Below are 115,343 nucleotides of genomic sequence, written 5' to 3' on the forward strand. Positions count from 1 at the left end.
ATTAGGGCAAACTTCATCGAACGTCTGATTATGGGGCGCTAAGCCGACGCTCCAGTCTCGACCGACCATCGCAACGGCTGAGCGCTGATCAGCGCAATTCTGAGCGAAGAAATTGCTGATGACGCTGCCATCCGAATCCGTCGCGGTCCGCTGCAATCCATGCCAATTTATTGGACATTTATTGGACAAGCGGCCACGGGCGCTTAAGCTAAGTCATTGAAAATATGGCGCACCCGACAGGATTCGAACCTGTGGCCTCTGCCTTCGGAGGGCCGCGTTCCATGCAATATCTGGCTCGGCCCGTGCTAGGGAGAGCCGCGCGATGTTGGTCTTTTTGTTGGTCTCGCTCGTACGGAGTTGGAATAATATAATTACAAATCAAATAGATATATAAAAGGTCCCGCCGCCACAGCGCCCAACATCACGAGGTCGGTCGTAATTGAGCCGCTGGTGATGCTCTTCACGAAGAACTGGGCGTCTCCGCCAAGGTCCGGATGGTCAGCCGACATAAACTTGTCGAATTGGTTCTCGACTGTGGCGAACGAGCCGATGAACTCGCTCAGCTCAATTGGCTGATCAGGTAAAGCCGCACATGACCACCGTTGCCCCCCATATTGCCGTTATAAGCAGCTAAGATCGCGAAGTAATCCAGTGACCTGCTGAAAAGGCGCCGAATTTATGGTCGGCCATCAACGCAGCCGGTCCTTGAGAGGCTTCCTCGCCGATGCGGGCTCCCAGCGATCGAATGCGGCAAGTGCCTTTGCTGGCCCGTTGTTGAACCAGCTATAACCGTTGCGGCGCTCGAGACTCAGTTCGTTGACGTCATCATGGATCGACTTGTCGCGGTCGCCGAAGATCGGCTTGCCGGTGGCGATGTCGTAATAGCGCGACCAGAGCGCTCCGGCGCCGTCTTTTGCGACCAGCTTTCGGCCGTCGCCACCCGCCGCATCTCGGGTGAAATCGACGCCGTATAGGGCATGCGCCTTGAGCCAGCCGATGCCGTCGCGCACCGCGGCAATGACTGCGGGTGAAGGATTGGGGCGCTTCATCAGGAACAGCAGCAGGTCGGCGCTCTCGTCGGAGGACAGGGCGATCGGCTCGAAGTTGCGCGCGCCCGCGGGCGCCAGCGTCAACGCGTCGTGCTGCTGACCCCAGATCGTCCGCCTGCCGTCGACCACGACCTGCGTCGTCAGGATGACCCTGATGGCCTTCGCCTCGGCGGTCGCGGCCTGGACAGCGAGCGACGCGGGGACGAAGGCATAATCGCCCCGCCGCACGGCGACGTCGGCGAGCAGCTCGGCGACTTGCGACAGGGCGTCGTCGTTGAAGGTAAGCGCGTCGTGATAGCCGCCCTGCAGCGGATAGACTTGCGGCCAGCCGCCATTGGGAAATTGCGCGTCGAGCAGATAGCGCACACCCTTCAGGAAGGCACGGCGATAGGGCTCTCCCGTCACACCGGGCGCCTGCGCCTGTACGCGCGCGAGAAAGCGCAACTCGGACGTCGTCGCATTGTTGTCGATCGTGCCGACATAGGCCCAATTGGAATCGGCGGTCTTGATGTCCTCGCGGGCATTGGCCGGCAAATTCTCGATCGGCACATAATTCTGGCCGCGTGCACGAACCGGACCGCTGCGATCCATGTTCTTGCCCCAGCCGCCCGCCGGAGTCTGGAAGCTGATGATAGTGTCGCCGATATGCCGCGCCACGTCAGAGGAATACCAGGCCGTGGGACGATCCATCGGCATCCCGCTGCCGCCGGACCGGCCGGGATGTGGCGCCTCGGGATAAGCAGTATTGCCGCGCTCGGCCGCGAGCGCCGCTTTGTCCGCCGCCATCAGTGCGCGCGATTTGGCGAGATAGGCTGTCCATGCCGCTCGTTCTCCGACAGGTAGCGTCGCGATTCTGGCCTCGGTGATCGGTGCCGCAGGGGTCATCGAACCGATCACTCTCGCTTCGACCATCGTCGCCGATCCAAGCGTACCGCCCAGCAACAGCGCCATTGTCCAGCTACGCATATCTGTTTCTCCCTCGATTTCGGTGTCAGGTGCGCTCGCCGGCGGCGAGCCAGCGGACGGCATTTTCCAGGAACCGGCGCTGTAACGGCGCCACCATGTCGGGCATGCGATGGACCGCGACGCGCATGCCGGCATGACGCGCGATCAACGTCGCTGCGCCATTGCGGCGGTCATGGTCACGGCTGTAGCCCGCGATTACCTCGACACCCTCGCCGTCGACGATCAGGCCGTTCGATGCCTGGCCCTCGACCTGATGGAGCACGCCGGTCGCCATGTCCGCGGGAATGCCGTCGAACAACGGATGCGCGCGGAGATAATTCCAGTTCCCCATCCACGGCGCGCGAAGATCGCCGACCTGACCGAAATAGCCGAACAACCCGAGCCCCGAGAGCTGTCGTGCCACGCCATCGGCGAGGCCATCCTCGGGGACCAGCGCGAGCAGGGGCGTCCCCGATTTCACCGCATCGAGCACGGCACCATCGATCTCGCCCAGCACGAGCTTGGGCTTTTCGCCTTTCTTCGGCTGCGCCTCGAGGCCGGTCTGCTCGCCGATTTGGCGCCGCGCGATCTCGTCGGCCTTGAGGCCTTGCGCGGCGATGCCGTCGTAGCGGCCGCCCGGCTTCCAATCCTCGACCGACACACCGGTGAGCGCCGTCAGTTGCGCGCGGAGGGACTGCGCCACTCCGGCCACCCCGATCCTGATCGGACGGGCCGGCTTTGCCGCGGGCGCTACGATCCACACAATACGCTCGAATGTCGCGTCGGGATGCGCCGAATGCGCGAGACGGACGCGGTGCGGGCCGGGCACGCCAAAAGTGGGAAGCGCGACCCGCTCGGCGATGAGGTGCCGCATCACATCGGGCTCGAATGTTGGAGCAGGGTAGGTCGCGACGTCGCGTTCGCTGCCATCGGGGCCGACCACCGACAGGCGGAGCGTTCCCGGCACCTGTTCGCCGCTGTCGTTGAACAGATAGAGGTCGAGGCTGGCGCTTTCGCCCAGCGCATAAGCCAGCTGGCGCTGCTTCGCGACCGGACGGACCGGCAACAGGCTGGAGCGGACAAGCGCCGGGTCGGCCTTGAAATAGCGCAGATTGTCGACGATCCCCGAATGGTTCTCGATCGCGGTCGTTTCCCAGCCGCTGATGCACGCGACATCGACTTCGTCGCCGATACGGATATTCTCGAGATAATTCTGCCAACTATCATAGGCTTTGCGCCCGATCGACAGGAACAGGCTTTCGGCAGTCGGGAAGGCCGTGCGGAACCCCCATTTGTCGAGGAACGCCTCGGTCGCGGTCAAGATCGTGCGATGGTCGGCAAGATCGTAGGAGCCGCCTCGTTTATCGATATCCGCGACCATCTTCGCGTGATTATCGGCGACCGCGCAGCCTTCCATCTCGCCGAATTCGACGATGAACGGCTTGCCGGTCTGGCGCTGGATATAATCGTCCTTGCCGCGATAGAATTTGTCGTACCATTGGTCGCCTGCACCCTGGTGATTGTTCCACCAGCCGCCCCATTGCTCCCTGTCCGACCGATAGAAATGGTCGTCATAGGGCAGGTACATCGCCTGCGCCGCGCCGCGCTGAACGAAGCCGTCGTTGAGCACCACCGCTCTGCTGGGGTCGGCATCGTGGATCGCCTTCAGCGCCACCTGGACATCCGGATTGGCGAGGTTGGCGCCAAGCTCATTCTGCAACGTGTACTGGACAAGCGAGGGGTGGGAACGGAACGCCTTGGCCATCGCGACACATTTCTCGACGAGGAAGTCGCGGCTGAAGCGATCCGCGGGCGATAATTGCTCGTCGGGCTTGAGGTCGCGGCCGATCGCGAAACGGCCGCCGCCCGGCTCCATCACCCGAAGCAGCCCCATTTCGTCCTGCGCGGCGAATACCTCGGTCTTGCCGACATTGCGGTGAAAATGGAGGCAGTTGAGTCCGAGCGCCTTGGCCGAGGTGACTTCGCGGCGCGCAAGCTCGGGCGTCGGCCACAGCCCGTTATAGCCCCAATAGCCCCAGGAGATCGCCGAATACAGCCGCACGCGCCGGCCGTTGAGGCGCAAGACCGCGTTGCCGCCGATCCCGTCAGGGGCGAACCAGCGAAAGCCGAAACGGACCTTGCGAATGTCGTCGCCCCAGCCGAACCGCGCGTAGTAGAGCGTCGGAGCGTCGAGGCTCCACAATTTGGCTTCGGCCGCCTGCAAGGTAAAGGTCGCGGTGGCGACCTTACCGTCGAGCGTCAGCGCATCGAGGCTTGCCGCGGCGGGCAGCGTCCCACCCTTGGCGTCGAGCAACGCAAGCGTCGCCTGCGAACGCAGCGCGGCGATGTCGCGCGGTGGGTGCTCGAATAGGATCTCCATTCGTGCGCTGACGACGCGCGGATCGGGCGTGTTGAGTACCCAGGCGTCGCGGATATGCGCATCGATCGGATGCGCGCTCAGCGTCATGCCGCGGTCCAGCCCGCCGAAGCCGTGCGACAAGAAGAGCTTGGCGGCGCCCCATTGCATCGTCGTCGAATCGCGCCAGTCGTAGCGCCCGCCGGGATTGGTGATGCGGATCGCGAGCCGGTTGGCCTGGCCCGGCGACATCGCCGCGGTCAGGTCGCAGTCGATCGGCAATTCGGACATGATCGAATGGCCGACCAGCTTTCCGTTGAGATAGATTTCCGCTCGCATCCGCGCGCCGCGAATATGGAGCATGATGCGCTTGCCGCCCGCCGCCGCCGGAATGTCGATCGACCGGTACCACCACGACACGCCGCGATAGGCGCCGTTCTGCGGGACCGGATCGTCTTCCGCATAGCGATACTCGTCGGCGGCGTAGGGGCGCGCGCCGAACTTCCCCCACCAATGCTCTTCGACGGTGGTGGGGAGGGTGACGGTGAGCGCTTTGACGGTGTCGAGCGCGTCCCAGCCGCCGGTCGGCGGATTGACCGGCAACGCCGCCAGGTCGACCTGGGACGGCAGGTAGATGCGGTCGTCAAGATAGCGTGCTTCGCGATCAATCCACAGGCGCCAGCCGGTATCGGGAACATCGAGCAGAACCGGCGCCGCATGCGTCGGACCGACAAAGCCTGCCGCCACGCCGGCGCTCGCCACGCCCATGAAACCGCGCCGGTTCAGTTCCATCGATCTTCCCCCAAGTCGGTCTGCGGTTGCGCGAATGGCGTCATGCGGAGAAGCGGGCAGGCCGAAGCGGTACCGGCTTGCCCGGCACTATCTCGACCTCGATCGATCGCCCGGCATAGCGCACCTTGCGACTGCCTCGTTCGCTGCCGGTGATCGCCGCACGCGCGAGCTTGCCGTCGCGCCAGGCGACATCGACAATGCACCCGCCGCGTGCGCGCAATCCGCTGACCGATCCCGTCGGCCAGGCGCGCGGCAAGGCCGGCAACAAGTCGATGACGTCGCCCTGGCATTGCATCAGCATTTCGGTGATCCCCGACGTGCCGCCGAAATTGCCGTCGATCTGAAACGGCGGATGCGCGTCGAACATATTGGGATAGGTGCGTTCCGGGCCGAGCAGGAATGACAGGATCGCGTGCGCGTGATCGCCCTCGCGCAGCCGCGCCCAGAGGTTGAGCCGCCATGCCGTCGCCCAGCCGGTTGCCTTGTCGCCCCGGATCTCGAGCGATTTCCGCGCGGCGCGGGCCAGGGCAGGGGTGCGCTCGACATCGATCTGATGGCTCGGGAACAGGGCGTAGAGGTGCGAGACGTGGCGATGATGCACGTCGTCGGCTTGCATGTCCCAGTCCATCGGCCATTCCTGGAGTTGGCCTTGCGCACCGATCTGCAGCGGCAACAGACGTGCGCGGGCGTCGGCGAACTGTCTGGAGAGTTCGGCGTCCTGGCCAAGAATGCCCGCGGCCGCGACCGTCTGGTCGAACAGGTCGCGCAAAATCTCCATGTCCATCGTCGGCGCGTAGATCAGTGAGGATCCGTGGCCGTGACCGTTTTCGGGCGACATTGACGGGTTGGTGACGAGGTGGCCGGTGTTGGGATCGGTCTGCAGCGTGTCGAGGAAGAACAGGCAGGCGCCGCGCAGGATCGGATAAACCGAGGCGAGATAGGCCGTGTCGCGGTTATAATCGTAATGTGCCCAAAGGTGCGTGCAGAGCCACGCCCCGCCCATCGGCCACAGTCCGAACTTGGCGCCATCGATCGGCGCCGTCGCGCGCCACAAATCGGTATTGTGGTGACAAACCCAACCACGCGCGCCGTACATGTCGCGTGCGGTGCGTTCGCCGGTCTGCGCGATGTCGCGGACGAGTTGGATCAGCGGCTCGACGCATTCGGGCAGGTTGGTCGGCTCGGCCGGCCAGTAATTCATCTCGGTATTGATGTTGATCGTGTACTTGCTGCCCCAGGGCGGCCGGGGGCTCTCATTCCACAGTCCCTGCAGGTTCGCCGCCTGCCCGCCGGGGCGCGAGCAGGAGATCAGCAAGTACCGGCCATATTGGAAATAAAGGGCGGCGAGCGCGGGATCGGCAACAGTCTCGGACTGTTTGATGCGGACGTCGGTCGGCTGGTCGGCCGCATCGGTCCGGCCGAGATCGATCGTTACGCGGCGAAACAGCCGGCGATGCTCGGCGGTAGCGTCAACGGCGATCGCGGCGAACGACCGTGCCGCGGCTTTGTCGATCTGCGCGCGCGTGATCGCGGCCGGATCGCCCGATACGTCGTCGTAGCGCCGGTAGCTCGTCGCCATCGCGATCAGCAAGATGACCTCGTCGGCGCCATCGATCAGCAGCGCGTCGCCATCGGCTCGAACCGTGCCACCGCGCGGTCGCGCCTGCAGGCGGGCTTCGAACGTCAGGGCCCCAGCAATTGCGCCTTCCGGGTCGTTGCGACCGCTCAGGACCAGGGTGTCGCTCCGCTCGATGCTCGATCGCGACGCCTTTTCGGGCGAGCTGAACGACAAGCGGCAGGAGATTTTCCCTGGCCGGTTCGCGGACAGCCGAACCGCGATCACTTGGTCGACCGGGGACGCCAACACGCTGCGGATGTAAGTGACACCATTCGCCGTGAAGCGGGTTTCGGCGACCGTGGAATCGATGTCGAGCGCGCGATGGTAACCGGTAGCATCGGCATCGCCGATCCCGAGCATCTCGATCGCCAGATCGCCAACCGACTTGTAGGACGCCTGGCGCAATGGCGTCGCCATGACGTGCGCGTTGGCGAAGGCTTCCGCTTCAGCGTATCGGCCGGCGAAAATCAGATGGCGCAATTCGGGCAAACTGGCCTTGGCCTGGGGATTGACGGGATCGTAGGGACCTCCGCCCCACAGCGTATCTTCATTTAATTGCAGGCGTTCTTGGGCGATTCCGCCAAAGATCATCGCGCCGATGCGGCCGTTGCCGACGGGCAGCGCCTCGGTCCATGCCGCGGCCGGACGTTCGTACCAGAGTGTCAGCGGAGACTTGCGGACGCGCGTCGCGGACCAGGCGCGAGGGAGGAAAGGCAACGCGGCGGCGGCGGATAGCGACCCCATAATTGCGCGGCGCGTTAGCCCGACGGGGCCCGTTTTCAGGCGCATTCCACCTCTCCCGATCCAGCATTGACACCGGTATCACTAGACTGGTATCGCTACCACTGTAGCCGGAAGATGACAACCTCGCGCCGGCTGAAAAAAGCGGAAAAACCGCAAGGGGAGAGGACATGACTGGAGGCGACCGCGACCCCTTAGGGGTTGAGCGGAACCATTGATGGCTCTGCACGCCCTCGATCGGCGGCGGTTCTTCGCCGGCGGTGTCGCGCTGGGCATCGGGTCCCGAGGGTTCGCGCTGCCCGCAAGCAATCGGGGTGCCACTGTCGACCCTACCGGCGGCCCAGGAACCGTCCCGACACTCGCCGCCGCGCTCGAGCTGGCGGATCGCGCCGGGGGGAGCTCTTTCACCATCCGGCTCGGGCCGGGAATCATTACCGAGAAGTGCGTCGTCCGCGCACCCAATGTGACGATCGCGGGGAGCGGGCCGCAAACGGTCGTCAGCTTCGGTGCCGCGGCCGGCCTCGTCCGTCCGGATGGCGGGAAATGGGGCACCGGCGGCTCGGCTACGCTGACCGTAGAGGCGTCGGGCGTCACCTTGCGCAACCTCACCATCCGTAACAGCTTCGACTTTCTCCAGGATCGCATCACCCAGGCGAGCGGCGGTGCGCAGGCAGTGGCCCTGTCGCTCGGCCGTGGCGCCGACCGCGCCCGCGTCGAAAGTTGTTCGATCGAGGGATATCAGGACACGCTCTACGTCCAGGGCCGCGCGCACTTCAGCGGCTGCCGGATTTCGGGGTGCGTCGACTTCATTTTCGGCGGCCCGGCGGCGTTGTTCAATCGCTGCGAGATCGTCAGCCGATTTGTCCCCGGCGCGGAAATCCAGGGTTATCTGAGCGCGCCGAGTACGCCGGCCGATCAACCCTTTGGATTGGTCTTCGCCGATTGCCGGATCACGCGCGAGGCGGGGGTGCCCGACGCGTCGACCTATCTCGGACGGCCGTGGCGCGCCGGCGGCAATATGCGGCTGGTGGGCGCCTCTGCGTTCCTGCGCTGCTGGATGGATGCGCATATCCGCGGCGATGGCTGGACGGCGATGGGGTTCACCGATCCCACGGGCCAGAAGCGCCTGTTCCAGCCGGCCGAAGCGAGGCTGTTCGAATTTGGCAGCCGCGGCCCCGGAGCCGGCTCTGCCGCGATCGGCCGCCGGTTCCTGACGGCCAGCCAGGCGGCGGCTTTCACACCGCGTGCCGTGCTCGGCGACTGGCAGGGCTGACCGACAATCGACCAGATCAAAAAGAGGGAGGATCAGGAATGTTCAGGACCAGGATCAGGAAGGGCGCGATCGATACGGTGTCCCTGTCGGCATTGGCGCTTGCCGGGCTTTTCATAGTCCCCAGCGCGCACGCCCAGGCGGCCGACCCTCAGGACGCAACGCGTCCGCAAGGGACCGGCGCGAACACGACGGAGACTGCGAATAGCGAGGGCAGCAAGGAAATCGTCGTCACCGGTTTCCGCAATTCGATCGCGTCGGCGCTCAACGACAAGCGCAATTCGGACGTCCAGATCGACGAGATCAACGCACAGGATATCGCCGACTTTCCCGATTCCAACCTGGCTGAATCGCTTCAGCGCCTACCAGGCGTGTCGATCGACCGCGACAATGGCGAAGGGCGCGGTATTACCGTTCGCGGTCTGGGCGGCGATTTCAACCGCACCCGCCTGAATGGCCTGGAGGCGTTGTCGACCGCCGGATCCAATGACGCCGGCACCTCGCCCAACCGCAGCCGAGCGTTCGACTACAACACCTTCGCCTCAGAGCTGTTCAGCTCACTGCGTATCCAGAAGACTCCATCGGCGGAAACCGATGAAGGGTCACTGGGCGCGACGATCGACCTCGTTACCGGCAAACCGTTCGATTACAAGGGATCAAAATTCGCCCTTTCGGGCCAGGCAAGCTACAATCAAAACAGCAAGAAGGTGAATCCGCGCATCGCCGGCCTAGCCTCGGTCCGGTTCGGTAAGGACAAGCGCATGGGCTTGTTGTTCTCCGGCGCTTACAACCGCGAAATCAACATCATCGATCAGTATCAGCGTTCGCCCGGCGCGTCAGACTATCTCTATCGCAGCAGCCAGTTTCTCGGTGAGGGCAATCCGCAGCGCTCCGGTTTCTCGGCGCCGGTCGGCACCGCCCTGCCTTACAAGAATCCCGACGCGCTGGCTTTCCAGACTGGGTCGGATCCGGCGGCCTATGCCAAGCTCTATCCCGGTGCTCCCTACAATACACCCGGGCGCTTCGACGATTCGCAGGTCCGTATCCCCGCGCTGCCGTCGCTGACGCACCAGGTGGTCAAGAATCAGCGCCTCGGGCTGACCGGCGCGTACCAATGGGATATCTCGTCCAAGACGCGGCTGACCATCGACGGTCTCTATTCCCGGTTCAAGAACGTCAGCGAGAACGATCAGCTCTCGCCGGTTGGCCTCAACCGCAACAACACCAATGCCGCGTACAACAACGCCACCGGGCGACTTACCCCGACCGCGGCGCGGGCCACCTATCCTGGGCTGTGCACGCCCAATGCCGGCAGTTCCATCGTGCCCGCACAGGATTGCGGATCGTCGATGTATGGGACCACCCCCGCTTTCTCGACGGCGCTCGACGCCAAGGGCAATCTGGTCCCCGCGGTGCTCGGCAATGCCGCGGTGACTCCTGGCGGGACCAGCCCGGCCAACGCCAACATCTTCAGCACCAATCCCAACAATCTCGATCCCTATGATTATTACAACAACCCGAACTCGGTCGGGTACATCCCCTCGTCGAACGGCTTGGCCTATCGCGGCCAGTTGATCGGGCGTCCGGGGGTCGATGTGCTCGATGCCAATGTGACCAACGGTATGGCCGACTATCTCGTCCTGCGGAACGTCGATTTCCGCTCGGCGGTCGACTACGGCGCCTATACGACGACGTTCTGGCAGGGCTCGGCACGGCTCGACCACGAATTCACCGACAAGTTCAAGATGACCGCGCTCTATGGCCAGTCCAAGTCGGTGAACTATTCCACCGGCCTGCTGGTCGAGTTCAACCGGATGGATTCGCCTCAGAATTTCGTGTTCGACGAACGCGGCGGCGGCACCATGCCCAAGATGGATTTCGGCTTCAACGTGGCCGATCCGAACAATTGGCAGACGGTCAAGGGTTTCTCGGCGATCCGCCATTATGAGCGCTATGTCCGCAACACCTACAAGGGCGGCAAGGCCGATTTCGACTGGCAGGTGAACGACCAGTTCAACATCGGCTTCGGCGCCAATATCCGTGAATTCGGATTCTATACGCAACAGGCCGAGCGCAACAACGATACGCTCAACCCCACCTTGCTCGAGGCCGGATCGACCACCGCGGGAAACAGCAAGATCGTGTCGTTCGGCACGGGCATCCAGATGCCCGACGGCACGCCGACCAGCTTCGTTGTCCCCGACCTCGACAAGTTCAACAATCTGATCGGGTTCGAGTGCAACTGCATCAACAAATGGGGCGACTGGCGCCTGACCACATTGCGCAACGGCGGGCAGAACAATTTCGGCGTCGATGAGAAGGACAAGGGCTTCTATCTCGAGTTCGACTTCAAGACCGAATTGTTCGGGCGTCCGTTCCGCGGCAATGCCGGCACGCGGGTGGCGATCACCGACCTGACCTCGACCGGAACCTCGCAAGCTGGGCGGCCGATCGTCGGCAAGAACAATTACACCGACTGGCTGCCGTCGATGAACCTGATCTACGAGCCCGTTCGCAACCTGCTGGTGCGGTTCAGCGCGTCGAAGGTGATGGCGCGGCCGCTGCTCGGCAACCTGTCGCCGACGATCACCAGCATCTCCGTCCCCAACGACGGCAGCACGACCGGCGCGTCCCTGACGATCGGCAATCCCAAACTCAGTCCGTTCCGATCGACCAACCTCGACGCCAGCATCGAATGGTATTTCGCCAAGGGCGGACTGTTGTCGGTGGCGGCATTCTCAAAGCAGATTTCGAGCTTCCCGCAGACCGTGTTGTTCTCGGCGCCGTTGTCAGAGCTGGTCGGCGACCCCACGGTGGTCGCCGCGATCCGGGCTCAATATACCAACCTCAACCAGCTCGCATATCTGGACAACAACAACGTCTTCACCGCGCGCCAGTATCGCGATGCGCCAGGGGGATATCTGCGCGGCATCGAGGTCAGCTATCAGCAGAATTTCACGTTCCTGCCGGGCTTCCTCAAGAATTTCGGCGCGTTGGTGAACTACACCTACATCAAGTCGCAACTGACCTATATCCTCGACCCCGGCTCGGCGACCAAGCCGCAGACATTGGGCAAGGGGCCGTTTCTCGGGGTCTCGCCCCAGGCGCTCAACGCAACCTTGTTCTACGAGGTGAAGGGCTTCCGAGCGCGTGTATCGGTCGCACATCGCAAGGGCTACAGCACGGCCTATCCAATTGCTGCGGGCTCGTGCAGTCCTGGACTCACCAAGGTCGGCAGCGGAGCGGTGGAATCGGTCGGCTGCGACGGTCCGCTGATCAACGACTTCGTCTACAGCCAGGCAACGACCAACCTCGACGCATCGGTGAGTTTCAACGTGTTCGAAAACTTCGCGATCACCGCGGAAGGGCTCAACCTCACCAACCAGACGAGCAACCGCTACGCCTATGAGGGACAGGAGGCCGTGACCCAATATGCCAGTTCGGGCCGCGTCTTCCGCCTCGGCGCGCGCGTGACATTCTGACTTGCCCTGCCGTCCTCCCTGGGACGGACCTTCCCGCCGGTATGCAGCTACGCCTACCGGCGGGCATTTTTAGCCCCGGATACCGTGTCGACATGAGGACCTCGAATGACCGTCAGTAGAAGAGACGCTTTCGCCATGGCGCTAGCCGGCGGTGCCTCGGCACTAGCGCCGCAGGTCGCGGAGGCCGCAGTGGCGCCGGGCAAGCCGGGTGTATGGAAGCGGGGCATCGACAATCAGCGCATCGCCGATCTTGGCGATGGCAGGTTCCTCAATCCGGTGTTGGCCGGCGATCATCCCGATCCCGCGGTGCTGAAGGACGGCGCCGATTATTTCATGACGTTTTCGAGCTTCGAATCCTATCCGGGGCTGACGATCTGGCATTCGCGCGACCTGGTGAACTGGCAGCCGCGCAAGCCCGCGCTGACGCGCAATATCGGCTCGGTCTGGGCAGTCTCGCTCGACAAGCATGACGGGCGTTATTTCCTCTACATCCCGACCAAGGGCAGCCCGAATTCGATCTGGGTGATCTGGTCGGACTCGATCGACGGGCCGTGGAGCGACCCGATCGATCTCAAGATGCCGAATCATATCGATCCGTGCCACGCGGTCGGCGAAGACGGCTCGCGCTGGCTGTTTCTGTCGGGCGGTGACCGCATCCGGCTGGCCGATGACGGCTTGTCGACCATCGGCAAGGTCGAGCATGTCTACGATCCCTGGCATTATCCGCCCGAATGGGATGTCGAGAGCTTCTCTCCCGAAGGGCCCAAGATCCATCGCCACGGCGACTGGTTCTATATGGTCACCGCGGTCGGTGGCACGGCCGGGCCGCCCACTGGCCATATGGTGATCGTCGCGCGGTCGAAATCGATCCACGGTCCCTGGGAGAATTGCCCGGCCAATCCGGTCGTACGCACCGTCAGCAATGACGAGAAATGGTGGTCGCGAGGCCACGCCTCGCTGGTCGAAGGGCCCGATGGCAGCTGGTGGTCGCTGTATCACGGCTTCGAGAACGGGTTCTGGACGCTCGGGCGCCAGACGCTGCTCGATCCGGTTCGTTGGACGCCGGACGGCTGGTTCCGGATGACCGGCGGCGACCTGTCGCGACCGATCGCCAAACCCAAAGGCGGGCAGGCATTGCCCCACGGCCAGCGTCTGTCCGACGATTTCGCGAAGCTTGACCTCGGGTCGCGGTGGAATTTCTTCAAGCCGGGACCGGACGAACGCGATCGCCTCCGGATCGAGCGCAATAGCCTCTTGATGAAAGCCAGCGGTACGGCGCCGGTGGATTCCTCGCCGCTGCTGATCATCGCCGGCGATCCCGCCTATCAGTTCGAATGCGATATCGAGATCGGCCCGGGCGGTACCGCCGGGCTGGTGCTGTTCTATGACGAAAAGCTCTATTGCGGGCTCGGCTTCGACGAGCGAAATTTCGTCACGCACCAATATGGCATGGAGCGCGGCCGGCCGGCCAATCCGCATGGCCGCAAAATGCGAATCCGCATCGCCAACAAACGGCATATCGTCGCGATCCACACCAGCGGCGACGGCGGCAACACCTGGCGCCGCTTCGACCGTGGCATGGAAGTGTCGGGCTATCATCACAATGTGCGCGGCGGCTTCCTGATGCTCCGCCCCGGCCTCTATTCCGCCGGACGCGGCGAGGCGCGGTTCAGCAACTTCAAGTTCGAGGCGCTCTGATCATGACGACCAAGTTCGGCACCGTCGCGGTAGCGTTCTGCCTTTTCGCGGTTCCCGCCATGGCGCAAACCGCACCGCCCGCCCCGGCCGTGCCTGTGCCCGTCAGGCACATCAAGCCATCCAAGATCATCCTGGTCGGCGATTCGACGACCGCGGTGTTCGGCGGCTGGGGCCCCAGTTTCTGCGGCTATCACGTAACGTCGTTCCTGGCGTGCCTGAACCTCGCCCGCGGTGGGCGCAGCACCAGCAATTATCGCGCCGAGGGATCATGGGACATCGCGCTGTCGGAAATGCGGACTCCGGGTTATCGCGACATTTGGGTCCTGATTCAATTCGGGCATAACGACCAGCCCGGCAAGCCGGGGCGCTCGACCGATCTCGCGAGCGAGTTCCCAGCCAATTTGAAGCGCTATATCGAGGAAGCGCGCGCGGCGGGCGCGCATCCGGTGCTTGTCACCCCGCTGACGCGCCGCAGCTTCGTCGACGGCAAGCTGGTCAACGACCTCGCGCCCTGGGCAGCGGCGACACGCAAGGTCGCTGCGGAATTGAAAGTGCCACTGCTCGACCTCAATGCCGACAGCTCGGCCGCGGTCGGTGCGATGGGTTCGGCGGAGGCCGACCGCTTTGCCGAGGTTCCGCCCGGAGCGGTACAAGCAGTCTCGCCGAGGGCGCCGGCACGATCCACCGAAGTGATGGTCAATCCCATGGCGCAGCCGAAATTGTCATTCGACCACACCCATCTGGGCATCGAAGGCGCGAATTACTTCGCAACCATGGTGACCCGCGAACTCTCGGTCGCGATACCGGAAATGCGCCCGTTCCTTGTTCCCTGACCCCGGCCCAGATTGCGGCGGGCGACACGAGTGCGCAGCACTAGGCATGCACCGGAAAAAGGTCGGCCCCAAGTAGATCGCATCAGGTCAAGAAGTGTCGCTTGGCGGGGGTTCGGGTCCGAGTAAGGGAGCGATTTTTGGGGTGGGACCACGAAGGGACCACGAAAATTGGATAATGCCAAAACCCAAGGATTTCTGCGGGTTTCCGGAGGCGACATGAGTCCTGTAGGCTCATTGGTGGTCTGATTGTCTCAACCGGCTTCGAGCCGGTTGCAAGGTCGTCAAGGGCAAGGTTCGTAAACGCGCCTGAAGCAACTATCCGTCGAGTTTGATTATGTCCCCGGACAACTGTCTATCGCCGCTCCTTGCGAGCGGCATAACGCGCATCCCGCGCTGCTTTCATTTCCGCGGCGCTGGGGGGCGTTAAACGCGCCGCCTTGAGTTCTGCCGCGGCCTTTGCCTCCGCGATCGCGACGGCAGCAGCTGCTGCTTTTTCGGCTTTCGCTATAGCATTTGCCTCGGTCTTCGCGGCACGCTCTTCAGCCACCGCTTGCTCCCGCGCTTCCCTCGCCAGCCGGCGCTCCAACAACGCAGCCTCATCGACCGGCGGCTTGGCTTTCAGTTGGTCCAGGGCTTTCTTCCGCGCCTTTCCGGCTGCGGAAACGCGCTCTTGGAAGGACGGTTCTTTGAAAGAGGGCAAAAATTATCCTTTAGGTCAGCCGAGGTTGGGGCGTTGTCGCCTATAAGTAGATTGCCGCGCTTTCAAGCGCGCAATGATATCCAGCAAGCCCGGAATATACGGTCTGCGCTACGGCTGCCGGGCAGGCTTTAGGCATCCGAAATCACCGGCGAGTTGATTCCCCGCGAACGTCGGAGACTGGTCCAGCCTATCGCGACGCACTCTCATTCGGCCCAAGTCGTCCGACAACGCTTTCCGTACATTTTCCGTACGGAGTTTCGCCTAGCCCGCTAAGTCATTGAAATTGTGGCGCACCCGACAGTATTCGAACCTGTGGCTTCTGCCTTCTGAGGGCAGGTTCCAAGCAATATCCGTCTCAAGACCTTGCGCGGCGTCACTCACCAGGAGTTCAACTGTAAAACGTGGGTAACCCAGCTCGAACGCTTTACGTCAAACCCGCACCATCAATCACCAGGACCAAACACCTCGTCTCAAAAATTCGAAGCTACCGAGAATGCGCCGTTTTTCCGCCGCAAACTCGCGCGTTGACGATTGCGTCTCTTCAAACTCGCTCTGCGAGCAGCCGGCGAAGACGTCTGTTGCTGATCGTCAATCCGCTTATCGCGCCCGAGGCCGTTCGGGTGAATGTCACGGTGCCTCGGGAGCCGACGAAGTGATCCCCACCGACGGCTTCGAGCGTGATGTCGTACCCACGCGGCCAGGAAAGCTTCAGGCGTCCATCCAAAACCCGCACAGAGTAGGTCATGTCAGTATCAACGCTATGATATCTCCCCGCGAACTTGTTCAAGGCTGCGCCACTCGGCGGGGGCGTTGTTATCCGCTGGAAAACACGGCGCGTAGGCCAAGAATCCCGGATATGTAGGTCCGCCTGCGCACCCGGCGGCGCGCCGGCAGCCGGCGGGACGAAGCGCCATTCGTGAGGCTGATCGCTAGGCCGAAAGATGCCGGCGCCGATCTGAACGAAAGGTGTCGGGATACCAGCCTGTCGCAATGCCCCTTCGGTCCAGACGAGTTGCACCACTTCACCAGTTCCCGGACTCCAATAGGCTCCCGTCAATGCCGACGCCTGAAAATCCGTTGCCGCGACTGCTGGGGCGAGCGCCGGAGTCGTCATTTGATCACCCAGATAGACTTCGGCCACTTGGCGCGTCAGGCTGGTCGGTTCGATGGTGGCGCCATTGCACAATGCAACAATCGCAAGGCGCTGGTCGGGAAAAAGCACGGCCTCCGCGCGATAACCACCATCGGCTCCGTCGTGGCTGATCGTTCGCAAGCCGCGATAGTTGCCGAGCCTCAGACCGCCGCCATACCCAGTCTCCTGGCCGTCGTTCAACCTGCCGGATCGCTGCATCGATGCAACGAGGCCGGGTCCGCCGATCCGAGCGTCGAGCAGATTCTGTTCCCACTTCAGCAAGTCTTCGACGGTGGTGTACAATCCGGTCGAGCCATAGTGATCTATATTAGGCACGCTCTCGCTCCATCCGCCGCCCTCGCGGAGACTGTATGCTGGCGTCCGGCGCTTCACGATCCTGGTGTGATCATCGCGAAATTCAGTATGCGTCATACCGAGCGGCATGAAGATTCGGCTCTCGGCGAACTCTCGCAGCGATTGCCCTGATACGCGCCGCACGATGACGCCGAGCAACGTATAGGCTGCGTTGCCGTAGACAATCTCTGCGCCGGGTTCGAAGTTCAGCTGCCGCTGGCGGCGAAGCGCCCAGAGAATGTCCTCTTCCGTATACATGTCCTCGCCGCGCCAGCCGGCGAGATTCAGCAACTGACCTTGCTCGCGCAGGCCGTTGGTGTGATGGATTAAGTGCGCGATCGTGATCGTTCGACCGTAATCAGGCATTTCCGGAAGATATTTGCGGATGTCATCGTCGAGTGACAGCTTGCCTCTCTGCGCCAACAGTCCGATCGAGAAGGCAGTGAATTGCTTGGAGATCGATGCGGCGAGGAAGACCGAATCAGGAGTAATGGGAATGGAGTGTTCGAGGTTGGACAGGCCGTACCCGCGCGCATAATCGAGCGATCCATTTCGAGAGATCGCCACGGCGCAACCTGGCGTGCCGCCGCTGTCCCAGGGCTTGAAGATCGCATCGACCCGACCATGCGTATCGTCATCGGCAGTTCGCGATGAGCTAGGTTGCGCGACACAGGTGGCCGCAACCATAAGGATGACGGAGCACTTGGCACGCATCGAGAAACCCCTACCCGGAGAGACACGCTGGACGAACGTACCTTGCGTCGAGTTCGCCGCGCCGATTCTTTCTGGCAATGCATTTATGAGCGGACAAGCAGGAAATGGGAAACCAGTCGCCGACACGGCAGGGAGTCAGGTCTGCACAAGTCCTAGGCATGGAAACGGGGGCCGGCGCCCTGCCCCTCAAACGGGGAGGGCACCGGCGATACGTCAGAAGCGGAAGCGGACGCCGCCGGTCAGGCGGCGGCCGGTCTGGCGGTATTCCTTGGTGCGGTTCGGGGTCACCGAATAGATGAACTCCTTGGCGTTGTTCAGGTTGGTGCCTTCTGCGAAGAACGTGAATCTCGGCGTCACATCGTAGGACAGGCTGGCATCCAGCTGGCCATAGGCGTTGAAATATTCGGGCTCGCCGTTGCGGCCCGAAGCGACCTGCAGGAAGCTGTCGCGCCACGTATAGGCAACGCGAGCCTGGACGCCGTATTTCTCGTAATAGCCGACCAGGCTGTACGACCATTTTGACAGCCCCTCGAGACCGAAGCTGACATTGGCGACGGTGTTCCGGTAGTTGGCGTTTGAGTCCGTGTAGTTGAGGCTGGTCTGCACGCCGAAGCCGCTCAGTGCGCCCGGCAGGAAGGTGAGGGCCTGGCGGTAGCCGAGCTCGAAGCCCTTCACGGTCGCGCCCTTGCCGTTGTCGGGGACGGTCACCTGGAAGGTCACCTGATCGACCAGTTGTGGGGTCGTCACCAGCGTCACGAACGAATCGATCTTCTTGTAAAACACCGCGGCGTTGAGCAGCGCCGAGGGCGAGAAATACCATTCGAGGCCGGCCTCGACCTGGCTGGCGCGGAACGGCTGGAGGTTCGGGTTGCCCCGCTTGATCGTCTCGTTGCCGGGGTTGGTCTGGATCGACTGGACGGGCGACAGGTCGGACAAAGTCGGGCGGGTCATCACCCGCGATCCGGCAAGGCGCAGGATCAGGTCGTCGGTCAGCGAGAGGCGGACGTTCAGCGACGGCAACCAGTCGCGGTAGTGACCGCGAAAGCCCACCGGGACAACCGGCGAGACCGTGATGATGTTTTGGCCCTGGCCGTTCGGCACCGCGCTCAGCACTGTTTGCGACGCGCCGGTCGAGGTGTAGACCGTATCCTCCATGCGCAGGCCGCCGTTCACCGTCAGCGCCATGCCGCCGAGACGGGTGTTCCAGGTGCCCATCAGATAGCCGATCTTCACATGCTCATCGACCACCGACGAGGACGCCGCGGAAACCGGCGCCGGATCGAAGGCCTTGCCGTCCTGCGCGGCATATTGGTCGATCAGCTTGACCAGGGTCAGCGGGTCGTAGCTGATCCAGTCGCGGATGATGTTGTCGCTGCCGCCACCGGAGAAGAAATAGCGGTTGGTCGGGCTGAACAGCGACATCGGCAGCGCGCGGTCCGAGCCACAATAGGCGCATTGTTGACCGAACGGCATGTTGTTGCCGGTCAATGCTTTCCTGCGGTTCGAATACATGCCGCCTGCGGCGACGGTGAAATTGTCGGCGAGCTTCCACTGCGCATCGGCGCGATATTCGCCGATCTCGTCATCGACATCGGTGCCGCCGCCCCAGATGTAATAATGCGCGGTGAGGCCCTGCGGATTGACGGGCGCGTTGGCATAGTTCGGGCTGCTGAAGCCGTAATCGTAGATCGGGCTGCCCGAACGCCGGTCAAACCACAGGTCGACATTCTTGCGGCGAATGGTGGTGAACAGGCTGTCGTCCTTGCCGCGGCGGCGCGCGGCCGACTGCGAGGCGTCGACGCTGATCTTGAAGCGATCGCTCGGCTCCCATGCGATGTTGAGGCCGTACTGGTCCGTCGTCACGTCGCGCACGTCGTACTGGATGATCTCGTCGGCGAAGCCGCCCTGGTAGCGCTGATACACCGCCTCGCCGTTCTGGACGACCTGATCGACCAGGATTCCGCCCGAGAAATCGTAGGCGAGACCCGTCTGCTGTTCAGTGAACTTGGCCTTGGAATAGAGGCCGTCGAGCGTGATCGTCAGCGTGTCGGTCGGCTTGGCCTGGATAGAGCCGGTGAAGCCGTAGCGCTTCAGCGTGCGTTCGAAGAAGAAGGGCGACAGGTTGGATGGCATCGAGACGTTGGTGAAAGGCGCGACATTTGGTCCGATGCGGCCGCCCGGAACCCCGTTCAGTTTGTAATAGGAGTCGGTGCTCGAGCGATGGACATGGCCGGCCCCGATCGTGAACTCGTCGTCGCGGACATGCTGATCGGTATAGACCGCGGAAAGCGACACGCCGAAGGTCTTGTCCGCGTTACGCCAGCCCAGCACCGCCGAAACTTCGGGGTTGTAGCGGTCGGCGACCTGGGCCCATTGGACGCTTCCCGAGCCGGCCAGCACGAACCGTTGCTTCTGATCGAGCGGGCGCATCGTGCGCACGTCGACCGTCGCGCCGATCGAGGCACCGTTGATGTTCGCCTGGGGCGACTTGTAGACGTCGGCGCCGCTGATCACTTCCGAAGGCAGCACGTCGAACGAAAATTCGCGGCCGTTATTGTCAGTGGCCAGCGTACGCCCGTTGACCGTCACGGCGTTGAACTTGGGCCCGAAGCCGCGGACCGTGACGTAGCGGCCCTCGCCGCGGTTGCGCTCGATGGTGACGCCGGCGATGCGCTGGAGCGACTCGGCCACGTTCTGGTCGGGCAACTTGCCCAGATCCTGGGCGACGATCGAATCGACCACGCCGATCGCGTTGCGCTTGATGTCGATCGACGCCTGTTCGCTAGCGCGGATACCGGTGACGACGATTTCTTGTCCCGAATCCGCGGGTTGAGCGCCCTCGCTCGACGCTTGCGGCTCCGCCGTTGGGGTTGCCAGCGCTACATTTTGGGCGAGCGCCCCGCCGCTCCAAAGCAGCGCTCCAACCGCGGTCGCCGAGAGCAACGCGGCGCGCACGGGTCCATTCGCGTGGTTCATGTGATCCTCTCCCTGCTTTCTGTAATATTGCACACTGGCTAACTGATATGTCAATCGATCGCCATACATACGTTATGCGGTGCGACCATCGGCCGGTTCGCGCCGATCGAATGCGATCGCGTCGTGCGATTTGGCGCTGGCAATAAGAGGCTCGACGAGCCGCGCGATGACTTCGTCCTTCCCCGAGAATCTGCGCGCCGCGCCGAGGTCCTTATCGAGGGGCCGGCGGGCACGGCGCTGCCGCGCTAGGCGATGCTCAGCGAAAAAATCACGTCAGCCGCCCCGTGAGCAGCGAGGCGACGATGGCGCTGACCGAGAAGGTGCTGATCGTTTCGCAGCAAGAGCGCGACACGATGACCCGCGATTCCAGCGCATGCGACGCCTGATCCGATTGTTCCTGCGGCGCTGTTCCTGCGCGAGGACGGGGCTCGTCTATCTCGACACCCTATCCTGAATCCGCTCGGTGCTCGAAGGAGCGAAGGCTCCTTGGCCCGGCGCCGATCGGTTCGTCACACTGGCCTTTAGGATTCTCAGGCCCTCGCGGTCTTCCTGGCGTCGAAGATGCGGTGCGACGTGCAATTGTCGTCCACGACATCCCAGTCGATGTCGATTCCAAGGCCTGGCCCTTCAGGCACATGGATGTTGCCGTCGGTATCCATTAAGTCGCGCAGGCTCTGCTTCATCGGAAGCTGGAATGTGTCCTCGGGCACGAACAGCTCGAAATATTCCGAATTGCGTACCGCGCTGGCGACGTGGAGATTGGCGACGTCCATCGGCCCCATCGTGGTGGTGTGCAGTTCGCAATTGATCCCGTGCGCCTCCGCGAGGTGGCAGACCTTGAGCGTGCCGGTAATGCCGCCCTTCCACGAGACGTCGGCGCGGACCATGTCGAGCGCATCGGCCTTGATCGCCTGGGCGACGCCCCAGGGACCGCCGCGCGTGGTCTCGGTGCCGACGATTGGGATGTCGACCGCGGCGGCGAGCTTGGCATATTTGTCGAGCTCATAGTCGCGGAACGGCTCCTCGAACCAATAATAGCCGAGTTGTTCGAGATGGCGGGCGACGCGGATCGCCTCGGGTAAAGTATATTCGGCGACCGGATCGGTCATCAGGATCATCTCGGGCCCGACGGCCTCGCGGACGGCGGCATGGATCGCCATGTCCATGCTGCTGGGGCCGCAGGGATGGACCTTGTACGCCTTGAAGCCGCGTTCCTTGTAGTGAAGCGCCTCGCGGACATAATCCTCGATCGCCGGTAGCCAGAGGCTGCTGGCATAGACCGGCATGCTGGTGCGGTAGCTGCCGAGATAGCGATGGAGCGGCAGCCCGGCGGTGCGGGCCGCCGCATCCCACAGCGCCACGTCGATCGGGCCCGGCACGAAGACCGGGAAGAAAGCGCCGTGCCGGTCGATGTTCCAGAAATCGTGCCAGATCTTCTCGCGGTCATGGATGCTGCGGCCCAGAATCACCGGCGCGATCACGTCGGCGAGATAGGCGTCCGTGACCGCGCCGGAGCGTGCCGCCCAGAAGGTCGCGATTCCCTCGATCCCGTCGGAGGTGGTGATGCGACCGACGCCATAGCTCCACGGCATCGGCGCCGCGCCCTCGCGCTCCTCGTCGAACAGCCCTTTGGGTCGCTTGCAGATCCAGGTCTCGAACTTCTCGACGCGCATTCGGCATCCTCACCTTTAAACTTGTCTTACAGGATACGGAGACTACATCTTCCCGACAACATGAATCGACACGGAGGAGAGGGCGGATGTCCAGTGCGTCGCCATTGTTGCTGGCCAATGCTGAGTTTGGCCGCCGTGCGTTCGCGTTGGGAATGGGCGCGGCCTTCGCGCTCGCGGCGATGCCGGTGCGCGCCACGGGGGGACTGCGGACCTTTCACGACGTGCGCGATTATGGCGCCCGGGGCGACGGCAAGTCGATCGACAGCATTGCGATCAACAAGGCGATCGAGGCGGCGTCGCGCGCGGGCGGTGGCACGGTGATCGTACCGCCTGGCAAGTATCTCTGCTTTTCGATCCGGCTGAAGGACGATATCACGCTGGTGCTCTCCTCCGGCTCGACGCTGATCGCCGCCGATCCCGACACGCATGGGCTCCACTATGACCTGCCCGAAGCCGCGTTCGAGGAGCAGTTCACCGATTTCGGCGTCTACCACAACCATACCAGCCTGATTTATGGCGATGGGGTCAGCAACGTCGCGATCATCGGCAAGGGGCTGATCCACGGCCTGGGGCTGGAGCGCGAGGGACCGGGACCGCGCTGGCACGGCATGCCGGACTATCGCTCGCCCGCCTCGATGGGGCTGACGCCCGAACAGGCGCGGCTGATCGACCCGAAAGAGCGCGCACAGCAGGGCCGCGGCAACAAGGCGGTGGCGTTCAAGGGGAGTCGCAACGTCCTGCTCCGCGACTTCACGATCCTGCAGGGCGGTCATTTCGCGGTCTATCTGCTCGGCTGCAGCAACGTGACGGTCGATAATCTGACGGTCGACACCGACCGCGACGGCATCGATCTGGATTGCTGCCGCGGAGTGCGGCTAACCGGCTGCGTGGTGAACGCCCACAAGGACGATGCGATCTGCCTCAAAAGCTCCTACGCGCTCAACCGGCGGATCGTCTGCGAGGACATCGTGGTCAGCGGATGCAAGACCAGCGGCTATGCGTTGGGCAGCCTGATTGACGGGACGTATGCGAAGTCCGACTATCTATCGACCGACAAGGTCGGCGTTCTCGGACGGATCAAGCTCGGCACCGATTCGGTCGGCGGGTTCCGCAATGTGCTGGTGAACGACTGCATCTGCGAGAACAGCCGCGGGCTGCAACTCGGTGCGATCGACGGCGGCACCCTGGAAGACGTGACCTTTTCCAACATCACGATGCGCAATCCGGTCAACCACCCGCTGTTCGTGCGTCTGTCCGCCCGGCAGCGCGCGCCCGAGGGATCGCCGGTCGGAACGGTGCGGCGGGTGCGCTTTGCCGACATCAACGTATCGGGCGCGGACGGCCGCTATCCGTGCGGGATCGTCGGCATAGCGGACAAGGCGATCGACGATGTGTCGCTCCAAGGCGTCCATGTCGCGTGCAGCGGCGGCGGGACAGTCGAGGACGCGGCGCGAATACCGCCCGAACGCCGCAATTCGAGCCTGGAGCCGAGCTTCATGGGTACGCTGCCCGCGTTCGGCTTGTATGTCCGCCACGCCCGCAATGTAGCGGCGAAGGATGTGACTTTCGCCGTCGAGCGGCCCGATGCGCGGCCCGCGATCGTGCTGGACGATGTCGCGGGCGCGCAGATCGACGGGCTGCGGTCGAACGCGGACAGGGCGGGCGCGGTGCGTGCGGTGGCGAGCAGAGATATCGCGGTGGGGGCAGTAGTGACGCTCGCCGAGAGCTGACCCGGGCCGCGCTTGAAGGGACGTTACCCTTTCTTGCCCACCCCGATCGGCGCGAGGATCGCGGCAAGCGCATCGTCGAAATGCTGCGCCATCGCGGCGGCCGCTGCGGCCGGGTCTCCGGCGACGACTTCGCGGACGATATCCTCGTGCAGGTCCTGCACCCGCTTGAGCTCGGGCGTCGCCGACCAACGTTCGATGCCGGCGAGCATCGAGGCTTCGATGAGTTGGCGGAATGCCTCGATCAGCAGCGGATAGAGCGGATTGGCGGTCGCCCGGGCGAGCGTCATGTGCAGTTCGAGGTCCAGGCTCGAATAGCGCTCCGCATTGCCCAGATGATCGGCCATCTCGGATATGATCGCACGAAGCTCGATGACGTCCTGATCATTGCGGCGCTGGGCGGCGAGGGCGACCATCGCAATCTCGATGCCGCGGCGCATTTCCAGAATGTCGCGCGCCTCGGCCTGGCCGATCAGGACCGCATTCCGGATCACGCGCGAGATCATTTCGCCGTCGACGGAAACGATCGTCGCCCGCTTGCCGACCGCCATCTCCACCAACCCGGTGGCGGCTAGCGCGCGCATTGCCTCACGCACCACCGGCCGGCTGACGCCCAGTGTCGTGCTGATCGTCGTCTCGCTCGGTAGCTTGGCGCCGGGGCGCAGTTGTTCGCTTGCGACATAATCGCGCAGATAGTCGATGACACGTTCGACCAGCCCGGTCGTCTTCGCGCCGCCGACATCGGCCTCGTTGCTGGTCGCTTGCACAACATGTCCTCCTGAAGCGTGATCTATCGGCAGTTTTCGCCGCAGGGCAAGCGTGCCTCCCCGGCATTTCTCAAAAAGCCGCTTGCGTCGCCGTGGTGCAAGCTGGTAGCACCTGTCTTACAGGATTGCGGACAAGATCCTAAGAACGAATTCCGTGAGGAAGCTGAAGGCATGACCACGAGTTTCGGCGCGGTCGCAGACGCGGCCGGCGCCTCGGCGCCTGCCGGACGGTATCGCTGGGTGATCTGCGGGCTGCTCTTCGCCTCGACGACGCTCTGCTACATGGATCGCCAGATCTTCGGCCTGCTCAAGCCAACGCTCGATATCGAGCTCGGCTGGTCCGAGACCGTCTATGGCGATGTCGTTGCCACCTTCTCGCTAATGTATGCGTGCGGCTATCTGTTCGGCGGACGGTTGATGGACCGGATCGGGGTTCGGCGCGGCCTTTCGCTCGCGGTTGCCGGTTGGAGCATCAGCGCGGCGCTTCACGGGCTGATGAGCAGCCCTTTGGGTTTCAAATTCGCGCGGGGCGCACTGGGCCTCACCGAGGGTGGCAATTTCCCCGCCTCGATCAAGGCCGTGCGCGAATGGTTTCCCGTGCGGGAGCGCGCTTTGGCTACGGGAGTGTTCAACGCCGGCAGCAATATCGGCGCGATCGTGACACCCATCAGTCTGCCCTTCGTAGTGGCGCTGGTCGGCTGGCGCTCGGCTTTCCTGATCGCGGGTGCGCTCGGCCTGATCTGGGTGGCGCTGTGGTTGCGCTTCTACGATTCGCCCGAGCGGCAGCGGCGCCTTTCGGCCGAGGAATTGGCCTATATCAAGGCGGGCGACGCCGGCGCGCCCGAGGCAGCGCGCGTGCCCTGGCTCGCTTGCTTCGCTTATCGCGGCACCTGGGCCTATGCGCTCGGCATGCTGCTCACCAGTCCCGTCTGGTGGTTCTATCTCAATTGGGTTCCCGGATACCTCCACCAGCGCTTCGGCGTCGACATGATGGCGTCTATCGCGCCCTTGGTGGCGATTTATCTGGTCGCCGACATCGGCAGCGTAGCGGGGGGCTGGCTCTCGTCGCGGCTGATCGGCGGCGGCATGCCGGCACTGCGCGCGCGGATGATCGCGATGCTGTGCATGGCGATGTGCCCGATCCCCGTCGCGCTCGTCTCGGGCATGTCGGACATGTGGCCGGCAGTGCTGCTGATCGCGCTGGCGGCGGCGGGGCACCAGGGGCTTTCGGCCAATCTCTACACGATCGTCTCCGACACGCTGCCGCCGGGCGCGGTCAGCTCGGTGATCGGCATCGGCGGCTTCGCGGCCGGTGTCGCCGGCATGTTCGTAGCAATGGCGGTGGGACGAATCCTCGACGCCACTGGCGGAAACTACATGGTCCTGTTCGTCGGTGCCGCGGCGGCATATCCGCTCGCGGTGCTCGTCATGGCGCTGATCCTGCGGCGGCCTTCGCCGCCGGCGGAGCGTTCGCAGACGGACCGCGACCGGTCTTGATGGAGCAACAATGCACGACGCAGCGCTTTTCGACCTTTTCCGGGCCGAACTCTACACGCCGGTAGTAGGCGACATTCTCGACACGCTGGGGCTGTACCACCAGTTCCTGCCCGCGCCGATCCAGCCGATGACGGCCGACATGAAGCTGATCGGCCGAGCCATGCCAGTGCTGATGATCGACGTCTACGGACCGCAGGATCAACCGTTCGGTAAGCTCACCGAGGCGCTCGACCAGCTCGAGCCGGGCGACATTTATCTCGCGAGCGGCGGCGAGATGCGCTGTGCTTATTGGGGCGAGATCCTGACCGCGACCGCCCGGATGCGCGGTGGCGCCGGTGCGGTGATCAACGGCTATCATCGCGATACGCCGAAGGTGCTCGAACAGGATTGGCCGGTGTTCAGCCGTGGCCGCTTCGCGCAGGATTCGGGAGTCCGCACCAAAGTAGTCGACTATCGTTGTTCGATCGAAGTGGGGCCAGTGACGGTACAGCCCGGTGACCTGGTGTTCGGTGATCTCGACGGCGTGGTCGTCATTCCCGGGGCGCACGAGACCGAGGTGGTCGAGCGCGCGCTGGAGAAGGTGCGCGGCGAGAAGCTGGTGCGCAAGGAGATCGAGGCCGGCATGTCGAGCACCGACGCCTTCGCCAAATACGGCATATTGTGAGCGGGAACGAGATGACGACGGCATTCAGAATCCACGCGGCGGACAATGTCGCGACGTTGCTCGGCGATGCCGAGGATCGCGTCGAGGTGCGCGGCGAAGGCGGCGGCGCACTCGCGCTGCTGGAGCCGATCGCACTGGGCCACAAGGTGGCGCTGGCCGATATCGAAGCGGGCGCGCCGGTCGTGAAGTTCAGCATTACCATCGGCACGGCGAGCCGGTCGATCCGCGCCGGCGAATGGGTCCATCTCCACAATATTGCGAGCAGCTTCGACGAGCGCTCGGGCGGGTTCGACGTGGTGACGGGCGTGGCAAAGGACGTGCGCTATGACTGAAACTTTCGATCGCCAGTGGACCGGCTATCTGCGTTCCGACGGACGCAAGGGCGTCCGCAACCTCGTGCTCGTGATCTATACCGTCCAGTGCGCCGCGTTCGTCGCGCATGCGATAGCTGCGGGCGAGGACGACGTTCAGGTCATCGGCTTCCCCGGCTGCTACGATAATCAATACGCCATCCGGCTGGTGCTCAGCCTCGCGCGGCACCCCAATGTCGGTGCAGTGCTCTCGGTCGGACTCGGCTGCGAATATACCCAGCCGGCACGGATCGCCGAAGCGGTGGAGAAGAGCGGCCGTCCGGCCGCCTCTTTCTTCATTCAGGATGCCGGCGGAACGCGTTCCTCGACCGAGAAGGGCAAGGCGATCGTCGCCGACCTGCGGGACCGCATCCGAATAGAGACGCCCCGCGTCGCAATGGGCTTTCGCGACCTCACGCTCGGTGCCGAATGCGGCGGGTCCGATGGAACCAGCGGGCTGGTCGGCAATCCCGTAGTTGGGCGGCTGTTCGACCGGGTAGTCGATGCCGGCGGCTCGGCGATCTGCGAGGAGATCGTCGAGATGATCGGCTTGCGCGACGTGATCCTGGCGCGCGCCGCCGATGATCGCGCGCGCGGCGAGTTGGAGACGGCCTATGCCAAGGCGGAGCACTATTGCCGCGACGTGCGGCAATATTCGATCTCGCCCGGTAATTTCGCCGGTGGGCTCACGACGATCGAAGAAAAGAGCATGGGCGCGTTCGCGAAGAGCGGATCGCGCCCGATCCAGGGCGTTATCAAGGTCGGCGAGCAGCCGCCCTGGCCTGGCATGTGGGTGATGGATTCGGTGCCCGACGAGCATTTCATGCAGTTCGGCTACACCAACCCGAACGACACCGAAGGCATTATGGACCTGATCTCGGGGGGCAGCCAGATCGTGCTGTTCATCACCGGACGGGGGAGCGTGATCGGATCGCCGGTCGCGCCTCTGGTCAAGGTCACCGGCAACAGCCGCACCTATAGCCGCATGATCGAGGACATGGATTTCGACGCGGGCCGCGTGTTGGCGGGAGAGATGACGCTCGACGAAGGCGCCGACGAACTCGGCGCGATGGTCGCCGATATCGCCGAGGGCATGCCGAGCAAGCCTGAAGCGCTCGGACACAGGGAGTATTTCGTGATGTACAAGCACCAGGACACGCCGGACCTTGATCGGGGGTGCCGCAATGTCGCTTGATGCCGCACAGGCATTCCGGCTCGACGGCGAAGTCGCGCTGATCACCGGCGGCGGTTCCGGCCTTGGCCTAGGCATGGCACGCGCGCTGCATGCGGCCGGCGCCAAGGTCGTGCTAGTCGGCCGCCGCGCCGAGCTCGTGCAGGCCGCGGCGGAGGAACTGGGCGAGGGTGCCTATTGGGAAGCCGCCGACGTCACCGCGTTCGACACTCTGCCGGCGCTGGTCGAGCGGGTGATCGCGAAGACGGGCAAGGTTTCGATCCTGGTCAACAATGCGGGAATCAACTTCAAGAAGCTCGCAGTCGATACCGAGGTCGCGGAATTCTCGACCATGCTCGACACGCACGTCCTTGCCGCGCACGCGCTGACCCGCGCGGTATTGCCCGGGATGCTCGCGGCGAGACACGGCAGCATATTGTTCACCGCGTCGATGACCTCGATGCTCGGCATGCCCGGCGTGATTGCTTATTCGGCCGCCAAATCGGCCTATGTCGGCATGGTCCGCGCGCTTTCGGTCGAAGTGGCGGGGCAAGGCGTGCGGGTCAATGCGATTGCCCCGGGCTGGATCGAATCGCCGATGCTGCGCAAGGCGCTCGACAACGACCCGGCGCGTTCGGACCGCATCCTTCAGCGCACGCCGATGGGCCGCTTCGGCGAGGCCGAGGATATCGGCTGGGCAGCGGTCTATCTCTGCTCGCCAGCCGCCAAGTTCGTCACCGGTGTCCTGCTGCCCATCGACGGCGGCGCCTCCCAGGGATTCTGACAATCATGACCACCGAAATGCCGCTGGCGCCGCATCCCGATCGACTGCTCCCCGCCGACCCCGAGACGCGCGCCATCGCGCGCGAGCTCTACCAGTCGGTCAAGGACCTGCCGATCATCAGTCCGCACGGACACACCGATCCGTCCTGGTTCGCCGAGAACCAGCCTTTCCCGGACCCGGCCACCCTCTTCATCGTCCCGGACCATTACATCTTCCGGATGCTCTACAGTCGGGGGGTGCCGCTCGAGGAACTGGGCGTGCCGCGGATCGACGGCGGGTGGACAGAGACCGACACCCGCAAGATATGGCGGCGCTTCGCCGAGAATTTCCACCTGCTGCGTGGCACGCCGAGCCGGATGTGGCTCGACTATGCGTTCCACGAGATTCTCGGGATCACGGAGCGGCTGTCGCCGAGCAATGCCGACCGCATTTATGACCAGATCGACGCGCAGCTGAAGCGGCCCGAATTCCTGCCCCGCGCGCTATTCGAGCGCTTCCGTATCGAGGCGATCGCGACGACCGAGAACCCGCTCGACGACCTGCGCCATCACAAGGCGGTCAGGGCGAGCGGCTGGTCGGGTCGGGTGATGACCGCGTTCCGGCCTGACAATGTCATCGACCCCGAGCATCCGCGCTTCCGCGAGGACCTGCCTGAGCTGGGGCGAATTACCGGCCATGATGTCGGTACCTGGGAGGGCTATCTCGCGGCGCTCCGCGACCGGCGGCGCTATTTCATCGAGCATGGAGGCGCGACCTCGACCGATCACGGCCATCCTACCGCGCATACTGAAAACCTGCCCCAGGCCGAAGCTGCGGCGTTGTTCGCGCACATCGCTTCCGGCCAGGGCGACGCGCTCGACGCCGAGCGCTTCCGTGGCCAGATGCTTACCGAAATGGCGCGGATGAGCCTGGAGGACGGGCTGGTGATGCAGATCCACCCCGGCGCGCTGCGCAGCCAGAATCCGTACATCAAGCGGACCTTTGGCGAGGCCAAGGGCGACGACTGGCCGTCGCGCACCGATTATGTCCACGCATTGAAGCCGTTGCTCGACGCCTTCGGCAACGAGCGCGACCTGACGATCATCCTCTTCACGCTGGACGAGAGTACCTATGCGCGAGAGATCGCGCCGCTCGCCGGCCATTACCCCGCTCTCCGGATCGGCCCGGCCTGGTGGTTCCACGACAGCCCGGAAGGCATGCGCCGTTTTCGCGAGCAAGTTACCGAGACCGCGGGCTTCTACAACACCGTCGGTTTCAACGACGACACCCGGGCGTTCTTCTCGATTCCGGCGCGGCACGATCTCAGCCGGCGCGTGGATTGCGGCTTCCTTGCACGGCTGGTTGCCGAGCATCGCCTCGAGCGCGACGAGGCCTTCGAGGTGGCCAAGGATCTGGCATACAATCTCGTGAAGGCGGCGTATCGGCTTTGAGCCGGGCCTCTGGATCGGCCCTCCCTTGACCGGGAGGGCCTAGACGTCGACCACTGCGGGCGCGCCGTTTACCCGTACGTTCTCCAGCTTCAGGCCGGCCACGCCGCGCGCCACCAGACGGGTGCGGTTGGGATCGGTGAGCGTCACGTCCACATCGCGCAACGTGACGTTCGAGATCGCTGTCGTCGCGTTGCCCGAGATATTGCCGAAGCCACGAGTGGTGCCACGCACGTCCTCGATCAGGATGTCACGGATGATGCCGCCCGGCGGGGCCGCGGGCACCTTGGTGCCATGGGTCAGCCGGGCATTGACGATCAGGCCGATCGCGGGATCATCCGCGCCGAAAGTCTCGGGATGACCGAGGCCGTAGAACACCTCGCCATTGTGCCAGTGCGAAGGCGGGTTGGAGGCCGGCTGCAGGTGGATGCCCCGGACGTGGAGGCGCTCATAGACCTGGCCTGGCGTGTCCGGACGAATCTTGAAGCGGATCGTCGGCATGTCGCCGACATTGGTGATCCGCTCGACCTTGATGTCGCGCATGATCGTGCCGTTGCTGCCGAAGGTGACGCAGCCCAGCCCTTCGGTGAAGACGCAGTCATGGATGTGTATTCGCTCGGTGGGCGGGGCTGCCGTATAAGCGGCAGCCCCGGCGCCCTGCGTCCCCTTGAGCGCAATACAATCGTCGTCGACCGAGAAATGGCACCGGCGAACGATCACGTCCTGGCAGCTGTCGATATCGATGGCATCGCTGCTCGGCGCGCGGATGTGATGCGGCACCTCGTAGCGGCAATCCTCCACTACCGCCCGCCGGCAGCGATATAGATGCAGGTTCCAGAAAGCGGAATCCTTGAACGTCACGCCGCTGACCAGCAGGTCGTCGCAATCCTGCAGAAAGGCGAGCTGCGGAAAGTGATACTGGACGGCGTGTCCGTCGACAGTTTCCTTGGGTGCGTTGAAGAACATGCGCCAGAAAGGCTCGCCATTGCCGTCCAGCGTGCCGGGACCAATGACGCGCAGGCCGTGATTGCCGGTGGCGTTGATCAGGGCCATGCGCAGCGGCTCCGGAAAGGCCTCGACGAACCGGCGCATGACCAGAGGGTAGTCGGAGAGGTTGGGTGAGCCCTTGAGCACCGCGCCCTCGCGCAGTTCCAGCCCAACACCCTTTTTGAGCACGACCGAACCACTCAGAAAGGTGCCACGTGGGACTACAACCATGCCCCCGCCGGCGCGGGCGCAGGTATCGATCGCCTTCTGGATCGCAATGGTGTTGATCGTGCTGCCATCGGCGACCGCGCCGTAACGGGTGATGTCGAAACGGCGTCCCGGGGCCGCCAGGCTGGGAAAGGCCGGGAGGGCACAGAGCAGCCCCGCCGCCGGCGCTCGGCGCAGAATTTCGCGTCGCGATCGGTCCATGTCAGCCTCTCCATCCGTTTGCCGCGGCCGCTTGCGAAATCGTGCAGCTGCCATCTTGTCTTACAGGTTAATCTGTCTTACAGGTTTGTCCACCTTGAAAGCAAAAAGCTGCAATGGGGAGGTTCCGAATGGCATTTCATACACGGCATTTGCCGCAGGCTTTGAGCATGGTTTCCGTGCTGGCGATCGCGACCAGCGCGTTGATCGCAGCGCCCGCGGAGGCGCAGACCGATTCGCGTCAGCCTCAGTCGGCACCTGAAGCGGCGCCAGCCGACCAGGCCGAGGCAACGAACGAGATTGTCGTCACCGGCTTTCGCGAATCGCTCAGTAATTCGTTGGCCCTCAAGCGCAAGGAGACCGGGGTCGTCGATACGATCCTGGCGGAGGATATCGGCAAGTTTCCCGATTCGAACCTGGCTGAATCGATGCAGCGCCTTCCGGGCGTCGCGATTACTCGCGGTGACGGCGGCGAGGGAAAGACGATCTCGGTCCGTGGTTTGGGCGCGCAGTTCACCCGCGTCCGGCTGAACGGCATGGAGGGCGCCAGCTCGACCGGCTCGTCGGACATCCGCTCAGGCTATGTCTCGTCGCGCTCGTTCGATTTCAGCGCTTTCGCCTCGGAGCTGTTCAGCTCGCTTTCGGTCCGCAAGACCATGTCGGCCGACATCGAGGAGGGGTCGCTGGGTGCGACCGTGGATTTGCAGACCCCGCGCCCGCTGGATTTCAAGAACGACTTCACCCTGGCGGCCAGCGCGCAGGGCACGTACGATGATCTGCGCGGGCGCGTCAGCCCGCGAGTCACGGCACTGGTGTCCAAGAAGTTTCTCGACGGAACCTTCGGCATCGCCGCCTCCGTCGCTTATACCAAGCGCTACACGCGCGAAGAGGGGTGGTCGGCGATCGACATCCTTCAGGGTAGCTTGAATCACTTCTGCTCTCCAGTGGGCTATACGCCGCAGAGCCCGGGGAACAGCGCGACCAACGGAAGCAACGCGGCGAATTGCTCCACCGGCAATCCGCGCCTCCCCAATACCCCGACCAACGCGGCCAATTATGCGCTGGTCGACAATGCCAACACCTTCGTGCCGCGTAGCCCGCGCCTGATCCGCTCGGACCAGGACTATTCGCGCCTCGGTGCCACGCTCAGCCTCCAGGCCGAACCCGCGGTCGGCACGAAGTTCGCGCTCGACGGCCTCTTCTCGCGCTACGACGTTACCCGTAGCGACCAGACGCTCACGGCGATCTCGTTCTCTCGCAACGCGGGTCAGCATGGCAGCGCCGAAAGCTCGGTGGTGGATGCCGTGCGCGCGGACGACGGAACGCTGGTCTATGGCAAGTTCAACGGCGTCGATCTCACGTCCGATCTGACGCTGACCAAATATACGACCACGTTCAGCCAGATCAATTTCACCGGTTCGCAGGATTTCGGCGCGTTGAAGCTCGACGGGTATATCGGTATGTCGCGCACGATCGTCGACCGGCCGATGCGCACGCAGATCGGCATCTTCGCCAACAACGTCAACGGCTTCTCGTTCGACTATCGCGACGGCGGCCGGATCCCGAACCTCGACTGGGGCGTCGACGTCAACAACCCAGCCAACTTCGTGTTCGGGCCCCCGTCCGCCGACGGGACGACCAATGGCACGCTCGCGCTGACCCGCGGGCGCGACATGACGAACAACACGACCGCCGAACTGAACGCAGCCTGGGAAATCCTGCACGGAGTCAAGCTTCGCGCGGGCGCCCAGTATCGCGACTCGAAATATCAGACGTTCAGCACCGGCCGAGTGACGCAGAATCTGGCGCCGCTGCTCCCTGCCGGCACGACGATGGCCCAGCTGACCACCCCGGTCACCGACTTCGGGAAGTCGTTGCCGGTCGATACCATCTCGGGCTGGGCCGAACCGGACTATGGCAAGTTCAACTCGGTTCTGGGTTTCAGCAACGAGACCGGTCTCTATGCGATGACCACGACGACCTCGGCCAATCTGAAGGAAACCGTCAAGTCGGCCTATGGGATGATCGAATTCGACACCGATGCGCTACCGGTCCGGCTGCGCGGGAATGTCGGGGTCCGCTATGTCCACACCAATCAGGCCGGTCGGTCGCTGGTCGGCACGCAGCTGAGCCTTTCGCGGAATTACGACGACTGGCTCCCCTCTGCCACGCTGACGGCCGATCTGAGCAAGAACCTGATCCTGCGGTTCGCCGCGGCCAAGGTCATGGCTCGGCCGGAACTATCCGACCTGCTGCCGGGCGCGGTTTCGATCGCCCTCAATACCCGGACCGTTTCGAGCGGCAACTTCCTGCTCAATCCGATCCGCGCCAAGACGGCGGACGTTTCGCTCGAATATTATTTCGGCAAGAGCGGGATCATTTCGGTGGGCGGTTTCTACAAGGACATCGACACCTTCATCCAGACACTCCAGCGCAACATTCCCTTTAACGAGACCGGCCTGCCGCTCTCGCTGCTCAACGGGGCGCAGGGCGTGGACGGCTCCACGATCTTCACGGTGTCGAACAAGACCAACACGCCCGGGGGTCCGCTGAAGGGCGTCGAGGTGAACTTCCAGATGGGCCTGAATTTCCTGCCCGGCTTCCTCTCGAACCTGGGCGTGCTCGCAAACTACACCTATGTCGACTCGAAGATCGTATACTGCACCAACGCGACCTGCAGCACGTCGGTTCTGAACGACCTGGTGAACCTGTCGAAGAACACCTTCAACGGCACGCTTTATTACGAGGACAGCAAGTTCAGCATCCGCGCGAGCGGCGCGTATCGCGACAAGTTTCTCCTCCGCGTGCCGTCGGGCCGCGCGGGCAGCGACGTGCAGGGCAACATATCGTCCTTCTTCCTGGACGCCACCGCCTCGTATCAGATCACGCCCGAGGTCAAGTTCACCATCGAAGCGCAGAACCTGACGAACCAGGAACTGGGACTGTTCATGGACTCGAGCCGTCAGGACTCGCTGTACAGCGCCTATAGCGGGCGCAAGTTCAGCGCCGGCGTCGCGGTGAAGTTCTAAAGCCAAGCGCCGATGGCGCCAAAAGGGGGAAAGCCCGGCCCAACCTCTCCCGGGCCGGGCTTTCTTTGTTGTGGAATGTAGCAACGCCCAAGATCGGCTCAGCTAAAAGCGACTGTTGCACTGGTCTCGATCGCTAGCGCCCCGTTAGCGTCCCGTCGGTACGGCGCCGCTAGAGGGTGTAGAGGACGGCGGAATGCGGTGGCACGGTCACCCTGCGGCCGGGCCTGATCGCGATCTTGCGCAGCGTGGTACCGTTCCTGGCGTCGAGCGCCGGGCCGGTGAGCAGCATCGCGCTGCGCCCGGCCGGGGCGGGCAGGGTGACGGTGGCCGGCACCAGGTCCTTGTTGACGATCGCGACACGTTTTGCGCGGCCGGCCTGCAGGGCATAAGCGGTGACGAAGCGGTTCGCACCCGCGAGCGCCGCAGGGATGAACCTCGCGCCGGTCACCAACTGGGCGAACTGGATTCCGTAATATTCCGGGCGGCGCGTAAAGCCGGTCGAGGGCGCGCCGACGATCGGCGAATAATGGCCGTTGCCCCCGCCATGCCAGTTGACGCCGATCCATCCGAGCTCGGCGAAGCGCAGCATGACGTCTACGCACCAGAGCGCCGAGGCCAAGGTATCAGAAACCCCGGGCTGGCCGCCGTTCCAGCAGCTGTTTCCTTCGGTGAGGCGGAAGGGCAGGCCAGCGGTTCCGCACGCCGCTTGCACCAGTGCGAAGCGGTCGGCGTGCATCGTCGTGGTGCTCGGATCGGGCTCCAATAACTGCCCGATGGTCGCTTCGGGATTACCCGCCGGGCCCATCGCATAATAATGTCCGGTCAGCATGACGACGTCGGGATGCTTGGGCGCCTCTGCCGCGAAAGCGGTGAGATAATCGAGCTTGTTGGAGATGTCCGGTCCGGCAAACTTCACCCCCGGGGCTGCGGCCGCGATGGCGTCGTGGAAGGCCTTCCATTCGCCGATAAAATCCTTGGGCGTCCATTCGGCCGGGCGATACCGCTTGCGAAAGGAATCGGGCTCGTTCCCGATCTGGAGCAGGATCAGCCGCGGCCCCAGGATGCGCTGTACCGCCACGGCTTCGGCGGCGGCATTCTCCTTGCTGCCCTGGCCGAAGTTGAGACCCCATATGCAGCTCCAACCGGTCGCCTCGAGAAAGCCGCGCAGGTTCCTGAGCGCCAGCGCGGTGGTGACGGTGCCGTGCTTCACCGTCTTGGACGTGTCCGGGCCGAAGATTTCGAAGGGAGGTGCACCTCCGGGATCCTGGTCAGAATAGCTGGTATATTCGCTCGACCCGCCGCCGATGCGCAGCACGCCGGTGGGGGACAGCTCGCGGAAGAGGGCAATCAGCGCGCGGTTCGACGGCGCGAAGAAGTCCGGATTGGCCAACTGCGCGGTTTCGTAGGAGAGGCCGACATAGTCCGCGGGGATGGCGCGGCCGGTCGCCGCGCCGTGGAGCGACAATGTGATGCCAGGCGCCCGGGCAAGGGCGAGGCGCGGCAGGCTTGCCGCGGCGGTGGTGGCGGCGAGGCGGTTGAGCAGCTGGCGGCGGTTCATGCGGTCTCCGAACAAATGGGAAGGTGGCTTGCTGCCGGCGCGCGAAGGCTCCGTGGACAAAATCCCACTCGCACCACCGATCCCGGTAGCATTGACGCTAACTGAGACGGCAGGTTAATATTTCAAAGACGGCATATAACATTTCAGGCTCGGTTGGAACGGTAGCGACCGCTTCGTAAATTGGCATCCGGCCGGAAGCCTTGATCGCAGAGTGGCAAAGAAAGCTGTGCCTGGCTTTGAACCCCGGCCTTCGGGAATGACGAAGGCCCTCGTTGAAGGAAGCGATATGGAAGCGCGGTTCGGACGGAGGAGCTTCTTGAGCGGCGCGGCGGGCGCCGCGGGCGCGCTGGCGGTCGGTACTCCCGCGATGGGGCGGGCCCAGGAGGATGGGGCGCCACAGACCTCGGCCGGGTCCGCGCCTCTCGCCTATCAGGAGCGAACCCGCGCGCAGCGCATGCGCTGGTGGCGGGATGGCCGGTTCGGCATGTTCATCCATTTCGGCTTGTACAGCGTGATCGGGCACCAGGAATGGGTGCTCGAATCCGAGGGCATTCCGATCCCCGATTATGAGAAGCTCGCGAAGCATTTCGCGCCGAAACCAGGCGCGGCACGCCAATGGGCGCGGCTCGCGAAGCGGGCGGGGCAGAAATACATCGTGCTCACCACCAAGCATCACGAGGGATTCTGTCTGTGGGACACCAAGCTCACCGACTATAACGCGGTGCGGCAGGGCCCGGGACGCGACCTGGTGCGCGAGTTCGTCGAGGCGGTGCGGGCCGAGGGCCTGCGGGTCGGGTTCTATTACTCGCTGATGGACTGGCATCATCCCGACGGCGCCAGCTGCGCAACCGATCCCGCCGCGCGCGCGCGGTTCGTCGCCTATACCCACGGACTGATCCGCGAGTTGCTGACCAATTACGGCACGATCGACATCCTCTGGTACGACGTCACCTGGCCGCTGACGCCCGAGCAATGGCGCGCCGAGGAGATGAACAAGATGGTGTTCGACCTCCAGCCCGACATCATCGTGAACAACCGCAACGGGCTGGCGGGCGATTTCTCGACGCCCGAGCACAAGGTTGCGGCCGACGAGCGCGCCTGGGAGACGTGCGAGACGATGAATCTGGGCTGGGGCTATCAGCGCAACGACGACGAGTGGAAGAGCGCCAAGCGCATCGTCAACGACCTGACCTTATGCGTGCAGCAGGGCGGCAACTATCTGCTCAACATCGGCCCCGATGCCGCGGGCGACGTGCCGACGGAGTCGGTCGAGCGGCTCGAGCAGGTAGGTGAGTGGCTCCGTACCAACGGCGCGTCGATCTACGGCGCCGAAGGGCGCGCGGCGGATGCGTTCGGGAACTATACCAACTTCACCAAGGCGGGAAACAAGCTCTACGTCCACGTCTATTTCTGGCCGTCCAGGACGCCGGCGGCAGAATGGCTCGACTTCTACCGGCCCGGGACGGTGATCGCCATCGGTGGTGTGCGGTCAAAGGTGGTCGCGGCGCGGCTGCTCAAGACCGGCCAGCCGGTGAAGTTCACTCAGAACGGTGTCTCGCTCCGGCTGACCGGGCTGCCCGACGAGGCGCCCGATTCGCCGACGACGGTGATCGAGATCGAATGCGACGGTCCGGCATTCGTGGACCATCATCTGATCCGGCCGGAGTGGCAGCGGTACAAGGTGGGAGTCGCGGTTTAAGAGAGCCATCCCGGCCGCTCGGCCCTTGGTAACGGGTACGCACCTAGTAGAAATCGGAAGCGGCCAGGGCCGTCGCGCGTCCCGGTCGGAGCACGACTTCCTGGTGACGGCCGCCGGCGCGGACGACGCGTTTTCCGGCGATCTCCGGATGCAGCGTGACCAAATCGAGCGTGCCGTCCTTCCAGGCGAGATCGATCGTGCAGCCGCCGCGCACGCGCACGCCGCGCAATTTCCCTGTCGGCCAGGCCTTGGGCAAAGCGGGCAGCAGGTCGATCAGGTCTCCCCGGCTCTGCACCAGCATTTCGACCAGTGCCGCCGTGCCACCGAAGATGCAGTCGACCTGGAAAGGGGCGTGAGCGCCGGGCATGCCGGGGGCGTTGGCGTCGGCCTGGATCAGGCGCAGCAGCATGTGATGCGCCGCCTCTGCCTCGCGGAAATGCGCCCATAAGGCGGCGCGCCAGGCAAGCGCCCACCCCGTCGCGTCGGTTCCGCGTAGCTCGAGCGAGCGGCGCGCCGCGCGCAGCAGGTCGGGCGTGTCGTCGGCATTGATCTGCTGGCTGGGATAGACCGCGTAGAGATGCGAGGTGTGGCGATGCGTCTGCTCGACCGCGTCGGCGTCCCAGTCGGCAAGCCATTCCTGGAGCTGACCGTTCTTCCCCACCTGATGCGGCGCTAGTCTGGCGCGTATTGCGGTGAGCTGAGATCGCAGATCGGCATCGCGACCCAGCAGCTTGGCGGAGGCTATGGTCCGATCGAACAGGTCGCGCAGGATCTGCATGTCCAAAGCGGGTCCGGCGCACAGGGTGCTGCCATGGCCGTGATCGTTTTCCGGCGAACAGGACGGGCAGGTGACCATCCACCCGCTCGCGGGATCCTTCACCAGTGTGTCGAGGAAGAACAAAGATGCGCCGCGCAGCAGTGGATAGATCCGCCGCAGATAGGCTGTGTCGCGGTGGAAGTCGTAGTGATCCCAAAGCTGCACGCTGAGCCACGCTGCCCCGGTGGGCCACAACCCGGTGCGGGCATGGTCGACTGGCCCCGAGGCGCGCCACAGGTCGGTGTTGTGGTGGGCGACCCAGCCGCGCGCGCCGTACAGGCCCTTCGCGGTATAGGCGCCCGAGACCGCCAGTTCCTCGACCATCGCGACCAGCGGCTCGATGCATTCGGGCAGGTTGGCGGTGTCGACCGGCCAGTAGTTCATCTCGGTGTTGATGTTGATCGTGTATTTGGAGCCCCAGGGCGGCCGGTTGCTCTCGTTCCAGATGCCCTGCAGGTTCGATGGTTCCGAGCCCGCGCGCGACGAACAGATCGCCAGATAGCGGCCGAACTGGAAGAACAATGCGGCCAGTTCGGGATCGGCGCGGTCCAGCGCATGCCCCGCACGCGAATCGGTTGCCGATCCTGCTGCCCGGCTGGTGCCGAGATCGATCGAGACCCGGCGAAACAGGCGGCGATGCTCGGCGCTGTGGTCGTCGCGAAGCTGTTTCCAGGACTTGCGCGCGGCAGCGGCTAGCTGCGCTTTGACGATTGAACGTGGATCGGCTGAGACGTCCAAGGGCGATTTGAAACTGGTGGCCGCGGCCAGCAGGATCCGGATCGAGCGCGCGCCGCGCACCTGCAGCACCGGACCGTCACCGCTTATGGTGCCGCCATCGGCGGCGACTTGCGCGCGAGTCTCGAAATGCAGGCGGCCGGGGATACCGCGGTCCGAATTGTTGACACCGCTCAGCACCAGCGTCGAAGTGCCCTCGACGACTGCTTCGGCCCGCTGGCCGGTGCCGAACGAACAGTCGAGCGAGACCGGGGCGCCGTCGGCATGAACCGAGATGGCGATTACCTGATCGACGGGCGAGCTCAGAATTTCGCGGGAATAGGTGGTCTTGCCCGAGACGAAGCGGGTGCGGCTGATCGCGCCATCAAGGTCGAGCTCGCGGCGATATTCCTCGACCGGCGTTTCCTCGACATCGACCAGGTCCAGCCAAAGGTCGCCCAGCGATTGATAGGACATCTCGCGCATCGGGACCGACTGGACATATTTCTCGGCATAAGCCTCCGCCTCGGCATATTTGCCGGCGAAGATCATTTCGCGCACCTTGGGAATCGCGTCGCGCGCGGCGGGATTGAGATGCTGGTAGGGACCGCCCGACCAGAAGCGGTCCTCGTTGAGTTGAAGCCGTTCGAGTTTGATGTTGCCGAAGACCATCGCGCCCAAGCGGCCATTGCCGATGGGGTGTGCCTCGGGCCAGGTGCCCGCCGGCTTGTTGTGCCACACCAGCCACCGTTCGGGCTTTTCGTCACCCGGGAGCCCAGCGGCGGCCGGCGCGCTCCTCGCGGCCGGTGTCGCGGTCGCGGTCAAGCTCGCCGCAAGGCCCGCTGCCAGCATTTCGCGCCTTGAGATGTCCATCCCGCTCCCTCGACTAGCTTACTGATATCTCTGTTTCGCTCTGTGATCTTATATGCAAGGGTCTTTGGCGCGTTTGGAGGTGGTCGCATTACGTCGCAGGGAGGTGCAATGCCGGTTGAAGCCTTGGCTCTTGGCTGGATGCGGAAGGCGGCTGCCTTGCTCTTGGCGCTTGCCGCGCTTCACGCTCTGCCCGCCCGCGCGCAGCTTGACGGCAATTTCGACGAGACGAAGGTCGCGCCCTATCGCCTTCCCGATCCGCTGGTGATGGCCAATGGCGTCGCAGTGAGGACGGCGCAGCAATGGCGGAGCCGCCGTCGGCCAGAACTCGTCGCTCTGTTCGAACACAACATCTACGGCGTCAGTCCGCCGCGCCCGCCGCATATGCGGTTCGCCGTCACGGAAATGAGCGCGGAGGCGCTCGGTGGTCTCGCCGTGCGCAAACAGGTCACCATCTATCTCGACGGCACGTCGGATGGGCCGCAGATGTCGGTGCTGATCTACCTGCCCAAGAACGCGCGCGGCCCCGTGCCGATGTTCGTCGGGCCGAACTTCCACGGCAACCAATCGGTTTCCGTCGACCCGGCGATCGCGATCACGCCCAATTGGGTCACGCCGGCCGAAGGCATCAACAAGAATCGCGCGACGCTGCATGCGCGGGGGATCGATGCCGCGGAATGGCCGATCGAGCGGATGCTGAATGCGGGTTACGGCGTCGCGACCTATTTCACCGGCGACCTCTATCCCGACGGCGACACACAATATGCCCAGAGCATCCTGCCCTGGTATCGAACCAGCCCTTCGGCACCCGACCATTGGGGGGCGGTGGCGGTCTGGGCCTGGGGACTGAGCCGCGTCTACGATTATCTGGCGACCGATCGCGCCGTCGATGCAAAGCGCGTCATCGTCATCGGGCATTCGCGCTACGGCAAGGCAGCTTTATGGGCGGGCGCTCGCGACACGCGCTTTGCCGCGGTGATCTCGAACGATTCCGGGGAGGGCGGGGCATCGCTGTTCCGCCGCAACTTCGGCGAGACGATCCGGGTCATGAACAATTACTGGTTCGCACCGAATTACAAGACCTTCTCCGAGCGCGAAGCGGCGTTGCCGGTGGATGCCCATGAGCTGATCGCGCTGATCGCGCCGCGTCCGGTCTATATCGGGGCGGCGAGTGAGGATCTGTGGGCCGACCCGCTCGGGATGTTCCTCGCGGCCAAGGGTGCCGAGCCGGTCTATCGCTTGCTCGGCGTCGAAGGAATGGCGGGCGAGTCCATGCCGCCGCCCGGCGGCGCCATCCTGTCGCGGATATCCTATCATCTGCGCGTCGGCGCCCATGGCATCACCCTATGGGATTGGGACAATTACCTGCACTTCGCCGATCGCTTCGTGCGGCCGCAGCCGCGTTGACACAAACCTGTAAGACAGCCAAGTTGTTGTGCCCGGCTGAATCGGCCGGGCGGACGTGTCGCGGGTGCGGGCCGACCTCGCAATGCGGCGCCTGCCCGATCACGTCCGACGTGTATAAAAAATGGGGAGAACAATGGGGATCGCGCGGTCTTGGCTGGTTCCGGCGCTGCTGGCTTGCGCGCTATTGGTGTTCACCGCGCAGCGCGCATCCGCCGCTCCGGGCCGGAGCGAGATCGCGCTCGCCGATGGTTGGCGCTTCCATCTCGGCGCTGTGTCGGGCGACGCTACCGCGGCATCGTTCGACGATAGCGGCTGGGAACGAATCCGGGTGCCGCACACCTGGAACCGGGTCGGAAATTACGGCGAAACGCGCCGGGCCGATGCAAACGTCACGCGCGGCGTGGGCTGGTATCGGCTCAAGTTCCAGGCACCGTCAGCCGCGCTCGGCCAGCGCTTCTATCTTCAGTTCGACGCTGCCAGCATCGTCGCCGAGGTCTGGCTCAACGGCCGCAAGCTGGGCGGGCACGCCGGCGCGTTCAGCCGCTTCCGGCTCGACGCCACCGCAGCGATCCGTCGCGACGGTGACAATGTGCTGACGGTCAAGGTCGACAATTCCAAACCCGCGCCGGGCAGCGCCACCGAGTTCGTCGTGCCGATCTCGGGCGACTTCTTCATGTATGGCGGGCTCTATCGCCCGGTAGCGTTGATCGTCACCGGCACCGCCCATGTCGACCTGCTCGATTTCGGCGGCCCCGGCATCTACGGCCATGTCACCAGTCTGAGCGACGCTCGCGCCGCCGTCGCTGTGCTCGCACGCCTGCGCAACGAAGCAGCGTCTCCGGCGGATGTCACCGTGCGGACGACGGTGACCGATGCCTCGGGCAAGACGGTCGCTCGGCGGGAGCAGCGCATGCGCCTGGCGGCCGGCGCTGCGGGCGAGAGCCGCACCGATCTTGCCATTGCGTCGCCGCACCGCTGGAACGGCACCGCCGATCCCTATCTCTACCGCATGACAGTCGAGGTGATCGGCGCAAAAGGCGCGGTGCTCGACCGGGTGGTGCAGCCACTCGGGCTGCGCACCGTGGCGGTCGATCCGAACCGCGGCTTCGTGCTCAACGGCAAGCCGCTACGCCTCAACGGCGTTACCCGCCACCAGGACCGACAGGACAAGGGCTGGGCGCTCACCGACGCCGATCATGCCGAGGATATGGCACTGATCCGCGAGATGGGCGCGAACAGTGTGCGCCTCTCCCACTACAACCAGGCCGAACCATTTTACGACCTGGCCGACAAGGATGGAGTGATCCTCTGGGCCGAGCTGGGGCTGGTCAACCTCGCCTCCATTCCCGGCAGGGCCGATACCCCGCCGGAGATGAAGGCAAGCGCGGAGCAGCAGCTCATCGAGCTGATCCGCCAGAATTACAACCATCCCTCGGTGGGCGTCTGGTCGATCGGCAACGAAATCACCAACTGGGCGTCGAAGGGCATCACGCCCTCCAACGCGCAGCCGCTGATGAACGCGCTCGATGCGCTGGCGCACGCCGAAGACCGCTCGCGTCCGACCTCGATCGCGGTGTGCTGCGAGACGCTGCCCGGGCAGAAGGACGATGGCCGCGACACCACTTCGGGTACGGCGGATACGGTCGGCTACAACCATTATTTCGGCTGGTACGGCGCGGGCGGGGTCGACGATGCCGCGCGGCTTGCCGAGGTGATGTTGGGACTGCATCAGATGCGTCCCAACCAGCCGGTGGGCGTCGGCGAATATGGCGCCGGCGGCGCCGTTACCCAGCACACCGACAATATCCGCGGCGGCAAGGTCGAGAGCATCGCCCGGCCGCAGCCAGAGGAATATGAGGCCGGGGTCCATGAACTCGCCTGGAAAGGCCTGGCGTCGCAGGATTTCCTCTGGGGCACCTATGTCTGGCAGATGTTCGACGCGACCAGCGACTTGCGCTTCGAAGGCGACAGCACCGACATCAACACCAAGGGGCTGGTGACCTTCGACCGCAAGATCAGGAAGGACGCCTTTTATTTCTACAAGGCCGCTTGGACGACAGCGCCGATGATCTACCTGACCAGCCGCCGGTACGTCGACCGTGCCTATCCGGTGGTCGATGTGCGGGCCTATAGCAACGCGGCGAAAGCCAGCCTGACGCTCAACGGTCGCGCCATCGGCAGCGCGGCCTGCGCCGACCATGTCTGCATCTGGCCCGGCGTGCGGCTCGATCGCGGCGATAATGTCCTGGCGGCGACCGTGGAGGGTGCGAGCGACCGGATCGTCTGGCGCTACAACGGCCCCGACCGCGCGCTGCACATTCGCGCGGGTACGCTGACGGGCGCGACCCTCGCCGACGGCACCCGTTACGGCTCCGACAACTTCTTCGACGGCGGCATTGGCACTACCCTCAATCCCTACACATACGCGCTCTATGTGATGCCGAAGCCCGAAAAGGGCAGCCGGCGGGTGCTCGGCACGGAGCAGCCCGATCTCTACGCCAGCTGGCGTTCCGGCGCGCGCTTCAGCTACGCCCTGCCGCTGCCCAATGGTCGCTATAAGGTGACGCTGCATTTGTTCGATCCGACGGAGACCGAGAAGGGCAAACGGGTCTTCACTGTGGCGGCTGGCGACGGCAAGCCGGTGACGGTCGACATCGTGGCGAAGGCCGGCGCAGGGATGACCGCGACCACGCTCGATCTGCCGGCGACCGTCACCGACGGTCTGTTGCGGTTAGCATTCGAGGGTAAGGTGGGTGACGCTCTCGTCTCCGCGATCGATGTGGTGGGCAGCTGACCAGAGGTGCCGCCGATTTCAGCGCGGGGTAGTGAGCGGGGTGCGCCGGTGGGGAGCGATCAGCCGGGTCGTCCTCGGCAGACGCCACGTACCGCGTCGCGTAAATCGAGCGTCGAGGAGAGGATCATTCGGGCGCCCGGTCGAGGCCCTCCTGCTCGGTGAGGCGGAAGATCAGGTCCATCGGAAACCAGGTGCCGTCCGGTCCGGCAGCGGGGATCGGCTGCTGGAACCGCTTCATCCGCGCGGTCCACGCGATCACGGCCGGATTGGCGGCATCCATCTTCGCTTTCTCGTCTTCCGAAAAGGAGTCGCTCGCATCGATGATCATGAAGAGGCGATTTCCCGCGCGATAGATCTCCATATTCTCGATGCCGGCGTCACGGATCGACTGGGTCACTTCCGGAAAGGTGTTCCCCACTTTGTGCCAGCGCTCATATTCCGCGATAAGTTCGGCGTCGTCGACGAGGTCGAGCGCAAGGCAGATGCGTCGGGTCATGCGTTGTTCCAGCCGCCGTCGATGATATTCACGGTCCCGGTTGTGAAGGACGACAGATCGCTGCCCAGATAGAGCGCGAGTTCGACTTCGAGACGTCCCATTTTGGATGCTTTTCCTATGGAGTTACGTGAGCAGGCCGCGGCACCGGCGCGTCGGCGCGGATCAGGCCACGATCCTTGAGGTCGCTCCACAGCGCGGGGGCAATATCGATGCGCATCAGCCGCACCGCCTCCGTCACCTGGCGCGGATTGCTCATGCCGGGGATCACCGACACGACCTGCGGGTGCGCAAGCGGGAACTGGAGCGCGGCGGCCGCTATCGGCACACCATGCTCCGCGCAGATATTCTCGATCGCGCCGACGCGGTCGATGATCGTTTGCGGCGCAGGCTCGTAATTATAATACAGGTCGCCACCCCGGCGCACGCCTTTGGCGAGGATGCCCGAATTATAAGGACCGCCGAGCACGATCTTCACGTCGCGCCGCCCGCACAGCGGCAGGAAGGTCGCGAGCGAGTCCTGTTCCAGCAGGGTGTAGCGGCCGGCGAGCAGAACGACGTCGAGCTCGCCCTCCGCCAGCACTTCCTCGCACACCGCATATTCGTTGACGCCGAGCCCGATCGCGCCGACCGCTCCGCCGTCGCGCAGCTCGCGCATCGCCCGGTAGCCGCCGTCCATGAATTCGCGGAACAGGCGGGGATGATCCTCGCCATGCGTGAAGCGGCCGATATCGTGCGCATAGAGGATGTCGATCCGCTCCCGCCGCAGCCGCTGCCGGCTCGCGTCGTACGAGCGCATGACCGAATCGTAGCTATAGTCGAATGCGCTTTCCACCGGCTCGGGCGTGACAAAGCCCTGGCGGAGCGTGCCGAGATCAGTGTCGGGGAGGACCGGATCGAGCCGCCGACCTACCTTGGTCGAGAGGATCGAAATCTCGCCGGGATCGATCTGCGGCAATGTGAGGCCGAGACGCTTCTCGCTCAGGCCGAAACCGTAATGCGGCGCTGTGTCAAAATAGCGAATGCCCGCCGTCCAGGCGGCGCGTATGGTCTCTGCGGCATTCTCCTCGGTCGTTGCGCGGTAGAGATTGCCGATCGCAGCAGCGCCAAAGCCCAAGGCGCCGAGTGCGCCGAAATCCACCATGAGCCGGTCCCGCCAAAGTCAACTGATATATCAGATAGAACAACTAATACCTTAGTGGTCAAGCGCGATTCCGTAGAATGCTGTTGCCACGCGTTCGAAAAGATCGGATCGGGCGTCCTCGCTGGACGGTGCGGCGAGATCGAGCGCCGTCTGTACCCAGTCCGCATAACTGTCCCCGGCATGGATGAGCACAGGCCAGTCGCTACCCCACATAAGCCGCTTCGGGAAATGCCGGACCAGATGGGCGACATAGGGCGCGAGTTCGCTTGCCGGTTGGCCGGCCGATTGTTCGGTCCTGAGACCCGAGAGCTTGCAAAACAGATTGGGTAAGGCCGCGAGTGCGGCGATGTCGTCGCGCCACGGGTCCAGCTCGCCGCGTGCCGCAAAGGGCTTGGCACCATGATCGATCACGATCGGCAGGTCGGGCCAGCGGCTGGCGAACCGGTGGAGCGGCGCCAGGTGACGGGGCTGGATCAACGCGTCGAAGCGGAGGCCGTGCGCAAGCATGGCCTCGATCGAGGGCGCGATCTCTGGGCGCAGAATCCACTCACTGTCGTCGATCGACTGGAGCATCGGCCGGAGGCCGCGAAGCTTGGGCCGTGCGGCCAGTTGGGCGATGCGCGCGGGCGCGTCGGCGTGGTCGAAATCGACCCACCCGATGATTGCCTTGACGGTCGGATCGGCCTCGGCCGTTTCGAACATCCAGTCGGTATCGGAATCGGCGGGCTGCGACTGGACGAGGACGCTGCCGACGAGGTCGCAATCCACGGCCGCCGCACGCAGATCATCGGGAAGGAAATCGCGGTAGATCGCCGGCCAATCGGCGTCAGGCCAGCTCTGACCCGGGCCGCCGATCTTCCAGAAATGCTGATGCGCGTCGAGAACGCGCATCAGAACATGCCGAGAATTCGCTGAAGCGCCGCCTGGAAATGATGCGACACCGCGGTTTCGGCGGCCGACGCGTCGCGGACCCTGGCCGCCTCCAGGATCTCGAGATGCTCGCGCAATGTACGGAGCGCGAGCGGCTGGGTGACGAGCCGCTCGAGGCGGATCAGTGTCACATAATTCTTGAGGCGGCGCGCGGTCGTCTCGATCAGGGGATTGCGCAGGCTCGCGATCATGCCGCCATGGAGCCGTTCTTCCAATTCGCCCAGCCGCTCGATCATGCTGGCATCGAATTCGCCCCGCTCTATGTCGTCGATAAGCGCCTTGTGGTCGGCGATCAGCGCCGCCACCGTCTCGACGCCAGCGGTCTCGGCATAGGTGCGTGCGGCCGCACGCTCGATGATCGTACGGAACTGATAGGTGCTGCGCGCCAGCTCCAGGTCCGGTTTCAGGAACTGGATGCCTGACCGTGGATGGATGGTCAGCACGCCTTCCGCCTCGAGCACCCGCAGCGCGTCGCGCAACGGCTGAACCGGAATATCGAGCAGATTGACCAGGTCGTTCTGCGAGACGAACGCGCCGGCGGGCACCTTCCCGTCGAACAAGCCCTCCAATACCCGGTCATAGGCGATATCGCTGAGACGGCGGGTATCGGGGGTCTCTCCCGGGCCAGATTTACCAGCCAAAGATGCCGCTTGCGTCATTCTATCCCCTGTCATATCTAATCATATAACTGATATTTCAGTACCTGCCCAATGACTAGATTGTAGTGGTGAAAATGCGGATAGTCGACTTCCGGATCACGCGTTTCCAGTTCCGGCGCGATCGAGTCATCGGCGACAGCCAGGTGCGGGCGGACGACGTTCATCTCGCAACGCTCGAGCTGATTGGCGAGCAAGGTGCGGTCGGGCTCGGTTTCGTGCAGAGTCTGTTCCATCCGCTGGCTTCCGAGGCGGAGCTTGCCCGTGTGTTTCGCGAGGAGGTCTGGCCGGGTCTGGAGAACGAGCCGGCGGGAGCGATCGCGCATCGCGTCCACCGCCCGCGCGGTGGAAATATCCGTCGCCTTTCGGTCCCGTTCGAGGAAGCGCTGCAACAGGCGGTCTGGGATCTCTTCGCCAAGTCGGTCGGAATGCCGCTATGGCAATTGTTGGGGGGCAGGCGCGACCACGTCCGGGGCTATGCCAGCGGACTGGATTTCCACTTGCCCGACGATGCGTTTTTGGCGCTGTTCGAAACGGCCCGGTCGCAGGGGTTCACTGCCTTCAAGATCAAGGTCGGACATGCCGATCTCGATCGCGATATCCATCGCCTCGATCTGCTTCGCAAAGCGGTAGGGCTGGGAGCGATCGTGATGATCGACGCCAACGAGGCCTGGTCTCCCAAGCAGACGATCGCCAATCTCGAAGCCATGCGCCGCGCCGGGCACGACATCTTCTGGGTCGAGGATCCGATATTGCGCCACGATTTCGAGGGACTGAAGCTGCTGCGCCAGTGCGCCGGCACGACGATGATCAACTCTGGCGAGTATCTCGATGCTTCGGGCAAGCGTCAGTTGCTCGAGGCGGGCGGTGCCGACCTGCTCAATGTGCACGGCCATGTCACCGACGTGATGCGGATCGGTTGGCTCGCGGCCGAGTTCGGCGTGCCGGTCACGATGGGCAACAGCTTCCTCGAGATCGGCCTCAACATGGCGGCGGCGCTGCCCGAGGTGAACTGGATTGAATACAGCTACCAGAATTTCGATCATCTCGTGGAGACGCCGTTCGCGATCCGCGATGGTCATATCTGGGCGTCGCACGCGCCGGGTCACGGGTTGGTGCTGAGCGAGGATGCCCGCCGCGACTGGCACCATCCTGAGATCGTCGACAAGGGTGGGCTCGGCGACGCGCCGCGCCAGATCTATTTGGGCTGACCCCGCGATCGTATCGTTTGCCAAGGACCCATTAAGAGGTGCCGGCGGTATCGGAGAGAATCTATGGAAGAGGCCGCTATCCCGCGATCAGGCGAGAGTTTGGTCAACCTGATGCGCGATCCCGCACATGCGGTGGGCGCGCGCAAATGGCTGCTGATGGGCTCGCTGACGGCGGTCTTCTTCGTGCTGCTCGCGCTCTATGCGGGCGTGCTCGGCGTGCTGCTGCCCAATCAGATCCAGCGTCTCGATCCGGCGAACAAGGCAGGCAATCTCGCCATCATGTTCGCGATCACTTCGGTGTTCAGCACGCTGACCACGCCGATCGCCGGCGCCCTGTCGGATCGCACGCGGGGCCGGCTGGGACGGCGGACGCCGTGGATCGTGATCGGTGCGCTGATTGGCGCCGCGTGCCTGTTTGCGGTGTCGCAGATGCACGGCTTCTGGGCGATCGCCGGTTTCTGGGTGGCGGCCGCCATCGCGCTCAATTCGATGCAGGCCGCGATCACCACGATCGTCGCCGACCGCTTTCCGGACCATGAGCGGGGCACCGTCTCGGGTTTTGTCGGCGCCGGCATGACGGCGGGGTTGACCGCCGGTACGGTGGCGGCCGGCCTGATGGCGTCGAATCTCGTGGCGGCCTATGGCCTGTTTGCCGTGGCGATCGCGGCGGTGAGCGTGCTTTTCGTGGTGTTGAATCCCGAACCGCGGATCGCGGTCGCGGCACCCGAATCTTTCCGCCTCGACGCGTTCCTCAAGAGCTTTTGGGTTTCTCCCCGCAAATATCCCGATTTCGGCTGGGCCTTCCTGGGGCGCTTCACGATCTACATGGGCTATCAGGGCGTCGTCACCTATCTGCTCTACATCCTCCAGGATCACATCCATCTGTCGATCGACGAAGCGAACCGGACGATCGCGGCGCTCTCGTCGGTGACGTTCGTCGCTTTGGTGATCTCGGGCTTCGCTTCGGGGTTCCTTTCGGACCGGATCGGGCGGCGCAAGCCGCTCGTGTTCGCGTCGAGCATCATCATGGGAATGGCGCTGCTGGTGCCGCTGCTGATGCCCACGGTGGAAGGCATGTATGGTTATGCGGTGCTGATTGGGCTCGGCTACGGCGCCTTCATGTCGGTCGACATGGCGCTGATGACGCAGGTGCTGCCCAAGCGCGGAGATGGGGACCAATCGACCGGCAAGGACCTCGGCCTTCTCACCACCGCGATCAACATCCCGCAGATCATCGCGCCGGTGCTGGCGGTGATGCTGCTCAGAGCAACTGGCAACGACTATAGCGCGCTGTTCATCGCGGCGATCGCCTTCGTGTTTGCCGGCTCGTTCTTCGTCTGGCCAATCAAGTCGGTTCGGTGACGCTCAGCGCCGTCGGAATACTGGCGCGCGTTTCTCCTTGAACGCGGCGCGACCTTCCTGCGCGTCCTCGGTCGCGAAGCAGATCGTCTGCAGGTCGCGCTCATATTGCATCGCCTTGTCGAGCGGCATCGAGAAGGCCGCGCGCAAATTGAGCTTGGCGGTTTCGGCCGCGATCGGCGCACGCGAGGCGATCGTCCCGGCCAGCGTGCGGGCGCGCTCCATCAGCGCCTCGGGCGCGACGACGTCGCTGACCAGCCCCCAGGCGAGCGCCCGAGCGGCATCGATCGTATCGCCGGTCATGATCATCATCGCGGCGTTGGACATGCCGATCGAATGGGCAAGGAACGCGGCCATGCCGCCGCCGCCTATCCAGCCCAGCTTGATCTCGGGAGCGGCGAACTTCGCGTTCGAAGAGGCGATGCGGATGTCGCAGGACAAAGCCGTCTCCAACCCGCCGCCCAGCGCGTAGCCGTTCACGGCGGCGATGCTCGGTTTCAGCAAATGGTGGATAGCATCGCAATAATCGGTGCGGTTGCGGAAATCCCAGGGCGTCGCATAGCTGTCGAGTTCGGCGATGTCCGAGCCTGCGCAGAATGCCTTGGCACCGGCACCGGTGAGGATGACGCAGCGTATCTGGTCATTGCGGTTACACTCCTCCGTCGCCTCCACGATCGCCTTGGACATGGCGGGCGTGGCGGCGTTGAGCTTTTCCGGCCTGTTGAACGTGATGGTCGCGACATGATCCTCGACGGTGAAGAGCAGATTGTCGGTCATGGCGTTTCCTTAGCGTTCGGCGCCGGGCATGCGGCTCTCGGAATAGGCGTTCTGGAGCGCGTCGAGCATGATGCGGTGCGGGCGACGTTCGGCCAGGCCGTCGCGGATCAGCGCGGACGCCGCGGTCTGGAAGGCGATCGCGCCGTCGTGGCGCGGGCGGACAAAGGCGCGCTCGAGCGTCTCTGCGGTGTTACGGTAGAAATTGCCCCAGCGGGCGTTGACCCCGTCGTTGTGCCAGGCCGAGCGGCAGCTCGGCTGCCCGTGATGGGCCGGGATGAAATTCTCCTGTGCCTCCGCACTCATCAGCCAGCGCAGATGAGCGAGCAGCGCGGGCGTAACCTGCGCGCGCGTCGAGATGCCGATGCCCGTCCCGCCCAGCGTCGAGCCGGGCCGGCCGCCGGCCTCGGCGCGCGGCGCATCGGCGAAGGCGATGGCCCGGCCCGATGCGGGCGCGGCATAGTTCACATAGCCGTAGACGAGCGGGCATAACGCGACATCGTCATGCTCGGCCATATGACCGAGCAGGCCGATTGGGTTGAGGTCGCGCACCGGGTCCGGCGTGCGCGCGGCAAGGTCAGCCATCAGGTCGAGCACGCGGAGACCGACCGCCTCGCCCACGAAGCGTTCGGTGTCGACGTCGGCCGGGGAACCGGCGAACGCTGTCGCGACCGACTGGAAGGTCAGTGCCGCGTGCGGGCCCGCCAGCGAGAGTGCGACCGGCCGGCGCAGCTCGCGAACCTCGTTCCAGGTGACAGGCATCGGACGGTCGAGCAGATCGGCACGGCTGGCCATGACCTGGGTTGCGGCGTCGAGCGGCAACGCCCAATGCTCGCCCCTGTAGCGATAGCTGGCCATGCTCGGTCCAATCGTCTCGCGCGCCAGCGTGGCGAGGTCCTCCGCGTCGAACAGGCTTTCCAACGGCTGAAGGCAGCCCGCGGTGACGGCCTCACCGACGTGCGGATGATCGAGCACGACCAGGTCATAGCGGGCACAGAGGTCCTCGATCGGATGCGTCTCGAACCCCTCGAGCGGTTGCTTGTCCCATTCGATCGCGATGCCGTCGCGCGCCTCGTCGAGCAACGTCGCGGCTGCCGCGAGCGCATCGTAGCCGCGCGGATGGTCCCAGGTCAGTGCACAATAGCGCATCAGTCCTGCCGAACGGTCCCGCTCGCGAGCAACCGCTCGATTGAAGCCTCGTCGAAGCCGGCTTGCGCCAGGATTTCGCGGCTATGCTCGCCGATCTGAGGGGCGCCGCGCTGGACGGTGGAAGGGGTCTTGGCAAAGCGGATCGGGAACCCCGGTGTCTTCACCCGGCCTTCGCTGGGATGGTCATATTCGACGAAGGTGCCGTTGTGCGCGATCTGCGGGTCCTGGACGAGATCGTCATAGCCATAGACCGGCCCCGCCCAGATATCGTTGGCGCGGAACAGGTCGAGCCATTCCGCGGTGGTCTTCGCGGTCAGCCGCTCGCGAACGGCCGCGAAGATCGCGTCGCGATGCGTCCAGCTATCCGTCTCGTCATCCATGCCGGCGAAGCTCGGCTCGCCGATCAGCTCGCCGAGCGTCCGGAGATTGGCGAAGGCCATGGCGATGAAGCCGTCGCCGGTGGCGAACACGCCGTAAGGCGCGCGGATATAGCAATGCGCGTGGCGTTCGGCCGAGCGCGTCTGCGGCTTGTGGCCGACGGTGAAAACCGACAGTTCCTGCATCTGGAGGGTGACGACCGCGTCGAGCATGTTGACCTCGACCAGCTGGCCCTCGCCGGTGCGCTCGCGGTGGAGCAGGGCCGCCAACACGCCTTCGAACGCCGAATAGGCGGTGATGGCGTCGGCGAGATACTGGCCGGCGGGAGCGGGAGGATCGCTCTCGCGGCCGGAGGACAGCATCGCGCCCGACATCGCCTGCAGAAGCAGGTCCTGGCCCGGCAGGCTCACATAGGGGCCGCTCTCGCCATAGCCCGAGATCGAGACGTAGATCAGCTTGGGATTGATCGCCGATAGCGTCGCATAATCCACGCCCAGCCGCTTGGCGACGCCGGGTCGGTAGTTCTGAACGAACACGTCGGCGGTCTTCACCAGTTCCAGCAGCACGGCCTTGCCGTCCGCGGACTTCAGGTCGATCGCCAGGCTGCGCTTGTTGCGGTTGAGCGAGAGGAAGGACACGTTGACGCGGTTGCCCGTTGCGCCGCCCGCCGCGCGAAAGCGCTGCCATTCGCCTCCGGTCGGCTCCACCTTCACCACATCGGCGCCAAGATCGCCCAGCCGCTGCGCCGCGAACGGCCCCGCCATCGCGATGGAGCAATCGAGTACGCGATAGCCGTTCAAGATACCCATGATGTCCTTCAGCCCTCAGTGCATGACCCACCCGCCGTCGACGTTGAGCGTCTGGCCGGTGATGAAGCCCGCGTCGTCGGACGCGAGGAAGGCGAGCGCCTTGGCGATGTCGGCAGGCGTGCCGCGCCGTTTGACCGCCTGGCGATCGAGCACGAACCGCGTATACGCCTCCGGATCCGGGTGGATCTTCTCCGCATCGGTCGGAAAAGCGCCGGGCGCGATCGCATTGACGGTGATGCCGTCGCCGCCGAACTCGCGCGCCCAGGCCCGGGTAAGCCCGACCAAGGCGCCCTTGGACGCGACATAGGGCGAGAGCAAAGCCCAACCGCCATAGAAGGTTACGCTGGCGATATTGATGATCCGGCCCCATTGCCGCGCCTTCATGCCGGGCAGCGCGACCTGGACTGCGACGATGCCGGCATCGACATTCACCCTTTGCACCGCCTGATGCTCTTCGATCGTATATTCCTCGAAGGGCTTGGACGGGTAGATCGCCGCATTGTTGATGACGACGTCATAGCCGCCGGTCTTCTCCGCCACGCGGGTGAGGTCGGCGCGGAAGCGGGCGAGGTCCGAAAGGTCGCTCGCAAGCACCACCAGCCGCTCGCGGGATTCGGCCGGCGCCGCGGCCTCGAGCGCCGAGACCTTTGCGGGATCGTTATCCACAGCGACGACGTGGGCACCGGCTTCGAGGAAGGCGAGCGTCGTCGGCAGGCCGAGCCCACCCGCCGCGCCGGTATAGAGGATCGTACGGCCGGCGATGCTCATGCCTTCGTCTCGCGTCCTGGGATATCTGGGTAGTTGCCGCTGGGCTCCGGGAAATCGGTGTCGGGCTGGCTGCCGATCGCGCGGATGCGGGTCTCGGCGCGGGCAATGGCGTCCGTGCCGTCGAGCACGGCGAATACGGTGTCGTAGCGCCGCTCTTCGCCATGTTCGAGCCAGATGAGCTCATCGCGCTGGCGGGCAAACTGCTTGCCCAGCACGTGGTTGGTCGAGGGCTCGATACCCAGCGCATACTGGCCGGCCTGAAAGTTCTGCCATTCGTAGTGGCAGGGGAACTGGTCCTTGCGCGTCTCGACCAGCACTCCGAAGCCGAGTGCATCGTTGACCAAGGCGACCGGCACGCGGCCATCGGCATCGGCGGCCATCTCATACTGCCAGACCTGCTCGTGAAAGTCGTGCTGCGGGCGCGGCATCGTGCGGTAGCCGATGCCGCTCTTGGCGTAATCTTCGCCCGCATGCGCCGCCCAGACGACGTCGCTCAATGGGGCGAGATAGCGTGAGCCTTCGGCCAGCACGGGGTGGCCGATGTTGATGTGGTACAGGAACATGTGCGGCGTGCGGTAGAAGCCGTGATTCACGACGCGGTCGTGCAGATGGATCTCGTTGCTGCCGACCTCGGCTTCGATCCGGCGGATCAGGTGCAGGTCCTCGCCGAAGACGGTCGCTTGCTGCACCGTCCCCTCGGCCCAGAGGAAGCAGCGGTCGCCCTCCCATCGTTCACCATAGCCGGTCAGGCGGGCGGGAATCGTGCCGATGCGGCCGTGCAGCGACGACGAGACTGTCTGCCGCGGTCCGTAAGTATATTGGGCGGCATCGTCCTCATCCATGAACAGGATATGGTCGAGACCGCAGGTGACCATGAGGCCGGAGAAGGAGCGCAGCCAGGAAAGGCCGCCTTCGCCTTCATAATCATGCAGCCCTGGATGGCGGAAGCCGGCCGGCGAATGCCAGCCGATCGCGCGGCCATTATGCTCGCAATCGGCGATGTCCATCGCGCGGTCGACAAGGACGGTGAAGCGTAGCCCGGTGCCGGTGCGGAACTCGAGCATGCGAATCCCGCGTTCGATCCCGTCGCCGAGCGTCATCAATCGCACGCCCGCGAACTGCGACAGCGAGCCGGCATGTTCCGCGACGTCGCGCGCCGATATCGATCGGCCGAACAGCTCGACCATGTCCAACGTCCTCCGTTTGAGCGCGACCTATTGCCTAATCAAATAGATCAGTTGGCGCAACAGAGATATCAGTTCGTTAGGACGCGTTTGACGCCGATTACGGTTCGGTGCTCGTCGAGGACGATCGAGAGATCGGCGCGCGCCGGCATCTCCTCGAGGATGTGACGCGTCAGACGCTCGTAATGTTGGATGAAGATCTCGATCTCGGCGTCGTTCATCCCGGCGCCAATCCCGTTCCCCGCGGCGCGACGAAGGCCTTCCTCCTGCTCGGTGCGCCAGGCGCGGACGACGTCGAAGCTTGGGGCCTCCAGCAGGATGAGCCGATCGAGACGGGCGAACAAAGATTGATAGCGGCCGGCGAGCTGATCGTTGACATAGCTGCGCCAGCTGCCGGAGCGATCCTGTTCCGCCTCGAGCGCGTTCACCGGCGCGGCTAATGCCGCTTGGCTCTGCGGCCGGGCCCCGACGCACCAGCCTTCGAACAGGACGATCTGGACGCCCGGCGGGGCGACCTGCCAACGATCGGGCGGAGCACGATCGTCACACGCCTTGTCGAATTTCGGAAGCCGCACCGGCTTTCCCGACTGCAGCTGGTCGAGGATGATCATGCCGAGCGCCACGTCATGCGTCCCGGGCACGCCGCGCGTGCGCAGGAGCGGATGCACTTCCTCGCTGAGCGCGTTCCGTTCCGCGGCGGTCAGGTAGAGGTCATCGAGCGACAGCACCGCCGAGCGGATGCCGCTCGCAATCAGCGCCGCATGGACCTGGGCGGCCGCCGTGCTCTTGCCGCTGCCCTGCGCGCCGCACAGGCCGATGACGATCGGCTGCTCGCCGCCGCGCGCCAGAGCGTCCCTTACGTCGCGTTCGATGATAGTCGCGACCGGCGGAAATTCAGGCGACACGGTCTCTCGGTTCCTTGCCGCCGAAATATGCCTCGAGATTGGCCGCGGCCCGCATCCCCATCGCCACGCGGGTTTCGATCGTGGCGCTGCCGAGATGGGGCAGCAGCACGACATCCTCGCGTTCGAGAAGGGCAGGGTGCACGTGCGGTTCCCGCTCGTAGACGTCTAGGCCGGCAGCGGCGATGCGGCCTGCCTCGAGGGCCTCGGCGAGCGCGACCTCGTCGACCACCGTTCCTCGCGCGGTATTCACCAGAATGGCGCTGGGCTTCATGCGCGCGAGCATTGCGGCATCGATCAAGTGCCGCGTCTCCGCGCCGCCCGGCGTATGGAGCGACAGGACATCGGCCTCGCCCGCCAGTGTTTCGAGACTGGGCACGTAGCGCGCGGCGAACTTCGCTTCGATTTCGGCGGGGACGCGGCGACGGCTGTAATACGCGATCTTCATGCCGAATCCGGCCCGGGCGCACTCGGCCGTCTTCTGCGCGATCCTGCCGAAGCCGACCAGGCCCAACGTCTTGCCGACAATGCTCTGCCCGATCAGGTTCGTCGGTGCCCAGCCTTGCCAGGCGCCGGCGCGCAACACCCGCTCGCCTTCGCCGGCCCGGCGAGCCGTCATCAGCATCAGCGTGATTGCCAGTTCCGCCGTCGCATCGCTGAGGACATCGGGAGTATTGGTGACGACGATGCCGGCGGTCCGTGCGGCGGCCAGATCGACATGGTCCATGCCGGCACCGAAATTGGCGATGATGCGGACCCGGGCACCGGCAAGGCCGAGGATTTCCGCATTCAGCCGATCGGTGATGGTCGGACACAGCGCGTCATAGTCGCGCATCGCCTCGGCGAGCTGGCTTGGATCGAGCGGCGTATCGTCGGGATTGAAGGTAGCATTGAACCGCGCGCCGAGATGCTGCTCGACGGCATCGGGCAGGCGGCGCGTGACGAGCACGCGGGGGACAGCCATATCTCGTCCTATCCGAAATTACGGATGTCACCGGTCGTGACGTCGCTGCTGCCACGCGCGTCGATCGCGGTCGTGCGCGGACGCTGCGAGACGATACCGTCGATGATCGCGCCGCGGACATCGTCGAGCACGATCGTCGGGCGCGCGTCGGGCGCTTCCGTCCGGAAGGTCATGTCGCGCAGGATCAGCCTGCGTGCATGCCTGGCGAAGAAGCCGTGCGCGGGAAGCGTACCCATGAAGCTCACCTCCAGGCTGGTTACCCGCCGGTCCTCGGGCACACGCGCGGCGTCCTCGGCGGTGCCGCCGCCGCGGCTGGTGACGTCGATGTTCGCGAAGCTCACGTCCTCGACGGGTCCGTCGGCGATCCCGGCGACACCGCATGGATAACGGGGGTCGGCGCCGGATACGTTGATGTCGCTGAACTTGACGCGCCGGCACTTGCCCACCGTCGTGCCTGCCGGCGCCCGCAGGCGGGCGGCCTGGTGCACGAACAGCGGATGGTTGACCGGGTTACGCATGGTGATTCCGGATATGAGTACGTCCTCCAGCGTGCCGCCGTCCACCACGCCGATCAGGATGCCGCGGCTGTTCTCGCAGGTGCAATTGGTGATCTGGATGTTGCGGAAACCGCCATTGCTCTCGGTTCCCAGCTTGATGCGGCCCAGCGGCCCGACGCTGTCGACGCTGCTATAGGAGGACTGACGGTAGGTGCCGTCGAGCAGGGATCCCATCGCATAGCCCATCGTCTTGCAGCCGATCACGGTGACGTCCTCGCAGATCACCTTGCGATCGAGCGCGTAGCTGCTCTTGAGGACGATCGCGTCGTCCTTGGGCGCGTTGACGATGCAGTTGGAGACCCGCACGTCGCGGCAACAGTCGATATCGATACCGTCGCGGTCGGTGTCGATGGTGAGATTGTCGATCGTCATGTTGGTCACGCCGTGCGCGATCACGCAGAAATGCCCCCCCTGCAGCACCACGAAGTCACGCAGTACCACATTGTGGCAGTTGCGCAGCCCGATCGACTTGTTGGCGCGGCCCAGCACGGCGCGCTCCTTGGGATCGCGCAGCCGCGCCTCGCGCGGGGTGATGCCGAGCTCCGTTGGCGACTTCCAGCCGGGCTTGTTGTGCCAGCGGTCGCCCGGGCCTTCACGGTCGAGTCCCAGCCCATGAATCATGCCGCGCCCGACGATCGCGACGTTGCTGACGCCGTCGCCATAGATCAGGCTGTTATGAACATGGGTGATGCCGAAATCCTGGAATTGCTCCTCCATGTCGTTCTCGGGCTCGTCATAGGCGCCTTTGTGCGCGACGGGATCGGCAGCTTCGATCACCGCGCCCGCCGTCAGCACGATCGTCACATTGTCCCTCAGCCGGATCGAGAAGCAAAGATAGCGTCCCGGCGGCACGACGACGGTGCCGCCGCCTGCCTTGGTCGCCGCTTCGATCGCGCGGTTGATCGCGTGGTTGTCGATCGTCTTGCCCTCGCCCCGCGCGCCATAGGCACGCACGTCGTAGAATGCGCCCAGCGATCGCGCGGCCTGGGCCAGCGCCGGCTGCGAGAGCAGCGCGGCGCCCAGCCCGATGGCGACGGCGCGGCGGCTCAGTTCGGCTTCGGCCCGCAATCGCCTGGGTGCGCCATTCACTTCACCACCCCAGTCGCGGGGTCATAGATGGGTACGCCCGCTTTTGGCTCGATGCCGGATGCGTCCATCACTTTGCGCGCCTCAGCCGGCCAGGCCGTGCCCTTCACCAAATGGTCGTCAAGGATCAGATTGTTCTGATAGGCATCCCACATCCCACCGATTTCGGTGGTGTTGTGCCAGTTGCCGGTGGCGGTGTTGTCCGGGCTGATCCGTTCGGGGAAAGAGCCGCGCACCGTGTTGACGTTGAGCCACTTGCCCGCACCGTCGACCACGTTGCCGCGGACCGTCACGTAGCGCGACCCTTCGTCGAGATAGAGCGCGATCTTCTTCGGGATATCGTAGATGTAATTCTCCGCGATCACCGTGCCGGGGCTGGCGGAGAGATTGTAGATCGCGCCGCCATCCTCGAAATGCTGCTTGGCGCCATGGATACGGTTATAGGCGACGATCACGTCTCGGTGCGTCGTCGGCTCGCGATAGACGAGATTGGGCGCATAGTCGTAATAGCCGCGTTCGCGCGTGCGGTAGGACGGGTTGCCTCCGGAATCGTTCAGGCCCCACCCCCAGCCGATGTCGATTCCGTCATAGGGCACGTCCGAAATGTCGTTGTGCAGGATCAGCGCCCGATCGACATAGGTGCTGAGCACCGCGCTATTGTCCCGATAATCCTGGCTCACTTTCGAGATGCGGTTGTTGCGGATCATCACCTGGCGGTTGGTCTGACCCTCATTGACCGGATGATGCGCTTCACGCCGCACGCCGCCCACCAGGATCGCCCCGGCGGCGATGTCGGTGAAGACGTTTGAGGAGATCTCGATCGCCTGGGCGCCATAGCCGATGCCGCTGGCGTTCGCGTCGGGGTTGTTGCCGATGCCCAGCGCGACCTGGCCGAGATGGGCGAAGACGTTATGATCGAACTTGATCCGCTGCGCGGCCGAGACTTGGATCGCGGCGGGAATCTGCGACCATTCGTTGCGCCGTATCTCGAAGCCGGGACAGCCCCAGGAGCAGTTCGTCAGCGCATCCGCCGGTCGACTCTTCGATACGCCCGCCAGGAACGTGCCGCTCTGCTGGTTGGCATAGCCCTCGTTCGTCGAGGGACCCATCCAGCTCGTATGGGAAAAACGGAAGCCGCTGAAGCTGATGTCGCGGACCGGACGGTCGTAGCTGCCGCTGATCGAGATCAGATAGCGCAGGCGGGGCAGTTCGACACGGACCTTGGTCATGTCGGTGCCGGGCCGGGGGCGATAATATAGCTTGCCTGCCGCGGGATCGAGATACCATTGGTCGGGCTGGGTCAGGAAGGCGAGCGAGTTGACCAGATAGAGATGCGCGAACTCGGGCCCATAGGGCTTGTTCAGCGTGTCATAGCCCCAATTGTTATTGTCCCATGCAGGCTGCTGCATGACCAGCCTTCGGCCTTCGATTCGCTCGACCGGCGCAAAGCGATTGGTGAAGTAGCCCAGGCCCTCCACTTCGACGCGGCGTTGATCGGGTAGTTTGGCAAGATAGTCGTAGGCCGGATCGTTGATCACCAGCGCGGCATCAGTGAAGGTCACCGCCGAGCGCGGGATCTCGACCGCCGCGCGCTTGGCGAGGCGGCCATCCACCCAGAGCTGGCGAGCATCCACGCCCTTGGGGACCGAGGCGACGTAGAGATTGCGGGCCCGGTCGGCGAGCTTCCAGCCTTCCACGGCGACGCCGCCGGAGATCACTGGATGGGCATTGCCGGCCGCCTTCCACGTGACGCTATGGCCGTTCAGGCCGCCGTCCGCGGCTGCCAGGTCGAGAGGCGCTTCTAGCCGATAGGTACCATCCATCACGGTCAGCACCACATCGTTGCTCTGATTGGCGGTCCGAATTGCTGCCTGGGCGCGCTTCAGCGTGCGGAAGGGCCTGTCCTGCGTGCCCGGGCCTTTGTCATCGCCGACGGGCGAGACGAAAAAGCCGACCGTTGCCTGCTGCTGCGCCAGTCCCCCAGACGACACGGTGACACATAGAAGGATCGCAATGCGGCGCCACATATCTGTCCCACTCCCCTTCGGGTCGATCGTCGACCTCTGCCATCTGATATAGCAATATGCAGGATAGATATGTCAATTATGCTGGATCGCGGGAGGCGCGGGAGACCAATGTCGTGGAAAGCTCAAGGAGCTAGGCCCCCCTACTGAAACGCTGATGGACAATCCGCTTGCGGCCTGCTCGGGTTCGATGTGGACGCTGTGACGGGAGACATAACACAGCGGGCCTGACACCGCTTCCCACCCGTAGCGGTCGCATGGCCGCAATTTAGGCGAACGACCGCTTTTAGATTCGCTGCCGGCGATGGTTAACGGCGACAATAGGGCGCCTTGCGGACGCTAGACCCGCCCGACAATTGCAATCGACCATAGCCGATTGCTGTCATTTTGATCGGGATGGCGTACTGCCACGCGGCCTTCCGTATCCGGCTAGAGTCAAGGCATTCCGCGCCTGGTAAATACTTTGGACTCGAAACTGTTACTGCTGCTCTCGGAGGCAGCGCTCCCGTGCAATATCTGGCTCAACTTTGCCAACCAGAGTTGCATCGCTGTTGGTCTTTTTGTTGGTCTCACCAGTCAGTGCGAAACGTAATATAGTTGTAAATCAAATAGATAGATCTCACTAATGAATCCTGCCGCCCCAGCCAGCCACACATTTCAGCTGGTACCAGATCGTTTCGTCTGCCGATCAAGCGAGCGGGCCGAAACTGTGGCGGCTGGCCCATCGATTCGACGATGAGCGGAAGACGCTGGTCGGCCAGAAATACCCGAATGCTGGAATCTTCGCGGCGTCCAAGCGCCGCTGCAAAGACAAGCTCGACTGCGATCACGCCATCTGCAGCAGCGCAAGGTTAGCGAGCGCATGGTTCTGCCGCTTCAAGGACGAGCGCCGCGTCGCCATGCGCGCCGGAGGACCCGTCTCGCTGACGGATCCAGATCGTCTGCGCGACAGTGAATTCAAAAAAATCCCTATTGAACGAGCTCCACGCCGTACGACGCTAGCGCAATGGTGCCCGCGTAGCGCTTGTGCGACAGCACGCCGGTCTTCACGCCGTTGAACGAGACGGTGATCGGAGACGGTGTGGTGTTGACGTAAAGCGTACGCCCATCGACCTCGCGAGCGATCACGCCGGGCGGCGTCGCGGGCCCGCGCTTTATGCCAAGCGCTGGATAGAGCGAGCGCACCAGCGGCCCAAGGAGTTCGGTTTGCGGCGCGGTGGCGACATAGATTGCCTGGCCCTTGCCGAAATGATTGACGGTGATCGCGGCGCTCTTTTGCGGCGTGTTGGAGAATGTCGCCAGCGGCTTGGCGGTGCCGAGTTCGAGTACTTCATAATAGGGATCGCTGCCGGTCAGCGTCTGACCGTCGAAGGTGACCTTCAATGGCTGTTCGGCGCGATAGAACGCATTGGTCCGCAGGCCGAAAACGTCGCTCAACCGGCCGGGCAGGGAAGTTTCGAACCATTTGCCCGTTTCATCGACCTTCGCCGAATAGCCGGTCATGATCACCGTCCCGCCATTGGCGACGTACTTTCGCACGGCCGCCGCAGTCGGCTCGTCCATCACATAGGTGCTGGGAAGGATCGCGAGCTTGTACCGATCGAGCGCGTCGTGGCCGACGTCGATGACCGCGGCGTCGATATTGTCCTCGAAGAACGGCCGGAAGGCCGTCTGGGCCTGCCCGGTGTAATTGCCCTTGAAATATTCCGGCATCGTGTTCGGCCCCGGGGGCGGGCTGGTCAGCCAGAGGTTTTGGAACGAGAAGTTCACGGCGACCTCGGGCTGGCGGTAGCGCGGAAACCCCAGCGTCTTCATCGTCTGGAACTCGCGCGCGATCTGGGCGAATTCGTCGACTTTCCACGACGGGCGGCCGTCATGATCGACCAGGCCGAAAAGCGCCTGCTCCTCGCCGCCGATATGCGAATTGAACGTCCAGGCGAGGAAGGTCTGCGTGTAGTAGATCAGGCCGAAATAGGCCCACATCCGCGAGCGGCCGGGTGTGCCGTAATAGCCGCCGCCACCGGCGGTGAACTCGTTGAACCAGAGCGGGGTGTCATGACCTGCACGGTTTGACATCGCCTCGAACGCGGCGCCCCCCGGGTCGCCCGGATAAAAGCCTTGCGCGCCATACGTCGAGATCTTCTCCCACGAGCGCAGATAGTCAAAGCCCTTGGTGCCCGCCGTCGGCCAGAAGTTGGAAGCGACGGGAAGGTTCGGCGCATATTGCTTGCGCACCGCTTCCAGATCCTCGAGCGCGCCGATCGTGTCGTCGGACCAGTAACGGCGCAGGTCGAGATAGCGTTCGTTCGGGCCGGGGCCGCGTTCGTAGGGCAGGTCCACCTGATCCCAGCTGTTGATGCGGCGTGACCAGCGCTGGGTCGCCCAAGCTTTGTTGAGCGCCTCGATCGAGCCGTAGCGGCGTTTGAGCCAGGCGACGAAGCGGTCACGATCGGCAGCGGAATAGGACATGTGCCCATTCCCGATCTCATTGTCGTAACCCACGGCGATGACCGCAGGATTTCGCGCATATCGTTCCATCATCTTCTGCGCGAGGCGCTTGGCCAGGCGGCGATAGTCCGGATCGCTGATATTGTCCCAATAGCGGCTCGCCGCGTTGATCCTGACGCCGTCCTGGTTGATGATGTCGACCCCAGGATAGCTTTTGTGCATCCAGATCGGCGCCGGTTCACCGGGGATATCGACGATGACCCGGATGCCGGCCTGGTGCATCTGATCGATAACCTTGTCGAACCACTCGAACGTGAAGCGACCTTCTTCCGGCTCGAACGAGTCCCAGGACAGATCGCCCATGCGCACCAGGTTGAAGCCCGCGGCCTTCATGATCGCGATATCCTGCCGAATCTGTTCCGGGCTGCGATCGACCGGCTGATAGCAGGTGCCGACGAACAACTGGCCCTTGCCTGGCCATTCGGGGTGCCCGACCGCGCTTTGCGCACTCGCCGGTGACGTGAGACTGTTCGGCGCAACGCCACTAAAAACAACGAATGCTAGGGCAATGGCGGCGAGGCTAGCCGAGCGGCGGTGCATGGTAGGTCCTTCTTCGATGGATCGATGGTCGAAACGGCCGGGGAGATCGGTCGCGCTGGCCCCGGCGCTCCTTGGGTGTCAGGCCCAATGTATCTTGAAAACGCTGGCGTGGCGGGTCGGCAGACGGCCGGGAACGGCGATCGAAAGGGCTTTCGAGGTGCGGCGAAACTGAACCGGGCCAGCACCGAGCAGTTCGACGCCAACGACGCGGCCCTGCGCATGCGGCGCGCCGGTCCGCAACGAAGCGATCTCCGTCAGGTTCGACGGTTCGCCCAGCGTAATCGCATAGAGCGCCTTGCCTTTGACCGTGAAGCGGATGTCGCGCGCGGAATAATCGACATCCTCCTTGAACATACCCTCCGCTGCCTCGGTCGGTCCCTCGCCGTAGACGTTCCACGGGCGAGTGCCGTGGATGGCTTCGGCGTTGACCCTCATCCACGCCGAGAGCTCGGTCAGGAGCTCGTCTGATTCCGGCGGCAGCGATCCGTCCGCATAAAGGACTACGTTCAACAGCATGTTGCCGTTCTTGCTGACGATGTCCGCAAGCATGGTGATGATGTCGCTGGGCGTCTTGTATTTGTAATTGTCGCTGTAGAACCAGTCGCCGTTGGAGGTGTCGGTCTGCCAGGGCAGGGGATTGATCCCCTTGAGCACCCCGCGTTCGACGTCCTGCACCATTCCTTCCTTGAAGAACTCGCCCGTGCCGCTGTCCTTGCAATTGTAGACGGCCTCGAGCCGGCCGGTCCGGGCAATGCTGCTGTTATAGAGATGGGCGACCAGCGTGCGGCCGACTTCGCCGAACGGTAGGCCGCCGTCCGAATAGAGAAGGTCCGGCTGGTAGCTGTCGACGAGATCGCGGATTCGTTTCAGCCAGAGCTGATGGTAAGCCGGGTTGGTGGTGTACCAGCTCTCCCTGGTGTTGCGGAACGGTTCGTCGCGATTGTCGTGATAGAGATCGGCATAGGCCGGATCGGCACCGTCATAGGGGATGCCAAGCTTCGGCCAGAACTGATCGTAGAGATGGTTCGGATACCACCAGCAATAGCTGGCACCGAGATGCTCGGAAACGCCGAAGCGGAGTCCTTGTCGCTTCGCTGCCGCCTGCCAGGTGCCCACGACGTCGCGCTTCGGACCCATGACGGCGGCATTCCACCGGTGATGTTTCGAGTTCCACAGGTCGAAATTGTCGTGGTGAACGCCCATGGACACGAAATATTTGGCGCCAGCAGCGGCATAGCGGGCCATCAGCGCGTCCGGATTCCAGCGCTCGGCCTTCCAGAGCGGAATGAGGTCCTTGTAACCCTTTTCCGATGGATGGCCGTAGGTCTTGAGGTGGTGGTCGTAATGCGGATGGCCGGGTACATACATGAAGCGGGCGTACCAATCGCCCTGGCGCGGCACCGCCTGCGGCCCCCAATGCGCCCAGATGCCGAACTTCGCGTCTCTGAACCAATCCGGCGTGCGATAGGTTTTGAGCGATTCCTGCGTCGCGCTGAACGGACCGCGCGCGACGTCGCGTTCGGCCGCCGAGAGTGCCGCCGCTGCAGCAGGTCGGATCCGGCCCAGCGCGCCGGCGCCAAGGGCAAGAAGCGGGCCGCTCAAAATCTCGCGTTTGCTGAACTTCGTCATCTCTCCCTCCCGCCGTTAGTGTGCGCCAATTCCGTCCAGCTTTCACAGACGGTGCGCCGGTTGTTTTCATTGGTGCAATATTATTCTCTTTGATGCAACCTAGCCAATATGGAATTGCGGTTGGGCGGACGGCCAAGCGCTAACGGTTCAAAGGCTTGAGCCTTCGGACGTCGCAATCGTCGGCGGGCGGCGAGCGGAGGTGGACGCAGCCTCCAGCTCGCCCACAGATGCGCGGTGTCGGCCTTCCGACTTGCGCTGCAGCGCAGGCCGGGCGATCACGCCTTCCACAGAGATCATGGAGAGACTGAGGCCGCGATGGGACGAACAGGGGTGAAAGGGACCTACGCCGCTCCGGCGATCGAAAAGGCCTTCGAGGTGATCGAACTGCTCGTGAGATGGCCGCAGGGCGCGCTGGTCAGCGAAATGGCGGCCGATCTGGGGAGGACCGTCGGAGAGTTGTTTCGCATCGTGGTTGTGATGGAGCAGCTGGGATATCTTCAGAAATCGCAGACGACCGACCGCTACACCGTCACCTACAAGCTCCTCGATCTCGCCTACCGGGCGACACCGTCGCAGGATCTCGTCCGGGCGGCGCTGCCGGAAATGCAGGTACTGGCAATGGAGGCCGGCCAGTCCTGCCATCTGGTCGTGCCGAACGGCGGTCGGGGCATCGTGATAGCGCGGGAGGAACAGCCTGGTACGCGCGGCTTCGCGCTCAAGGTCGGCGCTCATATCGACATTGTGAGAAGTTGTTCGGGTCAGGTCATCCTGGCATTTTCAAATGATCAGCGCTGCGAACAAATTGTCCGTGCAGCGGAGAGCGAGCGCGGCATCGAAGTGGATCGCGCGTGGCTGACGGAGCGAAAGGAAGCCATTCGCGCTGCCGGCTTCGATCTGCGCCAAAGTCCGATCACCTACGGTGTGACCGACATCAGCTTTCCGGTTTTCGGCTTTGATCGCGAGGTCATCGCGGCGTTGACGATTCCTTTCCTCGAACTGATCGACGGTTCGCAGAAGGTCCATATCGATGCAGCGCGCGATCTCCTTCACTCGGCGACGATGCGGGTATCGGATCGGCTAGGCTACCAACCGGACTGACCCCTCCACGACCTCTGACGACATTGTCGGTTCGACGTTCCGCGCGATTCGGCGAAGGCGGGCAACGACCAGAAAACGGCAAAGACTCAGGAGCATCGCCATCGGCACTGCCCATTGACCACCCAAGCACAACCCCTCGCGGCTGCTTACCCGTCCTCGACCGGACGCCGGTGAGCGACTTGGGGGCTGCGATCTACGACGACCCGATCGCAACGGCATCGTGTCGGCGAACCTGGTCCGAGACTATCGATCTAGGGAACACGAGTTACCGTCTTGGGAACTTGGCGCCTGAAGGTTGACCAAAATCTCTTAGCGCTGGCGAGAACGGACTTGCACATACGGAAATAATCATGCGATGGCGCTGTCCAGGAGGGGCCGACTGTTATGCGCGCCATTGTCTGCCATGAGCCGTTTCAATTGGATGTTATCGCGCGGGATAAACCGCAGCCCGGACCCGGCGAGGCGCTGATCCATATTCGGCAAATCGGCTTGTGCGGCACCGACTTCCATATCTTCGCCGGCAAACACCCCTTTCTTCATTATCCGCGGATCATGGGCCACGAATTGGGCGGGGAAATCGTCGCCCTGGGCGAGGGGACGTCACTGCGCGTCGGGCAGCAGGTCGCGATCAACCCCTATCTCGCGTGCGGCCATTGTGTGGCGTGCCGCCGCGGCAAGCCCAATGCGTGCGTGAATATTCGCGTGCTAGGTGTCCATGTCGATGGCGGCATGTGCGAATTTCTGGCGGTGCCGCAAACGGCGGTGATCGATGCGGAGGGCCTCTCGCCGGCGCAGGCGGCGATGGTCGAGTTCTTGGCAGTGGGAGCGCATGCGGCCGCCCGCGCGCCGAAAGGCGGCGACCATCTGCTCGTCGTGGGCGCCGGGCCGATCGGTGTGGCGACCGCACTGTTTGCGAAGCTGGATGGGAGAAGGCCGTTACTCGTCGATCGGCTGGCAGCGCGGGTCGCCTTCGTTCGCGATCGCCTCGGATTAGACGGGGTGGTCGCGGATGACCGGCTCGATCAGTCGCTTGCCGACCACACCAACGGCGACATGTTCGACGTCGTGGTCGACGCCACCGGATCGCTGGAGGCGATGCGTCGCAGCTTGTCGTTCGTCGCGCATGGCGGCGCACTGGTGCTGGTCGGCGTCGCGCAAGGCGAACTCAGCTTCGAAGACCCGGAGTTCCATAAGCGTGAGGCGACGCTGATCGCGAGCCGAAACGCGCTGGCCGAGGATTTCTCGCGGGTGATCGAAGCGATCAAGTCTGGTGCCATCCCGACCGACGTCCTGCACACCCACAGCATCGCGGCCGATGAACTGCCGCTGCGCTTGCCCGAATTGATCCGCAATGCCGACACCATTCTCAAGGTCGTCGCGTCTTTCTGATCGCCGCCAAGACCTGTTTCCGGTCGGTCCCGACGGTTCTCCTGTATCGCCAGGCAGGGCTTTTCGATTTGCGCGGTTGGAACGCGGGGCGTCCGATCGGGTGTCAGTTTCGTCGACGCGTCAATGCAATTGATCAACCCTGTCCGCTGTTGCTGGCCAGCGTCGGACGCTTGCAACTTGCGTCCTCCTTTTTTGAGGAAAGTCATCGAATGAAACTTTCGCGTCGCAACCTTCTGACTGGGGCGTCCAGCCTGGTCGCCACGAACGCAGTCGCCGCACTTGCTCTGGCCAAATCCGAAGCAAGAGAGGCAAAGCCCGTTTTCGAGGGCAGTTGGGAGTCGCTGGAAGCCGGCTACCAGACGCCGGATTGGTTCCGCGACGCGAAGTTCGGCATCTGGGCGCACTGGGGACCGCAATGTGTGCCGGAATTCGGCGACTGGTACGGCCGCCGGATGTATATCCAGGGCAGCGATTATTATAACCACCACGTCGCCAATTATGGTCACCCCAGCGTCTATGGTTTCATGGACATCATCAACACCTGGAAGGTGGACAAGTGGGATCCGGAGCGCCTGATGGGGCTCTATAAGAAAGCGGGCGCGAAGTATTTCGTCTCGATGGCGAGTCATCACGACAATTTCGACAACTTCAACTCGAAATATCATGCCTGGAACTCGACGAAGGTCGGCCCGAAACGCGATATTGTCGGCGAGTGGGCCAAGGTGACCCGCGATCACGGATTGCGTTTTGGCGTCTCGAACCACTCGGGCCACGCCTGGCTCTGGTGGCAGACGGCTTATGGGTACGACACTGAGGGCATCATGCATGGGGTGCGGTATGACGCCGCTACGCGCCGAAAGGACGACGGCAAGGGTAAGTGGTGGGACGGCCTCGATCCACAGGCGCTTTATACCGGCCCGGCGGCAGGTTTCACGCCGCCCGACGGAATCAAGACGATCAAGGACATGAACGCGTTCAACCAGGTCACCGAACAGTGGTTGGAAACGCCGCCGCCAAATAATCCGTGGTACGCAAAGCATTGGCTGGCGCGACAAATGAATCTCGTCGAGCAATACCGCCCCGACTTCGTGTTTTTCGACTGCAACGTCATGCCGCTTGGCCAGACGGGACTGGAAGCCGTAGCCCATTTCTATAATAAGAACATCAAATGGAATAACGGTTTGCAGGCCGTGGTTACGAGCAATGGTCTGGATGAGGACCAGTCGAGAGCTCTGGTCAAGAATGTCGAACGCGGCTTCTCGAACCACTTGCGCGACAAGCCCTGGCAGACCTGCACCTGCATCGGCCAGTGGCATTATGACCGCCGCCTCTATGACAATAACGGCTACAAGACCGCCAAGCAGGTCATCCAGCGTCTGATCGACACGGTGTCGAAGAACGGCGCATTGCTGCTCAGCATTCCGCTGCGCGGCAATGGCGAGATCGACGATAAGGAAGAAAAGATCCTGACCGATCTGGCCGGCTGGATGGAGATCAATGCCGAGGCGATCTTCGATACCCGTCCCTGGGACATCTATGGCGAAGGCCCGACCCGTTTCGCCGAAGGTTTTCAAAGTGAAGATGTCGCGGAAGGGCTGTCGCACGAGGATATCCGCTTCACCACAAAGGCGGGCGTGCTTTATGCCTTGGCGGCGGAATGGCCCAACGCGCCATATCTGACGGTCTATTCGATGGCCGCGGGCTCGCCGCAGCGCAAGGGCAGGATCGAAAAGGTCGAGCTTCTGGGCTATGGACCGGTGCCGTTTGAGCTGGGCATGGATGGCCTGACGGTCAAGCTTCCGGATGCAAAACCCGCCTTCACCCCCGTGCTGAAGATCACCGGGCAAGGCGTGGTTTGATTGGGAAGAAAACGCTCTTCTTCCCTTGTCCACGCGAGGGTGGGCCGAATCTAGCTATCAGTCATGACGACGTCACGTCTTCCGCGACGAGGTCGGTATGGTCATGATGGCATGTCCGCGACAAGCAGCGGCTTGGATTCCTATTTGCTTGCGCCGACAACCTCCACCAGGGGGGCGAGCGCCTGTCCCGTCGGAAGGGCGCCGGATGCGGTGAGCCTGTGGCTGGCCTCATCCCAGCGCAGCTCGGCAGTCTTGCCGCCGCGCGCCCGATAGTCGTTGGTGGTCCCGTCGTCGTCATAGAGCGCGAAGCGGGCGTCGCGGCCCGGATAGACCCGGATCTTCTCCAGCGGCTGGCGCGTGGCGGTGCTCGGCACCTGCACGCCGATCGGTACGATCGAGCCGGCGCGGACGAACACGGGAATGCGATCGATCGGCGCGGGCGAGTCGATCCACTGGCCTCCGGCCACCTTCGCGTTGGTCCACCAGTCGTACCAGTCGGTGCCGGCGGGCAGATAGACCTTGCGGCTGGTCGCGCCCTGTTCGGTCACCGGCGCGACGAGCAACGCCGGCCCGAGCATATATTCGTCGCCGATGGTCGATGCCTGGGTGTCGGCGGGGAAGTCCATGAACAGCGCGCGCATGAACGGCGCGCCGGTGTCGTAGGTTTCGCGGCCCAATGGGTAAAGATAGGGGATGAGCGAATAGCGCAGCCGCAGCCACTGCGCGAGGATCGGCTCTGCCGCCGCGCCATATTCCCAGATGGCAGTGGCCGGCCGCTGGCCGTGGATGCGCAAGGTCGGCGTTAGCGTATTATACTCGAACCAACGCACGAACAGCTCGGGATAGTCGCGATAATCCGGCGCCATCGTCTTCGCGCCGGCTGGGTCGACCAGAACGGGGCGCCGCGCCGGCGGACCGCTCGGCCACTGCCAGCCGCCCGTATCCGATCCCCAATAGGCCAGGCCTGAGGCCGTGAAGCCGAGCCCCGTCGGCACCTGCCGCCGAAGGGCCTCCCATGTCGACTGCACGTCGGAAGACCAGAACAGGCAGCCGTTCGCCTGGGTGCCCAGATAGGCCGCACGACACAGGATCATGTTGCGGAAGTTCGGGCGATCGGCAGCCGAGCCTTGGGCCACGGAGGACGTGTGCAGCAACGGAAACAGGTTGTGATACCGGTCGCCCGACCCGATCGAATAGAAGAAGCCGTCGGGGACGAGATCAGGTTCGGTTTCGTCGAGCCAGGTATAATCGAAGCCCTGGCTCAAGATGTTGTCGCGGATGCGTTGCCAGAACCAGGCGCGGGCCTCGGGGTTGGTCGAATCCAGCAGGGCGCCGGCGCGATCGGACCGAACGGGCAGTCCATCGACGACCTTGCCGTCCTTGTCGTGAAGCAGCCAGCCCTTCGCGGCGAGCATGTCGAAATAGCGCGATTCGCGTTCGAACCGCGGCCAGACGCTGATGATCGAATGCATCCCCATGGCGTGGAGTTGGTCGTTCATGCCCTTGGGGTCGGGAAAATAGGTCCGGTCGATGTCGAGCTGGCCCATCCGCGTCCAGTAGAACCAGTCGAGCACCATCGCGTCGAGCGGGTAGCCGCGGCGTCGATACTCCTGCGCGACCCCCATCAGTTCGGCCTGGCTCTCGTAGCGGGCCTTGGACTGGATGAGACCAAAGGCCGCCTTGGGCGGCAGCGGGGTTGTCCCGGTCAGGCGACGATAACCGGCATAGAGGTCGTCGGCGGATGCGCCGGTAATGATGAAGAACGAGACGCGCTCGCCGACCTGGCTCTGGAAACGGGTGGCGTTGTGCAGTCCGGCGGACACGGTGGTCGCGGCCGGATTGTCCCACAGGATCGCATAACCCTTGTTCGTGACGAGAAAGGGCACGCAGACCTGCTCGCCGGCGGGCGCGTCATAATAATGGCGGCAGTCGATCGTCCGTCCACGCAGGTCGAGCACGCCTTCCTGGTTTTGGCCAAGCCCGTAATAATGAGTGTCGGCGGTGTCGGAAAAGCTCGCGCCAACGCGGAAGGTCTTCTCGCCATTGACGGTTTGCGGCGCCATTTCCCAACCGGTCATACCGGTAATCGCGCGGCCGTCCGCACCGGCGATGGTGATGGATACGGGCGGCAGCGACGGAGCGAAATAGCGCTCCATCTGCGTCGGTGCCTTGGGCCAGGGTTGCGCTGCGACCGCGACGGTGAGCGCGGCCGAACGGAACACGTCGCCGCCTGAGTCCCGGACATGTGTCCAGCTCGCCTGGTCGGCCTGGCCGGTGATGCCGGGGCCAGGTCCCGCCGCGGCGAGCGCTCGATCGGTGGCGATCGTGATCCGGACAATATTTGGCCCGTATCCTTCGATCGCCACGATGCTGCCATTGCGGTCGACCAGCGGCGACGTCTGAGCGGCAGCCCCCGGAGCATTGATGAGGAACGCTGCAGCCAGAAGAACGACGGCGCGCGGATTTGCCAATGCCATTCTTGCGCGTGATCTCGCCATTCTATGCCTCTCCCTGATCGCCCTGGCGGACAGCGGTGACCCCGCCTTGTTTGCCCCTATGAGCGGCCTATTTCATTCGATGTTATCGCTACCATTCGGCATTCGCTTGTGCAACCCGGCTGGCAGAAGAGGAAGTCCAACCGGTGGCGTCAAACGTGACCCAAACGACATTCTCTTGGTCGAAGCGTGCCTGCCCCTGCTTAGGGCGACTCAACTTTGACCGCCGATCGACCGGCCGACGACTTGGCCAATTTCCGGTCGAAGCTTAGAAATGCGGTGCAGCCTGCAGCTTTTGCGAGATGCAGCGCGTCGGCGAAGTCCATGCCGCTTTCCATCCAGTCGAGCGCCTGGGCCAACACGGGCGGCTCCTCGACCGTGACGCCGGGGAGCCCGGCCAATCCGCGCAACGCGGCGGCGATCCGCGGCGGGGCGAAGTCGTAACCACTGCGCAACACCCATTCGCTCTCTAGCAACACGGTTCGCGCGATGAAGATGTCGCCTGCTTCGATCGCGTCGCGTGCTGCCTTTGCCTGGCGCTTGTCGTCGGCGACGAGGAAGCGGACGACGACGTTCGTATCAATCGCGCGCACGACGTTTCGCTTCGGCGGCGACGGCGGCATCCATTTCATCAATTGACTTGGGCTTACCCTCGAACCCGAGCGATCCGAACATCGCATCCACATTGGTCTCGGCAAACATTGGCGCCGCCTTCAGAAGCACGCCCTCGGCGGTGTCTTCCACCGTCAGCCGCGTTCCGCTCGCCCAATGCCGCTGCTCGCGGATCGCCTTGGGCAGGATCACCTGGCCCTTGGTCGATACAATCGTCGTCAGCCCTTCCGGTGTCGCCGGCATGCCGCATCTCCTCTGGTAAGACGACGGTAAGATAAGGTGTTCGAGCGCGATCCGCAAGGCGAACGCAGAGCGGCCTTGGATTGCGCCGGTAGGCGCGGGGAGCCGAGGCCGGCTTGGCTCCCCGCCGCCAGCCTCAGTCCGCCGGCTCCAGCTTGTCCGCGGTGCGCAACTCAAAATCGCTGGCGTCATGGCGCTCGTGGAGCTGTTCGGACGGCTCGCCCGTCACGCGATTGACCATGCGCCCGCGCTTGAACGCCGGCCGGTCGAAGATCTGGTCGGCCCAGCGGATCACGTTCTTATAGTCCTGCACCTGCAGGAACTCGCCGGCGCCATAAACGAGCCCCTTGACCAGTGCGCCGTACCAGGGTGCGGTCGCGATATCGGCGATCGAATAGTCCTTGCCGCCGAGATACTCGCTCTCGCCCAGCCGGCGGTCGAGCACGTCGAGCTGGCGCTTCACTTCCATCGCATAGCGATTGATCGGATATTCCTGCTTGAAGGGCGCGTAGGCGTAGAAATGCCCGAACCCGCCGCCGAGGAACGGCGTGCTGCCCATCTGCCACATCAGCCAGGACAGGACTTCGGCGCGGGCAGGGTAGTCGGCCGGCAGGAAGCCACCGAACTTCTCGGCCAGATAGATCAGGATCGCGCCGGATTCGAACACGCGCACGGGCGCCGCCGGGTCGGTGCGGTCCATCAGCGCCGGGATCTTGGAATTGGGATTGACGGCGACGAAGCCGCTGCCGAACTGGTCGCCCTGGTTGATGCGGATCAACCAAGCGTCATATTCGGCGCCGGTGTGGCCGAGCGCGAGCAATTCCTCGAGCATGACCGTCACCTTCACCCCGTTGGGGGTGGCGAGCGAATAGAGCTGCAGCGGGTGCTTGCCGACGGGAAGGTCCTTGTCGTGGGTCGGCCCGGCGATCGGCCGGTTGATATTGGCGAACGCGCCGCCATTTTCCTTGTCCCAGGTCCAGATCTTCGGTGGGGTATAGTCGGTCGGCTCGCTCATCGATGCAGCTCCACGGTTTCGCGGCCGGAACTTCCCGGCGGCGCCGTGGCTAGCTAGGAAGCCCGATCGGGTTTCGCCACCTCGAAGGCGCGCCCTCAACGGTTCTCCCGACGCGATCGGCGTTGCCGGTAGTGCGATGCCGACCGCGCGCTCGTGCCATCACGCGATCGCAGATCGTCACGCCTCCAATACCGCATGGGCTCGCACCGGAAACGTGCCCATCTTGCTGACCTTCGGCGGCACCGCCCAGAAGCGGAATCCGTCGGTCGGGAGCGCATCCAGATTGGTCATATGCTCGACGATCGGGATGCCAGCGCCGAGCAGGATCGTATGCACCGGCCGTTCGCCGCCGGAAACGTCGTCGATATTGTAAGAATCGATGCCGACGACCAGCGCGCCGTGATCGCGCAGATAGGTCGCGGCATCGGCGGTAAGGAACGGGTGATCCTCGAAATACTGATCGGTCCGCCAATGGCGATCCCATCCGGTCTGCACCAGCACCGCGCGGCCGCCGACATCGCTCGCGGCAAAAGCGGTCCAGTCGATCGCGCGCCCCGCTTGCCCTGCGACACGCACCACGACCGCCGGGACGCCGCTGACGCGGTCGAGATCGAGCCCGGAAAGGTCATAGCCCTCGGCGTAGCGATGGAACGGCGTGTCGAGATAGGTGCCGGTATTTCCGACCATTTCGATCTTGCCGATCTGGAACTCGGTCCCTTCGGCATAGGTCGCACGCGATTGCTCGCGCGATAGATGATCGCACATCAGGGGAGCAGGCAATCCCTTATAGGTGATCATTCCGTCTTCGATCGTGTGGCTGAGATCGACGCGGCGGCTCGCGTCGGCCACCGTCGGTCGAGCGGCCACCGCGGCGCGTTTGTGGCGCTCCTCGATGATCCGCTTGTTCAGGATCCGCACCTTGCCAACCATGAGTAACCGCAGATCGGCGATGATATAGGCGGCGAGCTTGTCGTCGGTGATGTCGTCGCCGGCGATATCGAGCCGGAAATCTTGACCCTGGATGCCGCCGCCGTTCGAAAAATCGACCTCGAAATCGAAACACACCCGCTTGTCACTCACCATTCTTGCCTTCCAGCTGCGCCACGTGGTGGTGGCGACTTAGGGTGAAATCGTCTCGTTGCGCCAGAGCGAACGCTGCATCCGGTTTGGCCGACCTCGCAAGGGTCGGTAGCGCCGGCACCTTCCATCCGTCACGATGAACTATCCGATGCGGGCCCGGCACAAACGCGGTATTGGACGTGGCGACGGATGGTGAAGGTGAGGTCAGCTTGATAGCGGTGCGCGAGCGCGGGCGCAGCGGCGGATCGGAGACGGAAATGGCGCTGTTCGCGCGCGTCGTGGGCGGCGACAGGGCGGCGTTCGAGGAATTGTACCGCCTCTACCACCCCCGGTTGACCCGATTTCTGCTCAACCTGATCCGGCGGCCGACATTGGTCGAAGAAGTGCTCGACGACACGATGATGGTGGTGTGGGGCCGCGCCGACAGTTTCAACGGCGCGAGCAAACTATCCACCTGGATCTTCGCCATCGCCTATCGCAAGGCGATGAGAGGGCTGAAGCGCCAGGACGAGGCGGTCGAGGACAAGGACGCCGAGAACCGCGTCAGCGACGCGGCGAGCCCGGAGGACGCATCGAGCCGTCAGCGCATCAATGCATTGCTGATGCGCGCGATGGACGAATTGTCGCCGGCGCACCGGGCGGTGGTCGACCTGACCTATTTTCACGACCTGGGCTATCGCGAGATCGCGACGATCCTCGAATGCCCGGTCGACACGGTGAAGACTCGCATGTTCCACGCCCGCCGGCACTTGAGGCGTCGGCTGTCGGGCGCGTTGACGGACTGGATCTAGGGTGCAGACCCGATACTAATGAGGATCGAGACAGCCATGTCCGGGATGCTGTGGGAGGAGGAGCGCGAAGAACGGGGCTTGTCCCCCGTTCGAGCGCTCCGACGCGCCACAGCGCCCGGACATGGCTGCCGCGAAGCGGTGGGACGAAAAAGGCCGCTGGAGCGGTCGGACGCTTGCCAGATAGGCACCGCTATCTGGCTGCGCGCCCTCCCTCCCAGCAGCCTTTTTCGTCTCCATCTCGACCTCATTAGTATCGGGTCTGCACCCTAAGGATATGTTCGATGGCTGAGATCATCCGGCTGCGCGGCAGCCCCCATGAACAGGCGCAGCAATTGCTGCCCTGGTATGTCAACGGCACGCTGGAGGCCGATGAAGCGGCCATGGTCGAGGCGCATCTCGTCGAGTGCGCCGAGTGTCGCGCCGATCTCGCGGCGGAACAAGTCCTGGCGCGCGAGGTCGCGGCGCTGCCGCTCGACGTCGAGCACGCCTGGTCGATGCTGAGCGACCGGATCGATGCCGCCGGGCCGCCCCGCCGGCTGGCCGAGCCGGTGCCGTTCCTGCGCCGCAAGGTGGCGATCGGATGGGCGCTCGGCGGACCGCTCGCCGCCGCCGCGGCCGCCGTCGCGTTCGCGGTGACCCTGACGCCCGGAGCGCCATCGCCCGCCGGGGAGACTTATCGCGCGCTGGGCTCGGCGCCGACGGCGGCGCCGGGCAATGCGCTGGTGATGTTCAGACCCGATGCGCGCGACAGCGATCTGCGCGCCGCACTGACCAAAGCGGGCGCGCGCGTCGTCGATGGTCCCACCGCCAGCGGCGCGTATGTCGTGCGGATCGCTCCCGCCAGTCGCACGCAGGCGCTCGACGGCCTGCGCGCAACGCCGCAAATCGTCCTGGCCGAGCCGATCGACCCCGGGTCGCAGCCGTGACCTGGCGCGGATGGTTCCGGTTTTGCCTGGCATTGTGCGGCGTCGCAATGCTGGGCGTGGTGACGCCGGGCCATACGCAGGAACGGCCGGCGGCCGACGGCGAGCGCGAGATCCTGGTGATGCTCAAGATGGCACCGCCGCATTATCGCCCCGGCGCTGCCTATGGCGGCAGCTATGGCGATAGCGCGGCAATGGCTGCGCGGCGGCGGCTCGCCGCGGGGATCGCGCGGCGCAACGGCCTGACGCTGGTCGACGGCTGGCCGATGCCGCTGATCGGGGTCGATTGCTATGTCATGCGCGTACCCGACGGCATGGCGGTGGATACCGTGATCGCGCAGGTGTCGAAGGATTCGGCGGTCGCCTGGTCGCAGCCGCAGCAATTGTACCAGGCGCGCGGCTCCCCGTCCGGGATCGCGCGCAATGACCCGCTCTTTCGAGCACAGCCGGCTGCAGCGGCCTGGCGGCTCGCCGATCTCCATCGCATCGCTACCGGCCGCAATGTTTCCATCGCCATCATCGACAGCAAGATCGATGTCGCGCATCCCGATCTCGCCGGCCAGTTCGTCGCCAATCTCGATTTCGTCGACCGCCGGACCGCCGCGGGTGAAGCGCATGGCACGGGCGTCGCCGGCATCGTCGGCGCGAAGGCAGGAAACGGCATCGGTATCGCCGGGATCGCGCCCGACGCGCGGATGATGGCGTTGCGGGCATGCTGGCAGACCGCCGCAGGTCCGACCTTGTGCAACAGCCTCAGCCTGGCGCGCGCGCTCCAATTCGCGATCGAACACAATGCGGAGGTGATCAATCTCAGCCTCGCCGGGCCTGCCGATCCGCTGCTCGCGCGGCTGATTGCCATTGCCGTCGCCCGCAACCTCTCGGTGGTCGCGGCATTCGATCCGTCCTTGCCCCAAGGCGGATTTCCCGCCTCCTTGTCCGGCGTCATCGCGGTCGCGGACGAATCTTTGCGGTCCTTGCCCGCGCGCGTGTACATTGCTCCCGGCCGCGACGTGCCGACGACACAACCGGGGGGTAAATGGTACCTCGTCAACGGAAGTTCCTATGCGGTCGCGCACGTCACCGGGCTGATCGCGCTGATACGCCAGGCCGATGGCCGCACTGCACGGATCGCCCTGGACCGCATGACGGGTGGCGCGATCGATGCTTGCGCGACGCTGGTCGGGACGTCGCCGGGCTGTGATTGTTCGTGCGCGATCGGCCGCCGGCTCGCGGGGAAACCGCGCTGACCTCCGACACATGGGTGCGCTGGCCGCGCCGTTGATCCTTTGCTTCATGGTAAGCCCGGCATGCGGACAGGTCAGCGGCAGCGTCGACGTCGAGAGCGACTATCGCTTGCGCGGCTATTCGTTGAGCGCCGGGCAGCCCGTGGCGACCGCGCAGATCGGCTATGACGACGCTAGCGGCGTCTATCTGAACCTGTCCGCCACCGGCGAGATCGGCCGCGACGATCCGCTGTTTCTGGGGGTGCAGGGCAATATCGGTTATGCTCGCCGCCTGAACCAGACGTTGTCGATCGATGGCGGCATTGCGCGAAGCCAATATCGCTCTCCCGACCGCCAGAGCGGGCCGCACAATTACACCGAAGTCTATCTCGGCCTCGCTTCCGGTCCGCTTGCGGCACGCGTCTATTACTCGCCCGATTATGATCAGGCCGATGTCTCGGCGCTTTACGCGGAAGTCGAAACGACCTTTCGGCCCGCGACGAACTGGCGAGTAAACGGCCATCTCGGGACGCACGTCTATCTGGCGACTCCGGCGCAATATCTTACCGGGCGTGCGCCCCGCTATGACTGGCGGCTGGGGTTGGCGCGCGAACTCGGGAGTTTCGACCTGCATGTCGCGCTGTCGAGCGGTGGGCCTGGCAAGGATTATTATTCGGGCAGCTTCCACGGCAAGGCGGCGCTGACCGCGGGCGCGAGCTGGAGTTTCTGACGCACCGCGTAAACCTTGGACGGCAGGCGCGGTATCACCAGCCGGCTCAGGTTCTAACTGCTTCCCCGAACCACCAATTGCACGGGAACGAACGCCTTTCCGGTTCTGTCCCCGGTGCTGTCCATCGGTTCCGCCGGTCCGAACAGCGCCTCGACCAGCATCTCGCCCGCGCTTGCCACATCCTGTTCGATCGTCGTCAGCGCCGGCGTGGATTGGCGCGCGCCAAAACCGCCGTCGAAGCCGACGATCGCCACGTCCGCGGGAATGCGGACGTTCGCTTCCTGCAAGCCGCGCATGATGCCCGACGCAAGCGTATCGGATGCCGCGAAGACGGCGTCGATCGCGGGGCTGATCGCCAGCAATTGCGCGGCCGCCGCTTCGCCCTGCGCATGGCGGTCGTCGATCGGCGGGGCCGTCACCTCTATCGGGGTCAGGCCGTGTTTCGCCAGCACATCGAGATACCCCTGCCGCCGCAAGCGAAACGCTTGATGTGCCTCCCAGCCGGGTCCAGCGAACGCGATCCGCCGACGGCCAGCCGCGATCAAATGCTCGACCGCCAGCACGCCCGCCGCATGATTGTCGGCGCGGACGATCGGTAGCGAGTCGTCCGGCGCTCCCCAGGCGACGAGGTTGCTGCCGGCCTGTCGCGCCCGGGCGAAATAGTCCCAGGCCGCGCGGTTCGCGGCGGTGCCGATCACGATCAGGCCGTCGGCTTCGCGCCGTTGTTCGAAGTCGCTGCGCAGCGAGTCCGGCGTGCTCTGATACGATAGCAGGATGCCCATGCCGCGCCGCGCCGCCGCCGCCTCGACCGCGCCCAATATGTCGAAATAGAAGGGGTTGAGCGCGCGCCGCTCAAGTTCCGATGACGTCAACAGAACCACCGCCACCGTCCCGACCGCGCCGCCGCGGAGCCTGACCGCCCGGCTGTCGGGGCGATAGCCGAGCTCGGCCGCCGCGCGGGCGACGCGGTCGCGCGTCTCGGCGGTGATCGAGGCGTCGCCGCGCAAGGCGCGCGACACGGTCGATTGCGACACCTGGGCCAGCGACGCGACATCGAACGAGGTGGGGCGATGTGCCCGCTCGCTGGTCCTCTCCTCGTCGAATTCGGTTTGCATCGGGGTGCGATTATCGACGTTGCGGGGTGACCTGTCTCTAAAATTCGACCCGGCGCGATCAGAAGCGCAAGCGACGGTGGCGAGGGGGAGGGGGGGAGCGCTGGTATGCCGCGTCCGCTAGCGGACGCCGGTCAGGCGGTAGCCGACGCCGGGCTCGTTGGTGATCATTCTCGGGCGCGCGGGATCGGTTTCCAGCTTCTGGCGCAGGTTGCGGACGACGATACGCAGATAATCGACATGGTCCTCGTGCGCCGGGCCCCACACCGTCCGGAGCAACTGGCGATGCCCGATCACGCGGTCGGGCCGCTTGGCCAGTTCGGCGAGCACGTCATATTCCTTGGGCGAGAGGTGAACCTCCTCGCCTGCTCGACGGACACGGCGGCGTTCGAGGTCGATTTCGACGTCGCCGGTGGTCGCTGTCGTCTGCCCCGTCTCGCCCGCAACGCGGTGGCGCAGCGCCGTACGGACGCGCGCGAGCAGTTCCTCGGTGTCGAAGGGTTTGGTCAGATAATCGTCGGCGCCAAGATCGAGCGCCGCGACCTTTTCCGCCGTCTCCTCGCGCGCCGACACGACGATCACCGTCGCGCCGGTGCGCGCGCGGAACAGCTGGATCAGCTCGAGCCCGTCGCGGTCGGGCAGGCCGAGGTCGAGCAGGACGAGCTCGGGCTTGTCGATATCGGCGGCGGATAAAGCTTCGCGTGCGGTCGCGGCCTCGGTCGCCGCATAGCCGGCGCGCTCAACCGCGACGCGGAGCAGGCGGCGGATATGCGCATCGTCCTCGACGATCAGGATCCGGGGCTGGGCGGCCATGAAGCAACGTTACGGCCGCGGCGCGATCCGGTCGAGGGCAAGATTGAGGGCGAGGACATTGACGCGCGGCTCACCCAGGAAGCCGAGCAGCGGATAGGCGGTGTTGCCGGCGACGACCTGCCGCACGGTCGCGGGATCGATCCCGCGCGCCTTGGCGACGCGCGGTACCTGGAACAAAGCCGCCTCGGGGCTGATATCGGGATCGAGCCCCGAGGCGGAGGCCGTCACCAGATCGGCGGGTACATTGGAACCTGGTGCGGGAGCGGATGCCTTTGCCGATGCGAGGTCGGTCTTGACGCGGTCGACCAGCGCCTGGCTGGTCGGGGCGAGATTGGAGCCTGACGAGGCGGTCGCATCATAGCCGTTCTTGCCCGCGGCCGAGGGACGGCCGTGGAAATAACGATCGCTGGCAAACCCCTGGCCGATCAACGACGAGCCGATGACGTTGCCCTTGGCATCGCGGATCAGGCTGCCATTGGCGGCGCCGGGGGCGATCAACTGACCAATGCCGGTGATCGCGGCGGGATAAGCGAGCCCGAGCAAGGCGGCGAACAGCAACGTCAGCACGAGGGCGGGACGGAGCGCGGTGGTGAAGTCTTTGAGCATTGTGATTTCCTCAACCGTTCGTGCTGAGCTTGTCGAAGCACGTATTCTGGGCACGCCCTTCGCCAAGCTCAGGGCGAACGGAGTATTGTGGACCCGTCAGGCGAGCCCCAGTCCGCCCACCGCCAGATCGATCAGCTTGATCCCGACGAACGGCGCGAGCAGGCCGCCCAAGCCGTAGACGGCAAGGTTGCGCGCCAGCAGCGGCCCGGCGCCGATCGCCCGGTATTTGACGCCCTTGAGCGCCAGCGGCACGAGGCAGGGGATGATCAACGCGTTGAAGATGATCGCCGACAGGATCGCCGAGCGCGGGCTGCCGAGCCCCATCACGTTGAGCACGCCGAGCCCGGGATAGAGGGCGACGAACATCGCCGGGATGATCGCGAAATATTTTGCGACGTCGTTGGCGACCGAGAAAGTGGTTAGCGCGCCGCGCGTCATCAGCAACTGTTTACCCAGGCCGACGATCTCGATCAGCTTGGTCGGGTCACTGTCGAGGTCGACCATGTTGCCCGCCTCACGCGCGGCCTGCGTGCCGGTGTTCATCGCCACGCCGACATCGGCCTGGGCGAGGGCAGGGGCGTCGTTGGTACCGTCGCCGCACATCGCGACCAGCTTGCCGCCGGTCTGTTCGGCACGGATCAGCGCCAATTTGTCCTCGGGTGTCGCCTCGGCGAGGAAATCATCGACTCCCGCTTCGGCGGCGATCGCGGCGGCCGTCAGCGGGTTGTCGCCGGTGATCATCACCGTGCGAATGCCCATCCGGCGGAGCTCGGCGAAACGATCGCGAACGCCCGCCTTGACCACGTCCTTCAGCGCGACGGCGCCAAGCAGCCGGCCGTTTCGCTCGACCGCGAGCGGAGTCATGCCGCCACGCGCTATCTCATCGGTGGTGCGTTTCAGTTCCGCGGCACCCGGCGTGTCGGCGCCGATCGTCTTGAGGATCGAGTCGACCGCGCCCTTCAGCACCTTGGTGTCGCCGACGCGGACACCGGAGCTACGCGTTTGCGCGGTGAAGGGGATGATCTCAGCATCGGTCGGCAGCACGGTGGCGAGCGCGAATTTGTCGCGTGCCAGGGTCACGATCGAGCGACCCTCGGGCGTCTCGTCGGCCAGGCTCGCGAGCATCGCCGCTTCGGCGAGCGTCTTGGCGTCGACTCCGGTCAGCGGGCGGAACTCGCTCGCCTGGCGGTCGCCGATCGTGATCGTGCCGGTCTTGTCGAGCAACAGGGTATCGACGTCGCCCGCGGCCTCGACCGCTCGGCCCGATTTGGCGAGCACATTGAAGCGGATCAGGCGGTCCATGCCGGCGATGCCGATCGCCGACAGCAAGGCGGCGATGGTGGTCGGGATCAAAGTGATCAGCAACGCCGCCAGGATTGCGACGGGTACGCTGCCGCCAGCATAGTTGGCGAACCCAGGGATCGTGCCGACCGCGATCAGGAAGATGATCGTGAGGCCAACGAGCAGGATGGTGAGCGCGATCTCGTTCGGCGTCTTCTGCCGCTCGGCGCCTTCCACCAGCGCGATCATGCGGTCGAGGAATCCCTGACCGGGCTCCTGGGTCACACGAACCTTGATCCGGTCGGAAATGACGCGGGTGCCCGCCGTCACCGCCGACCGGTCGCCGCCGGCCTCACGGATGACGGGCGCCGATTCGCCAGTGATCGCGGCTTCGTTGACGCTGGCGACTCCCTCGACGACTTCGCCGTCGGCAGGGATCAGATCGCCGGTTTCGACCAGCACCATCTCGCCCTTCTGGAGGCGCCAGGCTTCGACCTTGCCCCAGGTGTCGCCCACACCGGTCAGGCGCTTGGCCTGGAGCTCGGACTTGGTGGCGCGCAAGCTCGCGGCCTGGGCGCGGCCGCGCCCTTCGGCGAGGGCTTCGGCGAAGGTGCCGAACAGCACCGTCAACCACAGCCAGACGATCAGCTGGAGCTGGAAGCCGACGGGCAGCTTCTCGCCGCCAAGCGCGAGCAGGACGGTCAGCAGCAGCGCGATCACCGCGGTGGTGAACAGCACGGGGTTCTTGATCAGCTGGCGCGGATCGAGCTTCTTGACGGCATCGCCGATCGCCGGGACGACCAGATTCGCCGAGAACATCGAGGTAGCGGTTGTCATCTTGGGTTACTCTCAGAAGAGCTGGCCGTGGATCATCGCGAGATGATCGGCGATCGGCCCGAGCGCGAGGCTCGGCAGGAAGGTGAGGCCGCCCAGGATCAGGATGATCCCGACGAGCAGGCCGACCCACAGGCCGCCGGTGGTCGGGAATGACCCCGCGCCGGCCGGCGTGTACTTCTTGGCCGCCAGGCTGCCGGCGATGGCGAGCACGGGGACGATCACGAAGAACCGCCCGACCCACATGGCGACCCCGAGCAGCCCGTTATACCAGGGCGTGCCCGCGCTGAGCCCGGCAAAGGCGGAGCCATTGTTCCCGGTCGCCGAACTGAACGCGTAAAGGATCTCGGTGAAGCCGTGCGGCCCCTTGTTGAGCGGGCCGGCAAGCCCGTCGGGCATCACCGCGGACAGCGCGGTGAAGCCCAGGATCGACAGCGGCAGCACCGCAATCGCCAGCACCGCGAGCTTGACCTCGCGCGCTTCGATCTTCTTGCCGACATATTCGGGCGTACGGCCGACCATCAGGCCCGCCACGAACACCGCCAGGATCGCAAACAGCAGGAAACCGTAGATCCCCGAGCCGACGCCGCCGACGACGATTTCGCCCAACTGGATGTTGAACAGCGGGATCATCCCGCCGAGCGCGGTAAAGCTGTCGTGCATCGCATTGACCGCGCCGCACGACGCGGCAGTGGTGACCGCGGCGAACAGCGCGCTGGCGGCGGTGCCGAAGCGGACTTCCTTGCCTTCCATATTGGCGCCAGCGACGCCGAGATGGTGGAGGATCGGATTGCCCGACGCCTCCTGCCAATAAGCGACGGTGGCGCCGGCCAGGAACAGGATGGTCATGGCGCCGAGGATCGCCCAGCCCTGGCGGGTGTCGCCGACCGCCTTGCCGAACGTGTAGGTCAGCCCGACGCCGATCGAGAAGATCGACAGCATCTGCACCAGATTGGTCACCGCCGAGGGGTTCTCGAACGGATGCGCCGAATTGGCGTTGAAGAAGCCGCCGCCGTTGGTGCCGAGCATCTTGATCGCTTCCTGGCTCGCGACCGGGCCGAGCGAGATGGTCTGCTTGACGCCTTCCAGCGTGGTCGCGTCCACCGACATGGCGAAGGTCTGCGGCACGCCGCTCAGCAGCAGGTAGAGCGCGTAGACGACGCAGATCGGCAACAGCAGATAGAGCGTGATGCGGGTGATATCGGCCCAGAAATTGCCGATTCCGGGCGATGCGGTGCCGCCCGGCGCCGGGTTGGGGGAGGGGCGCCGGGCGAACCCGCGGAACAGCGCGAACGCGATGGCGATGCCGGTCGCCGCGCTGAGAAAGTTATGGATCGTCAGCCCCATCATCTGGCTGAAATTCGACAAGGTCGATTCGCCGCCATACCATTGCCAGTTGGTGTTGGTGACGAACGCGATGGCGGTGTTCATCGACCCGTCCGCGCCGACCCCGGGCAGCTTGCTCTGGTTGAATGGCAGGAAGAACTGCGCGCGCAGGATGAGATAGGTGAGCAGCACCGTGATCAGCTGGAATACCAGCATGTGGACCGCATAGCGGCGCCAGCTCTGGTCGGTGTCGGGGTTGATCCCGGACAGCCGATAAAAACCCCGTTCGACGGGACCGAGCACGACATGAAGCGGCGTGCGCCGTCCTTCGTACAACGCGAACAACCACAGCCCGATCGGCTTGGTCAGTGCCGCCAGGATGGCGACGAAGAGCGCGATCAGCGCCCATCCCTGAAGCGTCATGAAATTATCCTCAGAAGCGTTCGGGCCGCACGAGGACGGCTATGAGGTAGATCAGCAGGCCGAACGCGGTCAGCCCGGCGAGTGCGAGGTGCAGGTTCATCTCAAGCCCCGTCGCACAGCCGCACGAAGGCGAGGGTCGCCAGGAACAGCCCGCCGAGCACGGCGAGCCAGATAATGTCGGGCATGATCGGCCTCCTATTGGTCGGCCGGCGAGATAGGAGCGGACGGCATTAAGGTGCGCGGGCGAAAGCGTGCCTGCGGCATTAAGAAGCCATTAGTTTTGGCGGCGGGACCCTTGTTGCCTTATCCTTCGCAGGCCACAAACCATCCGTTCGTGCTGAGCTTGTCGAAGCACGGTGAATCTCATGCCCTTCGACAAGCTCGGGGCGAACGGAGTTGGTATTGTCGAGCGATAGCCGCCCTTCCCCCGACGCACTGCTTCGCGCCGCCAAAGCCGAAGAGCGAGGGCGGCTGAAGATATTCCTCGGCGCCGCGCCGGGCGTCGGCAAGACGTTCGAGATGCTGCGCGAGGGCGCCGAGCGGCAGCGGGCCGGGACGGACGTGGTGGTCGCGGTGGTCGAGACGCATGGCCGCGCCGAGACCCAGGCGCTGGTCGAGCCGCTCGACGTGATCGCTCGCCGGTCGATCGACTATCAGGGCCATACACTTGAGGAGATGGACCTCGACGCCGTGCTGGAGCGGCGGCCGCAGCTCGCGCTGGTCGACGAATTCGCGCACACCAACGCGCCGGGCAGCCGTCATCCCAAGCGCTGGCAGGATGTGATGGAACTGCTCGACGCCGGCATCGACGTCTACACCACGCTCAACGTCCAACATATCGACAGCCTCAACGATGTCGTCGCCAGCTTCACCCGGGTGCGGGTGCGAGAGACCGTGCCCGACAGCGTGTTCGACGGCGCCGAAGTCAAGGTGGTCGACCTGCCGCCCGACGAGCTGATCGAGCGGTTGAAGGCAGGCAAGGTCTACATTCCGGCCGAGGCGACGCGCGCGCTCGACCGCTTCTTCTCCAAGGCCAATCTGTCGGCGTTGCGCGAAATGGCGCTGCGCCGCGCGGCGCAGAGCGTCGACCAGGCACTGACCGAACATCTCGACACCCACGCCGTGACGGGCACCTATGCCGGTGGCGAGCGCGTGCTGGTGGCGGTCAGCGAGTTGCCCGGTGCGGATACATTGGTCCGGGCCGCCAAGCGCCTGGCCGATGCCTTGAAGGCACCCTGGCAAGCAGTGTTCATCGAAACGCCGCGTGCCGCCGGGTTCGCGGAGGAGCAACGGCGGCAGGTCGCCGACATGCTGGGCCTCGCCGCCAGCCTCGGCGCGACGATCGCCACCGTGCCCGCCGAGAGCGTTACCGCGGGTCTGCGCGACCAGATCGCGGAGGCCAGGATCACCCAATTGGTGATCGGCAAATCGAGTCGCACCTGGTGGTTCGCCTTGCGTCACGGATCGGTGGTCGATGCGATGCTGACGGCCGGCGAGGGGCTGGCGGTCCACGTCATTCCCGCCGGCGACGCGCCGCCGCGGACCCGAACCAGCGTCCCGCGCGGCGACTGGAGTCTCGCGGTCGATGCGTTCGTGCCGGTGCTGCTGGTGGCGATGACGACGGTTCTGGCCAGAGCGGTCGAGCCGTGGATCGGGCCTGGCGGGATCGACCTCATCTACCTGCTGCCGGTAATCGTGGGATCGGCGCGGCTTGGGCTATGGCCGGGCGTCGCGACGGGTATCCTGGCGGGGCTCGCCTATAATTTCTTCTTCCTGCCACCGCTCTATACCTTCACCATCGCCGACCCGCAGAGCGTGCTGACGATGTTCGTCCTGATCGGTATCGCGACTTTCACCGCGAACCTGACCGGGCGGCTTCAGGTCCGCGCGACGATCGGTGCGCGCAGCGCGCAGGAGAATGCCGCGGTGGCGGGTTTCGGCCAGGCGCTGGCGCGTGCGTCGGACTGGCGGAGCACCAGCCAGACGATCTGCAACGAGGCGGCGCGATTGCTCGGCGTGACGGTGATCCTGCTCGATCAACGCGACGGCGAGCTCGAATGCATCGCCTCGGCGCCGGGACCGATACCCGAGCTCGGCACGGTCGACCGCGCTGCCGCCGACTGGGCGTGGAGCAGGGGCGAGGCGACCGGCGTGGGTACCGCCACCCTGGTCTCCGCGGACTGGCAATTCCAACCGCTCAAGACCTCGCTCGGCATACTCGGCGTCGTGGGCTTGCTGGCGGAGGATGGCGGCAATCCCGTCGGCGCCGACCGCGCGGTGCTGCTGACGACGTTGCTCGGCCAGGCCGCACTGGCGCAGGAGCGGCTGAAGCTCGAGGATCAGCTGCGTGACGTATCGGTGTTGCGCGAACGTGATCGGCTGCGCGCGGCCCTGCTGTCGTCGATCGGGCACGATCTGCGCACCCCGCTGACCTCGGTCGCCGCCTCGGTCGACGCGCTGGCGCGGCAATATCCCGACGCCGCGGCGGTACCGTTGGCGCGCGCCGATATCGCCCGACTGCGGCGTTTCCTCGACAATCTGCTCGACATGGTGCGGCTCGATACGGGCGCGCTGGCGATCTCCCCCGAATCGATCGACCTGACCGACGCCGTGGCGAGCGCCGTCCACGATCTCAAGGATTTGCTGCGCGGCGTCCATATCGACTTGCAGGTGCCGGTCGACTTGCCGCTGGTGCGGGCGGATCCGACCTTGCTCCACCATGTGCTGATCAACCTGCTCGCCAATGCCGCGATCCATGGCGGTGACGGGCGGGTCGCGATTGTCGGCAAGAGGACGCCAGACGCCGTATTGCTGTCGGTGCGCGACCACGGCCCGGGGCTCGAGCCGGGCTCGGAAAGGCGCGTATTCGACACCTTCGCGCAAGGGCGCGGGAGCGACCGCAGCGGGGGTAGCGGGCTCGGCCTCGCCATCGCCAAGGGATTCGCCGAGGCGATGCAGGTCGGCATCACTGCGCGCAACCATCCCGACGGCGGCGCCGAGTTCTCGCTCGCCTTCGCCGTATAGCCCGATCCTTCCGGTCCGGCTCTGCCGCATGTCGATTCGTCGCAAGCCGTTTGTACATCAGATCGATCGGAATAGCTTTGGGTCAGGCGCCGCCGAGTCGGAGGTGCTCACAAGAACAGAGGCGACGCGCCCGCTTGGGAGAGCTGTCATGGATCGCGACTTCGACACGTCGTTCGACAAGCCTGTTCCGATCATCGTCTCGGTCAAGGGTGATACCCAGATCGCGGCGAGGTTGCAGCGAGTCGAGCTCGACCTTTCCCGCTTCCACAACGGACGCTGGGCATTGCAACTCGATGCGGTGATGGCCAATCGAGCCGAGCCCGCCGTCATCCTGGCGCAGGGCGTGGCGTGTCTGGCGGTCGCCTGGTGGGCGCAGCTATCGCCGCGCTCGTACCTGCGCAATATCCGCGGCGCGGTGCTGTTGTCGCCGCTAAGCTATGGCTTCGGCCAGTCGGCGATCGCCCGCAACGTCCGGTTGAGCCCGGCGACGAAGCTGCCATTCCCGTCGATTGTCGCCTGCGATCCGTCGCCCGCGGTCGAACAAGTCCTGGCGCTGGCCGACAGCTGGGGAAGCCGCTTCGTCGATCCGAGCAGCCTGACGTCCGCCCATCCGAGCAATCGCAGCGCGATCGGCACCCATGCCGAGGAGCGGCTGGTCGACCTGCTCGCGACGTTGGGCACCGAAGCGTTCGCGTGTCCGACACCCGAACGCGCCGATCCGGAACGGTTACTCGCGCTGGTCGATTAATCCGCGGCACGCGGTGACAGCGGCGCGCTTCGCCCCTAACAAGGCGAGGTGACCGGGGGCGACGCCACAAGAACGCTGCGCATGATGCTGGCGATCACGCGCGCCCTGGCGGCAATGAGCCCGCGGCGGACGGCAATCGCTCTGGGCCTCGCGCTCGGCGGTGCCGCGGTCGAGGGCGCCGGGCTGCTGCTACTCGTACCGATCCTGACCGTGGTGACCGGCGGCGGCCCGGGCTGGGTGCATCATTACGCCGCGAAATGGGGCATTGCCGACACCCCGCACCTGATCGCGTGGATGATGATCGCCTTCATGGTGATGATGGTCGTGCGCGGGTTGGTACTCTATGCGCGCGATCTCTCGATGCAGTCGCTCCAGGCGCGCTTCGTCGATGCCGAGCGCTTGCGCATCCTGCGCGCGCTGGCGGTGGCGCCGTGGCGGGAAATCGCCGCGCTCGACCATTCGCGGACGACGACGTTGATCGGCATCGACGTGATGCGGATCGGCGTCACCGCACAGCAATTGATCCAGATGGCCGTCGCCTTCATCTCCACCTTGGCGCAGCTGGCCGTGGTCGCTGCACTCGCTCCGGTGCTCGCACTGATCGCGGGCGTGGGGATGGTGATCGGGGCGGCGCTGATCGCGCTCAACCAGGCCCGCAATCGCAGCAGCGGCGAGCTGGCGATGCGCGCGGGCCAGAACATGATGAGCAACGCCAGCGGCTTCCTGGGCGGGCTGAAGATCGCGGCCGCGCAACAGATGCGCGATCGCTTCGTCGGCGAATTCGCCGCGTCGCAATCGCTGGCGCGGCGGCGGCAATTATGGTTCCAGCGCGATCAGGCACGGGCGCGCTTGTGGTTCACGTTGGGATCGGCGGTGGCGTTGGCGGGCGTGGTCCTCGCGGGCGTCAACCTGTTGGGCGTGCCGCCGGCACGGCTGATCATCGTCGTCCTGGTGTTCGGCCGGATGGTCGGCCCAGCCCAGGCGATCCAGCAATCGATCCAGCAAGTCGCCTATGGCGTTCCCGCCTTCGAGGCCGTGCGTGAGGCGGAGCGGCATTTTGGCGCGTTTGCTCAGACCAACGCCGACGTCCCGCCGCCGGGACCGATCGAGCTTTCGCATGTGACCTATCGCCATCACGGCGGCGGCGGCGTGAGTGACGCGACGCTGACCATCGCCGAAGGATCGATCACTGGGCTGACCGGTGCGAGTGGCGGCGGCAAGACCACGCTGGTCGACATCATCACCGGTCTGCTCGAACCGCAACAGGGCACGATCACCGTTGGCGGTCGCGCGCTCGGCAGTGGCTGGGGCGGGGCGATCGCCTATGTCCCGCAGGACGGCTTCCTGTTCCACGACAGCGTGCGCCGCAACCTCGATTGGGGTGACGAAACGGTCAGCGAAGACATGATGCACGCGGCGATCGAAATGGTCGGCGCGACCGCGATCGTCGGGCGGATGCCGCGGGGAATCGACAGCGTCGTGGGCGAGCGGGGCGCGCTGTTGTCGGGCGGCGAACGTCAGCGCCTGGCCATCGCCCGCGCCTTGCTGCGCAAGCCCCGGCTGCTGGTCCTCGATGAGGCGACGAACGCGATCGATCAGGCAAGCGAAGGCGATCTGCTGACACGCCTGGCCGCGCTCGACCCGCGCCCGACGATCCTGATCGTCGCGCACCGCGATTCGAGCTTGCGGCTGTGCGATACGCTGATCCGTGTGGACGACGGCGTCGCGCGGGTGGAAGGGGGGTGACCTCCTTGAACGTCATGCCGGGCTCGTCCCGGCATCCACCGTGCCGGCACCGAGCGGCACGAGTTTCGAGTTCCAGGCAGCGTTGCTCGGTGGACCCCGGCACAAGGCCGGGGTGACGGTTGTAGTGGGCGCACGCGCCTAGCTCAGATCGCTCCCGCGAACGTATCGCACTGGCGGTAGTCGCCGCTGTCGATGCCGCGCTTCAGCCACGTCATGCGTTGTTCGGATGTGCCGTGAGTGAAGCTGTCGGGCATCACGCGGCCCTGCGTTTCCCTTTGCAGCGTGTCGTCGCCGATTGCCTTGGCCGCGGTCATGCCTTCCTGCAGATCGTCGGGGTCCATGCGGTCGCGATTCTGCGCCGCCCAGACGCCGGCGAAGCAATCGGCCTGGAGCTCGAGCATCACCGACAGGCGATTGCCCTGGGCCTCGTTCGAGCTGCGTTGCAGCCGCGTCACGCGATCGGAAATGCCCATCAAATTCTGGATGTGATGGCCGAATTCGTGCGCGATGACGTAGTCCTGGGCGAAGTCGCCCGGCGCACCGAAACGCTGGGACAATTCCTGGAAGAAGCTGGTGTCGAGATAGATGCCCCGGTCGCCCGGGCAATAGAATGGTCCCATCGCCGATTGCGCGGCGCCGCAGCCCGATTGGCCGTTGCCCGAATAGAAGACCAATTTGGGGGCGACGAAGCGCTGGCCCTGTTGCTGGAAGATCGCCGCCCAGGTCTTGTCGGCCGAGCTGAAGGCATTGCAGGCCACCTTTGACGAGGCGTCGAGGGTGCAGCTGGACCGGACGTCGGTGCCGCCGGCGGTGCGGCTCGCCTCGGTCGGCGCGCGAGTGCCGCCGGTGCCGCCGGTGTCGGCGAACTGGAGCCCGCCGCTGAACAGGAAGAAGAGACCGACGACGACTGCAACGCCCAGGCAGCCGAACCGGTTGAAGATGAGCGGCAGGAAGGCGAACAGCAGCCCGCCGCCGCCTCCACCGCCGCCGAATCCTCCAAAGCCGCTGCCCTGGCCGCGCTGATCCTCGACATTGATGTTGGGATCGAAGTCGTCGAGCCGCATCGGCTGTCCCTTTTGTCGTTTTCGTCGCGTATCAAAATGCGCTCCAACGCCCATGGTTGCAATCGCCCGATTGATCGACTCAGGCTCTTGGCCCATGCGGGCTCGCGATGGCCGATACCAATGCCCGCCGCCGCGCCAAGGCGCTTCCCTTGCCCGAACAGGTGGCATTGGTGCTTCAGGGCGGCGGCGCGCTGGGCAGCTATCAGGCCGGCGTCATCGAAGGGTTGGAAGCGAGCGGGATCGAGCTCGACTGGGTAGCCGGCATTTCGATCGGCGCGGTCAATGCCGCGATCGTCGCGGGCAACCCGCCCGAGCGGCGGGTCGAACGGCTGACCGCGTTCTGGGACAAGGTGACGAGTTCGCTCCCCAGCTTTCCCATCTTCCCCGACGACATGGTGCGCGAGGCATTGCACGAATGGTCGGCAGGCTTTGTGATGCTGGCGGGCGTCCCCGGTTTCTTCTCGCCGCGCGGCCTGCCGCCAGTGATGGCGGCGCCGGGGACCAGCGCCGCGCTCAGTTTCTATGACAGCGCGCCGCTCAGCGACACGTTGAACGAGCTGGTCGATTGGGACTTGCTCAACGATGGGCCGGTCCGGCTGTCAGTCGGCGCGGTCGATGTCGAAAACGGCAATTTCCGCTATTTCGACAACCGGCTCGAGCGGATCGACGCGCGGCACATCATGGCGTCCGGGGCCTTGCCGCCCGGCCTGCCACCGGTCGAGATTGACGGCCGGCTATGGTGGGACGGCGGGCTCGTTTCCAACACTCCGCTCAGCCATGTGCTCGACCATCAGAGCGAAGCCTTGCTGGTGTTCCAGGTCGATCTGTTCCCGTCGATCGCGGTGCGGCCGCGGACGATCATGGACGTGATGGCGCGCGAGAAGGAAATTCGCTTTTCGAGTCGATCGCGCGAAATCTCGACTCAGCTGATGCGACTGCGCAAGGACCGCGAGATCGCGCGGCGCGTGCTCGCCAAGCTGCCGCCCGAAATGGGCAACGATCCCGACGTCCGCGCGCTCGCCGAACGATCGGCCGAATATCCGGTCAATCTGGTCCATCTGATCTATCGCGCCAATGCCTGGGAAGGCGGTGCGCGCGACTTCGAATTCTCGGCGCGGACGATGCGCGAGCATTGGCTTGCCGGCAGCGAGGACGTCGCAGCGACGATGGCCAATGCCGAGCTGGTCGCGGAGAACATCATGGACGGCAAGACCGCCGCCTTCGACCTCACCCCTCGCTAAGGAGAAGACCCCTATGTTCCTCAAGGGCAAGAGCGCGATCGTCACCGGTTCGACCTCGGGCATCGGGTTGGCCTATGCCAAGGCGTTCGCCGCCGAGGGCGCGAGCGTGATGATCAACGGCTTCGGCGACGCCGCGGCGATCGAGACGGAACGCGCCGCGCTGGAAGCGACGAGTGGGGCGAAGGCGCTGTACGATGCCGCCGACATGACCAAGGCCGAGGCGATCGAAGCGATGGTCAAACGCTGCCATGACGAGCTTGGCGGCCCCGACATCATCGTCAACAATGCCGGCATTCAGCATGTCGCGCCGATCGACGAATTTCCGATCGACAAATGGGACGCGATCATCGCGATCAACCTGACCAGCGCCTTCCACATGATGCGCGCGTCGATCCCCTATATGAAGGCGGCGAAATGGGGCCGGATCATCTCGACTGCCTCGGCGCACAGCCTGGTCGCGAGCCCCAACAAATCGGCCTATGTCGCCGCCAAGCACGGCATCGCCGGCCTGACCAAGACCGCGGCGCTGGAAGTCGCGACCCATGGCATCACGGTCAACGCGATCTCGCCCGGCTATGTCTGGACGCCGCTGGTCGAGAACCAGATTCCGGACACGATGAAGGCGCGCGGCCTCACGCGCGAGCAGGTGATGAACGACGTGCTGCTCGCCGCCCAGCCGACCAAGGAATTCGTCACGCCCGAACAGGTCGCGGCGCTCGCCTTGTTCCTGTGCCGTGACGAGGCCAAGTCGATCACCGGTGCCAATATGACCGTCGACGGCGGCTGGACCGCCGCCTGACGCCTTTTCAGCTTCGCTGCACCGTGACCGTTTCAGCTTGCTGAAACGGAGTCTAACGTATCGCCTGCGCAACCAACCGTCCGGTGGTTGGTTGTCGCGGCATGAAAAGGGCGCATTTCGGGGCGCTGTTGGGCGCCCTGTTCGTTGTCGTGGCCATTCCGGCGGCGGCGAAAGACGACATTCCGGCCGACTGGCGCCGCGTCGCGACGGCGGATGACCGCGCGCGGTTGCGCAACACCCGTCAGGCGTGGCTGGAGGCGCTCGCCAAGGCGCGCGCCGCGGGCCAGGGCAAGGCGATTGCCGCGCAGGGGGTGTTGTTCGATCCTGACCGCGCGCTCGCCGGTGCCAAGCCGCCCGCCGGCGATTATCGCTGCCGCGTCTTCAAGCTCGGCGGACAGCGGCCCGGCAATCGCGACTTCACCGCTTATCCCGCATTCCGCTGCCGTATCGACCCGGAAGGCGAGATGCTCAGCTTCTACAAGATCGGCGGGTCGCAACGCCCGGCGGGGCTGGTGTTCGACGACGGTCGTTATCGCCAGGTATTTCTCGGCACGCTGTCGCTCGGCGACGAAGAGCTTCCGATGGATTATGGCCGCGACGCCAATCGCGACATGGCGGGGATCGTCCAGCGGATCGGGCCGCGGCGCTGGCGGCTGGTGCTGCCCTATCCGCATTTCGAATCACTGCTCGATGTCGTCGAACTGGTGCCGATCGATTGACGATCAGCGCGTGCCGGCGTGTGCGGTACCGTAGAAGATCTTGGCATCGGTCGATCCGGCTGACCTGCGAGTTCATCGCCAGCAGCACCGATTCGAGAAAGGCGTGCGACTTCTAATCGGGGGGAGACGATAAATTCCTCCCCGGCACGGGGAGGGGGACCATCGCGCAGCGATGGTGGAGGGGGGCCTCGACAAACCAGCAACAAGCGAGGAGGCCGCCGAATGAAGGCCCCCTCCACCACCGCCTTCGGCGGCGGTTCCCCTCCCCGTGCCGGGGAGGATTTTTTGATTGGCATAGAAAATGCCCGCCGAGATGGACCCGGCGGGCATCCTTTCCTCCCCAGGAAAGTCGGAAACCTTACAAGACCGAAGCGTGGGCGCCGGTCTCTGGTCGGCCAAATGGCTGAGTTTCGCTCACCGGGCGATATCGGACTCGCCATCGCCGAGGTCTGGCTGTCGATCGATCAAGGGCAAGGTCGGTCGTTATGTAAAGTATTGACAATGTCGCCCCGCCACCGGATCGCTGCGTCAGGATCATTCTATTCGAGAACGACAATGGCGGATCGTAAATTGCTGGCAGGGCATGCGGTCCGGCGGCTGCGACGGCGCGAAGGGCTGACCCAGGCGGCAATGGCCGAAATGCTCGCGATCTCCCCCAGCTATCTCAATCTGGTCGAAAAGAACCAGCGCCCGCTATCCGCCGCCTTGCTGATCAAGCTTGCCGAAACGTTCGACTTCGATCCGCGCGCGCTGGCGGCCGGCGAGCCCGGCGGCGGAGCGGCGGCGATCCGGCGGCGGCTGGCCGATCCGATGTTCGCCGACCTCGAGATCGATCGTAACGAAGTGGAGGAATGGCTAGCGGGCGCGCCCGGTGGCGCCGAAGCCTTTGCGCGGGTGTTCGATCGACTGGGGCAAGGTGCGGCGACAGGGGAGACGGGCGGGTCGACCGACGTGATCGCTGAATTGCGCAAGGAGATCGAGCGCTGGCGCGGCCATTATGCCGATCTCGACGCCGCGGCGGAGGCGCTCGCCGACGAATTGCGGATGGGCGCCGGCGACCTCTATGGCGCGATTGCCGAGCGGTTGCGGGTCAAGCACCAGCTAACCATCCGGATCCTGCCGGTCGACGTGATGCCCGATCTGCTGCGGCGGACCGATCTCCACGCCCGCCAATTGCAAGTGTCGGAGACGCTCGATGCCGCCAGCCGCACCTTTGCCGCCGCCTATCAACTCGGCCAGATCGAGGCGCGGTCGCTGGTAGAGGCGCTGGTCCAGGGCGCAGCATTCGCCGACCGCGCGGGCGAGCGCCTCTATCGCCGCTATCTGACGAGTTACTTCGCCGCGGCGGTAATGATGCCCTATGCCCGGTTCCTGCGCGCTTGCGAGGCGACCGGATATGACCTCGAATTGCTGCAGCGGCGGTTCGGCGCCGGCTTCGAGCAGGTCGCACACCGCCTGACCACGCTACAGCGCGTGGGCGCACGCGGGCTGCCATTCTTCATGGTGCGGATCGATCGGGCCGGTCAGGTCTCGAAGCGCTTTTCGGGTGCGAGCGGATCGCCGCTGGTCGAAAGCGACCGGCGTTGCCCGCTCTGGCGCGTGCATTCGGCGTTCGACCGGCCCGGCGACCTCGCGGTCCAGCTTGTCGAGCTGGAGGATGGCACGCGCTGGCTCACGCTGTCGCGCACCGTGACCCCGCAGGGTCGCCGCTACGGTGCGGTCCCCGCCGAATTTTCGGTGGGGCTGGGGGTGTCGGCCGACCTTGCCGGCAACCTGGCCGTCGCGCGCGGGATCGACCTGAAGGGCGAAGCGACCCCGATCGGGCTTGGCTGCCGGGCATGCGGGCGCCCCTCCTGTCCCCAGCGAAGTGCGGCTCCCGCGGGTCGTGCGTTGCTGGTCAACGAGCGCGAACGCGGCGTCAGCGCCTTCACGTTCGGCGGCGACTGACATGGCGGCCGCAGAGGTTCGCCTGCTTGGCCCCGATGATCTGCCGCTGATGCATCAGATGCTCGGCATGTTCGGCGCGACGTTCGAGGATCCGGCCAGCTATGACGATGCGCGGCCCGATGACGCCTGGCTCGCGCGGCTGCTTGGCGGCGACGGCTTCATCGCGCTGACGGCGTTGGTCGATGGCGCCGTGGTGGGCGGGATCGCCGCCTATGTCCTCGATAAGTTCGAGCAGGCGCGCCGCGAGGTCTATCTCTACGATCTGGCCGTTGCCGAGCCCTATCGCCGCCGCGGCATCGCAACCGCGTTGATCGAAGAATTGAAACGGGTGGCGAAAGCGCGCGGCGCTTATGTCATCTTCGTCCAGGCCGACCTGGGCGACGATCCGGCAATCGCCCTCTACGAAGGATTGGGCACGCGCGAGGACGTGCTTCACTTCGATCTCGAGCTCGACTGAAGCTTAGCCGCCGGGCCGATCGGTCATCGCGGCGGCCAGGATATCGTAAAGCTGCCGAGCGGCAGGCTCGAGCACGCGGCCGCCGTCATGGATCGACAGGACGAACGGCTCGCCCGTCGGATCCGGAAGGCCCTCCTCGGCGCCGAATATGTGCAGATCGGCCGGGATGCCGACCGGAATGCGCAAGGTCACGCCGAGCCCGGCTTCGACCGCGGCCCACAGGCCGCGCGAACTCGCGCTTGTCAGCACGACGCGCCAGGGGATGCCGGCGGCCTCCAGCAGGGCGAGCGCGCGCTGACGAAAGAAGCAGGGCGCTTCGGTCAGGACGAGTGGCAGCGGCTCGCTGCCCGCTGGATCCCAGTGCAAGCGGCGGGGTGATGGCCCGACCCAGATCGCCTTCAGCGCAGCCAGCGATCGGGCATCGGCGCGATCGATCTGATTCATGGCGAGCGTGAGATCGAGCTCGCCGCGGTCCAGCCGGTCGATCAGCGCCCGATTGCGATCGACGACTGTTTCCAGACGCACACCCGGATGCCCGCGACTGAATCGTCCGAGCACGTCGGGAAGCCAGGTCTCGGCGAGATCGGGGGGCAGGCCGAAGCGCACCTCACCGCGCGCCGCCGTACCTCGAACCGCGATCAGCGCCTCATCATTGAGGTCCAGAATGCGACGTCCATAAGCGAGCAGGACTTCGCCCGCGGGCGTCGGCACCAGGCCACGACCCTGTTTCTCGAACAGCGGCTCCCCGACTTGTTCTTCGATCCGGCGGATCTGTTGACTGACCGCCGATTGCGATCGCCCGACACGTTCGGCGGCGCGGCCGAACCCGCCCAATTGCTCGGCCAGCACCAGCGTCCGGAGCACGTCCATGTCGAGATTGGGCAATAGCATACTTCAGAATAACTGAAGTTATCCATAAATACTATTCGTTTTTATGGATGTTAAGGGCCGAGTAGCAGCGGTGAGAAAGGAGACTTGCAATGTTCAGACTGTTGCCGCCGCCGCGTACGATCGAAGTGGCTGCCGCTGCCATCCTGATTGGGGGTTCGCTCGCCACGGCATCCGCCGCAGGGGAGCGCCCGTCGCTGCCTCGTGCGCTGGTCGGCACCTGGTCGCTGGTTGCCGCGGACGTCCAGCATCCCGACGGCAGTATAAGCCGCGACTATGGCGCCGCGCCGCGCGGCAGCATGATGGTGGACGCTGCCGGCCACTACACGCTGATGATCTACATGAGCGAACGGCCGCGCTTCGCCTCGGGCGACCGCGCCACCGGCACGCCGGAAGAGTATCGCGAGACCGCGTTGGGGATGAGTGTGCATTATGGGATGCTGAGCGCGGACGTGAAGGCGCACACGTTGACCTTCGCCATCGAGCAGGCGAGTTTCGCCAACTGGAACGGTACCAGGCAGGTCAGGCACTATCAGCTGCAGGGCGGCGTGCTGCGCTATACCGTCGCCGCTCGGCCCAATGGCGACATCCCGATCTCGATCTGGCGTAAGCTGGGCTAGGTTGTAAAGATACTTACAGCTTATCACAAAAAATATCGAGCACAGTCACAACCTAACTCGTATCCTACCCGTTCGTGCGCCGCGAATCATGTAAATCGCTGTACATCTCCTCGCATCACTACAAGCGAGGACGTACCGTGACCTACCAAGAATCGATTGCTGCTACCGGCCAGCTGATCAAGAGCCACAACGGCACCTGGGACGGGATCGGCGCCGAGGCGGTAGCGCGGATGCAGATCCAGAACCGGTTCCGCACCGGGCTCGACATCGCGCGCTACACCGCGGCGATCATGCGCCGCGACATGGCGGCCTATGACGCCGATCCGGCGAACTACACCCAGTCGCTCGGCTGCTGGCACGGGTTCATCGGTCAGCAGAAGATGATCAGCATCAAGAAGCATTTCGGCTCGACCGAACGCCGCTATCTCTATCTGTCGGGCTGGATGGTTGCCGCGCTGCGTTCCGATTTCGGGCCGCTCCCGGATCAGTCGATGCACGAAAAGACCAGCGTTCCGGCGCTGATCGAGGAACTCTACACTTTCCTGCGTCAGGCCGACGCGCGCGAGCTCGGCATGATGTTCCGCGAACTGGACAAGGCGCGCGAGGCTGGCGACGAAGTTGCCGAGCAGCGGCTGCTCCACGCGATCGACAACCACCAGACGCACGTCGTGCCGATCATCGCCGATATCGATGCCGGCTTCGGCAATGCCGAGGCGACGTATTTGCTCGCCAAGAAGATGATCGAGGCGGGTGCCTGCGCGCTGCAGATCGAGAACCAGGTCTCGGACGAAAAGCAATGCGGGCATCAGGACGGCAAGGTCACCGTGCCGCACGAGGACTTCCTGGCGAAGGTCCGCGCCTGCCGTTACGCCTTTCTCGAACTCGGCGTCGAGGACGGGATCATCGTCACGCGTACCGACTCGCTCGGTGCCGGCCTGACCAAGCAGATCGCGATCAGCCACACGCCCGGCGATCTCGGCGACCAGTATAATTCGTACCTCGATTGCGAGGAGATCGCGGTCGGCGACCTCAAGGCGGGCGATGTCGTGATCGAACGCGACGGCAAGCTGGTCCGTCCGAAGCGGCTCAAGTCGAACCTGTTCCAGTTCCGCGAAGGAACCGGGGCCGACCGCTGCGTGATGGACTGCATCGCCTCGCTGCAAAACGGCGCCGACCTGCTGTGGATCGAGACCGAGAAGCCGCATATCGAGCAGATCGCCTCGATGGTCGATCGCATCCGTGAAGTCGTTCCCAACGCGAAATTGGTCTACAACAACTCGCCCAGCTTCAACTGGACGCTCAACTTCCGCCAGCAGGTCTATGATGCCTGGGCTGAAGCCGGGCGCGACGTGTCGGCCTATGATCGCGCGAAGCTGATGAGCGTGGATTACGATACGACCGATCTCGCGGCCGAGGCCGATGAGCGGATCCGCACCTTCCAGGCGGATGCGTCGAAGCGGGCGGGGATCTTCCACCACCTGATCACGCTGCCGACTTATCACACCGCCGCTCTGTCGACCGACAATCTGGCCAAGGAATATTTCGGCGAGGCGGGGATGCTGGGCTACGTCAAGAACGTCCAGCGCCAGGAAATCCGCCAGGGCATCGCCGCGGTGAAGCACCAGAATATGTCGGGCAGCGACCTGGGCGACGATCACAAGGAGTATTTCGCGGGCGAGGCCGCGCTCAAGGCCGGCGGCGCGCACAATACGATGAACCAGTTCGCGGCGTGATCGATCGGGATAGCGCTCGCTATCCCGCGCCCGCGATCACGCCCGGCCGGCGGGGCTTCCAGCCCCCACCGATGCCGGCCTAAATAAGTTCGCGGCCTGACCCTGCGCCGCGATGTTCGCCGCGTCAGCCCCCGCTTGGCGGCGAACCCTGGACGGCCCGGAGGTTAGTAGCCCCTCCGGGCCGTTTCGTTTTCTAGAACCTTGGCCGTCCGGGGCACGATGACACTGCGCGCGGGTTTACCCCGCACCATCGCGGAAACGGGCAAGCCATTGCGCCCTGAGTGCCGCCGGTCTCGCCGGATAGGGCTGGTCGAGGATATCGGCCGCGACGATGCGGTCGAGCCGGAAAGATCGGAAATCTTCACGCAACTCGCACCAGGCAGCAAGCAGCCGTGCGGCGTCGAGATAGGCGATCGCAATCGGCCAGACCATGCGCTCGCTGATCCTGTCCCGCTCGTCGCGATAGGTGAGGCGGATCTTGCTGCCGCTGCGGACGGCGGCGCGTAATCGGCTGGCGTCGACGCTGTCCGACGCGATCCGCCAACCCGGCGCAGTGCGCGCCACGGCATCGGTGATCAGCGGGGCCATTTCGTGCGGCACGACAGCGGCTATCTTGGCCAGCAGGTCGCGGGCGGCGCGCGCCAAGGCCGGATCGCCATGCCCTTCGACCCATTGCGCGCCAAGCGCGGCGGCCTCGGCCTCTTCGGAGGTCAGCATCAGAGGCGGAAGGTCATAGCCGCCGTCGAGCACATAGCCGATCCCGGCTTCCCCGCGCACGGGCACGCGCTGCCCCATCAATGCGGCGATATCGCGATAGACCGAGCGTTTCGAGGTTTCGAGCTCGGCGGCGATCGCCTCGGCGGTGGTCGGCCGCCGCTCGCGGCGGAGGATCTGAACGATCTGGAAGAGGCGGTCGGCGCGTCGCATTTTTGCTCTTTAGCTGCATGATGCTGACAGCATGGTGGCAGCAGGGTGGCAGTAAGTCGATTCCGGTGAACGACAGGAGACCAGGGATGTTGAAGACCTATCACGGCAGCTGCCATTGCGGTGCGGTGCGTTTCGAGGCGGATATCGATCTCGCCGCCGGCACCGGGAAATGCAATTGCTCGATCTGCACCAAACGCCGCGCCTGGGGCGTGCTGCTCAAGCCCGATCAGTTCCGGTTGCTGTCGGGCGTCGACAATCTGTCCGATTATCAGTTCGGGACGAAGTCCGGCCATCACCGCTTCTGCAAAACTTGTGGTGTCGCATCGTACGGCGATGGCCATGTCGAGGCGATTGGGGGCGATTACGTGTCGGTCAACGTCAATTGCCTCGACGACGCCAGCGATCAGGAACTGGCGGAGGCGCCGGTCAATTTCGCCAATGGACGCGATAATGCTTGGTGGGAGCCGCCCGCGATAACCTCTTATCTGTGATCGCTATTCGCGCGCGAGCAAGGCCTGCGCCGCGCCCTCGGCGTCGCCTTGCTCGTCCTCGATCGTAACGACGACCTTGGTCAATTCGCCGGTGAAAGCGAATGGCGCGGAATAGCAGGAGACCGGGCTCGATCGATCGTGACCGATGTCGAGCCCGGACCAGCTGATGAAATTGACGAACCCGAAACGGATCGTGCCGTCGCCGACCGGTTTGCCATCACAGCGCAATTCGGCCCGCACCGGGGCGCCGTGTGCGACATGGACCGACAAAACGTGTTCGCCCGCTGGGACCGGCGTGTTAGACGAGACGATCTGGTGCTCGCCGACATTGACGTCGAAATGCAGGCGATCGTCCTTCACGTACAGGCTGTAGCCGCAGGTGGCGTCGCCGTGCGCGATCAGCACGCCTTCGTTGCCGGGCGCCACGATCGCATGCGCCTCGATCCGGTACGACCGGGCGCGCAGATCGGGAGCGATATCGGTCGGGATGTGCCCCATCCCTTTGTGGAAGGTGAAAATGCGGCGATCGCCCAGCCGGCGCGTCGCATTTTCGGCGAAGCGCGGGCCGAAGCGATCATCGAGCGGCAGGACCTGATGCGCCTCGGCTTGCTGCCACCACAGGTCGACCAATTCGGCGAGCTTCTCGGGATGCTCGGCCGACAGATCGTGCGTCTCGGCGAAGTCGGTCGACAAGTCGAACAATTCCCATTTGTCGGCGTCGTACGGCGTGCCCGGCGGGTGGAACGCGACCGCTTTCCAGCCGCGATGGATGATCCCGCGATGGCCGAACATCTCGAAATATTGCGGCGTGTCGCGCTCCAGCGCGGCGGCGTCGGTCAACGAGGCAGCGAAGCTGACGCCCTCGATCGGCATCTGGTCGACGCCGGCGACGCTGACCGGCGCATCGATTCCGATAAGCTCGAGCAGGGTGGGGACGAGATCGACCGCGTGCGCGAACTGGTGGCGCACCTCTCCGCGTGCGGCCAGGCGTTTGGGCCAGCTCACCACCAGCGGATCGCGGATGCCGCCGCCATGCGTGTTCTGCTTGTAGCGCCTGAGCGGCGTATTCGACGCCATTGCCCAGCCGAGCGGGAAGTTGGAATGCGTGTCGGGCCCGCCGATATCTTCGATCCGCGCGATCTTCTCCTCGATCGTCTCGGGCCGCATATTGTACGGCCCCATCGCATTGACGAAGCCGTAGCCGAGCCCTTCCTGGCTCGCGCCATTGTCCGACAGGACCAGGATCAGCGTGTCGTCGGTCAGCCCGGCGGTGTCGAGGAAAGCGGCCAGCCGCGCGATGTTCTGATCGGCATGGTCCAGCATCGCGGCATAGGCACCCTGGAGCCGCGTGAAGAGCCGTTTCGCATCGGCGTCGAGGCCGTCCCAGGGCTGCACGAAGTCGTTGCGCGGCGGCAGCGTCGTGTCCGCCGGCACAAGCCCCATCTCGATCATCCGCGCCAGCCGCCGCTCACGCTCCGCGTCCCAGCCGTCGCGGAACATCTCGTCATATTTCAGGATCAGGTCGCGCGGTGCCTGATGCGGGGCATGGCACGCGCCATAGGCCAGCCACAGCAGGAACGGCTTGTCCGGCCGCGCGGCGACATGATCGGCGACGTAGCGGATCGCCTCGTCGGTCAGATCCTCGGTCAGGTGATAGCCGCTCTCGTACGTGCCCGGTGCGGGAACCGGCGTGTTGTCGCGCACCAGCTCCGGCGCATATTGGTCGGTCTCGGCATCCATGAAGCCGTAATAATGATCGAACCCACGCCCCAGGGGCCATCCGTCGTGCGGACCTGTGGGACCGGTCTCGTCGAGGGGCGTGACGTGCCACTTACCGACCATATAGCTGTTATAGCCGTGCGGCCGCAGCATCTCGGGCAAAGTGCCGGCCTCGCGCGCGATCTTGCCGCGATAGCCGGGATAGCCGCTGTCGAAATTGGCGAGGCACCCCATGCCGACCGAATGATGATTGCGTCCCGTCATCAGCGCGGCGCGCGTGGTCGAACACATCGCGGTGGTGTGGAAGCCGGAATAGCGCAGGCCCCGCGCGGCGATCGCGTCGATCGCCGGCGTCGCGATTGGGGACCCGTAGCAGCCGAAATCCGACAGGCCGACATCGTCGAACAGGATGACGACGATATTGGGGGCGTCCGCCGGCGGCTTGGGCCCCGATGGCCGGAACGGCGCATGCGGTGCGGCGAGCGGGTCGCGGTTGGGCATCTTTACTCTCCTGGCGACCCGCGTTTTCCTTGCGGGTTTGTGTCAGCCTATGGAGTGGGGCAGGGGCCCGACAAGGCCTGCCTTACGCGCATTGAACAGCGGGCCTGGTCAGGCGGCGATGCGCAGCCAGATCGCGGTGGCGTCGTCGCCCTGTTTGAAGCGCGGCCAGCGGACGCATTCGAAATCCTCGGCCTCGGCGGCGCGCAATTGGGTGGCGATCCCCGGCAGGCCGCCCTCCGCCAACAGGCCGGGCAGCGCCGCCTGGTCGATCAACCGATAAAGGTCGGCGATCGCGACGAAGCCGTCGCTCATCAGCAGCAATTCGTCGCCGGCCACGCAGGGCTGGCTGGAATAATAGATATGCTCGGCGCCGGCGGGGTCGATCCCGAGCACCTGGCGTTCTGGCCGGCTGCGCGCCGTGCGCAGGACATCGAGTATTGGTGCCGCGCGTTTGACCGATCCCAGGCCGTGATGCGCCACGCTCCGCGCGAGGTCGGTTTCATCGTCGCGAATATCGCGCTGCGGTCCGATGCGCATCGCGTGGCCGTCGCGGATGAGGAGCGCGGCACAATCGCCAAGCCAGGCGCAGTCGACGACATTGTCCGCTACCGCGACTGCGAGAAACGAGGCGGACGGTATCTCCCACAGCTCCGGCTCGCGCCTGCGCGCCTCGGTGAAGCGGGCGGCGACATGCTCGAATACGGTCCGGCACACTTGCTCGATCGACCCACTATCGGCGGCGGCGAAGGCACGGTCGGCCTCCGCCGCGATCCATGCCGCGCCGCCGCGATTACCGAGCAGCCCCGGCTCGCCGAGATCGGTGGCGCCATCGATCACCCAGGCATGGGCATGGCCCGCGCCGGTGCGATCGTCATTCGCCTTCGAGGAATCGCCGGCGATCGACAGCGACTGGATCAGGTCGAGATGCATGCTCGCCCCTTCGCTTTTGGAGGAGTCAGGCGCCGGCGGCGTCGAGCTTGTCGAGTTGAGCGGCGCTGAGCGTCAGGTCCATCGCCGGGAGCAATTCCTCGAGTTGCTTCACGCTGGTCGCACTGGCGATCGGCGCGGTGACGCCGGGTTGCGCGGCGAGCCAGGCGAGTGCGATCTGCGCCAACGTCGCGCCGGTTTCTGCGGCGACTTCATCCATCGCCTTCAGCACAGCGAGGCCCTTGCCCTCGAGATAGGCGGTCATCCGCCCGCCACGCACGCTCTTCCCGAGATCGTCGCCCGAGCGGTACTTGCCCGTCAGAAAGCCCGAGGCGAGCCCGTAATAGGGCAACACGCCAATGTTATACTCGACGCAATAATCCTGCAGTTCGCCTTCGAACTTGTGGCGGCTGACCAGATTGTATTCGGGCTGCAGTACCTGGAAATGCGGGAGGCCGGCGGCGCGCGCGACGTCGTTGGCCGACTTGAGCCGCGCGGCATGGAAGTTGGACGCGCCGAGCACCGCGACCTTGCCCGCCGCGACCAGTTTGGCGAACGCCTCCATATAGGCTTCCTGCGGCGTCGCGTCGTCGTCCTGGTGCGCATAATAGAGCGCGATCTGCTCGACCCCGAGCCGCTGAAGCGAAGCGTCGCACGCCTCCGCGATTCGTGCGGGAGCGAGCTTCTCGCCCGCCGCGCTCGGCAGCATGCCGACCTTGGTGGCGACGCCGATCTGCTTGCCGCTTGATTTGATCCACTCGCCGATCACGCTTTCCGATTCACCGCCTTTGTGGCCCGGCACCCAAGCCGAATAGACGTCGGCGGTGTCGACCAACGTGCCGCCCGCATCGACGAAAGCGTCGAGCACGGCGAAACTGGTCGCCTTGTCGGCGGTCCAGCCGAACACGTTGCCGCCGAGGCACAGCTTCGGGGTGTGCAGATGGCTGGCGCCGAGGCGGCGGAGGTCGGTCATTGCGCGTTTCCTTGGTCGGACGGCGTCGGGTCGGATGGCTGGGCGGGTACGGCGGTGTTGGCGTCCAGCATTGCCGCGGCGTCGTTCAACGCCCGCTGGTCGTCGGCCGACACGCCGCCGGTATCGTCACGGCTAGAGCACGCCGCCATTCCCATCATAAGGGCGAGGCCGGCGAAAGCGAGGCGAGCGCGCATCAATCCTCGATCTCGTTGCCGGCATCCTTCAACGCCTGACCGGCATCCTTTTTCGCGTCGCTGGTCGCCTTGCCCATCTTGTTCGACGTGGCATCCATCTTGTTCTCGGCGGCGCCCAGCGCCGAATCGACCGCGGCATCGGTGGTGTTGACCGCGCGCGCCATGGTCGCGTTGGCGTCACCCGCCATCGTGTTGGCCGCTTCCGCCGCTTCGTTCTGCGCCTTGTTGCTGCACGCGGCGATGCCGAGCGTGGCGACGATCGCGAGCGATACGGCGAGTGTCTTGGGAGCCTTGGTCATCCGGAAATCTCCTGCGAATTGGGTCGAAACACCGCTACCGCCGCCTCGTTCCGCGCGCAACGCGTTGACGGCATATAAAGATATCTTTATATCTCTATCTGCCATGCCGAACGCCCTCGACATCTTCCGCGCGCTTGCCGATTCGACGCGGCTACGGATCGTCGCGCTGGTGCGCTCGATGGAGCTGTCGGTCGGCGAACTCGCGCAGGTATTGGGGCAAAGCCAGCCGCGCGTCAGCCGTCACGTCAAGATATTGTCCGATGCCGGCATCGTCGAGCGCCGCAAGGAAGGCAGCTGGGTGTTCGTCGCGATGGGCGCGCGCGACGTGGCGGCGCCGCTGTGCACCGCGCTCGATGCCTGGGAAGGCGACCGCGCTCATGCTCGCGCCGAAGCCGATGCGGCGCGCCTGGCGGCGGTCCGCGCCGACCGCGCCGCGCACGCGGCGGGCTGGTTCGAGAGCAATGCCGGCGAGTGGGATGCGATCCGCTCGCTTCATATCGCCGAGGAGCAGGTCGAAGCGGCGATGGCCGCGGTACTCGGCGATGCCCGGGTCGAGCGGCTGGTCGATATCGGCACCGGCACCGGGCGGATGCTCGAATTGTTCGCCGGTCAGGCGGATCATGCACTTGGGATCGATCGCAGTTCCGAGATGCTACGGCTGGCGCGCGCGAAGCTGACCGAGCGCGGGCTCGACAATACGGAATTGCGCCAGGCCGATCTCTACGCGCTGCCATTGGATAACGGGACCGCGGACCTGGCGATCCTGCACCACGTTCTCCATTTCGCGCAGACGCCTGACGCGGCGATCGCCGAGGCCGCGCGGGTGCTGGGACCGGGCGGCCGGTTGCTGATCGTCGATTTCGCGCCGCACGGACGCGAGGAATTGCGGATTCGCGACGCGCATGCGCGTCTCGGTTTTTCGGACGAGCAGATGCTCGGCTGGTTCGACCATTCGGGTCTCGCGCCGATACGGACCGAGACGCTCGAGGGCGGCGAACTGACGGTGAAATTGTGGCTGGCGCGCAAGGCAGGCGCGCCGGCGCGTATAGCGGAGGCAGCGTAATGGTTTCGGTCAAGCAGATGGCGGAGGCGCGGCTGGCGCTGGCGAGCCCGTTGTTCGCGGATGTCGCGGGCGACGCGCAGGTCAGCTTCGAATTCTTCCCGCCCAAGACCGAGAAGATGGAAGAGACTCTTTGGGAGTCGCTGCAGACGCTCAGCCCGCTCGCCCCGCGCTTCGTCTCGGTGACCTATGGTGCCGGCGGATCGACTCGCGAGCGGACGCACGCGACCGTCGCCCGGATCGCGCGCGAGACCAACATCCCGGCCGCCGCGCATCTCACCTGCGTCGAGGCGACCAGGGAAGAGATCGACCAAGTCGCCGACGATTATTGGAATGCCGGCGTCCGACACATCGTCGCGCTGCGCGGCGACCCGCCGCGCGCGGGCGAGAAATATGCCACTCATCCGGGCGGCTATGAGAATGCCGCCGATCTCGTCGCGGGGCTGCGCAAACTCCGTCCGTTCGAGATTTCGGTCGCGGCCTATCCCGAATGCCATCCTGACTCGCCCGATGCGGCCGCGGACATCGACAATCTCAAGCGCAAGCTCGATGCCGGCGCCAGCCGTGCGATCACCCAGTTCTTCCACGAGGCGGAGACTTTCTTCCGCTATCGCGATGCCCTCGCCGCGGCGGGCATCGACGCCGAGATCGTGCCCGGAATCATGCCGGTGATGAACTTTGCCAGCGTCCAGCGCATGTCGGCGATGTGTGGGACGGCGGTACCGAGCTGGATGGGGCGGCTGTTCGACGGGCTCGACGATCATCCGGCGGCGCGGCAATTGGTGGCGGCGACGATCGCCGCGGAATTGTGCCGGCGGCTCTATGCGGGCGGCGTGCGCAATTTCCACTTCTACACGCTCAACCGCGCCGAGCTGAGCTACGCGATCTGCCATCTGCTGGGGATCCGGCCCAAGGACGCGGCGAAGGCCGAGGCGGCGTAATTTCTGCCGTCATGCCGGGCTCGTCCCGGCATCCACCGTGCCGCTTCACCTGCGGTCGATGGGAAAAGCGGCATAGTGGACCCCGGCACAAGGCCGGGGTGACGGAGTATGATAATGGCAACGGCACGTGAAAAACTACTCACTGAGGCAGCGAAGCGCATCCTGATCACCGATGGCGCGTTCGGGACCGAGATCCAGAACTGGAAACTCGCCGAGGCGGATTATGCCGGCTCGCTGGGCCTGAGCCACGACCAGAAAGGCAATAACGACATCCTCGCGCTGACCAAGCCCGAGGTGCCGGCATCGATCCACCGCGCCTATTTCGAGGCGGGGGCCGACATCGCCGAGACCAACACCTTCTCGGCCAATCGCATCAGCCAGGCCGATTACGGCGCCGAGCATCTGGTCCGCGAGATCAACCTGGAAAGCGCCAAGATGGCGCGCGCCATCGCCGACGAATTCGAGGCCAAGGATGGCCGCCCGCGCTTTGTTGCCGGCGCGATCGGGCCGACCAACAAGACCCTGTCGCTGTCGCCCGACGTCAACGACCCCGGCTATCGCGAGATCGACTTCGATTACCTCAAGGACGTGTATCGCGAGCAGATCGATGCCTTGGTCGAAGGCGGGATCGATTTCGTCCTGATCGAGACGGTGTTCGACACGCTCAACGCCAAGGCCGGCGTGATGGCGGCGATCGAGGCGGGCGAGGCGCTCGGCCGCGACTTGCCGATCATGCTGTCGATGACGCTGACCGATCTCTCGGGCCGCAACCTGTCGGGCCACACGGTCGAGGCCTTCTGGCACGCCGTACGCCATGCCAAGCCGGTGACGATCGGGCTCAATTGCTCGTTCGGCGCCGAACAGCTCCGCCCGCACGTCAAGACGCTGGCCGAGATCGCCGACACGCTGATCATGGTCTACCCGAATGCGGGCCTGCCCAACGAACTCGGCGCCTATGACGAGGAGCCGGCGACGACCGCCGGTCTGGTCGGCGAATGGGCGGAAGCCGGACAGGTCAACATCCTGGGCGGCTGCTGCGGCTCGACCCCGGCGCACATCAAGGCGATCGCCGACGGGGTGAACGGACTTGCCCCGCGCAAGATCGTGACGCCCGAGGTGCGGACGCGGCTCGCCGGGCTCGAACCGATGATCATGGCGGCGTAACTTCCCCTCCTGCTTGCGGGAGGGGCTAGGGGAGGGCGTGTCCTCCTCTTCGCCGCTCGAAGAAGAACAAGACAGACCCTCCCCCAACCCCTCCCGCAAGCGGGAGGGGAGTTAAGAGTAAAACATGACCACCACGCCTTCCTCCGCCAATTTCGTCAATGTCGGCGAGCGCACCAACGTCACCGGATCGGCGGCGTTCAAGAAGCTGATCATGGCCGGCGACTATGCCAAGGCGGTCGAGGTCGCGCGCCAGCAGGTCGAGAACGGCGCGCAGGTTGTCGACGTCAACATGGACGAAGGCCTGCTCGACGCGGTCCACGCCATGACCACCTTCCTCAAGCTGATCGCCGCCGAGCCCGATATCGCGCGCGTGCCGGTGATGATCGACAGCTCGAAATGGGCAGTGATCGAGGCGGGGCTGAAATGCGTGTCGGGCAAGCCGATCGTCAATTCGATCAGCATGAAGGAAGGCGAGGAACAGTTCCTCGAACACGCCCGCAAGTGCATGGCCTATGGCGCGGCCGCCGTGGTGATGGCGTTCGACGAGACCGGCCAGGCCGATACCAAGGAGCGCAAGGTCGAGATTTGCGAGCGCGCCTATAAATTGCTGACCGGGATCGGCTTTCCGCCCGAAGACATCATCTTTGACCCCAACGTGTTCGCGATCGCGACCGGGATCGAGGAACACAACAATTACGGCGTCGATTTCATCGAGGCGACGCGCGAGATCAAGCAGCGCTGCCCGCACGTCCATATCTCGGGCGGCCTGTCGAACCTGAGCTTCTCGTTCCGCGGCAACGAGCCGGTGCGTCGCGCGATGCACTCGGTGTTCCTCTATCATGCCATCCCCGCGGGCATGGACATGGCGATCGTCAATGCCGGCCAGCTCGACGTCTACGACACGATCGACCCCGAGCTGCGCCAGGCCTGCGAGGACGTCATCCTCAACCGCGATCCCGATGCCGGCGAGCGGCTGGTCGCGCTGGCCGAGAAGTTCCGCGGCACCGATGCCGCGGCCGAAAAGGCGGCCGAGGAATGGCGCGGCTGGTCGGTCGGCAAGCGGCTCGAACATGCGTTGGTCAAGGGTCTCGACCAATATGTCGTCGAGGATACGGAGGAAGCGCGTCTACAGGCCACGCGCCCGATCGAGGTGATCGAAGGCCCGTTGATGGACGGGATGAACGTCGTTGGCGACCTGTTCGGGTCGGGCAAGATGTTCCTGCCCCAGGTGGTGAAATCGGCGCGCGTGATGAAGAAAGCGGTCGCCCACCTGCTCCCCTATATCGAGGCGGAGAAGGAAGAAGGCGCCAGGGGCAAAGGCAAGGTCATCATGGCGACCGTCAAGGGCGACGTCCATGATATCGGCAAGAACATCGTCGGCGTGGTGCTCCAGTGTAACGGCTTCGAAGTCGTCGATCTCGGCGTGATGGTGCCCTGGTCGAAGATCCTTGAAGCGGCGAACGAGAACGATGCCGACATGATCGGCCTGTCGGGCCTGATCACGCCGAGTCTCGACGAGATGGTTACCGTCGCCGAGGAGATGAAGCGCGCCAAGATGACCATGCCGCTGCTGATCGGCGGCGCGACGACGTCGAAGGTCCACACCGCGCTGCGCATCGCGCCGGCCTATGACGGTCCCGTCGTCCACGTGCTCGACGCCAGCCGCGCGGTCGGCGTCGCGACGACGCTCGTGTCCGACACGCAGCGCGACGACTACGTCGTCAAGATCGCCGACGACTATGCCGCCGTGCGCAAGTCGCGCGAGAACAAGGGTCAGAATGAATTGCTGCCGCTGGCCCAGGCGCGCGCCAATGGCTTCAAGGCCGACATGGCGCTGAAGCCGCCCGCGCCCAAGCAGCCGGGCCGCCACGTCTTCGCCGACTGGGATCTGAACGATCTGCGCGCGTGCATCGACTGGACGCCATTCTTCCGCGCCTGGGAACTCGCCGGCACCTATCCCAAGATTCTCGACGACGAGATCGTCGGCGAAAGCGCGCGCTCTTTGTTCGCCGACGCCAACAAGATGCTCGACAAGATCGTCGCTGAAAAGTGGCTGACCGCGCGTGCCGTGGTCGGACTGTGGCCGTGCGCGCGCTACGAGGATGACGTGGTCGTCGCGCCCGAGGGCGACTGGACCGCCGAGCAATTGCGCAGCTTCGATTTCCTCAACCTGGCGGATGACGAGAGCCACGTGCGCCTCCCGTTCCTGCGCCAGCAGATCGCCAAGCGCGAGGGGCGGCCCAATATGTGCCTGGCCGATTTCGTCGATCCCCAGGGCGACTGGCTCGGCGGGTTCGCGGTGTCGATCCACGGCATTGAACCGCACCTCGCGCGGTTCAAAGCGGCGATCGACGATTATTCCGACATTCTGCTCAAGGCGCTCGCCGACCGCTTCGCCGAAGCGCTGGCCGAGCGGCTCCACCAGCATGTCCGCACGACGTTGTGGGGCTATGCCGAGGGCGAGCAGCTGACCAACGAGGCGCTGATCCGCGAGCAATATCGCGGCATCCGCCCGGCGCCGGGCTATCCCGCCTGCCCGGATCACAGTCTGAAGCCGATCCTGTTCAAGCTGCTCGACGCGCATCATGCGACCGGCATCAGCCTGACCGAAAGCTTCGCGATGCTGCCGACCGCGGCAGTCAGCGGCTTCTATTTCGGGCACCCGCAGGCCGAGTATTTCGGTGTCGCGCGGATCGGCCGGGACCAGGTCGAGGATTATGCCGTGCGGCGCGGGACGGATTTGCCGACGACGGAACGGTGGCTGCGGCCCAATCTCGACTGAGATCGCGTCCGAAACGGAGGCATCTCGCGTGGATGCGGAGGTATTCGGCTGGTAATCTGTCCCTGACGGAAATGGGGAGGGATCGATGGCCGATCATGACGCCGTGCTCGCAGCAATCGACGCGGCTTATGCCGCGCGCCAACGCGGAGACAAGAAAGCGCTCGCCACGCATTTCGCGCCGGGCGCCACATTCCGGGTGGTGGGCCGAAGCGATGTCATGGGATTCGACGTCGGTCCGGTCGACGCGCTGGGCGCGATCAACGAGTTGATCGACCTCTTCACTTTCCATGAGATGGAGCGGCTGCACGCCGCGGTGAGCGATCACACCGCGTTCGTCCATCTGCGCATCGATGTCTCCGCGCGCGGCGGTGAGCGAGATGTCACCGAGATATGCGACATCTGGACGCTGGACGACGACTTGAAGACGGTGTCGCTGGTCGAGTTCGCCGACACCGCGTCGATGGCGCAAATGGCCGCGAGCGCGGCGACGGGTTAGCGCGCGCGGATTGCGCAACTCTTCCACAAGGGGAGAAGGAATTTGTCTCCCATTGGGTCATCGCTCGACATGATTCACATCTGAGACGACCACGCGCAGAGGAATGGCGGAATTAACCGTCATTCCCCCTTCAGCCGGCAGACCAGGCGTAGAATAGCCACGCGCGAAGGAGTCCCCCAATGCGCCGTGCCCTATTCGCCTTGCTCCCGTTACTCGCCGCAGCACCCCTCCAGGCGGAGCCGGGCGCCGCGCCGTTTACCGTGCAGGAAACCGGGCAAGGCTTCGCCAATCTCGACGATGCGGTGCAGTCGATCCGGATGGGCACTGCGACGATCCTGATTGCGCCGGGCGTCTATCACCAATGTACTGTCCAGGCGGGCGGCAACATCACCTTCAAGGCGGCGCAACCAGGCACCGCGATCTTCGACGGCGAGACGTGCGAAGGGAAAGCGGCGTTCGTGCTGCGCGGGCTGTCGTCGGTGGTCGACGGCATCGTGTTCCGCAACATGCGCGTGTCGGATGGCAACGGCGCCGGCATCCGCACCGAGATGGGCAATCTGACCGTCCGCAACTCGATGTTCCTCGACAGCCAGGAAGGCATTCTCGGCGGCCAGCCGACGGGCCAGCAGATCGTCATCGACCGTTCGACCTTTTCCGGGCTCGGCCAGTGCGACGAGACCGTCGATTGCTCGCATTCGATCTATCTTGCCAACAAGGGGTCGGTGACGATCACGCGGTCGCGGTTCGAGCGCGGTACCGGCGGGCATTACGTCAAATTGCGCGTGCCCAATCTGTCGATTACCGACAACAGTTTCGATGACAGTCAGGGTCGCAAGACCAATTACATGATCGACCTGTCGGAAGGCGGCACCGGACTGATCGCGCGCAACACCTTCGCCGATGGACCGAACAAGGAGAATTGGACCGGCTTCATCGTCGTCGCGGCGGAAGGACGGACCTATTCCTCGACGGGGTTGAAGGTGGTGGGCAATACCGCAACGCTCGCGCCCAATTTCGGCAAGAGTCCGGCGTTCGTCGCCAATGTCGGGCGCGATCGGCTGGACGTGGGCGAGAACCAGCTCGCCCAGGGCATCCGGAAATACGAAGAGCGCTGAGCGGGCGGGAAAACGCTTCCACCTCCTTCACGCGTCCCCGGCGAAGGCCGGGGCCCAGCTTCGGCGAATTCCAGGTGGTATCCCGCCGTCGAGATTATATCGCGACTGGGCCCCGGCCTTCGCCGGGGAGGGGTATTGATTACCAGCGTTTGGCTAAGTTCTACGGCCGATTGGACAGCTGGAACCGATTCCCATCGGGATCGTCGCCATCGCACAGATGCAAGTCGCCGAAGACCTTGACCGGTCCCATCCTGGCGCCGCGCGATATCAGATCTTCGCGCGCCGCCGCGACGTCGTCAGCGTGGAAGACGATCTTGTGCGGCCCTTCGAAATCGGGACCGATCTCCACGCCCTTGCCCGCGGCATGGATCGCGATGTTGCAGCCGCCTGCGGCAAGATCGGCCCAGCCGTCATCCTCTTCGACGACATCGAGCGCGAACATGTCGCGATAGAAATCGCGCATCGCGGCGAAATTGTGCGTGAAGATGATCACGCGGCGCATGGCGTAGCTCATGGACAGGTGCTCGCCGTACCGCTGTCGAGGTCGAGGCAGCGGCCATCGACATCGCCCGGCTTGAGCGCGAAGCCGAGCACGCCGGCCAGGCTGGGCATGATGTCGACCGTCTCGATCGACAATGGCTGTTCGAACCCCTTCATCCCCTTGCGCCAGAACAGGATCGGCACGCGGCGATCATAATCCCAGGGCGATCCGTGCGTCGCCACCGCGCCGGGATAGTCGCCCGGCGGGATCGCGGTGATGCGGGGTTTGAGGAACACGACAAAATCGCCCGAGCGCGCGGGATCGAACGAGGCCCGCTCGCGCTGCAGCAAC

Annotated in this window: 90 protein-coding genes (1 of these 90 running past the window's edge); 41 read left to right on the forward strand and 49 right to left on the reverse strand. The window is 64.7% G+C overall.

The window, feature by feature from the left end; all coding sequences use genetic code 11:
* Window positions 1–689: 689 nt before the first annotated feature.
* From pelA to SMA01S_RS10760, 3 genes are read right to left on the reverse strand one after another with little or no spacing between them, the layout of a single operon-like run.
* Window positions 690–2,015, reverse strand: coding sequence for a pectate lyase (pelA, locus tag SMA01S_RS10750; RefSeq protein WP_066821638.1), 1,326 nt, complete (start codon window positions 2,013–2,015; stop codon window positions 690–692).
* 25 nt (window positions 2,016–2,040) lie between these two features.
* Window positions 2,041–5,142: a sugar-binding domain-containing protein gene (locus tag SMA01S_RS10755; protein WP_066821423.1), complete on the reverse strand. Its 3,102-nt coding sequence runs from the start codon at window positions 5,140–5,142 to the stop codon at window positions 2,041–2,043.
* Window positions 5,143–5,182: 40 nt separating this feature from the next.
* Window positions 5,183–7,504, reverse strand: a complete 2,322-nt coding sequence (locus SMA01S_RS10760; protein ID WP_245649236.1) for a glycoside hydrolase family 95 protein — start codon at window positions 7,502–7,504, stop codon at window positions 5,183–5,185.
* 214 nt (window positions 7,505–7,718) lie between these two features.
* Here SMA01S_RS10760 and SMA01S_RS10765 point away from each other — a divergent pair, with 214 nt between their 5' ends.
* The 4 genes from SMA01S_RS10765 to SMA01S_RS10780 all read left to right on the forward strand — a co-directional run bounded on the left by SMA01S_RS10765 (window position 7,719) and on the right by SMA01S_RS10780 (window position 14,784).
* Window positions 7,719–8,774, forward strand: coding sequence for a pectinesterase family protein (locus SMA01S_RS10765; RefSeq protein ID WP_066821430.1), 1,056 nt, complete (start codon window positions 7,719–7,721; stop codon window positions 8,772–8,774).
* 38 nt (window positions 8,775–8,812) lie between these two features.
* Window positions 8,813–12,253, forward strand: coding sequence for a TonB-dependent receptor domain-containing protein (locus tag SMA01S_RS10770; protein WP_066821432.1), 3,441 nt, complete (start codon window positions 8,813–8,815; stop codon window positions 12,251–12,253).
* A gap of 105 nt (window positions 12,254–12,358) precedes the next feature.
* Window positions 12,359–13,951 carry a family 43 glycosylhydrolase gene (locus tag SMA01S_RS10775; protein ID WP_066821434.1) on the forward strand — a complete coding sequence of 531 codons (1,593 nt, stop codon included), beginning with the start codon at window positions 12,359–12,361 and terminating at the stop codon, window positions 13,949–13,951.
* 2 nt (window positions 13,952–13,953) lie between these two features.
* The gene (locus SMA01S_RS10780; protein WP_084250237.1) at window positions 13,954–14,784 is read left to right on the forward strand and encodes a rhamnogalacturonan acetylesterase; all 831 of its coding nucleotides are present in this window, start codon (window positions 13,954–13,956) and stop codon (window positions 14,782–14,784) included.
* 352 nt (window positions 14,785–15,136) lie between these two features.
* Here the strand turns inward: SMA01S_RS10780 and SMA01S_RS10785 are convergent, their stop codons facing one another.
* The 4 genes from SMA01S_RS10785 to SMA01S_RS10800 form a co-directional block, all read right to left on the reverse strand.
* A complete protein-coding gene (locus tag SMA01S_RS10785; RefSeq protein ID WP_066821436.1) occupies window positions 15,137–15,484 on the reverse strand; it encodes a DUF6481 family protein in 348 nt (115 codons plus the stop codon).
* Window positions 15,485–16,025: 541 nt separating this feature from the next.
* Window positions 16,026–17,684 carry a serine hydrolase domain-containing protein gene (locus SMA01S_RS10790; protein ID WP_066821439.1) on the reverse strand — a complete coding sequence of 553 codons (1,659 nt, stop codon included), beginning with the start codon at window positions 17,682–17,684 and terminating at the stop codon, window positions 16,026–16,028.
* Between the two features lie 213 nt (window positions 17,685–17,897).
* Window positions 17,898–20,660 carry a TonB-dependent receptor gene (locus tag SMA01S_RS10795; protein WP_066821447.1) on the reverse strand — a complete coding sequence of 921 codons (2,763 nt, stop codon included), beginning with the start codon at window positions 20,658–20,660 and terminating at the stop codon, window positions 17,898–17,900.
* Window positions 20,661–21,190: 530 nt separating this feature from the next.
* Window positions 21,191–22,333 carry an enolase C-terminal domain-like protein gene (locus tag SMA01S_RS10800; protein ID WP_066821450.1) on the reverse strand — a complete coding sequence of 381 codons (1,143 nt, stop codon included), beginning with the start codon at window positions 22,331–22,333 and terminating at the stop codon, window positions 21,191–21,193.
* Between the two features lie 86 nt (window positions 22,334–22,419).
* Here SMA01S_RS10800 and SMA01S_RS10805 point away from each other — a divergent pair, with 86 nt between their 5' ends.
* Entirely contained in the window at window positions 22,420–24,063 is a 1,644-nt protein-coding gene (locus SMA01S_RS10805; protein ID WP_245649237.1) for a rhamnogalacturonidase, read from the forward strand.
* Between the two features lie 23 nt (window positions 24,064–24,086).
* On the opposite strand, the gene SMA01S_RS10810 is transcribed toward SMA01S_RS10805, so the two are convergent.
* Entirely contained in the window at window positions 24,087–24,827 is a 741-nt protein-coding gene (locus tag SMA01S_RS10810) for a FadR/GntR family transcriptional regulator (RefSeq protein ID WP_066821453.1), read from the reverse strand.
* Between the two features lie 171 nt (window positions 24,828–24,998).
* Here SMA01S_RS10810 and SMA01S_RS10815 point away from each other — a divergent pair, with 171 nt between their 5' ends.
* The 6 genes from SMA01S_RS10815 to uxaC are packed head-to-tail and all read left to right on the forward strand — an operon-like array spanning window position 24,999 to window position 30,723.
* Window positions 24,999–26,324, forward strand: coding sequence for an MFS transporter (locus tag SMA01S_RS10815; protein ID WP_084250238.1), 1,326 nt, complete (start codon window positions 24,999–25,001; stop codon window positions 26,322–26,324).
* A gap of 10 nt (window positions 26,325–26,334) precedes the next feature.
* The gene (locus tag SMA01S_RS10820) at window positions 26,335–26,988 is read left to right on the forward strand and encodes an RraA family protein (RefSeq protein ID WP_066821456.1); all 654 of its coding nucleotides are present in this window, start codon (window positions 26,335–26,337) and stop codon (window positions 26,986–26,988) included.
* Between the two features lie 11 nt (window positions 26,989–26,999).
* A complete protein-coding gene (locus SMA01S_RS10825; protein ID WP_066821459.1) occupies window positions 27,000–27,320 on the forward strand; it encodes a UxaA family hydrolase in 321 nt (106 codons plus the stop codon).
* Entirely contained in the window at window positions 27,313–28,533 is a 1,221-nt protein-coding gene (locus SMA01S_RS10830; RefSeq protein WP_066821462.1) for a UxaA family hydrolase, read from the forward strand. Before SMA01S_RS10825 ends, SMA01S_RS10830 begins: the two co-directional genes overlap by 8 nt.
* Window positions 28,523–29,293 (forward strand): SDR family NAD(P)-dependent oxidoreductase, encoded by a 771-nt coding sequence (locus SMA01S_RS10835; protein WP_066821463.1) that lies wholly within the window; start codon window positions 28,523–28,525, stop codon window positions 29,291–29,293. The genes SMA01S_RS10830 and SMA01S_RS10835 overlap by 11 nt, the downstream gene beginning before the upstream one ends.
* 5 nt (window positions 29,294–29,298) lie before the next feature.
* Complete coding sequence (gene uxaC / locus SMA01S_RS10840; RefSeq protein ID WP_157093898.1) at window positions 29,299–30,723, forward strand: glucuronate isomerase; 1,425 nt, start codon at window positions 29,299–29,301, stop codon at window positions 30,721–30,723.
* A gap of 39 nt (window positions 30,724–30,762) precedes the next feature.
* Here the strand turns inward: uxaC and SMA01S_RS10845 are convergent, their stop codons facing one another.
* Window positions 30,763–32,136, reverse strand: a complete 1,374-nt coding sequence (locus SMA01S_RS10845) for a glycoside hydrolase family 28 protein (protein ID WP_066821465.1) — start codon at window positions 32,134–32,136, stop codon at window positions 30,763–30,765.
* Window positions 32,137–32,264: 128 nt separating this feature from the next.
* On the opposite strand from SMA01S_RS10845, the gene SMA01S_RS10850 reads away from it, so the two are divergent.
* Entirely contained in the window at window positions 32,265–35,162 is a 2,898-nt protein-coding gene (locus SMA01S_RS10850) for a TonB-dependent receptor (RefSeq protein WP_169804226.1), read from the forward strand.
* Window positions 35,163–35,331: 169 nt separating this feature from the next.
* Here SMA01S_RS10850 and SMA01S_RS10855 read toward each other — a convergent pair whose 3' ends face one another.
* Entirely contained in the window at window positions 35,332–36,720 is a 1,389-nt protein-coding gene (locus tag SMA01S_RS10855; RefSeq protein ID WP_066821470.1) for a hypothetical protein, read from the reverse strand.
* 316 nt (window positions 36,721–37,036) lie between these two features.
* On the opposite strand from SMA01S_RS10855, the gene SMA01S_RS10860 reads away from it, so the two are divergent.
* Window positions 37,037–38,419 (forward strand): alpha-L-fucosidase, encoded by a 1,383-nt coding sequence (locus SMA01S_RS10860; protein ID WP_218016874.1) that lies wholly within the window; start codon window positions 37,037–37,039, stop codon window positions 38,417–38,419.
* A gap of 43 nt (window positions 38,420–38,462) precedes the next feature.
* Here SMA01S_RS10860 and SMA01S_RS10865 read toward each other — a convergent pair whose 3' ends face one another.
* The gene (locus tag SMA01S_RS10865; RefSeq protein WP_066821472.1) at window positions 38,463–40,823 is read right to left on the reverse strand and encodes a glycoside hydrolase family 95 protein; all 2,361 of its coding nucleotides are present in this window, start codon (window positions 40,821–40,823) and stop codon (window positions 38,463–38,465) included.
* A 108-nt stretch (window positions 40,824–40,931) separates the two neighbouring features.
* Here SMA01S_RS10865 and SMA01S_RS10870 point away from each other — a divergent pair, with 108 nt between their 5' ends.
* Entirely contained in the window at window positions 40,932–42,227 is a 1,296-nt protein-coding gene (locus SMA01S_RS10870) for an alpha/beta hydrolase family protein (RefSeq protein ID WP_066821475.1), read from the forward strand.
* 133 nt (window positions 42,228–42,360) lie between these two features.
* Complete coding sequence (locus tag SMA01S_RS10875) at window positions 42,361–45,021, forward strand: glycoside hydrolase family 2 (RefSeq protein WP_066821479.1); 2,661 nt, start codon at window positions 42,361–42,363, stop codon at window positions 45,019–45,021.
* Window positions 45,022–45,145: 124 nt separating this feature from the next.
* Here the strand turns inward: SMA01S_RS10875 and SMA01S_RS10880 are convergent, their stop codons facing one another.
* The 4 genes from SMA01S_RS10880 to SMA01S_RS10895 form a co-directional block, all read right to left on the reverse strand.
* Complete coding sequence (locus tag SMA01S_RS10880; protein ID WP_066821483.1) at window positions 45,146–45,517, reverse strand: L-rhamnose mutarotase; 372 nt, start codon at window positions 45,515–45,517, stop codon at window positions 45,146–45,148.
* A 115-nt stretch (window positions 45,518–45,632) separates the two neighbouring features.
* Window positions 45,633–46,658, reverse strand: a complete 1,026-nt coding sequence (locus tag SMA01S_RS10885; RefSeq protein ID WP_066821486.1) for an aldo/keto reductase — start codon at window positions 46,656–46,658, stop codon at window positions 45,633–45,635.
* A 51-nt stretch (window positions 46,659–46,709) separates the two neighbouring features.
* The gene (locus tag SMA01S_RS10890; protein ID WP_066821489.1) at window positions 46,710–47,549 is read right to left on the reverse strand and encodes an amidohydrolase family protein; all 840 of its coding nucleotides are present in this window, start codon (window positions 47,547–47,549) and stop codon (window positions 46,710–46,712) included.
* Window positions 47,549–48,247 carry a GntR family transcriptional regulator gene (locus SMA01S_RS10895; RefSeq protein WP_066821492.1) on the reverse strand — a complete coding sequence of 233 codons (699 nt, stop codon included), beginning with the start codon at window positions 48,245–48,247 and terminating at the stop codon, window positions 47,549–47,551. Before SMA01S_RS10895 ends, SMA01S_RS10890 begins: the two co-directional genes overlap by 1 nt.
* 74 nt (window positions 48,248–48,321) lie before the next feature.
* Between SMA01S_RS10895 and SMA01S_RS10900 the strand changes: the two genes are divergently transcribed.
* Together SMA01S_RS10900 and SMA01S_RS10905 are read left to right on the forward strand one after the other, a co-directional pair.
* Entirely contained in the window at window positions 48,322–49,455 is a 1,134-nt protein-coding gene (locus tag SMA01S_RS10900) for a mandelate racemase/muconate lactonizing enzyme family protein (RefSeq protein ID WP_066821494.1), read from the forward strand.
* A 63-nt stretch (window positions 49,456–49,518) separates the two neighbouring features.
* Entirely contained in the window at window positions 49,519–50,817 is a 1,299-nt protein-coding gene (locus SMA01S_RS10905) for an MFS transporter (protein ID WP_245649238.1), read from the forward strand.
* A 3-nt stretch (window positions 50,818–50,820) separates the two neighbouring features.
* Here the strand turns inward: SMA01S_RS10905 and SMA01S_RS10910 are convergent, their stop codons facing one another.
* The 12 genes from SMA01S_RS10910 to SMA01S_RS10960 all read right to left on the reverse strand — a co-directional run bounded on the left by SMA01S_RS10910 (window position 50,821) and on the right by SMA01S_RS10960 (window position 66,086).
* Window positions 50,821–51,591: an enoyl-CoA hydratase/isomerase family protein gene (locus SMA01S_RS10910; RefSeq protein ID WP_066821496.1), complete on the reverse strand. Its 771-nt coding sequence runs from the start codon at window positions 51,589–51,591 to the stop codon at window positions 50,821–50,823.
* A 9-nt stretch (window positions 51,592–51,600) separates the two neighbouring features.
* A complete protein-coding gene (locus tag SMA01S_RS10915; protein ID WP_066821498.1) occupies window positions 51,601–52,737 on the reverse strand; it encodes an ABC transporter substrate-binding protein in 1,137 nt (378 codons plus the stop codon).
* Entirely contained in the window at window positions 52,737–53,924 is a 1,188-nt protein-coding gene (locus SMA01S_RS10920) for a CaiB/BaiF CoA transferase family protein (protein ID WP_066821500.1), read from the reverse strand. Before SMA01S_RS10920 ends, SMA01S_RS10915 begins: the two co-directional genes overlap by 1 nt.
* A 15-nt stretch (window positions 53,925–53,939) precedes the next feature.
* A complete protein-coding gene (locus SMA01S_RS10925) occupies window positions 53,940–54,692 on the reverse strand; it encodes an SDR family NAD(P)-dependent oxidoreductase (protein ID WP_066821503.1) in 753 nt (250 codons plus the stop codon).
* On the reverse strand, window positions 54,689–55,879 hold the full coding sequence (locus SMA01S_RS10930) for an aldose 1-epimerase family protein (RefSeq protein ID WP_066821659.1): 1,191 nt from the start codon (window positions 55,877–55,879) through the stop codon (window positions 54,689–54,691). Before SMA01S_RS10930 ends, SMA01S_RS10925 begins: the two co-directional genes overlap by 4 nt.
* A 68-nt stretch (window positions 55,880–55,947) precedes the next feature.
* Entirely contained in the window at window positions 55,948–56,781 is an 834-nt protein-coding gene (locus SMA01S_RS10935) for a kinase (protein WP_066821506.1), read from the reverse strand.
* The gene (locus SMA01S_RS10940) at window positions 56,771–57,742 is read right to left on the reverse strand and encodes a 2-hydroxyacid dehydrogenase (RefSeq protein ID WP_066821509.1); all 972 of its coding nucleotides are present in this window, start codon (window positions 57,740–57,742) and stop codon (window positions 56,771–56,773) included. The genes SMA01S_RS10935 and SMA01S_RS10940 overlap by 11 nt, the downstream gene beginning before the upstream one ends.
* Window positions 57,743–57,750: 8 nt before the next feature.
* Window positions 57,751–59,388, reverse strand: coding sequence for a rhamnogalacturonidase (locus SMA01S_RS10945; protein ID WP_245649239.1), 1,638 nt, complete (start codon window positions 59,386–59,388; stop codon window positions 57,751–57,753).
* Window positions 59,385–61,412 carry a right-handed parallel beta-helix repeat-containing protein gene (locus tag SMA01S_RS10950; protein ID WP_066821512.1) on the reverse strand — a complete coding sequence of 676 codons (2,028 nt, stop codon included), beginning with the start codon at window positions 61,410–61,412 and terminating at the stop codon, window positions 59,385–59,387. Before SMA01S_RS10950 ends, SMA01S_RS10945 begins: the two co-directional genes overlap by 4 nt.
* A 566-nt stretch (window positions 61,413–61,978) precedes the next feature.
* Window positions 61,979–62,239 carry a hypothetical protein gene (locus SMA01S_RS24560; RefSeq protein WP_157093899.1) on the reverse strand — a complete coding sequence of 87 codons (261 nt, stop codon included), beginning with the start codon at window positions 62,237–62,239 and terminating at the stop codon, window positions 61,979–61,981.
* Between the two features lie 139 nt (window positions 62,240–62,378).
* Window positions 62,379–64,457, reverse strand: coding sequence for a beta-galactosidase (locus SMA01S_RS10955; RefSeq protein WP_066821515.1), 2,079 nt, complete (start codon window positions 64,455–64,457; stop codon window positions 62,379–62,381).
* Between the two features lie 78 nt (window positions 64,458–64,535).
* Complete coding sequence (locus SMA01S_RS10960; RefSeq protein WP_066821518.1) at window positions 64,536–66,086, reverse strand: alpha-L-fucosidase; 1,551 nt, start codon at window positions 66,084–66,086, stop codon at window positions 64,536–64,538.
* A 330-nt stretch (window positions 66,087–66,416) separates the two neighbouring features.
* On the opposite strand from SMA01S_RS10960, the gene SMA01S_RS10965 reads away from it, so the two are divergent.
* The gene (locus tag SMA01S_RS10965; protein ID WP_369405666.1) at window positions 66,417–67,184 is read left to right on the forward strand and encodes an IclR family transcriptional regulator; all 768 of its coding nucleotides are present in this window, start codon (window positions 66,417–66,419) and stop codon (window positions 67,182–67,184) included.
* A 348-nt stretch (window positions 67,185–67,532) separates the two neighbouring features.
* Here the strand turns inward: SMA01S_RS10965 and SMA01S_RS25145 are convergent, their stop codons facing one another.
* Window positions 67,533–67,724 carry a hypothetical protein gene (locus SMA01S_RS25145; RefSeq protein WP_245649246.1) on the reverse strand — a complete coding sequence of 64 codons (192 nt, stop codon included), beginning with the start codon at window positions 67,722–67,724 and terminating at the stop codon, window positions 67,533–67,535.
* Here SMA01S_RS25145 and SMA01S_RS10970 point away from each other — a divergent pair.
* Window positions 67,674–68,573 (forward strand): alcohol dehydrogenase catalytic domain-containing protein, encoded by a 900-nt coding sequence (locus tag SMA01S_RS10970; protein WP_245649245.1) that lies wholly within the window; start codon window positions 67,674–67,676, stop codon window positions 68,571–68,573. The genes SMA01S_RS25145 and SMA01S_RS10970 overlap by 51 nt on opposite strands.
* A 209-nt stretch (window positions 68,574–68,782) precedes the next feature.
* Window positions 68,783–70,432, forward strand: coding sequence for an alpha-L-fucosidase (locus SMA01S_RS10975; RefSeq protein WP_066821527.1), 1,650 nt, complete (start codon window positions 68,783–68,785; stop codon window positions 70,430–70,432).
* 140 nt (window positions 70,433–70,572) lie between these two features.
* On the opposite strand, the gene SMA01S_RS10980 is transcribed toward SMA01S_RS10975, so the two are convergent.
* From SMA01S_RS10980 to SMA01S_RS11000, 5 genes are all read right to left on the reverse strand, one after another.
* Window positions 70,573–72,909, reverse strand: coding sequence for a glycoside hydrolase family 31 protein (locus tag SMA01S_RS10980; RefSeq protein WP_245649240.1), 2,337 nt, complete (start codon window positions 72,907–72,909; stop codon window positions 70,573–70,575).
* 221 nt (window positions 72,910–73,130) lie between these two features.
* A complete protein-coding gene (locus SMA01S_RS10985) occupies window positions 73,131–73,520 on the reverse strand; it encodes a type II toxin-antitoxin system VapC family toxin (protein WP_066821663.1) in 390 nt (129 codons plus the stop codon).
* Complete coding sequence (locus SMA01S_RS10990) at window positions 73,507–73,782, reverse strand: AbrB/MazE/SpoVT family DNA-binding domain-containing protein (RefSeq protein WP_066821533.1); 276 nt, start codon at window positions 73,780–73,782, stop codon at window positions 73,507–73,509. Before SMA01S_RS10990 ends, SMA01S_RS10985 begins: the two co-directional genes overlap by 14 nt.
* 133 nt (window positions 73,783–73,915) lie before the next feature.
* Window positions 73,916–74,794 carry a glutathione-dependent disulfide-bond oxidoreductase gene (gene yghU / locus SMA01S_RS10995; protein WP_066821535.1) on the reverse strand — a complete coding sequence of 293 codons (879 nt, stop codon included), beginning with the start codon at window positions 74,792–74,794 and terminating at the stop codon, window positions 73,916–73,918.
* A gap of 177 nt (window positions 74,795–74,971) precedes the next feature.
* Entirely contained in the window at window positions 74,972–75,877 is a 906-nt protein-coding gene (locus tag SMA01S_RS11000; RefSeq protein WP_066821537.1) for a cyclase family protein, read from the reverse strand.
* Between the two features lie 176 nt (window positions 75,878–76,053).
* Between SMA01S_RS11000 and SMA01S_RS11005 the strand changes: the two genes are divergently transcribed.
* From SMA01S_RS11005 to SMA01S_RS11020, 4 genes are all read left to right on the forward strand, one after another.
* A complete protein-coding gene (locus tag SMA01S_RS11005) occupies window positions 76,054–76,665 on the forward strand; it encodes a sigma-70 family RNA polymerase sigma factor (protein WP_245649241.1) in 612 nt (203 codons plus the stop codon).
* Window positions 76,666–76,946: 281 nt separating this feature from the next.
* Window positions 76,947–77,591, forward strand: a complete 645-nt coding sequence (locus SMA01S_RS11010; protein ID WP_066821539.1) for a zf-HC2 domain-containing protein — start codon at window positions 76,947–76,949, stop codon at window positions 77,589–77,591.
* Window positions 77,588–78,835: a S8 family peptidase gene (locus SMA01S_RS11015; RefSeq protein ID WP_245649242.1), complete on the forward strand. Its 1,248-nt coding sequence runs from the start codon at window positions 77,588–77,590 to the stop codon at window positions 78,833–78,835. Before SMA01S_RS11010 ends, SMA01S_RS11015 begins: the two co-directional genes overlap by 4 nt.
* Before the next feature lie 46 nt (window positions 78,836–78,881).
* Window positions 78,882–79,541, forward strand: a complete 660-nt coding sequence (locus SMA01S_RS11020; RefSeq protein WP_218016875.1) for a TorF family putative porin — start codon at window positions 78,882–78,884, stop codon at window positions 79,539–79,541.
* Window positions 79,542–79,594: 53 nt separating this feature from the next.
* On the opposite strand, the gene SMA01S_RS11025 is transcribed toward SMA01S_RS11020, so the two are convergent.
* From SMA01S_RS11025 to kdpF, 6 genes are all read right to left on the reverse strand, one after another.
* On the reverse strand, window positions 79,595–80,656 hold the full coding sequence (locus SMA01S_RS11025; RefSeq protein ID WP_066821545.1) for a LacI family DNA-binding transcriptional regulator: 1,062 nt from the start codon (window positions 80,654–80,656) through the stop codon (window positions 79,595–79,597).
* Between the two features lie 117 nt (window positions 80,657–80,773).
* Window positions 80,774–81,466, reverse strand: coding sequence for a response regulator (locus SMA01S_RS11030; protein WP_066821548.1), 693 nt, complete (start codon window positions 81,464–81,466; stop codon window positions 80,774–80,776).
* A 9-nt stretch (window positions 81,467–81,475) separates the two neighbouring features.
* Window positions 81,476–82,072, reverse strand: a complete 597-nt coding sequence (kdpC, locus tag SMA01S_RS11035; RefSeq protein WP_066821551.1) for a potassium-transporting ATPase subunit KdpC — start codon at window positions 82,070–82,072, stop codon at window positions 81,476–81,478.
* A 96-nt stretch (window positions 82,073–82,168) separates the two neighbouring features.
* Window positions 82,169–84,190 (reverse strand): potassium-transporting ATPase subunit KdpB, encoded by a 2,022-nt coding sequence (kdpB, locus tag SMA01S_RS11040; protein WP_066821554.1) that lies wholly within the window; start codon window positions 84,188–84,190, stop codon window positions 82,169–82,171.
* Between the two features lie 12 nt (window positions 84,191–84,202).
* Complete coding sequence (gene kdpA / locus SMA01S_RS11045) at window positions 84,203–85,936, reverse strand: potassium-transporting ATPase subunit KdpA (RefSeq protein ID WP_066821557.1); 1,734 nt, start codon at window positions 85,934–85,936, stop codon at window positions 84,203–84,205.
* Window positions 85,937–85,946: 10 nt separating this feature from the next.
* On the reverse strand, window positions 85,947–86,036 hold the full coding sequence (gene kdpF, locus SMA01S_RS11050; protein ID WP_066821566.1) for a K(+)-transporting ATPase subunit F: 90 nt from the start codon (window positions 86,034–86,036) through the stop codon (window positions 85,947–85,949).
* A gap of 296 nt (window positions 86,037–86,332) precedes the next feature.
* Between kdpF and SMA01S_RS11055 the strand changes: the two genes are divergently transcribed.
* From SMA01S_RS11055 to SMA01S_RS11065, 3 genes are all read left to right on the forward strand, one after another.
* Complete coding sequence (locus tag SMA01S_RS11055; protein ID WP_157093900.1) at window positions 86,333–88,960, forward strand: DUF4118 domain-containing protein; 2,628 nt, start codon at window positions 86,333–86,335, stop codon at window positions 88,958–88,960.
* Window positions 88,961–89,108: 148 nt separating this feature from the next.
* A complete protein-coding gene (locus SMA01S_RS11060) occupies window positions 89,109–89,708 on the forward strand; it encodes an alpha/beta hydrolase (protein WP_066821570.1) in 600 nt (199 codons plus the stop codon).
* 48 nt (window positions 89,709–89,756) lie between these two features.
* Window positions 89,757–91,454 carry an ATP-binding cassette domain-containing protein gene (locus SMA01S_RS11065; RefSeq protein WP_066821575.1) on the forward strand — a complete coding sequence of 566 codons (1,698 nt, stop codon included), beginning with the start codon at window positions 89,757–89,759 and terminating at the stop codon, window positions 91,452–91,454.
* A gap of 143 nt (window positions 91,455–91,597) precedes the next feature.
* Here SMA01S_RS11065 and ypfJ read toward each other — a convergent pair whose 3' ends face one another.
* Entirely contained in the window at window positions 91,598–92,518 is a 921-nt protein-coding gene (ypfJ, locus tag SMA01S_RS11070) for a KPN_02809 family neutral zinc metallopeptidase (RefSeq protein ID WP_066821579.1), read from the reverse strand.
* 107 nt (window positions 92,519–92,625) lie between these two features.
* Between ypfJ and SMA01S_RS11075 the strand changes: the two genes are divergently transcribed.
* From SMA01S_RS11075 to SMA01S_RS11095, 5 genes are all read left to right on the forward strand, one after another.
* Window positions 92,626–93,759: a patatin-like phospholipase family protein gene (locus tag SMA01S_RS11075; RefSeq protein ID WP_066821581.1), complete on the forward strand. Its 1,134-nt coding sequence runs from the start codon at window positions 92,626–92,628 to the stop codon at window positions 93,757–93,759.
* A gap of 13 nt (window positions 93,760–93,772) precedes the next feature.
* Window positions 93,773–94,558, forward strand: coding sequence for a 3-hydroxybutyrate dehydrogenase (locus tag SMA01S_RS11080; RefSeq protein ID WP_066821583.1), 786 nt, complete (start codon window positions 93,773–93,775; stop codon window positions 94,556–94,558).
* A gap of 101 nt (window positions 94,559–94,659) precedes the next feature.
* Entirely contained in the window at window positions 94,660–95,277 is a 618-nt protein-coding gene (locus SMA01S_RS11085; RefSeq protein WP_066821585.1) for a DUF4893 domain-containing protein, read from the forward strand.
* Between the two features lie 555 nt (window positions 95,278–95,832).
* The gene (locus tag SMA01S_RS11090; protein WP_066821588.1) at window positions 95,833–97,224 is read left to right on the forward strand and encodes a helix-turn-helix domain-containing protein; all 1,392 of its coding nucleotides are present in this window, start codon (window positions 95,833–95,835) and stop codon (window positions 97,222–97,224) included.
* A gap of 1 nt (window position 97,225) precedes the next feature.
* Window positions 97,226–97,681 carry an AAC(3)-I family aminoglycoside N-acetyltransferase gene (locus SMA01S_RS11095; RefSeq protein WP_066821590.1) on the forward strand — a complete coding sequence of 152 codons (456 nt, stop codon included), beginning with the start codon at window positions 97,226–97,228 and terminating at the stop codon, window positions 97,679–97,681.
* Between the two features lie 3 nt (window positions 97,682–97,684).
* Here the strand turns inward: SMA01S_RS11095 and SMA01S_RS11100 are convergent, their stop codons facing one another.
* Window positions 97,685–98,572: a LysR substrate-binding domain-containing protein gene (locus tag SMA01S_RS11100; RefSeq protein WP_066821593.1), complete on the reverse strand. Its 888-nt coding sequence runs from the start codon at window positions 98,570–98,572 to the stop codon at window positions 97,685–97,687.
* Between the two features lie 89 nt (window positions 98,573–98,661).
* On the opposite strand from SMA01S_RS11100, the gene SMA01S_RS11105 reads away from it, so the two are divergent.
* Both SMA01S_RS11105 and SMA01S_RS11110 read left to right on the forward strand, forming a co-directional pair.
* Window positions 98,662–99,189, forward strand: a complete 528-nt coding sequence (locus tag SMA01S_RS11105) for a lipocalin-like domain-containing protein (protein WP_066821595.1) — start codon at window positions 98,662–98,664, stop codon at window positions 99,187–99,189.
* A 137-nt stretch (window positions 99,190–99,326) separates the two neighbouring features.
* The gene (locus tag SMA01S_RS11110) at window positions 99,327–100,922 is read left to right on the forward strand and encodes an isocitrate lyase (protein WP_066821596.1); all 1,596 of its coding nucleotides are present in this window, start codon (window positions 99,327–99,329) and stop codon (window positions 100,920–100,922) included.
* Window positions 100,923–101,159: 237 nt separating this feature from the next.
* Here SMA01S_RS11110 and SMA01S_RS11115 read toward each other — a convergent pair whose 3' ends face one another.
* Window positions 101,160–101,849: a helix-turn-helix transcriptional regulator gene (locus SMA01S_RS11115; RefSeq protein WP_066821598.1), complete on the reverse strand. Its 690-nt coding sequence runs from the start codon at window positions 101,847–101,849 to the stop codon at window positions 101,160–101,162.
* Between the two features lie 86 nt (window positions 101,850–101,935).
* Between SMA01S_RS11115 and SMA01S_RS11120 the strand changes: the two genes are divergently transcribed.
* Window positions 101,936–102,340 (forward strand): GFA family protein, encoded by a 405-nt coding sequence (locus SMA01S_RS11120; RefSeq protein WP_066821601.1) that lies wholly within the window; start codon window positions 101,936–101,938, stop codon window positions 102,338–102,340.
* A 3-nt stretch (window positions 102,341–102,343) separates the two neighbouring features.
* Here the strand turns inward: SMA01S_RS11120 and SMA01S_RS11125 are convergent, their stop codons facing one another.
* The 5 genes from SMA01S_RS11125 to SMA01S_RS11145 all read right to left on the reverse strand — a co-directional run bounded on the left by SMA01S_RS11125 (window position 102,344) and on the right by SMA01S_RS11145 (window position 106,953).
* Window positions 102,344–104,560 carry an arylsulfatase gene (locus tag SMA01S_RS11125; RefSeq protein WP_066821604.1) on the reverse strand — a complete coding sequence of 739 codons (2,217 nt, stop codon included), beginning with the start codon at window positions 104,558–104,560 and terminating at the stop codon, window positions 102,344–102,346.
* A gap of 108 nt (window positions 104,561–104,668) precedes the next feature.
* A complete protein-coding gene (locus SMA01S_RS11130) occupies window positions 104,669–105,490 on the reverse strand; it encodes a PP2C family serine/threonine-protein phosphatase (protein ID WP_066821607.1) in 822 nt (273 codons plus the stop codon).
* A gap of 25 nt (window positions 105,491–105,515) precedes the next feature.
* Entirely contained in the window at window positions 105,516–106,460 is a 945-nt protein-coding gene (locus SMA01S_RS11135; protein ID WP_066821610.1) for an aldo/keto reductase, read from the reverse strand.
* Window positions 106,457–106,654: a hypothetical protein gene (locus SMA01S_RS11140; protein ID WP_066821613.1), complete on the reverse strand. Its 198-nt coding sequence runs from the start codon at window positions 106,652–106,654 to the stop codon at window positions 106,457–106,459. The genes SMA01S_RS11135 and SMA01S_RS11140 overlap by 4 nt, the downstream gene beginning before the upstream one ends.
* Window positions 106,654–106,953, reverse strand: coding sequence for a hypothetical protein (locus SMA01S_RS11145; RefSeq protein WP_084250242.1), 300 nt, complete (start codon window positions 106,951–106,953; stop codon window positions 106,654–106,656). The genes SMA01S_RS11140 and SMA01S_RS11145 overlap by 1 nt, the downstream gene beginning before the upstream one ends.
* A 103-nt stretch (window positions 106,954–107,056) precedes the next feature.
* Here SMA01S_RS11145 and SMA01S_RS11150 point away from each other — a divergent pair, with 103 nt between their 5' ends.
* The 6 genes from SMA01S_RS11150 to SMA01S_RS11175 all read left to right on the forward strand — a co-directional run bounded on the left by SMA01S_RS11150 (window position 107,057) and on the right by SMA01S_RS11175 (window position 114,511).
* On the forward strand, window positions 107,057–108,016 hold the full coding sequence (locus SMA01S_RS11150) for an ArsR/SmtB family transcription factor (RefSeq protein ID WP_066821616.1): 960 nt from the start codon (window positions 107,057–107,059) through the stop codon (window positions 108,014–108,016).
* Window positions 108,016–108,954, forward strand: coding sequence for a methylenetetrahydrofolate reductase (gene metF / locus SMA01S_RS11155; protein ID WP_245649243.1), 939 nt, complete (start codon window positions 108,016–108,018; stop codon window positions 108,952–108,954). Before SMA01S_RS11150 ends, metF begins: the two co-directional genes overlap by 1 nt.
* 114 nt (window positions 108,955–109,068) lie before the next feature.
* Window positions 109,069–110,118, forward strand: coding sequence for a homocysteine S-methyltransferase family protein (locus SMA01S_RS11160; protein WP_066821678.1), 1,050 nt, complete (start codon window positions 109,069–109,071; stop codon window positions 110,116–110,118).
* 124 nt (window positions 110,119–110,242) lie between these two features.
* Window positions 110,243–112,900: a methionine synthase gene (gene metH, locus SMA01S_RS11165; protein WP_066821619.1), complete on the forward strand. Its 2,658-nt coding sequence runs from the start codon at window positions 110,243–110,245 to the stop codon at window positions 112,898–112,900.
* A gap of 85 nt (window positions 112,901–112,985) precedes the next feature.
* Window positions 112,986–113,396, forward strand: a complete 411-nt coding sequence (locus tag SMA01S_RS11170) for a nuclear transport factor 2 family protein (protein ID WP_066821622.1) — start codon at window positions 112,986–112,988, stop codon at window positions 113,394–113,396.
* A 179-nt stretch (window positions 113,397–113,575) separates the two neighbouring features.
* Window positions 113,576–114,511: a polysaccharide lyase domain-containing protein gene (locus SMA01S_RS11175; RefSeq protein ID WP_066821626.1), complete on the forward strand. Its 936-nt coding sequence runs from the start codon at window positions 113,576–113,578 to the stop codon at window positions 114,509–114,511.
* A 160-nt stretch (window positions 114,512–114,671) separates the two neighbouring features.
* Here SMA01S_RS11175 and SMA01S_RS11180 read toward each other — a convergent pair whose 3' ends face one another.
* Window positions 114,672–115,025: a VOC family protein gene (locus tag SMA01S_RS11180; RefSeq protein ID WP_066821629.1), complete on the reverse strand. Its 354-nt coding sequence runs from the start codon at window positions 115,023–115,025 to the stop codon at window positions 114,672–114,674.
* A protein-coding gene (locus tag SMA01S_RS11185) for an alkaline phosphatase family protein (protein ID WP_066821632.1) crosses the window boundary here: on the reverse strand, window positions 115,022–115,343 show its final stretch. Its footprint extends 1,319 nt past the window's final position; 322 of the gene's 1,641 nt are visible here — the last part of the coding sequence; its start codon lies off the right edge, out of view — the gene reads right to left on this strand; its stop codon occupies window positions 115,022–115,024. Before SMA01S_RS11185 ends, SMA01S_RS11180 begins: the two co-directional genes overlap by 4 nt.

The organism is Sphingomonas mali NBRC 15500, assembly GCF_001598415.1.
In the GTDB taxonomy this organism is placed as follows: Bacteria; Pseudomonadota; Alphaproteobacteria; order Sphingomonadales; family Sphingomonadaceae; genus Sphingomonas; species Sphingomonas mali.

Excerpts from the sequence above, each read along its gene's own strand:
- SMA01S_RS10850 (WP_169804226.1), top strand. The coding sequence starts at position 32,265 with ATGGCATTTCATACACGGCATTTGCCGCAGGCTTTGAGCATGGTTTCC.
- SMA01S_RS10895 (WP_066821492.1), bottom strand. The coding sequence starts at position 48,247 with ATGACGCAAGCGGCATCTTTGGCTGGTAAATCTGGCCCGGGAGAGACC.
- uxaC (WP_157093898.1), top strand. The coding sequence starts at position 29,299 with ATGACCACCGAAATGCCGCTGGCGCCGCATCCCGATCGACTGCTCCCC.
- SMA01S_RS10950 (WP_066821512.1), bottom strand. The coding sequence starts at position 61,412 with ATGTGGCGCCGCATTGCGATCCTTCTATGTGTCACCGTGTCGTCTGGG.
- SMA01S_RS11025 (WP_066821545.1), bottom strand. The coding sequence starts at position 80,656 with ATGCAAACCGAATTCGACGAGGAGAGGACCAGCGAGCGGGCACATCGC.
- SMA01S_RS11000 (WP_066821537.1), bottom strand. The coding sequence starts at position 75,877 with ATGGTGAGTGACAAGCGGGTGTGTTTCGATTTCGAGGTCGATTTTTCG.
- SMA01S_RS10830 (WP_066821462.1), top strand. The coding sequence starts at position 27,313 with ATGACTGAAACTTTCGATCGCCAGTGGACCGGCTATCTGCGTTCCGAC.
- SMA01S_RS10790 (WP_066821439.1), bottom strand. The coding sequence starts at position 17,684 with ATGCGTGCCAAGTGCTCCGTCATCCTTATGGTTGCGGCCACCTGTGTC.
- SMA01S_RS11145 (WP_084250242.1), bottom strand. The coding sequence starts at position 106,953 with ATGACCAAGGCTCCCAAGACACTCGCCGTATCGCTCGCGATCGTCGCC.
- SMA01S_RS10915 (WP_066821498.1), bottom strand. The coding sequence starts at position 52,737 with ATGCGCTATTGTGCACTGACCTGGGACCATCCGCGCGGCTACGATGCG.
- kdpA (WP_066821557.1), bottom strand. The coding sequence starts at position 85,936 with ATGACGCTTCAGGGATGGGCGCTGATCGCGCTCTTCGTCGCCATCCTG.
- SMA01S_RS11180 (WP_066821629.1), bottom strand. The coding sequence starts at position 115,025 with ATGAGCTACGCCATGCGCCGCGTGATCATCTTCACGCACAATTTCGCC.
- SMA01S_RS10925 (WP_066821503.1), bottom strand. The coding sequence starts at position 54,692 with ATGAGCATCGCCGGCCGTACGATCCTCTATACCGGCGCGGCGGGTGGG.
- SMA01S_RS11130 (WP_066821607.1), bottom strand. The coding sequence starts at position 105,490 with ATGCATCTCGACCTGATCCAGTCGCTGTCGATCGCCGGCGATTCCTCG.
- SMA01S_RS10855 (WP_066821470.1), bottom strand. The coding sequence starts at position 36,720 with ATGAACCGCCGCCAGCTGCTCAACCGCCTCGCCGCCACCACCGCCGCG.
- SMA01S_RS10910 (WP_066821496.1), bottom strand. The coding sequence starts at position 51,591 with ATGACCGACAATCTGCTCTTCACCGTCGAGGATCATGTCGCGACCATC.
- SMA01S_RS10815 (WP_084250238.1), top strand. The coding sequence starts at position 24,999 with ATGACCACGAGTTTCGGCGCGGTCGCAGACGCGGCCGGCGCCTCGGCG.
- pelA (WP_066821638.1), bottom strand. The coding sequence starts at position 2,015 with ATGCGTAGCTGGACAATGGCGCTGTTGCTGGGCGGTACGCTTGGATCG.
- yghU (WP_066821535.1), bottom strand. The coding sequence starts at position 74,794 with ATGAGCGAGCCGACCGACTATACCCCACCGAAGATCTGGACCTGGGAC.
- SMA01S_RS10960 (WP_066821518.1), bottom strand. The coding sequence starts at position 66,086 with ATGACGAAGTTCAGCAAACGCGAGATTTTGAGCGGCCCGCTTCTTGCC.
- SMA01S_RS11160 (WP_066821678.1), top strand. The coding sequence starts at position 109,069 with ATGGCAACGGCACGTGAAAAACTACTCACTGAGGCAGCGAAGCGCATC.
- kdpB (WP_066821554.1), bottom strand. The coding sequence starts at position 84,190 with ATGACAACCGCTACCTCGATGTTCTCGGCGAATCTGGTCGTCCCGGCG.
- SMA01S_RS10755 (WP_066821423.1), bottom strand. The coding sequence starts at position 5,142 with ATGGAACTGAACCGGCGCGGTTTCATGGGCGTGGCGAGCGCCGGCGTG.
- SMA01S_RS10835 (WP_066821463.1), top strand. The coding sequence starts at position 28,523 with ATGTCGCTTGATGCCGCACAGGCATTCCGGCTCGACGGCGAAGTCGCG.
- SMA01S_RS10800 (WP_066821450.1), bottom strand. The coding sequence starts at position 22,333 with ATGCGCGTCGAGAAGTTCGAGACCTGGATCTGCAAGCGACCCAAAGGG.
- SMA01S_RS10955 (WP_066821515.1), bottom strand. The coding sequence starts at position 64,457 with ATGCACCGCCGCTCGGCTAGCCTCGCCGCCATTGCCCTAGCATTCGTT.
- SMA01S_RS10880 (WP_066821483.1), bottom strand. The coding sequence starts at position 45,517 with ATGACCCGACGCATCTGCCTTGCGCTCGACCTCGTCGACGACGCCGAA.
- SMA01S_RS10885 (WP_066821486.1), bottom strand. The coding sequence starts at position 46,658 with ATGGTGGATTTCGGCGCACTCGGCGCCTTGGGCTTTGGCGCTGCTGCG.
- SMA01S_RS10845 (WP_066821465.1), bottom strand. The coding sequence starts at position 32,136 with ATGGACCGATCGCGACGCGAAATTCTGCGCCGAGCGCCGGCGGCGGGG.
- SMA01S_RS10890 (WP_066821489.1), bottom strand. The coding sequence starts at position 47,549 with ATGCGCGTTCTCGACGCGCATCAGCATTTCTGGAAGATCGGCGGCCCG.
- SMA01S_RS10795 (WP_066821447.1), bottom strand. The coding sequence starts at position 20,660 with ATGAACCACGCGAATGGACCCGTGCGCGCCGCGTTGCTCTCGGCGACC.
- SMA01S_RS11135 (WP_066821610.1), bottom strand. The coding sequence starts at position 106,460 with ATGACCGACCTCCGCCGCCTCGGCGCCAGCCATCTGCACACCCCGAAG.
- SMA01S_RS11080 (WP_066821583.1), top strand. The coding sequence starts at position 93,773 with ATGTTCCTCAAGGGCAAGAGCGCGATCGTCACCGGTTCGACCTCGGGC.
- kdpC (WP_066821551.1), bottom strand. The coding sequence starts at position 82,072 with ATGCTCAAAGACTTCACCACCGCGCTCCGTCCCGCCCTCGTGCTGACG.
- SMA01S_RS11170 (WP_066821622.1), top strand. The coding sequence starts at position 112,986 with ATGGCCGATCATGACGCCGTGCTCGCAGCAATCGACGCGGCTTATGCC.
- SMA01S_RS10865 (WP_066821472.1), bottom strand. The coding sequence starts at position 40,823 with ATGGACATCTCAAGGCGCGAAATGCTGGCAGCGGGCCTTGCGGCGAGC.
- SMA01S_RS10770 (WP_066821432.1), top strand. The coding sequence starts at position 8,813 with ATGTTCAGGACCAGGATCAGGAAGGGCGCGATCGATACGGTGTCCCTG.
- SMA01S_RS11030 (WP_066821548.1), bottom strand. The coding sequence starts at position 81,466 with ATGGCCGCCCAGCCCCGGATCCTGATCGTCGAGGACGATGCGCATATC.
- metF (WP_245649243.1), top strand. The coding sequence starts at position 108,016 with ATGGTTTCGGTCAAGCAGATGGCGGAGGCGCGGCTGGCGCTGGCGAGC.
- SMA01S_RS11075 (WP_066821581.1), top strand. The coding sequence starts at position 92,626 with ATGGCCGATACCAATGCCCGCCGCCGCGCCAAGGCGCTTCCCTTGCCC.
- SMA01S_RS10870 (WP_066821475.1), top strand. The coding sequence starts at position 40,932 with ATGCCGGTTGAAGCCTTGGCTCTTGGCTGGATGCGGAAGGCGGCTGCC.
- SMA01S_RS11060 (WP_066821570.1), top strand. The coding sequence starts at position 89,109 with ATGGATCGCGACTTCGACACGTCGTTCGACAAGCCTGTTCCGATCATC.
- SMA01S_RS10760 (WP_245649236.1), bottom strand. The coding sequence starts at position 7,504 with ATGGGGTCGCTATCCGCCGCCGCCGCGTTGCCTTTCCTCCCTCGCGCC.
- SMA01S_RS11125 (WP_066821604.1), bottom strand. The coding sequence starts at position 104,560 with ATGCCCAACCGCGACCCGCTCGCCGCACCGCATGCGCCGTTCCGGCCA.
- SMA01S_RS11090 (WP_066821588.1), top strand. The coding sequence starts at position 95,833 with ATGGCGGATCGTAAATTGCTGGCAGGGCATGCGGTCCGGCGGCTGCGA.
- SMA01S_RS10930 (WP_066821659.1), bottom strand. The coding sequence starts at position 55,879 with ATGGTCGAGCTGTTCGGCCGATCGATATCGGCGCGCGACGTCGCGGAA.
- SMA01S_RS11085 (WP_066821585.1), top strand. The coding sequence starts at position 94,660 with ATGAAAAGGGCGCATTTCGGGGCGCTGTTGGGCGCCCTGTTCGTTGTC.
- SMA01S_RS10775 (WP_066821434.1), top strand. The coding sequence starts at position 12,359 with ATGACCGTCAGTAGAAGAGACGCTTTCGCCATGGCGCTAGCCGGCGGT.
- SMA01S_RS11010 (WP_066821539.1), top strand. The coding sequence starts at position 76,947 with ATGGCTGAGATCATCCGGCTGCGCGGCAGCCCCCATGAACAGGCGCAG.
- SMA01S_RS11095 (WP_066821590.1), top strand. The coding sequence starts at position 97,226 with ATGGCGGCCGCAGAGGTTCGCCTGCTTGGCCCCGATGATCTGCCGCTG.
- kdpF (WP_066821566.1), bottom strand. The coding sequence starts at position 86,036 with ATGAACCTGCACCTCGCACTCGCCGGGCTGACCGCGTTCGGCCTGCTG.
- SMA01S_RS10940 (WP_066821509.1), bottom strand. The coding sequence starts at position 57,742 with ATGGCTGTCCCCCGCGTGCTCGTCACGCGCCGCCTGCCCGATGCCGTC.
- metH (WP_066821619.1), top strand. The coding sequence starts at position 110,243 with ATGACCACCACGCCTTCCTCCGCCAATTTCGTCAATGTCGGCGAGCGC.
- SMA01S_RS10920 (WP_066821500.1), bottom strand. The coding sequence starts at position 53,924 with ATGGGTATCTTGAACGGCTATCGCGTACTCGATTGCTCCATCGCGATG.
- SMA01S_RS11150 (WP_066821616.1), top strand. The coding sequence starts at position 107,057 with ATGCCGAACGCCCTCGACATCTTCCGCGCGCTTGCCGATTCGACGCGG.
- SMA01S_RS10875 (WP_066821479.1), top strand. The coding sequence starts at position 42,361 with ATGGGGATCGCGCGGTCTTGGCTGGTTCCGGCGCTGCTGGCTTGCGCG.
- SMA01S_RS11140 (WP_066821613.1), bottom strand. The coding sequence starts at position 106,654 with ATGCGCGCTCGCCTCGCTTTCGCCGGCCTCGCCCTTATGATGGGAATG.
- SMA01S_RS10990 (WP_066821533.1), bottom strand. The coding sequence starts at position 73,782 with ATGCCGGCGACACCGGAAGGGCTGACGACGATTGTATCGACCAAGGGC.
- SMA01S_RS11115 (WP_066821598.1), bottom strand. The coding sequence starts at position 101,849 with ATGCGACGCGCCGACCGCCTCTTCCAGATCGTTCAGATCCTCCGCCGC.
- ypfJ (WP_066821579.1), bottom strand. The coding sequence starts at position 92,518 with ATGCGGCTCGACGACTTCGATCCCAACATCAATGTCGAGGATCAGCGC.
- SMA01S_RS11100 (WP_066821593.1), bottom strand. The coding sequence starts at position 98,572 with ATGCTATTGCCCAATCTCGACATGGACGTGCTCCGGACGCTGGTGCTG.
- SMA01S_RS10900 (WP_066821494.1), top strand. The coding sequence starts at position 48,322 with ATGCGGATAGTCGACTTCCGGATCACGCGTTTCCAGTTCCGGCGCGAT.
- SMA01S_RS11120 (WP_066821601.1), top strand. The coding sequence starts at position 101,936 with ATGTTGAAGACCTATCACGGCAGCTGCCATTGCGGTGCGGTGCGTTTC.
- SMA01S_RS10780 (WP_084250237.1), top strand. The coding sequence starts at position 13,954 with ATGACGACCAAGTTCGGCACCGTCGCGGTAGCGTTCTGCCTTTTCGCG.
- SMA01S_RS10905 (WP_245649238.1), top strand. The coding sequence starts at position 49,519 with ATGGAAGAGGCCGCTATCCCGCGATCAGGCGAGAGTTTGGTCAACCTG.
- SMA01S_RS10805 (WP_245649237.1), top strand. The coding sequence starts at position 22,420 with ATGTCCAGTGCGTCGCCATTGTTGCTGGCCAATGCTGAGTTTGGCCGC.
- SMA01S_RS25145 (WP_245649246.1), bottom strand. The coding sequence starts at position 67,724 with ATGAAGAAAGGGGTGTTTGCCGGCGAAGATATGGAAGTCGGTGCCGCA.
- SMA01S_RS10825 (WP_066821459.1), top strand. The coding sequence starts at position 27,000 with ATGACGACGGCATTCAGAATCCACGCGGCGGACAATGTCGCGACGTTG.
- SMA01S_RS10820 (WP_066821456.1), top strand. The coding sequence starts at position 26,335 with ATGCACGACGCAGCGCTTTTCGACCTTTTCCGGGCCGAACTCTACACG.
- SMA01S_RS11105 (WP_066821595.1), top strand. The coding sequence starts at position 98,662 with ATGTTCAGACTGTTGCCGCCGCCGCGTACGATCGAAGTGGCTGCCGCT.
- SMA01S_RS11175 (WP_066821626.1), top strand. The coding sequence starts at position 113,576 with ATGCGCCGTGCCCTATTCGCCTTGCTCCCGTTACTCGCCGCAGCACCC.
- SMA01S_RS11020 (WP_218016875.1), top strand. The coding sequence starts at position 78,882 with ATGGTAAGCCCGGCATGCGGACAGGTCAGCGGCAGCGTCGACGTCGAG.
- SMA01S_RS10980 (WP_245649240.1), bottom strand. The coding sequence starts at position 72,909 with ATGGCATTGGCAAATCCGCGCGCCGTCGTTCTTCTGGCTGCAGCGTTC.
- SMA01S_RS10975 (WP_066821527.1), top strand. The coding sequence starts at position 68,783 with ATGAAACTTTCGCGTCGCAACCTTCTGACTGGGGCGTCCAGCCTGGTC.
- SMA01S_RS10765 (WP_066821430.1), top strand. The coding sequence starts at position 7,719 with ATGGCTCTGCACGCCCTCGATCGGCGGCGGTTCTTCGCCGGCGGTGTC.